Origin of the sequence: Hyalangium versicolor, assembly GCF_020103695.1 — a bacterium.
GTDB lineage: Bacteria > Myxococcota > Myxococcia > Myxococcales > Myxococcaceae > Hyalangium > Hyalangium versicolor.
On record NZ_JAHXBF010000018.1, the window covers coordinates 57,195 to 170,931 of the forward strand.

General features: G+C 67.5%; 103 protein-coding genes and 1 pseudogene (2 of these 104 only partly in view). 69 read left to right on the forward strand and 35 right to left on the reverse strand.

Going from position 1 to position 113,737, the window contains the following annotated elements; all coding sequences use genetic code 11:
* The 4 genes from KY501_RS33145 to KY501_RS33160 all read right to left on the reverse strand — a co-directional run.
* On the reverse strand, positions 1-732 hold the 5' portion of the coding sequence (locus tag KY501_RS33145) for a hypothetical protein (protein ID WP_224367686.1). It extends 381 nt beyond the left edge of the window; only the first 732 of its 1,113 coding nucleotides appear in the window; its start codon is at positions 730-732; its stop codon lies off the left edge, out of view.
* A 154-nt stretch (positions 733-886) separates the two neighbouring features.
* Positions 887-2,236, reverse strand: coding sequence for a monooxygenase (locus tag KY501_RS33150; RefSeq protein WP_224367687.1), 1,350 nt, complete (start codon positions 2,234-2,236; stop codon positions 887-889).
* Between the two features lie 7 nt (positions 2,237-2,243).
* Entirely contained in the window at positions 2,244-2,657 is a 414-nt protein-coding gene (locus tag KY501_RS33155) for a hypothetical protein (protein ID WP_224367688.1), read from the reverse strand.
* Positions 2,658-2,924: 267 nt separating this feature from the next.
* Positions 2,925-4,667 carry a BamA/TamA family outer membrane protein gene (locus KY501_RS33160; RefSeq protein WP_224367689.1) on the reverse strand — a complete coding sequence of 581 codons (1,743 nt, stop codon included), beginning with the start codon at positions 4,665-4,667 and terminating at the stop codon, positions 2,925-2,927.
* Between the two features lie 181 nt (positions 4,668-4,848).
* Between KY501_RS33160 and KY501_RS54040 the strand changes: the two genes are divergently transcribed.
* Both KY501_RS54040 and KY501_RS33170 read left to right on the forward strand, forming a co-directional pair.
* Positions 4,849-5,238 carry a response regulator gene (locus KY501_RS54040; protein ID WP_224367690.1) on the forward strand — a complete coding sequence of 130 codons (390 nt, stop codon included), beginning with the start codon at positions 4,849-4,851 and terminating at the stop codon, positions 5,236-5,238.
* Positions 5,239-5,302: 64 nt separating this feature from the next.
* Positions 5,303-5,488, forward strand: a complete 186-nt coding sequence (locus KY501_RS33170) for a hypothetical protein (RefSeq protein ID WP_224367691.1) — start codon at positions 5,303-5,305, stop codon at positions 5,486-5,488.
* Positions 5,489-5,503: 15 nt separating this feature from the next.
* On the opposite strand, the gene KY501_RS33175 is transcribed toward KY501_RS33170, so the two are convergent.
* Positions 5,504-7,306: a serine/threonine protein kinase gene (locus tag KY501_RS33175; protein ID WP_224367692.1), complete on the reverse strand. Its 1,803-nt coding sequence runs from the start codon at positions 7,304-7,306 to the stop codon at positions 5,504-5,506.
* Positions 7,307-7,328: 22 nt separating this feature from the next.
* Positions 7,329-9,128: an OmpA family protein gene (locus KY501_RS33180; protein WP_224367693.1), complete on the reverse strand. Its 1,800-nt coding sequence runs from the start codon at positions 9,126-9,128 to the stop codon at positions 7,329-7,331.
* 236 nt (positions 9,129-9,364) lie between these two features.
* Between KY501_RS33180 and tssJ the strand changes: the two genes are divergently transcribed.
* From tssJ to KY501_RS33265, 17 genes and pseudogenes are all read left to right on the forward strand, one after another.
* Complete coding sequence (gene tssJ, locus KY501_RS33185; RefSeq protein WP_224367694.1) at positions 9,365-9,922, forward strand: type VI secretion system lipoprotein TssJ; 558 nt, start codon at positions 9,365-9,367, stop codon at positions 9,920-9,922.
* Entirely contained in the window at positions 9,919-11,286 is a 1,368-nt protein-coding gene (gene tssK / locus KY501_RS33190) for a type VI secretion system baseplate subunit TssK (protein WP_224367695.1), read from the forward strand. Before tssJ ends, tssK begins: the two co-directional genes overlap by 4 nt.
* 33 nt (positions 11,287-11,319) lie before the next feature.
* The gene (locus KY501_RS33195) at positions 11,320-12,012 is read left to right on the forward strand and encodes a DotU family type IV/VI secretion system protein (RefSeq protein ID WP_224367696.1); all 693 of its coding nucleotides are present in this window, start codon (positions 11,320-11,322) and stop codon (positions 12,010-12,012) included.
* Positions 12,012-15,671: a type VI secretion system membrane subunit TssM gene (gene tssM, locus KY501_RS33200; RefSeq protein WP_224367697.1), complete on the forward strand. Its 3,660-nt coding sequence runs from the start codon at positions 12,012-12,014 to the stop codon at positions 15,669-15,671. The genes KY501_RS33195 and tssM overlap by 1 nt, the downstream gene beginning before the upstream one ends.
* 138 nt (positions 15,672-15,809) lie before the next feature.
* On the forward strand, positions 15,810-16,319 hold the full coding sequence (tssB, locus tag KY501_RS33205; RefSeq protein WP_224367698.1) for a type VI secretion system contractile sheath small subunit: 510 nt from the start codon (positions 15,810-15,812) through the stop codon (positions 16,317-16,319).
* Between the two features lie 21 nt (positions 16,320-16,340).
* On the forward strand, positions 16,341-17,828 hold the full coding sequence (gene tssC / locus KY501_RS33210) for a type VI secretion system contractile sheath large subunit (RefSeq protein ID WP_224367699.1): 1,488 nt from the start codon (positions 16,341-16,343) through the stop codon (positions 17,826-17,828).
* A 130-nt stretch (positions 17,829-17,958) separates the two neighbouring features.
* Positions 17,959-18,450, forward strand: coding sequence for a type VI secretion system tube protein TssD (tssD, locus tag KY501_RS33215; RefSeq protein ID WP_224367700.1), 492 nt, complete (start codon positions 17,959-17,961; stop codon positions 18,448-18,450).
* Between the two features lie 63 nt (positions 18,451-18,513).
* A complete protein-coding gene (tssE, locus tag KY501_RS33220; protein WP_224367701.1) occupies positions 18,514-18,909 on the forward strand; it encodes a type VI secretion system baseplate subunit TssE in 396 nt (131 codons plus the stop codon).
* Between the two features lie 21 nt (positions 18,910-18,930).
* Positions 18,931-20,673: a type VI secretion system baseplate subunit TssF gene (gene tssF / locus KY501_RS33225; protein ID WP_224367702.1), complete on the forward strand. Its 1,743-nt coding sequence runs from the start codon at positions 18,931-18,933 to the stop codon at positions 20,671-20,673.
* Positions 20,637-21,680 carry a type VI secretion system baseplate subunit TssG gene (tssG, locus tag KY501_RS33230; protein ID WP_224367703.1) on the forward strand — a complete coding sequence of 348 codons (1,044 nt, stop codon included), beginning with the start codon at positions 20,637-20,639 and terminating at the stop codon, positions 21,678-21,680. The genes tssF and tssG overlap by 37 nt, the downstream gene beginning before the upstream one ends.
* Positions 21,681-21,730: 50 nt before the next feature.
* Entirely contained in the window at positions 21,731-22,732 is a 1,002-nt protein-coding gene (locus KY501_RS33235) for a hypothetical protein (RefSeq protein WP_224367704.1), read from the forward strand.
* Between the two features lie 26 nt (positions 22,733-22,758).
* Positions 22,759-23,478, forward strand: a complete 720-nt coding sequence (locus tag KY501_RS33240) for an NAD(P)-dependent oxidoreductase (RefSeq protein WP_224367705.1) — start codon at positions 22,759-22,761, stop codon at positions 23,476-23,478.
* A 118-nt stretch (positions 23,479-23,596) separates the two neighbouring features.
* Positions 23,597-25,714: a type VI secretion system tip protein TssI/VgrG gene (locus KY501_RS33245; protein WP_224367706.1), complete on the forward strand. Its 2,118-nt coding sequence runs from the start codon at positions 23,597-23,599 to the stop codon at positions 25,712-25,714.
* Between the two features lie 8 nt (positions 25,715-25,722).
* Positions 25,723-26,001, forward strand: a pseudogene (locus tag KY501_RS54045) (PAAR domain-containing contractile injection system baseplate protein); the annotation flags it as partial.
* Positions 26,002-26,580 (forward strand): hypothetical protein, encoded by a 579-nt coding sequence (locus KY501_RS33255; RefSeq protein WP_224367881.1) that lies wholly within the window; start codon positions 26,002-26,004, stop codon positions 26,578-26,580.
* The gene (locus tag KY501_RS33260; RefSeq protein WP_224367707.1) at positions 26,577-27,023 is read left to right on the forward strand and encodes a hypothetical protein; all 447 of its coding nucleotides are present in this window, start codon (positions 26,577-26,579) and stop codon (positions 27,021-27,023) included. The genes KY501_RS33255 and KY501_RS33260 overlap by 4 nt, the downstream gene beginning before the upstream one ends.
* A gap of 46 nt (positions 27,024-27,069) precedes the next feature.
* Complete coding sequence (locus KY501_RS33265) at positions 27,070-27,924, forward strand: DUF4123 domain-containing protein (protein WP_224367708.1); 855 nt, start codon at positions 27,070-27,072, stop codon at positions 27,922-27,924.
* A gap of 26 nt (positions 27,925-27,950) precedes the next feature.
* Here KY501_RS33265 and KY501_RS33270 read toward each other — a convergent pair whose 3' ends face one another.
* Positions 27,951-28,814, reverse strand: coding sequence for a cobalamin-binding protein (locus KY501_RS33270; RefSeq protein WP_224367709.1), 864 nt, complete (start codon positions 28,812-28,814; stop codon positions 27,951-27,953).
* A gap of 58 nt (positions 28,815-28,872) precedes the next feature.
* Between KY501_RS33270 and KY501_RS33275 the strand changes: the two genes are divergently transcribed.
* The 6 genes from KY501_RS33275 (at position 28,873) to KY501_RS33300 (ending at position 37,924) form a co-directional block, all read left to right on the forward strand.
* Positions 28,873-30,543, forward strand: a complete 1,671-nt coding sequence (locus KY501_RS33275; RefSeq protein WP_224367710.1) for a DUF1800 domain-containing protein — start codon at positions 28,873-28,875, stop codon at positions 30,541-30,543.
* A gap of 8 nt (positions 30,544-30,551) precedes the next feature.
* Entirely contained in the window at positions 30,552-31,796 is a 1,245-nt protein-coding gene (locus KY501_RS33280; protein WP_224367711.1) for a DUF1501 domain-containing protein, read from the forward strand.
* 63 nt (positions 31,797-31,859) lie between these two features.
* The gene (locus tag KY501_RS33285) at positions 31,860-33,503 is read left to right on the forward strand and encodes a serine/threonine protein kinase (protein WP_224367712.1); all 1,644 of its coding nucleotides are present in this window, start codon (positions 31,860-31,862) and stop codon (positions 33,501-33,503) included.
* The gene (locus KY501_RS33290; RefSeq protein ID WP_224367713.1) at positions 33,500-36,031 is read left to right on the forward strand and encodes a TonB-dependent receptor domain-containing protein; all 2,532 of its coding nucleotides are present in this window, start codon (positions 33,500-33,502) and stop codon (positions 36,029-36,031) included. Before KY501_RS33285 ends, KY501_RS33290 begins: the two co-directional genes overlap by 4 nt.
* Complete coding sequence (locus KY501_RS33295) at positions 36,028-37,269, forward strand: hypothetical protein (RefSeq protein ID WP_224367714.1); 1,242 nt, start codon at positions 36,028-36,030, stop codon at positions 37,267-37,269. The genes KY501_RS33290 and KY501_RS33295 overlap by 4 nt, the downstream gene beginning before the upstream one ends.
* A gap of 178 nt (positions 37,270-37,447) precedes the next feature.
* The gene (locus KY501_RS33300; RefSeq protein WP_309243020.1) at positions 37,448-37,924 is read left to right on the forward strand and encodes a response regulator; all 477 of its coding nucleotides are present in this window, start codon (positions 37,448-37,450) and stop codon (positions 37,922-37,924) included.
* A 106-nt stretch (positions 37,925-38,030) separates the two neighbouring features.
* On the opposite strand, the gene KY501_RS33305 is transcribed toward KY501_RS33300, so the two are convergent.
* The 5 genes from KY501_RS33305 to KY501_RS33325 all read right to left on the reverse strand — a co-directional run bounded on the left by KY501_RS33305 (position 38,031) and on the right by KY501_RS33325 (position 42,794).
* Positions 38,031-38,441 (reverse strand): hypothetical protein, encoded by a 411-nt coding sequence (locus KY501_RS33305; RefSeq protein WP_224367716.1) that lies wholly within the window; start codon positions 38,439-38,441, stop codon positions 38,031-38,033.
* A 113-nt stretch (positions 38,442-38,554) separates the two neighbouring features.
* On the reverse strand, positions 38,555-39,175 hold the full coding sequence (gene msrQ, locus KY501_RS33310) for a protein-methionine-sulfoxide reductase heme-binding subunit MsrQ (protein WP_224367717.1): 621 nt from the start codon (positions 39,173-39,175) through the stop codon (positions 38,555-38,557).
* A gap of 7 nt (positions 39,176-39,182) precedes the next feature.
* The gene (gene msrP / locus KY501_RS33315) at positions 39,183-40,181 is read right to left on the reverse strand and encodes a protein-methionine-sulfoxide reductase catalytic subunit MsrP (RefSeq protein ID WP_224367718.1); all 999 of its coding nucleotides are present in this window, start codon (positions 40,179-40,181) and stop codon (positions 39,183-39,185) included.
* A 67-nt stretch (positions 40,182-40,248) separates the two neighbouring features.
* Positions 40,249-41,001, reverse strand: coding sequence for a fatty acid desaturase (locus KY501_RS33320; RefSeq protein WP_224367719.1), 753 nt, complete (start codon positions 40,999-41,001; stop codon positions 40,249-40,251).
* Positions 41,002-41,087: 86 nt separating this feature from the next.
* Complete coding sequence (locus KY501_RS33325) at positions 41,088-42,794, reverse strand: DUF8614 domain-containing protein (protein ID WP_224367720.1); 1,707 nt, start codon at positions 42,792-42,794, stop codon at positions 41,088-41,090.
* 167 nt (positions 42,795-42,961) lie between these two features.
* On the opposite strand from KY501_RS33325, the gene KY501_RS33330 reads away from it, so the two are divergent.
* The 3 genes from KY501_RS33330 to htpG all read left to right on the forward strand — a co-directional run bounded on the left by KY501_RS33330 (position 42,962) and on the right by htpG (position 46,163).
* The gene (locus tag KY501_RS33330; RefSeq protein ID WP_224367721.1) at positions 42,962-43,477 is read left to right on the forward strand and encodes a restriction endonuclease; all 516 of its coding nucleotides are present in this window, start codon (positions 42,962-42,964) and stop codon (positions 43,475-43,477) included.
* Complete coding sequence (locus tag KY501_RS33335; protein ID WP_224367722.1) at positions 43,474-44,031, forward strand: hypothetical protein; 558 nt, start codon at positions 43,474-43,476, stop codon at positions 44,029-44,031. The genes KY501_RS33330 and KY501_RS33335 overlap by 4 nt, the downstream gene beginning before the upstream one ends.
* A 125-nt stretch (positions 44,032-44,156) precedes the next feature.
* On the forward strand, positions 44,157-46,163 hold the full coding sequence (htpG, locus tag KY501_RS33340; RefSeq protein WP_224367723.1) for a molecular chaperone HtpG: 2,007 nt from the start codon (positions 44,157-44,159) through the stop codon (positions 46,161-46,163).
* A gap of 46 nt (positions 46,164-46,209) precedes the next feature.
* Here the strand turns inward: htpG and KY501_RS33345 are convergent, their stop codons facing one another.
* Positions 46,210-47,763: a serine/threonine protein kinase gene (locus tag KY501_RS33345; protein WP_224367724.1), complete on the reverse strand. Its 1,554-nt coding sequence runs from the start codon at positions 47,761-47,763 to the stop codon at positions 46,210-46,212.
* 16 nt (positions 47,764-47,779) lie between these two features.
* The gene (locus tag KY501_RS33350; RefSeq protein WP_224367725.1) at positions 47,780-49,642 is read right to left on the reverse strand and encodes a serine/threonine protein kinase; all 1,863 of its coding nucleotides are present in this window, start codon (positions 49,640-49,642) and stop codon (positions 47,780-47,782) included.
* A 305-nt stretch (positions 49,643-49,947) separates the two neighbouring features.
* Here KY501_RS33350 and aroF point away from each other — a divergent pair, with 305 nt between their 5' ends.
* The 7 genes from aroF (at position 49,948) to KY501_RS33385 (ending at position 56,122) form a co-directional block, all read left to right on the forward strand.
* On the forward strand, positions 49,948-50,973 hold the full coding sequence (gene aroF / locus KY501_RS33355) for a 3-deoxy-7-phosphoheptulonate synthase (protein ID WP_224367726.1): 1,026 nt from the start codon (positions 49,948-49,950) through the stop codon (positions 50,971-50,973).
* Positions 50,974-50,979: 6 nt separating this feature from the next.
* Positions 50,980-51,996, forward strand: a complete 1,017-nt coding sequence (gene trpD / locus KY501_RS33360) for an anthranilate phosphoribosyltransferase (RefSeq protein ID WP_224367727.1) — start codon at positions 50,980-50,982, stop codon at positions 51,994-51,996.
* 122 nt (positions 51,997-52,118) lie between these two features.
* Positions 52,119-52,892, forward strand: a complete 774-nt coding sequence (locus KY501_RS33365) for an indole-3-glycerol phosphate synthase TrpC (RefSeq protein ID WP_224367728.1) — start codon at positions 52,119-52,121, stop codon at positions 52,890-52,892.
* On the forward strand, positions 52,889-53,536 hold the full coding sequence (locus tag KY501_RS33370; RefSeq protein ID WP_224367729.1) for a phosphoribosylanthranilate isomerase: 648 nt from the start codon (positions 52,889-52,891) through the stop codon (positions 53,534-53,536). The genes KY501_RS33365 and KY501_RS33370 overlap by 4 nt, the downstream gene beginning before the upstream one ends.
* The gene (trpB, locus tag KY501_RS33375) at positions 53,533-54,741 is read left to right on the forward strand and encodes a tryptophan synthase subunit beta (RefSeq protein WP_224367730.1); all 1,209 of its coding nucleotides are present in this window, start codon (positions 53,533-53,535) and stop codon (positions 54,739-54,741) included. Before KY501_RS33370 ends, trpB begins: the two co-directional genes overlap by 4 nt.
* Entirely contained in the window at positions 54,738-55,529 is a 792-nt protein-coding gene (gene trpA / locus KY501_RS33380; protein WP_224367731.1) for a tryptophan synthase subunit alpha, read from the forward strand. Before trpB ends, trpA begins: the two co-directional genes overlap by 4 nt.
* Before the next feature lie 8 nt (positions 55,530-55,537).
* Positions 55,538-56,122, forward strand: a complete 585-nt coding sequence (locus KY501_RS33385; RefSeq protein WP_224367732.1) for a histidine phosphatase family protein — start codon at positions 55,538-55,540, stop codon at positions 56,120-56,122.
* A 13-nt stretch (positions 56,123-56,135) separates the two neighbouring features.
* On the opposite strand, the gene KY501_RS33390 is transcribed toward KY501_RS33385, so the two are convergent.
* The 11 genes from KY501_RS33390 to KY501_RS33440 form a co-directional block, all read right to left on the reverse strand.
* The gene (locus KY501_RS33390) at positions 56,136-56,660 is read right to left on the reverse strand and encodes a GNAT family N-acetyltransferase (protein WP_224367733.1); all 525 of its coding nucleotides are present in this window, start codon (positions 56,658-56,660) and stop codon (positions 56,136-56,138) included.
* Positions 56,661-56,716: 56 nt separating this feature from the next.
* The gene (locus KY501_RS33395) at positions 56,717-57,805 is read right to left on the reverse strand and encodes a methyltransferase (RefSeq protein WP_224367734.1); all 1,089 of its coding nucleotides are present in this window, start codon (positions 57,803-57,805) and stop codon (positions 56,717-56,719) included.
* Positions 57,806-57,834: 29 nt separating this feature from the next.
* On the reverse strand, positions 57,835-59,643 hold the full coding sequence (locus tag KY501_RS33400) for an AMP-binding protein (RefSeq protein ID WP_224367735.1): 1,809 nt from the start codon (positions 59,641-59,643) through the stop codon (positions 57,835-57,837).
* Positions 59,644-59,657: 14 nt separating this feature from the next.
* On the reverse strand, positions 59,658-60,719 hold the full coding sequence (locus KY501_RS33405; protein WP_224367736.1) for a type III polyketide synthase: 1,062 nt from the start codon (positions 60,717-60,719) through the stop codon (positions 59,658-59,660).
* The gene (locus KY501_RS33410; RefSeq protein WP_224367737.1) at positions 60,716-61,045 is read right to left on the reverse strand and encodes an acyl carrier protein; all 330 of its coding nucleotides are present in this window, start codon (positions 61,043-61,045) and stop codon (positions 60,716-60,718) included. Before KY501_RS33410 ends, KY501_RS33405 begins: the two co-directional genes overlap by 4 nt.
* Positions 61,046-61,192: 147 nt before the next feature.
* Positions 61,193-61,606, reverse strand: a complete 414-nt coding sequence (locus KY501_RS33415) for a hypothetical protein (protein WP_224367738.1) — start codon at positions 61,604-61,606, stop codon at positions 61,193-61,195.
* Positions 61,607-61,891: 285 nt separating this feature from the next.
* Positions 61,892-62,365, reverse strand: a complete 474-nt coding sequence (locus KY501_RS33420; RefSeq protein ID WP_224367739.1) for an SRPBCC family protein — start codon at positions 62,363-62,365, stop codon at positions 61,892-61,894.
* A 13-nt stretch (positions 62,366-62,378) separates the two neighbouring features.
* The gene (gene bla / locus KY501_RS33425; protein ID WP_224367740.1) at positions 62,379-63,191 is read right to left on the reverse strand and encodes a subclass B1 metallo-beta-lactamase; all 813 of its coding nucleotides are present in this window, start codon (positions 63,189-63,191) and stop codon (positions 62,379-62,381) included.
* A gap of 43 nt (positions 63,192-63,234) precedes the next feature.
* Positions 63,235-63,798, reverse strand: coding sequence for an anthranilate synthase component II (locus KY501_RS33430; RefSeq protein WP_224367741.1), 564 nt, complete (start codon positions 63,796-63,798; stop codon positions 63,235-63,237).
* Positions 63,795-65,288: an anthranilate synthase component I family protein gene (locus KY501_RS33435; RefSeq protein ID WP_224367877.1), complete on the reverse strand. Its 1,494-nt coding sequence runs from the start codon at positions 65,286-65,288 to the stop codon at positions 63,795-63,797. The genes KY501_RS33430 and KY501_RS33435 overlap by 4 nt, the downstream gene beginning before the upstream one ends.
* Before the next feature lie 113 nt (positions 65,289-65,401).
* Entirely contained in the window at positions 65,402-66,253 is an 852-nt protein-coding gene (locus tag KY501_RS33440) for an SH3 domain-containing protein (RefSeq protein ID WP_224367742.1), read from the reverse strand.
* A 186-nt stretch (positions 66,254-66,439) separates the two neighbouring features.
* On the opposite strand from KY501_RS33440, the gene KY501_RS33445 reads away from it, so the two are divergent.
* The 17 genes from KY501_RS33445 (at position 66,440) to KY501_RS33525 (ending at position 86,038) form a co-directional block, all read left to right on the forward strand.
* Positions 66,440-67,462, forward strand: coding sequence for a ligase-associated DNA damage response exonuclease (locus KY501_RS33445; RefSeq protein ID WP_224367743.1), 1,023 nt, complete (start codon positions 66,440-66,442; stop codon positions 67,460-67,462).
* 1 nt (position 67,463) lies between these two features.
* Positions 67,464-69,059, forward strand: a complete 1,596-nt coding sequence (locus tag KY501_RS33450) for an ATP-dependent DNA ligase (protein WP_224367744.1) — start codon at positions 67,464-67,466, stop codon at positions 69,057-69,059.
* Positions 69,046-71,565, forward strand: coding sequence for a ligase-associated DNA damage response DEXH box helicase (locus tag KY501_RS33455; protein WP_224367745.1), 2,520 nt, complete (start codon positions 69,046-69,048; stop codon positions 71,563-71,565). The genes KY501_RS33450 and KY501_RS33455 overlap by 14 nt, the downstream gene beginning before the upstream one ends.
* Entirely contained in the window at positions 71,535-72,188 is a 654-nt protein-coding gene (gene pdeM, locus KY501_RS33460) for a ligase-associated DNA damage response endonuclease PdeM (RefSeq protein ID WP_224367746.1), read from the forward strand. The genes KY501_RS33455 and pdeM overlap by 31 nt, the downstream gene beginning before the upstream one ends.
* Positions 72,189-72,193: 5 nt before the next feature.
* The gene (locus tag KY501_RS33465) at positions 72,194-72,559 is read left to right on the forward strand and encodes an HNH endonuclease (RefSeq protein ID WP_224367747.1); all 366 of its coding nucleotides are present in this window, start codon (positions 72,194-72,196) and stop codon (positions 72,557-72,559) included.
* A gap of 474 nt (positions 72,560-73,033) precedes the next feature.
* Positions 73,034-73,696 (forward strand): cytochrome c3 family protein, encoded by a 663-nt coding sequence (locus tag KY501_RS33470; protein ID WP_224367748.1) that lies wholly within the window; start codon positions 73,034-73,036, stop codon positions 73,694-73,696.
* Positions 73,693-77,001 carry a TAT-variant-translocated molybdopterin oxidoreductase gene (locus KY501_RS33475; RefSeq protein WP_224367878.1) on the forward strand — a complete coding sequence of 1,103 codons (3,309 nt, stop codon included), beginning with the start codon at positions 73,693-73,695 and terminating at the stop codon, positions 76,999-77,001. The genes KY501_RS33470 and KY501_RS33475 overlap by 4 nt, the downstream gene beginning before the upstream one ends.
* 2 nt (positions 77,002-77,003) lie before the next feature.
* The gene (nrfD, locus tag KY501_RS33480) at positions 77,004-78,455 is read left to right on the forward strand and encodes an NrfD/PsrC family molybdoenzyme membrane anchor subunit (protein ID WP_224367749.1); all 1,452 of its coding nucleotides are present in this window, start codon (positions 77,004-77,006) and stop codon (positions 78,453-78,455) included.
* Positions 78,456-78,459: 4 nt separating this feature from the next.
* A complete protein-coding gene (locus KY501_RS33485) occupies positions 78,460-79,005 on the forward strand; it encodes a DUF3341 domain-containing protein (protein ID WP_224367750.1) in 546 nt (181 codons plus the stop codon).
* Positions 79,002-79,565 (forward strand): c-type cytochrome, encoded by a 564-nt coding sequence (locus tag KY501_RS33490; RefSeq protein WP_224367751.1) that lies wholly within the window; start codon positions 79,002-79,004, stop codon positions 79,563-79,565. Before KY501_RS33485 ends, KY501_RS33490 begins: the two co-directional genes overlap by 4 nt.
* Positions 79,562-80,758 (forward strand): hypothetical protein, encoded by a 1,197-nt coding sequence (locus KY501_RS33495; protein ID WP_224367752.1) that lies wholly within the window; start codon positions 79,562-79,564, stop codon positions 80,756-80,758. Before KY501_RS33490 ends, KY501_RS33495 begins: the two co-directional genes overlap by 4 nt.
* On the forward strand, positions 80,755-81,300 hold the full coding sequence (locus KY501_RS33500) for a hypothetical protein (RefSeq protein WP_224367753.1): 546 nt from the start codon (positions 80,755-80,757) through the stop codon (positions 81,298-81,300). The genes KY501_RS33495 and KY501_RS33500 overlap by 4 nt, the downstream gene beginning before the upstream one ends.
* Before the next feature lie 24 nt (positions 81,301-81,324).
* Positions 81,325-82,200 carry an SCO family protein gene (locus tag KY501_RS33505; protein WP_309243021.1) on the forward strand — a complete coding sequence of 292 codons (876 nt, stop codon included), beginning with the start codon at positions 81,325-81,327 and terminating at the stop codon, positions 82,198-82,200.
* Positions 82,197-83,243, forward strand: a complete 1,047-nt coding sequence (gene coxB, locus KY501_RS33510; protein WP_224367755.1) for a cytochrome c oxidase subunit II — start codon at positions 82,197-82,199, stop codon at positions 83,241-83,243. Before KY501_RS33505 ends, coxB begins: the two co-directional genes overlap by 4 nt.
* The gene (locus KY501_RS33515; RefSeq protein ID WP_224367756.1) at positions 83,227-84,912 is read left to right on the forward strand and encodes a cbb3-type cytochrome c oxidase subunit I; all 1,686 of its coding nucleotides are present in this window, start codon (positions 83,227-83,229) and stop codon (positions 84,910-84,912) included. Before coxB ends, KY501_RS33515 begins: the two co-directional genes overlap by 17 nt.
* Positions 84,902-85,567: a cytochrome c oxidase subunit 3 family protein gene (locus tag KY501_RS33520; protein WP_224367757.1), complete on the forward strand. Its 666-nt coding sequence runs from the start codon at positions 84,902-84,904 to the stop codon at positions 85,565-85,567. The genes KY501_RS33515 and KY501_RS33520 overlap by 11 nt, the downstream gene beginning before the upstream one ends.
* An 18-nt stretch (positions 85,568-85,585) precedes the next feature.
* Positions 85,586-86,038 (forward strand): cytochrome C oxidase subunit IV family protein, encoded by a 453-nt coding sequence (locus tag KY501_RS33525; RefSeq protein WP_224367758.1) that lies wholly within the window; start codon positions 85,586-85,588, stop codon positions 86,036-86,038.
* Between the two features lie 86 nt (positions 86,039-86,124).
* Here KY501_RS33525 and KY501_RS33530 read toward each other — a convergent pair whose 3' ends face one another.
* Entirely contained in the window at positions 86,125-87,102 is a 978-nt protein-coding gene (locus KY501_RS33530; protein WP_224367759.1) for a DUF481 domain-containing protein, read from the reverse strand.
* A 166-nt stretch (positions 87,103-87,268) separates the two neighbouring features.
* On the opposite strand from KY501_RS33530, the gene KY501_RS33535 reads away from it, so the two are divergent.
* From KY501_RS33535 to KY501_RS33555, 5 genes are all read left to right on the forward strand, one after another.
* Entirely contained in the window at positions 87,269-87,943 is a 675-nt protein-coding gene (locus KY501_RS33535; protein ID WP_224367760.1) for a hypothetical protein, read from the forward strand.
* 7 nt (positions 87,944-87,950) lie between these two features.
* Positions 87,951-88,907: a GNAT family N-acetyltransferase gene (locus KY501_RS33540; RefSeq protein WP_224367761.1), complete on the forward strand. Its 957-nt coding sequence runs from the start codon at positions 87,951-87,953 to the stop codon at positions 88,905-88,907.
* 29 nt (positions 88,908-88,936) lie between these two features.
* Complete coding sequence (locus KY501_RS33545) at positions 88,937-90,088, forward strand: hypothetical protein (RefSeq protein ID WP_224367762.1); 1,152 nt, start codon at positions 88,937-88,939, stop codon at positions 90,086-90,088.
* A 34-nt stretch (positions 90,089-90,122) separates the two neighbouring features.
* Positions 90,123-90,416: a YkgJ family cysteine cluster protein gene (locus tag KY501_RS33550; protein WP_224367763.1), complete on the forward strand. Its 294-nt coding sequence runs from the start codon at positions 90,123-90,125 to the stop codon at positions 90,414-90,416.
* 75 nt (positions 90,417-90,491) lie between these two features.
* A complete protein-coding gene (locus KY501_RS33555) occupies positions 90,492-91,475 on the forward strand; it encodes a hydrolase (RefSeq protein ID WP_224367764.1) in 984 nt (327 codons plus the stop codon).
* Here KY501_RS33555 and KY501_RS33560 read toward each other — a convergent pair.
* On the reverse strand, positions 91,463-92,071 hold the full coding sequence (locus KY501_RS33560; protein ID WP_224367765.1) for a hypothetical protein: 609 nt from the start codon (positions 92,069-92,071) through the stop codon (positions 91,463-91,465). The two genes, KY501_RS33555 and KY501_RS33560, sit on opposite strands and share 13 nt — an antisense overlap.
* A gap of 1,427 nt (positions 92,072-93,498) precedes the next feature.
* Here KY501_RS33560 and KY501_RS33575 point away from each other — a divergent pair.
* From KY501_RS33575 to KY501_RS33585, 3 genes are all read left to right on the forward strand, one after another.
* Complete coding sequence (locus KY501_RS33575; protein WP_224367766.1) at positions 93,499-93,969, forward strand: hypothetical protein; 471 nt, start codon at positions 93,499-93,501, stop codon at positions 93,967-93,969.
* 76 nt (positions 93,970-94,045) lie between these two features.
* Entirely contained in the window at positions 94,046-97,057 is a 3,012-nt protein-coding gene (locus KY501_RS33580) for a hypothetical protein (RefSeq protein WP_224367767.1), read from the forward strand.
* Between the two features lie 20 nt (positions 97,058-97,077).
* Positions 97,078-97,689: a hypothetical protein gene (locus tag KY501_RS33585; protein ID WP_224367768.1), complete on the forward strand. Its 612-nt coding sequence runs from the start codon at positions 97,078-97,080 to the stop codon at positions 97,687-97,689.
* Between the two features lie 15 nt (positions 97,690-97,704).
* On the opposite strand, the gene KY501_RS33590 is transcribed toward KY501_RS33585, so the two are convergent.
* Both KY501_RS33590 and KY501_RS33595 read right to left on the reverse strand, forming a co-directional pair.
* Entirely contained in the window at positions 97,705-98,448 is a 744-nt protein-coding gene (locus tag KY501_RS33590; protein ID WP_224367769.1) for an anti-sigma factor family protein, read from the reverse strand.
* Positions 98,445-99,101: an RNA polymerase sigma factor gene (locus KY501_RS33595; protein WP_224367770.1), complete on the reverse strand. Its 657-nt coding sequence runs from the start codon at positions 99,099-99,101 to the stop codon at positions 98,445-98,447. The genes KY501_RS33590 and KY501_RS33595 overlap by 4 nt, the downstream gene beginning before the upstream one ends.
* A 127-nt stretch (positions 99,102-99,228) precedes the next feature.
* On the opposite strand from KY501_RS33595, the gene KY501_RS33600 reads away from it, so the two are divergent.
* Genes KY501_RS33600 through KY501_RS33610 form a run of 3 tightly spaced genes read left to right on the forward strand, consistent with a single transcriptional unit; the run spans position 99,229 to position 102,385 of the window.
* Positions 99,229-100,512, forward strand: a complete 1,284-nt coding sequence (locus KY501_RS33600; protein ID WP_224367771.1) for a caspase family protein — start codon at positions 99,229-99,231, stop codon at positions 100,510-100,512.
* Entirely contained in the window at positions 100,512-101,258 is a 747-nt protein-coding gene (locus tag KY501_RS33605) for a hypothetical protein (protein WP_224367879.1), read from the forward strand. Before KY501_RS33600 ends, KY501_RS33605 begins: the two co-directional genes overlap by 1 nt.
* Entirely contained in the window at positions 101,255-102,385 is a 1,131-nt protein-coding gene (locus KY501_RS33610; RefSeq protein ID WP_224367772.1) for an Ig domain-containing protein, read from the forward strand. Before KY501_RS33605 ends, KY501_RS33610 begins: the two co-directional genes overlap by 4 nt.
* A gap of 21 nt (positions 102,386-102,406) precedes the next feature.
* Here the strand turns inward: KY501_RS33610 and KY501_RS33615 are convergent, their stop codons facing one another.
* Both KY501_RS33615 and KY501_RS33620 read right to left on the reverse strand, forming a co-directional pair.
* Positions 102,407-102,820 carry a DNA-binding response regulator gene (locus KY501_RS33615; protein WP_224367773.1) on the reverse strand — a complete coding sequence of 138 codons (414 nt, stop codon included), beginning with the start codon at positions 102,818-102,820 and terminating at the stop codon, positions 102,407-102,409.
* Between the two features lie 47 nt (positions 102,821-102,867).
* Positions 102,868-104,313, reverse strand: coding sequence for a DNA recombination protein RmuC (locus tag KY501_RS33620; RefSeq protein WP_224367774.1), 1,446 nt, complete (start codon positions 104,311-104,313; stop codon positions 102,868-102,870).
* A gap of 102 nt (positions 104,314-104,415) precedes the next feature.
* Here KY501_RS33620 and KY501_RS33625 point away from each other — a divergent pair, with 102 nt between their 5' ends.
* Together KY501_RS33625 and KY501_RS33630 are read left to right on the forward strand one after the other, a co-directional pair.
* A complete protein-coding gene (locus KY501_RS33625) occupies positions 104,416-105,795 on the forward strand; it encodes a DEAD/DEAH box helicase family protein (protein WP_224367775.1) in 1,380 nt (459 codons plus the stop codon).
* On the forward strand, positions 105,789-107,003 hold the full coding sequence (locus KY501_RS33630; RefSeq protein WP_224367776.1) for a DUF790 family protein: 1,215 nt from the start codon (positions 105,789-105,791) through the stop codon (positions 107,001-107,003). The genes KY501_RS33625 and KY501_RS33630 overlap by 7 nt, the downstream gene beginning before the upstream one ends.
* 15 nt (positions 107,004-107,018) lie before the next feature.
* Here the strand turns inward: KY501_RS33630 and KY501_RS33635 are convergent, their stop codons facing one another.
* Complete coding sequence (locus KY501_RS33635; protein ID WP_224367777.1) at positions 107,019-107,399, reverse strand: helix-turn-helix transcriptional regulator; 381 nt, start codon at positions 107,397-107,399, stop codon at positions 107,019-107,021.
* A gap of 125 nt (positions 107,400-107,524) precedes the next feature.
* Between KY501_RS33635 and KY501_RS33640 the strand changes: the two genes are divergently transcribed.
* On the forward strand, positions 107,525-107,929 hold the full coding sequence (locus tag KY501_RS33640) for a response regulator (RefSeq protein WP_224367778.1): 405 nt from the start codon (positions 107,525-107,527) through the stop codon (positions 107,927-107,929).
* A 12-nt stretch (positions 107,930-107,941) separates the two neighbouring features.
* Here KY501_RS33640 and KY501_RS33645 read toward each other — a convergent pair whose 3' ends face one another.
* The 3 genes from KY501_RS33645 to KY501_RS33655 are packed head-to-tail and all read right to left on the reverse strand — an operon-like array spanning position 107,942 to position 110,101.
* Positions 107,942-108,730, reverse strand: a complete 789-nt coding sequence (locus KY501_RS33645) for a thioesterase II family protein (protein WP_224367779.1) — start codon at positions 108,728-108,730, stop codon at positions 107,942-107,944.
* The gene (locus KY501_RS33650; protein WP_224367780.1) at positions 108,727-109,116 is read right to left on the reverse strand and encodes a hypothetical protein; all 390 of its coding nucleotides are present in this window, start codon (positions 109,114-109,116) and stop codon (positions 108,727-108,729) included. The genes KY501_RS33645 and KY501_RS33650 overlap by 4 nt, the downstream gene beginning before the upstream one ends.
* Positions 109,109-110,101, reverse strand: a complete 993-nt coding sequence (locus tag KY501_RS33655; protein ID WP_224367781.1) for a hypothetical protein — start codon at positions 110,099-110,101, stop codon at positions 109,109-109,111. The genes KY501_RS33650 and KY501_RS33655 overlap by 8 nt, the downstream gene beginning before the upstream one ends.
* Before the next feature lie 341 nt (positions 110,102-110,442).
* Between KY501_RS33655 and KY501_RS54050 the strand changes: the two genes are divergently transcribed.
* The 3 genes from KY501_RS54050 to KY501_RS33670 form a co-directional block, all read left to right on the forward strand.
* Positions 110,443-112,797: a serine/threonine-protein kinase gene (locus KY501_RS54050; RefSeq protein WP_309243018.1), complete on the forward strand. Its 2,355-nt coding sequence runs from the start codon at positions 110,443-110,445 to the stop codon at positions 112,795-112,797.
* A 93-nt stretch (positions 112,798-112,890) separates the two neighbouring features.
* Positions 112,891-113,268 (forward strand): hypothetical protein, encoded by a 378-nt coding sequence (locus KY501_RS33665; RefSeq protein ID WP_224367782.1) that lies wholly within the window; start codon positions 112,891-112,893, stop codon positions 113,266-113,268.
* A 1-nt stretch (position 113,269) separates the two neighbouring features.
* Positions 113,270-113,737, forward strand: partial view of a dihydrofolate reductase family protein gene (locus KY501_RS33670; RefSeq protein WP_224367783.1) — the 5' portion only. 78 nt of this gene lie beyond the right edge of the window; 468 of the gene's 546 nt are visible here — the first part of the coding sequence; its start codon is at positions 113,270-113,272; its stop codon lies off the right edge, out of view.

A 113,737-nucleotide genomic window follows, 5' to 3' on the forward strand; every position in this document is an offset into this window, starting at 1 on the left:
GGAGGTAGGCTCGCTCGACCACACGCTGAAAAAGCGTTGGAACTCATTCAGATCGTGGAGCATCTGCTTGCAACCGGATGTCCTCGTCGCGCATGCCTCGGCGGCTGCTATCGCGCCGGGTAGATTCCCGTCGAGAAAGACGCGGGCAACACCCTCCGTGGAGAGCCATGAAGGAGCGCTCAGGAGCTTGTCCTTCCCGCGCATGATCTCCTCGAGGAGTTCCCGGGCTTCCTTCTGATCTGGGTCAGCGGCCGCGACATCCTCGATCAGTGCCTGGGCCTGGTCGAACTGCCGACGCTCCAGTTTCACCCGTGCCTCCAGGATCCGGCGATTGATCAAGCCCTGAAGTTCGCGCCGATGAATCACGACCCATTTGGCCGTCTGTGCGTTCGCGCTGATCTTCTTCAGCTCCGAGAGTGCCTCCCCAAACCTATTCTCCAGCATGGCATCTGTGCTCGCACTGACGTGCCGCCCGTCGGCGAACCTCCTCTCCACCCCAGCCAGCGAGTCCTTCAGGCCGGGGTAGTCGGGCGCCTCGGCCTGGAGTTCGAGCAGCTTGTCCCTGGCCTGCGTAAACCTTTCCCGACGGATGAGGGTGTTGGCCTCCTCGAAGATCGCCGCCAACCGCTTCGCCTCCCACGGCATCAGAGGGAACGCCGGAGAGACGCCTTCGGGCCCGCCAGGGACGGGCCGGTGAAGCACCCGATAGCCGACGAGGACCAGTGCCATCATCAGCAGGCCCCCAGAGAAAAGCCACGCGACGAGCTGCTTCCCGCCACGGGCCCGACGGCCTGTTCGCTGCTTCTGCGGCTGCTCCATGGGACACGCTGCCTGAGAGGGAGGAGACAAGCCAAGCCGACAGGCCGGGTCCCGCGCAAGGGGCCCCCTATGGAAGGACTACGTACATGCCTCCCACGCACATCTCGTTCTGCGTGCCCCAACCCGGGAGCGTGGGCTCGGTGCGGCCGCGCGTGTCATAGTCGCAGGTGACGCGGACGCGCGTGCCTTGCCTGAGCTGGTACGGCCTCTCGTAGAAGTAGAAGAGCTGCCAGTCGAAGTCCCAATGCTTGACCTCGGCGCCGCACTGCACACCGTCGGCCGTGTCCAAGAACTCCAGGCGGTAGCGCTGACCCAGCTCGTGCATATGCGGGAACACGCCGTAGACATCCACGTGGTCGACACCGAGCGCCGCCATCTCCCTGTCGAAGTCCGTCTCCCAGGTGTATTTCACCGACTCCTTGCCAGGAGCGAGCGAATCGCTGCTGCCAAGGAACTCATCGGGCAGCATGAAGAATCCTTCGCGCTGCACGCTGTCCGCGACCCGCAGGCGCACCCGCGTGGAATCGGGCTGGCCACGCACTCTCTCGTCGACGAGGTTGTAGTGCATCTGCGCCACCAGCACCCGGCCCGCGGGCACGCGCAAGCCCGTCGTGTCGGGATAGGGCACCGGCCCCATGCCGGGCGCCCAGGTCGCCGGAAGGCTCTCGATGGTCACGCCATCACCAGCCTGGCTGAAGCACGGCCAGCCCAGGCGATCCGGAGACGCCTCGTCCATGGCGCGCATGAGGTCCATGTTGGTCTTGCCCGGGATGTCGCTCGCGCCGTTGGGGTCCACGACCATGAGCAGCATGTGATGGACCATCGCCGCATTGCCCGGAATCACCTCATAGCCAGTGATGAAGCGATTGCCGCCCTTGCTGTCGACCGAGCCGTCGAGCAGGAAGCAGCGGTAGTCGTCGAACTTGGCATAGGCGCTGCCATCGGGCTCGGGCACATAGTTGGGTGTGGCAAAGGCCATGATCTGGCTCTTGCCATCTTCGAGCCCCTTGCCTGGCTCGCTGGCCATGGGGACCTGGAGGTCGTCACGCGGAGTGCCCTCGGGAGTGCCCGCCTCGACCCAGGCGGCGATGGTGGCGATCTCTTCATTCTCGAGCCACCGGGGGTTGTGGAACTCGCCACAAGAGCCGTCGGACGTCACCAGCCAGGGTGGCATGGTGCGCCCCTCCACGGCCTGCTTGATCGCCACCGACCAGGACCGAGCCTCCGCGTAGGAGTCCAGGCGGAACGGCGCGATGCCGCCAGACTGGTGGCAGGTGACACAGTTGTCGAAGAGAAGGGGCGCCACGTCCTGCCAGTAGGTGGCCTCTTTTGGCTTCTCGGGTTCGGCGCTATCACTGCAGGCCACGCCTCCGATGCTCAAAAGAGACACGGCAGCGATCCAGATGTTTCTGTGCATGGAAGCTTCACTCCTCGGTTTGGGTGTTCGCCGCGGGCGTCTGCGGGAGGGAACTCTCAGCGGGGACCTGCAACGCGAATCCGTTCAGGTTCCAGGTGTTGGAGCCATGGTTGTGCAAGTGGAAGGTGACAAGGGTTCCTGCCTTGGCGGCCAACGGGCTGGACAGTTCCACCTCGCGCGTGTCGGCTGGCCCCGGGATCTTGATGTGCTCTTCCCAGACTTGATGCTCGCCCACGAGCAGGGCCATATGGCCCTGGACGGGCGCAGGGCTGACCAGGGCCTGCCACCACACCCGGACGCGCAGCCGTGCTCCCTTCTTTAGATCCAGGAGGAGCGGCTGCCGCACCGTGGCGTAGTTGCAGCGCGTCGTCTGCACCTCCAGACCGTCGAGTTCCGCGTGCCAGTCCTGTTCGCCACACACGATTGCGTCATTGCCAACATCACCGGCCAGCGGATCCGTGCCGGCAGGCGCGGGCTGCCAGCCTTCAGCCTGCACAAGGGGAGCCCAGGCAAGCTCCGTGTCGGAGCCCGTGGATGAGCCGCAGCCAAGCAGAAGCGCGCTACAAGCAAGCCCCCATGTGGGCACCCGCACACCCCACCAGGGGAGAGAACGTCTCATTTGCATGGGCCCAGAAACACCGCGCGGCCGCGCGAGTGTCACCACGCTCGGACTGTGCCGTACTCGAGTTCAGCGGAGTGGTGAGTCCAGGACGGACGGACGGTACTCGGTGATCTGTCCCCCGCTGAACGTGAAGCGTTGGCCCACGGGCGGCAGCGTGTCATTGAGCACGTACCCGAAGTCCAACCGGAACGGGTACACGTTGAACTGGGGGAAGAGGAAGCGGATCCCCACTCCCACCGAGTGCACCATGTTTGGCCGCCGATCGAAGGCCGAGCCCGCGTCGTAGAAGATCACCCCGCCCAGGTGCAGCGTGTGGAACACGAAGGGCGCGGTGCGGTACTCCACATTGAACAGCAGCATCCGCTTCCCCGAGTACGCATCCTGCGCGGCCCCACGCAGACCGTTGGCTCCGCCCAGCAAAGTCACTCGATCGAACAGATCATCGATGTTCACATCGAGCAACCCGCGCGCCACGAAGCGCCCACCGAAAATCTTCGGCGACACCTGGTGCACCTCCGTGGCCCAGTGCCTATTCGTCCACGCAGCGCCCTCCCCGAGCGCCCGCCGGATGGCGCCTCCCGCCGACACCGTCGTCAGCGCATCTCCCCACAACCAGCGGTAGCGCCCCGCCACCCCCAGCTCCGCGTAGTGCGCCGCCGAGGAGAACACCGGAGGCGCGTACCGTGCCGTCACCAGCACCGAGTGACCGATCTGGTAGTCCTCCGAGAGCGCGTAAGAATCCACGTCGCGCATCACTTCGTAGCGGGCCTGGTAGGCCGACAGCGACAGCGACGTATAGACGGCTTCCTCGCTGAGGGGCAGGTGGTTGGCCCTCAGCCACTCCCGCTGCGCCGAATTCAGCGGAGCCGCCGCGGGAGCGTCATACCCTCGGTGGTACGCCGCCACCGAACCCGTCACGTTCTTCTTGGAGAACTCGCCATAGGAGCGGGTGTAGCTCGCGCCGCCCGACACCACGCGCGTCTCATAGATGAAAGGTACCGGAGCACCGTCCGGGTACGGGAGCTGCCACACCTCGGTGCCGCGGTACACCCGCGTCGTGGACGTGTCCCATGACACCGAGGTGTTGACGCTCCACGGCGTGGACAACGAGTACAGCGGGCGCTGGAACACCACGCTGCCCCGAGTCCCCTCTGGCTTGCCACTCTCGCGTCCGATGATGAGGGAGGTCGTCTCGCCCAGGTACCAGCGGCTGCCGCCCACGCGCCGGTTGATGTACGTCTGCCCGAAGCTCATCGTGTCCGGGCGCAGCAGGAAGTCCAACGCGAGCCGCTGGTTGAGCCCCAGGAAGTTCGTCTCGGTGCCTTGGAGCTGCAACCGGCGCAGGTACGAGCCCACCAGCTCCCAGTCCTGGTTGAGCCGCAGCGACCACAGGTCCTTCGTGATGATCAGCAGAGCCACGCTCCCGGGAGCAGAGCCCTTCACCGCCACCACGCGCACGGCCGAGAAGATGCCCAGGTTGCGCAGGTTGCGCGCCGTCTCCTGGGCGAGCGCGGCCGAGTAGGGAGCCCCGGGCTCCAGCAGCACCTCGCGGCGGATGATGGCCTCGCGGGTCCGCACGTGGAAGATGTTGAGGAAGTTGGGGTACGGGTCGCTCTCGGCCACCACGTCCTCGGCGGAGACGAGCACCGCCTCCACGCGCTGGCCCTCGGGCGAGAGCTCCACCTCGCGGCCGTGCTGGGCGAGCCCCCACGCGACGAGCGTCTCTTCGTACCCGCTGGCAGGAACATCCTCTTCCGGCGCTGTCGCCATCAGCGGCGCGATCATCAACGTGAGCAACGCGAGCGGCACGCCCACATCTTGTCACGCACCAGCCTCCGGACGGGGGCCTTTTGCACACAGGAAGAACTTCAGCTCCACAGGGTCGACTTACTGCTGGTCAACAGTCGCGTCGTACCCAGGGCTCTCCGAGGGTTCCGGGATCGCCGGCCAAACACAACAGTATGCCCACGCATCACCTGGGAGATTCATCGTGGGCCACACCTTCAGAGCCAGCATCCTTCTCGTGGAGGACAACGAGGACATCCGAGAAGGGCTGAGCACCCTGCTCGAGGCCGAGCAGTACGACGTCTCCGCATTCAGCTCGGCGGAGGAAGCCCTGATCCGGCTCGAGAAGCAGCGCTTCGACCTGATCATCACGGACTACATGCTGCCCGGCGAGAGCGGGGGATGGATGGTAGAGCAGGCGGCGGCGCGGGGCTGTCTCAGCGGAGCCCGGGTGCTGATGATCACCGCGCACCCGCGTGTCGTGCCTCCGCCGGGCGTGCGCATCCTTCACAAGCCGCTCGACATCCACGTGTTCCTGCGCGTGGTGGGAGAGGAACTCGCGGCAGGCCATGGGCAGGCGGCGAGGGTAGGCTGACGCGGCATACGACTCCAGGGGTAGTGTCTATCCCCAGTCGACCCAACGTGTTAGGTTATCCTCCATGAGCAACTCGATGGAGTTCGGCCAGCCGGCCGAGGAGCCTGAGAAGAACCGCTGGGTGTTCGGCCTCCGGGTGCGCATCGAGCCATACCTCAAGGAGTCTCCCGACAATCGGACGCTCACGAAGAAGGCCGCGAAGCCGGATCGTTTTGCTGTCGTCATCAGCACTCCGAAGTTCGATCCGTGAGTCCCTGCTTCAGCGTTACTTCTCCAGGAGAAGGTTGACCTCGATCCGGGTGGCCTGTCCCTCGACCACCGTGATGCGCCGTGTCACCTCCTTGCGAAGCGCGGCGTTGACGAGCCTCACGATGTGGGGCCCCGCATCCACCGCGAACGGCTTCTCGGGCACGCGTCCCAGCTGCCATCCATCCAGGAACAACATCGCCCCGGGATGGACCCGAAGCTCCAGGGTGCCCTGCCCCGCCTGCAAGGGCTCGTCGAGGACATCCTTCGGTGGCGGTTGACGCACCTGGGGGGGCTTGATCACTGCCGGCAGTTCGACCCCAGCGTCTCTCGAGGAGTTCTCACCTGTCGTATGGGAATCGTCCGCAGGTGGGGGGTTCTGGGAAACCGTCACGGGAGGCACGGGAGGCCCAGGCGGAGTCACCTCAGTCCCATCGGGTGGTGACGTGACGCCCTTCCTCGGGTCGGTCTCCAGCCGGGTGGAAGGTGGAACCGTCGCTTCTCCGCCAGCCTTGAAGGAGTGGCGCTGCATGAGGACGGCCCCTCCAGCGAGAAACAGCAGGATGCCCACGCGAGCAACCCAGGCCAGGTCCTTCTCGGCGGGAGCCGGAAGCGTGGGCGGAGGCGGTGCGGGCGGCGTGGGCTCCACTGCTCCGCCACCGACATGGAGCACTTGCCCGCCATTGCGAAGGATGAGCTGTGATGGACGCGCGGCGGCGGTGAGCTCCAACCCCGAAGCCTCTTCGCCCGAGGGCTGTGACAGCCCCCTCACCATGGCGTTGCCGCCGACGCTCTTTTCTGGGCTCGGCGCAGTGGGCTCGAGCGGACGCTGCGCGGATGACGCCAGGGCGAGCCGGGGATTGCTGGGTGCGGAGCTATTCGTCTGCAAGGGGGGCACCGGGTTCTCGACGCCCGCGGTCATCATGGAGACGATCTGCGCGATCTGCGCGGCCCCCATGGGCTTGCCGGTGGAGACGATGAACTCCTCCAGGTCCGCCTGGAACGACACACAGTCGGGATAGCGGCGATCCCGCTCCTTGGCGAGAGCCTTCGCCAGGACGCGTTGGATGGCGTCAGGCACATCCGGGCGGCGCTGCAGGACGGGCACCTGCATCTCGAAGAGGACGGCCTGGACCATGCCGGCCTCCGAGCTCGCGATGAAGGGCTTGAGCCCGGTGAGCAGCTCGTAGAGGACGACGCCCAGCGCATACACATCCGCCCGAGGATCCAGTGCCTCGTTGCGCAGCTGCTCGGGAGACATGTACGCCAGCTTTCCCTTGAGCACGCCGGTCTGGGTGTGAGGGCTCACGCCCGCCGCCTTGGCGATGCCGAAGTCCACCACCTTCACGGCGCCCTGCCGGGACAGCAGGATGTTATCGGGGCTGATGTCCCGGTGGATGATGTTCATGGGCTGCCGGGAGACAGGATCCGAGAAGGTGTGAGCAAAGGACAATCCCTCGCACGCGGAGGCGACGACACGCGCGCAGAACGCGAGCGGCAGCGCCAGCCCCACCGCGCTCGCGCGGCGGACGATCTCCCTCAGGTTGGGGCCATCGACATACTCCATGGCCAGGAAGTAGGTGCCCTCAGCCTCACCGAAGTCGAAGATCTGCGCGACGTTGGGGTGGTTGAGGTGCGCGGCGAGCCGGGCCTCCGTGAGGAACATCTCCACGAAGGTGGCCTCGGTGGCGAGGTGCGGGAGGATGCGCTTGAGCACCAGCAGCTTCTCGAAGCCCATGGGGCCCGCGGCCTTGGCAAGGAACACCTCCGCCATGCCGCCGGTGGCGAGCTTGTGGATCAAGCGGTACTTGCCGATTTGCATGGCAGCCTTGGGGTTGAGGCGCTCACTGCCGGGCGACGATGACGAACTCGATGCGGCGGTTGTTCTCGCGCCCGATGGAGGTGGCGTTGCTGTCGATGGGGCGGCTCTGGCCGTAGCCCTTCGCCTCCAGCTTGTCGGGAGCGACGCCGTGTTGGATGAGATATTGCCGGACAGCCTCCGCCCGGGCCTGGGACTGTCGCAGGTTGTCGACCGCACTCCCGCGATCATCGGTATGTGCTCCGACGACGATGAGCGGCAGATCCGGGTGCTCGGTGATGACCTTGGCCGCCCACTCCAGCGTCGGGAAGGAGCGGCTGTCGATCCGCGGTTGGCCGGGGACGAAGAAGATCTTCTCCATCAGCTCGATTTTCTGGCGCGTGAGCCACACGAGCGGCACCTCGTGCGAGGGACAGCCATGGTTTTCCGCGGGGCCCGCTGCCTTGGCACACGTGTCGAGCACGTTGGGGATGTTGTCGCGATCCAGGTCCGACTCCGGGCAGCCCTGACGATCCTTGGGACCGGCCAGGTCCGGGCACTGGTCGACGTCATCCTCGACTTCATCATGGTCTCGATCCTTCAAGGGGCACCCGCGAGAGAGCTCCGGGCCAGGCTCCGAGGGGCAGACGTCCCGTCCATCCTCGATGCCATCCTTGTCGGCATCGGGCATCGGGCAGCCCTTCCAGGCCGCGACACCGACTTCCGCGGGGCAGGCGTCCAGCTTGTCCTCGATGCCATCCTTGTCGATGTCCGTCCACGGGCAGCCCTGCCGCTCGGGCGTCCCCGCGTCGTCATCACACATGTCCTGGCCATTGGGCACCCCGTCGCCGTCTTCGTCCATGTCGGGGCACTCCTCCGCCGTATGATCGAGCTCAGGTGAGCAAGTCACCGACGACTCATCGGGCAGACGCGGAGGCACCACGCGCCCGAATGACGCTCCGAACAGCACACGGAACAGGGGCGTTCCCGGCGCCGTGCCACTTCCCAATCCGGCCAGGGCAAAGAACTCCACGGAGGGGTTGAGCAGGTAGCGAGGCCCGAGGAACAACTCCACCGAACTAGGCTGCTTCTCGAGCGGAATGCTGGCGCGCAGATCCAACTCCCACCGGGTTCGTTGCCCGATCATGGCAAGCGCAAGCCCCATCTGGGCCTCACTTCCGATGGTATCCCGAGCCAGCGCGCTGTCCTGATCATCGTAGGAATCGACCTTAGGCCGCACCACGAACCGGGACTCCAGTGCCACGCGAAACCAACCGAAGTGCCGTCCGAACATCAATCGCGGCGCATAACGCAAGCCCGCATCCCGGGCAAAGCCCGGGGCGCTCCCCACTGGGGGGCCCACTCCCATCTCCAACGCGAAATCCCCCCAAGAGCCCGCTTGCTGAGAGAGCAAGCCGACACGGGCACTCACCGTCGGAGTGGAGAGCCCGCGAGAGGCCGGCTGCGCGATGTTGTCCTCGGTCAGATTGGCTCCCGTCTGCAGCATGACGACCGGGAGCTGAGCCCCCAACTCCAGCCAGGAGAAGGGAGCGTACGCCGCAACCAGGTGCATCGTCGCCCGGCTGCCCACGATGGGAGTGGCCTTCCCGCTTCGGGAGACCACGAACGGGTTGTGCTGATAATGAGCCACCGAGGAGAAGCGGAAGTCTCCCGCGGGCAACAGCTCGCCCGTTCCAATGAGCAGCGAGCCCGCGGCACCAGGGTTCAAATCCAGCCGCTCCAGTTCGAATTTCTCGAACAGTGGACGATCCTCCGCGAGGGCAACGGATGATGCGAGCAGGAGCGCGACACCGCATACTCCCATTCCAGGCTTGCACTGACTCATACGACCTCGCGGCGCGCGCTCTCGGGTGGATGATCAAGAACGTTCACCCCATCCCTGATCCTGGGCAGTAGTACAGGACAGTCCTGTCAACCGGTGTACCACTCGAGTGGTACTCACGATTGCTCACGGCTCATCTATACCCCCTGGCCGCGAGTTGATCGCAAAACACATCCAACCGCCAAACCTGTCTGGCGTTGGATCCACCCATTCCATCCATCGGGATCATGAGCGGGGGCATGTCGAATCTGCAATGGAAACACGCGCGAGCCTCGGTTGCATGCGCGCTGCTGGCTCTTCCTGGCTGTGCCGCGCGCAAGGCAACCGCCTGCGACACACCACCTCCGATCTACACACGGGTCGATGCGGCGACGGATGGCGTCAACCCAGACGCGCTCGGCCGCTCGCTACCCACGGTGGTGCAGTTCCTCCAGCTCAAGGACACCGTCAAGCTGGAGCGGGCGAGTTTCCAGAAGCTCTGGTCGGAGCCCAAGGAGTTCCTGGGCGAGGATCTGCTGCTCACCTCGGAGTTCACGGTGGCTCCCGGCCGTGAGACGGGGCGCTGGATGAAGCGCGATCCCAAGGCTCAATTCGTGGCGGCGATCGGGTTGTTCCGCCAGCCGCTCGGCTACTCGTGGCTCGCCGTCGCGAAGCTCCCGCCCGTTCCCGCCAACCAGTGCGAGGAACAAACCGCGGGGGACCGAGACATCCTTCCCACGTCGCAAGACACACAGCTTCGTTTCAAGCTCCAGGGCTACCAGATCGACTTCCTGCGCCCTTCGAGGAGAAAGCCATGAGGGCCCCGCAGCGCATCATCTGGTCGGAGGGGATGTTCATGAGTCCCCACCATCTTCAACAACTGGATCTGTATCACGAGACACTGGTGGAGAGCCGATTGGGCTCGGTGTGTCTCTACCCGTGGGGAGTGTCGTCCATGCAGTTCGACATGGAGGCGCTCCGCGCTGGACAGGTCAACCTCCTGGAGTTCCTGGGCGTCCTGCCGGACGGCCTGCCCGTGGCCTTCGAGGCCGGGCACGAGGAGTCGCCCGCGGCGAGGCCCGTGGAAGGCCACTTCCGTCCCACGCAACAGATGATGGAGGTGTACCTGGGCATCCCCAAGGAGCGCAGCGACGTCGAGAGCTATGGCGCCGCCGGGAAGCTGGGCGCCAACCCTCGCTTCACGCCTCGCAGCCGCCCGGTGGGAGATCTGCACGCCGCCACCTCCGTGGTGCAGATCGCCTTCGCCCAGCGCAACGTGAAGATCCTGTTCGGCGATGAGCCTCGAGACGACTTCGACTCGATGAAGATCGCCGAACTCACGCGGGACAAGTCGGGGAGCCTGGTGCTCGTCGACAACTACATCCCGCCCGTCCTTCGCATCAGCGCCTCTCCGTTCATCATGAACGAGCTGCGCTCGCTGCTGCGGCTGCTGGTGTCCAAGCAGCGGCAGCTTGCCTCGCGGCGCCGGCACCGGGACGCCTCGGCGCTCGAGTTCACCGCCTCTGACGTGACGTTGTTCCTGGAGCTGCATGCCCTCAACGGCATCATCCCCTACCTCTCGCACGTCATCGAGGCGGGCAACATGCGCCCGCATGACCTGTACCTGATGTTGAGCCGGTTCGGGGGCCAGCTCTGCACCTTCTCGGCGGACGCGGATCCGGCCTCGATGCCGCCCTTCCAGTTCACCAACCTCCGCGTCACCTTCGAGGAGATGTTCCGGAAGCTGCTGCAGCTCATGCGCGCGGTGGCCCTGGAGCAGTGCCTCACCGTGCCGATGGAGCTGGGCTCGGATGGGCTCTACCGCGCGAAGCTCGAGGACGAGCGGATCGAGCGCTGTGGACAGTTCCTGCTCATGGTGCGCAGCGAGCTGCCGGAGCAGGTCGTCGCGGATCAGCTCCCCAAGCTTTCGAAGCTGGGGAGCTGGTCGGAGATCCAGGGGCTGGTCCAGGCCACCACGCCGGGAGTGCCGCTCCAGGTCACCTACCGGCCGCCTCCGGAAGTGCCGGTCCGCCCGGGTGCCTCGTACTTCTCGCTCTCGATGCAGGACGGAGGCTGGCGGACGGTGCTGCGAGAGCACGCCGTCGCCCTCTACCTGCCGCACCCCTTCAGCTCCGCCAACACCTCCATCGAGCTGCTCGCCGTGCCCACCGTGGGCCGGTGAGCCACCAGCCCTCCCCCGCCTCCCGGAATCGACATGGACCGAGTCAACGAAGTCACCAAGGACTGCTTCGACACCATCATCCGCCTTCGCCAGGCGGAGGCGTCTCAGGTGCCTCCTCCCGAGGTGCTGAACCATCGCCTCCGCGGCGTCACGGATGAGGTGCTCCGGCGTGCGGCCGTCATGGGCTTCAGCCACCAGGACGCCCAGGACATGGGCTACGCGCTGGTGGCGCTCATGGACGAGATCGTCCTCAACAAGCCGGAACCTTACCGGCAGTTCTGGATGAGCAACCTGCTGCAGCTCCACTACTTCAACGAGACCGTCGCGGGAGAGAGCTTCTTCAACCGCATCAACTCCATCCGCAAGGATCCACACCGCGCGGAGGTGCTGCGGGTCTACTACCTCTGTCTCCTGTTCGGCTTCCAGGGCCGCTACCGCATCCGCGGGGGTGAGCTCGAGCTGATGAGCCTCATCGACGCCGTCCAGAAGGACCTGGAGCGTGCGCAGCCCTTCGACTTCGACGTGCTCGCGCCGCACGGAGAGCGCCCGGTGGAGAACCTGGCGATGGCCCGCCGCCGGCTCTCTCTCACCTCGGCGGCCCTGGTGGCGATGGCGGCCGCTCTCCTCTTCTACGGAGGGCTCTACTTCGCCCTGGATCGCACGTCCTCCAGCATGCTGCACGACATCGAGCTCCACATGGCCACGGTCGCGAAGGAGGCACGGTAATGCTCTACGCCATCGTCGTCCTCCTCCTGGGTGCCATCTGGGGAGGCACCTATTACTTCCACCAGCCCATCATCCCGAGCCTGATCGTCACGGGCGTGGTGATGTTCTTCACCCTGATGATCGTGCTCGTCCGCCGCCTGCGCGCTCGCGCGAAGAAGAAGAAGGAACAAGCGGCGGAGAAACCTCCCGCGCCTCCTGCTCCCGAGACAGCCAAGCTGGCTCGCATCGAGCCAGCTCCCGAGATCCAGGCCATGCAGACCGAGTTCGCGCGAGCGGCCTCGGCGCTGAAGACCTCCAAGCTGTCGCGCGGCGGCCGGGATGCCCTCGCCGCGCTGCCCTGGTACCTGGTCATCGGACCGCCGGACTCCGGCAAGAGCACGGCCTTGCGGAACTCGGGGCTGAAGTTCCCCTACCTCTCCAACAGGGGCGGCGGCGCCGGCCGGGTCGTGGGGTCGACGCGCCACTGTGACTGGTGGCTCACCAACGAGGCCGTGTTCCTGGACGCCGCGGGCCGCTACGTCACGGGCGACGAGGACCGCGAGGAGTGGGTCTCCTTCCTCGACACGCTAGGCAAGTACCGCCCTCAGCGTCCGCTCAACGGGCTCATCGTCACGGTGAGCGTGAACGAGCTGATGGGGGCGGATCCCCAGGCGGCGGGAGAGCTGGGGCAGCGCATCCGCGAGCGGATCGACGAGCTCACCTCCCGGCTGCGCATCGTGGTGCCCATCTACGTGATGATCACCAAGTGCGACCTGCTCACGGGGTTCGTGGAGATGTTCTCCGACCTGCCTCGCTCCGAGCGAGGACAGATCTGGGGCTTCACCGTCCCGATGGCCACCCAGCCCGAGGCGCCCACGGAGCTGCTGCTCAAGCGCTTCGACGAGATGACGGGCATCCTCGAGCAGCGCTCGGTCCGCCGGCTCGGCCAGGAGCGCCGGCTGGAGACGCGCGAGCGCATCTACCAGTTCCCCCAGCGGTTCGACACGCTCCGCAAGAACCTCTCGGAGTTCATCCAGCCGCTCTTCCTGGAGAACGTCTTCCAGGACACGCCGGTGATGCGCGGCGTCTACTTCACCAGCGGCACGCAGGAGCTCCGGACGTTCGATCAGCGTCCGCAACCCACCGCGAGCGACGCCCTGGTCCCCGCCTCGAAGCCCACGGCCGAGACCGCGCTCGAGGGCCGCAGCTTCTTCATCTGGGACGTCTTCACCAAGGTCATGTTCCAGGACCAGAAGCTCGCGGTCCGCAGCTCCATGGAGGAGATCCGCCAGCGCAAGCGCCGCTACACCGTGGCCGGGGCCTGCCTGGCCATCACCGTGGCGCTGCTGGTGCTGCCCACCATCTCCTTCTTCAACAACCGGGACATGCTCCAGGAGGTCCGCGACAGCATCGTCTCCGTGAAGCTGGAGACCAACGATGACATCACCCGCATCCAGGAACTGAGTCCGCTACAGCAACACCTGGCGAAGCTGAACCGGTACCGGGTGGAGGGAGCGCCCGTGTGGATGCGCGTGGGCCTGTACAAGGGGGATCCGCTCTTCGCGCTCGCGCAGAAGTTCTACAACGGCCAACTGAAGTGGCTGCTGCTCGGCCGCCAGCATGAGCGCATCAAGCAGAACCTGGAGCTGTTCGCCGAGAACCAGGATCGCCCGGACTGGAAGCCCAGCAACGAGTCCTACGGCAAGCACTTCGACGACCTGAAGATGTACCTGCTCATCACCTACCCACGCACCCCACGCGAGCCGCTGCTCGACGAGTCTCAACAGTCCTGGCTCGTCAAACAGATGATCAAGCACTGGGAGGACATCCGCGGCCAGGGCGGCGAGGTGAACCTGGAGCAGGCCATCACCCGGCATGCGCAGACCTATATCGCCATGCTGGCGGCGGATCCCGAGCAACTGGCCTTCCCTCGAGACGAGCGGGTGATGATCTCCTCGCGGCGAGCGCTCAACCGGGTGCCGCTGGCCACCCTGGAGCTGGAGCGCATCGTCGAGCAGGCCTCTCGAGAGTACATCGGCGTGTCGCTGGGTGACGCCGTCGGAGCCGTGCCCTTCATGCGCGCCACCAAGCGGGTGCGCGGCGCCTTCACCCGGGTGGCGTGGGAGGACTGGGTCCGCGCGCGAATGGACTCCTCCTTCCAGGGCTCCGAGGCCTGGGTGCTCAACCGCGACTCCAAGGAGAACGAAGAGGCCAACCGCGCGGAGCTCCGCACGCGCTACTACCAGCAATACATCCAGGAATGGACGGACTTCCTCTACTCGGTCAGCGTCGATGCGCCCCAGAACTGGGACCAGACCGAGCTGCTCCTGGAGAGCCTCACGCGCGGCAAGCCGCCTCCGATCGGCAAGCTCTTCCGCACGCTCGCCTTCAACGTCCACCTGGAGAGCCCCAAGAGCGCGGGCGGCACGCTGACCAGCGTGACCAACGCCATCTCCCAGGTCTTCAACAAGAAGCCGCCGGCGCCCCAGGGCAACCCGCTCGTCGATCGCGCGACGTCCATCGGCGAGACGGAGCTGGGCCCGGCCGACGTGGAGCGGCACTTCGGAACCCTCTTGTCCTTCATCACCAAGCTCTCGGAGACCACGGACAAGGAAGAGAAGCTGACGCAGCTCGACTTCTACCAGGACCAGCTCGAGCTGGTGATGGGCACATTGCGCGAGGTGCGTGACAAGCCCAACGAAGCCGGCGTGCTCCTCGAGAAGCTCGCGTCGACGCGCAACAACGTCGAGCTGCTCATCAAGAGCCAGGAAGGAGGCCACGCCGTTTTCGAGCAGATCCTCCTGCCACCTCTCAAGCAGGTCCGGACCATCGTCTCGCGGGATGTCTCCGCCCAGAAGAGCCAGAAGTGGTGTGACGAGATCTTCACGCAGTTCACGACGCTGATGTCGCCCCGCTACCCCTTCAACAAGGACTCGCTGCTGGACGCGCCGCTGCCTGAACTCACGCAGTTCCTCCACCCCACCACCGGCTCCGTGAAGAAGTTCGTCCAGGCCCAGCTCTCGGCGGAGGTGATCCCTGACGGCCGGAAGTGGGAGTTCACGGTGAAGCCCACCAGTGGCGCGGGCATGTACAAGGACGAGCTGCTCACCTACCTGGAGCGCGTCAACGCCCTCGCCACGACGCTGTTCCCCGGAGACACCGTGGACCCACTCGTGCGCTTCACGGTGCGCCTGCGCCCCGGCAGCTCCGCGGACTCCTCTCCTTCGGACATCGCGTCCATCACCTTGACCGTGGATGGAGCCGAGGAGCTCTATCGCAACGGCCCGGACGACCGCTGGCGGTCGATGACCTGGCCTGGGCCCGCGGGCAAGCTCGGCGCGCACCTGCGCGTGGTGAACACCGCGGGCAACATCGCGGACCTCGACGCGCCGGGCGAGTGGGGCCTGTTCCGGCTCCTCGAGCGGGTGAAGAAGATCGAGCCCAGCCCGGACGGACGTTTCTTCACCGCCATCTGGGAGATTCCCGACCTGAACAACGCCCAGGTCTCCATCGACATCCGCCCGGAGCGCCTCGCCAACCCCTTCTTCGGCAACTCGGGCAGTCCCTCCTCGAAGCTGTTCCAGATCTTCAGAGACCCACGGCTGCGCCCACCGGCAGGCATTGCCCAGGCGGCGCAAGGCTGTGCCCCCCCCATCGCCAAGGCCACGTCCTCTCCCTGAGGGCTCGCCGCTCCAGGCGCTGAGAGCTTGCTGTGTCCCACGCCGAGCATCGGTGACGCCACCCGTCTGTCTTTGTCCCTCCTGTTGTCCCGCAGTCAGTAGCCAACCCGCAGTGTCAAACCAAAGGACCGGTCGCAGATGAGCAAGGAAACCTCCGTCGCCCCCACTGAGCGCGTCAACATCGTCTATCAACCCGCCACTGGGAACGCCCAGGAGCAGGTCGAACTGCCGCTCAAGATCCTCATGCTGGGGGACTTCACCGGGAAGCCGGATGACCGCCCCATCGAGGACCGCGCTCCCATCAACGTCGACAAGGACAACTTCAACGACGTGATGTCTCAGCAGAACCTCCAGGTGACCCTGGCGGTACCGGACCGGCTCTCCAACGAGGAGGGCGCAACGCTGCCGGTGACGCTGGAGTTCCGCAACCTCTCGGACTTCGCCCCCGAGAGCATTGTCCATCAGGTGCCGGAGCTGGAAAAGCTGCTCAAGCTCCGCGCCGCGCTCCACGCCCTCAAGGGCCCCCTGGGCAACATCCCCGCCTTCCGCCGCCGTCTCCAGGATCTGCTCAACGACGCGGACAGCCGCCAGACGCTGATGAAGGAGCTGGGCCTGAAGTCCGACGAGAAGAACGCGCCGAAGCAGTAACCCACTCGAGGTCACACTCCGATGAACACCGACAAGAATCTGCTGAAGAATGACTCCGCGGCTGCGGCCGAGACCCATGACTCGCTGCTCGACACCATCCTCGCCGAGGCCAAGCTCAAGCCTCGCGACGAGGGCTATGATGTCGCCAAGCACGGCGTGCAGGCCTTCATCGCCGAGATGCTGGCGCCCAACCGCTCGCAAGAGCGCATCGACCAGGCGCTCGTGGACGCGATGATCTCCGAGGTGGACCGGCGGCTGAGCGCCCAGGTCAACGAGATCCTCCACCACCCCACCTTCCAGTCCATGGAGTCGCGGTGGCGCGGGCTGAAGTTCCTCATCGACAAGGTGGACTTCCGCGAGAACATCAAGGTGGAGATGCTCAACGTCTCCAAGGAGGACCTGCTCAAGGACTTCGAGGATGCGCCCGAGGTCGTCAAGTCCGGCCTGTACAAGCTCGTCTACTCCAACGAGTACGGCGTCTTCGGCGGCAAGCCCTACGGGCTGATGTGCGGGGACTTCGACGTGGGCCCGGGCCCGCAGGACATGGCGCTGATGCAGAAGTGCGCTTCGGTGGCGGCCATGGCGCACGCGCCGTTCCTCACCAACGTGGGGCCGGAGTTCTTCGGCGAGAAGAGCTTCCTGAACCTGCCCAACCTCAAGGACCTGAAGTCCATGTTCGAGGGGCCGCAGTACGCGCGCTGGCAGTCGTTCCGCGACAGCGAGGACTCGCGCTACGTGGGCCTGTGCCTGCCGCGCTTCCTGCTGCGCCTGCCCTACGGCGAGGGCACCGTGCCGGTGAAGGCCTTCAACTTCACCGAGGACAGTGTCGGCTACCATAACCGCTACCTGTGGGGGAACGCCTCCACGGCGCTGGCCACCCGCGTGGCGGCCTCCTTCGCCAAGTTCCGCTGGGCGCCCAACATCATCGGCCCGCAGTCGGGCGGCGCGGTGGAGAACCTGCCGCTGCACAACTACGAGGCCATGGGGGAGATCCAAACGAAGATCCCCACCGAGGTGCTCCTCACCGAGCGGCGCGAGTACGAGCTGTCCGAGGAGGGCTTCATCGGCCTGGTGTTCCGCAAGTCCGCGGACAACGCGGCCTTCTTCTCGGCCAACTCGGCGCAGCGCCCGAAGATCTTCGGCGGCACCCCCGAGGGCAAGGCCGCGGAGACGAACTACCGGCTCAGCACCCAGCTGCCGTACATGTTCATCATGACCCGCCTGGCGCACTACATCAAAGTGCTCCAGCGCGAGCAGATCGGCAGCTGGAAGGAGCGCTCGGACCTCGAGCGCGAGCTGAACAACTGGCTCAGCCAGTACGTCGCGGACATGGATGATCCGGCGCCCGCGGTCCGCTCCCGCCGGCCGCTGCGCAACGCGCGCGTGACGGTCGAGGACGTGGAGGGCCAGCCCGGCTGGTACCGGTGCAGCATCCAGGTCCGCCCCCACTTCAAGTACATGGGTGCCTCCTTCACCCTGTCGCTCGTCGGCAAGCTCGACAAGCAGTGACCCTCGCTCCACCCGGAGCGGGAGAGGACTGGGCGTCGCGGCTTGAAGCGCCCAGTGCAGTCCTCCTCAGCACCGGGCCTGACAACAGGCCCGGTACACCCCAACACCCCGCAGTCCATACGAGGCAGAAATGGCCGAGACAGTACACCTCTACCTGAAAGCAAACGGGACGGAGATCAAGGGCGAGAGCACCCAGGTCAGCCTGGGCCGCGAAGGCTCCATCGAGTGCGTCTACTACGAGCAGGGCGTCATCACCGCGCGCGAGGCGGGCTCCGGCCTCGCGACGGGCCGGCGCCAGTACCAGCCGCTGCTCATCCGCAAGCGCATCGACAAGTCCACCCCGCTGCTCATGAAGGCTCTGTGCGAGAACCAGGTCATCGAGGCGACCTTCAAGTTCTTCCGCCCGAACCCCACCGGTGACGGCACCACGGAGCAGTTCTACTCGGTGAACTTCAAGCAGGGCCGCATCAACACGATCAAGCAGGTGGTTCCGGACACCATTGTCCCGGCCACCTCCAAGGATCCGGCCCTCGAGGAGCTCACCTTCGTGTTCCACACCATCGGGTGGACGTACACCAACGGTGGCGTGACGCACGAGGATTCCTGGAGCGCGCAGCGCTAGTTGCGCCACTTCAGGGAGGCGTCCGTCCCCCGACGGCGGGCGCCTCCCTGGAGGTCTCTGCTCATGACACACCGAGGACTCTTCTCGCGGCTCAAGAGTGGCGACGTGCACACCTCGCGGCGGGGCGATCCCGTCGAGGAGGTGACCGAGCACCTTCGCATGCTGTTCAACACCCGCAAGGGGGAGTCCGTATCGGCTCCTGGGTTTGGGATCATGGACTTCAACGACATCATCCACACCTTCCCGTCCGCCATCGAGCGGATGCAGATGTCCCTGAGGCAGGCCATCCAGGAGTACGAGCCTCGCCTGAAGAATGTCGCCGTCGTGTACGTGCCCGACGAGCTGGATCCCACCAGCCTCAAGTTCGAGGTCTCCGCGCAACTGGTGCAGCGGGGCTCGCGTCGGCCCATCCGCTTCTTCACGCGGCTGGGGAGAAGCAGCCAGATCGAGCTGTGGTGAGTCCGAGGTCGAGGGCAATTCATGTTCAGCAAGTATTTCTTGAGTGAGCTGGCCTACCTCCGGGAGATGGGACGGGCCTTCGGCCTGGCCAACCCGGGCGTGGCCGGCATGCTGGTGGAGCGTGGCGCGGATCCGGACGTGGAGCGACTGCTGGAAGGGTTCGCCTTCCTGACGGCGCGCGTCCGCGAGCGCGTGGATGATGACATCCCGGAGATGGTGCACGTCCTGACGGACCTGCTGCTGCCGCACTACCTGCGGCCCGTCCCGGCCTCCACCATCATCGAGTTCACTCCCCAGGTGCGGGCCCTGCGCGGCCGCTCCACCATCCCCGCGGGGGTGGAGATCGGAGCGCGGCCACTCGATGGCACCTCGTGCGTCTTTCGCACCACGTCGGAGGTGGACCTGCTGCCCCTCACGCTCGAGGACGCGCTGCTCGACAAGTCGTCGGTCACCTCGCCGGTGCTGCGGCTCTTCTTCCAGGCCCACGAGCAGATCTACTCGGAGATCTTCCGGCCCCAGGGCCTGCGAATCTTCCTCCACGCCGAGCTGGCCACCAGCGCGCTCATGCTGCTGTGGCTGCTGCGCTACTGCCGCGGCGTGCAGTTCAACAACGACTACGGCAAGTCCGTGCAGTTGGGGGCCCGCGCCGTTCACGCGCTGGGATTCGACCGCGACTTCCGGCTGCTGCCCTGGCCTCGAGCATCCGAGGGGTACCGGCAACTGCAGGAGTACTTCACCCTCCCGGAGAAGTTCCTCTTCTTCGAGATCCGCGGTCTGGACGCCGTGCGGCACATCGCGAGCGACCGCTTCGAGCTGGCCCTCCAGTTCGAGCGCCCTCCCCCGCTGGAGGCCCGCGTGGGGCAGGAGATGTTCCGCCTCTACTGCGCGCCCGCCATCAACCTCTTCTCGTCCTCCGCGCACCCGCTGCGCCACAGCGTGCTGTCCCACGATCAGCTCGTGCGAGCCGAGGGTGTCGACCCCCGCCACATGGAGGTCTTCTCCGTGGACTCGGTGACGGGCCTGCAGGCAGGACTCAACGAGCGCCGCAACTACCGCCCCTTCTTCGAGTTCGCCCACGCCGCGGGAGATGGCATCGAGTCGGCCTTCTACCGGCTGCGCAGGGCAGCCTCCCCCATCGACGACGGCATCGACACCTATCTCTCGCTGGAGACGCCGCGCGACGTGATGCCCTCCATCGCGGAAGAGACGCTGTCCATCGAGCTCACGTGCACCCACCGCTCGCTCCCGACACGCCTCCAGGTGGGGGACGTCCACCTGCCGACCATCTCCTCTCCGACCAACGCGCGCTTCAAGAACATCTCACCGGTGAGCAGACCCGCGCGTGCGCCGCTCGGCACGGAGCTGCACTGGCGGCTCCTGTCTCACCTGGCCGTCAACCAGCAGACCCTGGGCGAGGTGGACGTGCTGCGCCGCCTGCTGGAGCTCTACAACTTCAAGGCGCTCACGGATGACCTGGCCGCGCGCGCCACGCGGTTGCGCATCAACGCCATCCGCTCCGTGGACGTGAAGGCCGGGACGCGGTTCCTCGAGGGCAGTCCACTGCGCGGCAACCGCATCACCGTGGCGCTGGATGAGACGAACTTCCTGGGCGCCGGCGACGCATTCCTCTTCGGCTGCATCCTCGACGAGCTGTTCGCCTCGAACGTGACCCTCAATTCCTTCAACGAGCTGGGCATCCGCCTCCAGCCCTCCCAGATGGAGTACTCGTGGTCCCCGCGCAACGGCTCCCAGTTGACCTTGTAGAAGCCTCGGAGGTCGTCAGCTCCGCGCCGTTCCGGCCCGGGTTCTTCCCGCTCGTGGCATTCCTCGAGCGATTGACCTCGGACGCGGCCCGCGTGGGCGAAATGGGGCCCGTGCTGGAGGAGCGCATCCGCTTCCGGCACGACCCCTCGCTGGGCTTCTCCACGAGCGACGTCAGCGCGGTGGTGCTGCGCGAGGTGCCCGCCCGTGCCGATGATCCCAACTCCCGGCGGCCCCTCTTCGAGGTGTCGACGACGTTCCTGGGGCTCACGGGTTCCTCGTCACCGCTACCGCTGTACATGGCTGAGGAGGTGGCCCAGGAGGATCCGGACGAGTCGGTCCAGCGGGAGTTCCTGGACCTGTTCCATCACCGGCTCCTGTCGCTGCTGTACCGCATCGAATCCCGGTATCGCGTCACCCGGGAGCTGACCGCGAGCTGCACCGATCAGTGGTCCCGCCGCATCCTGGCGCTGTCCGGGTTCGACACGTACGAGCGGGCCTGGCCGGGCATCCTTCCTCCGTGGCGGCTGCTGCGGATCGCCTGTCTGCTGGTCAGCCGGGTCCGCACCGCCGAGAAGCTGGAGATGGCGCTGCAGGACGTGCTCGCCGCAGAGCTGGAGGGAGCCAAGGTCACCGTCCGGCAGTTCGTGGGGCGGTGGGTGGACATCGACGCGCGCATGCAGCTGGGCGTCGTGAACAACCTGCTCGGCCGCAACACGCTGCTGGGCGGCAGGGCGTACGACCGGATGGGACGGTTCCAGGTGGAGATCGGTCCCCTCTCTCCTCGCGCCTGGCGCCGACTCATGGCGGACGGAGATCTGTATCCGCTGGCGCGGGAGATCGTCTCTCTCTTCGTGAAGGATCCGCTCGAGTACACCTTCGAGCTCTTCCTCTCGGAGAGCGTCACTCACACCTTCACCCTCTCCAGCGGCTGGCCGTCGAAGCTCGGGCGAGACACCTGGCTCGGCACGAACCGGCAGAACCGCCTGACCGTTCCGGGGGCCTCATGAGCACGCGACCCCCTCTGATTCGATTTCCCCTGTCCCGAGCCGAGACCTTCATGCGTTCCCTTCCCCTCCTCATCAGTGCGGGCCTGAGTGCCCTCCTCCTGGCCTGCGCCTCCCAGCCTCAGCCGAAGCTGTGCATCGCGGAGGCCGCCATGTCCGACCGCATCGTGCCCACGCCCGATGACTGGTTCGCGCTCCTGCTGCACGGCTTCGATCGCGAGCAGGGTGTGGCGCCCTCGCCCAGCGTGGACTGCTCGGGAGTGCCCGTGGTGTGGCAGGAGCCCCAAGCGGAGGAGTGCCGTGAGCCGGGCCCCGAGGCGAAGCCTCTGCCACCTCCTGAGCGCCTCACCAACGAGGACCTCGTCCTGGAGACGATCGAGGCCAATCAGCGGCTCGTCTGGATTGTCGCGCGGCGCTTCACGAACGGAGAGGGACTGGGGCCCGTCGGACTGGTGGAGCGAACCACTCAAGGCTTCGTGGTCCGGGCCCTGGGGAGCCTGCGTGCCTATCCTCGACAGGCCCGGCTGCGCCTGGAGACGGCGGGAGAGGTCAAGGTCCTGGTCGCCGAGGGCGAGGTCTGCACGGATGAGGCACCACCCACCTGCCGCCGCATGGCGCGTGTCCTGCCCCTTCGTCAGGGACGCTTCTTCGCGGAGGCGGTGGCGAGCAACCGCAACGGGGGCTGCCTGGGTCCCGCCTGGTTCCCCTTGAGCCGTGAGAAGGAGCTCTCGCTGCCCAATGGGCTGCACAGCAAGGTCGAGTTCACGTCCACGCTGTCGGTGAAGCCGGAGGGCATCGTGCTCGACGAGCAGGTGGTGATGTCCATCCTGGATCCTCAGCAGCCCGCGATGCCTCCCATTCCCTACCGCCGCGCCCAGGCCCAGCGGGTCCTGGCGGTGAAGGACTCCCGACTGGTGGGAGACGAACCCTCCGTCTGGGTGAAGCTCCTGGAGCCGGAGCTGGTCGCGGGAGCGAAGTTCCTGGAGCCCGCCCCCGTGCACATCCCGGGAGCAACGGTGCCTCCCGAATCCAAGACGGCGGAGGTCCAGCCGTAGTCCTGTGAACGAAAGAGGGCCTCTCCATGGACAAGCCTGACGACATGCTCAGCATCTCGGTGACGGGCCGTGGAAACACCGTCGCCTATGGACCCACGCGCGAGCAGAAGCCCGAGGAGTTCGCGGTTCCCGTGCTCATCTTCGGAGCTTCGGGACGCACGGGGCAGTGTCTGGTCGAGCAGGCCCTCGCGGCAGGTCACACCGTCACGGCCTTCGTGCGCAGCCGCAGCACGCTGTCGGCCAGACACCCCAAGCTGCATATCGTGGAGGGGGATGTCCTGAACCCCGACGCGGTGGACGCGGCCATGCTGGGACAGCGGGCCGTGCTGTCCGCGCTGGGGTTCTCGGGCCGGCGGGCGAGCGATTCGCTGGTCAAGGCCATGGAACACATCGTGACGTCCATGCAGCGCTACCGGGTCCACCGGTTCGTCAGCCTGGCTCCGCCCCCCGCGAAGGATGGCTGGGTGCGGCGAGGGCTGATCGGCAGGCTGCTCTCCCCCTTCCTCCAGAAGCCGCCCGCGCAGAGCTGGGAGCGGCAGTTGGATTCCATCCGCGGCAGCCCTCTGGAATGGGTGCTCGTCCGCCCTACCCGGCTCACCAACGAGCCCGCACGCAAGAGCTACCAGGTTTCCGTCGGATGGACCGAGGTCCCCGACGGCATCTCTCGGGCCGACGTAGCGATGTTCATGCTCGAGCAACTCCAGAACCGGCGCTACGTCCGGCTCTCTCCCGTACTCGGGGGCTGATCCCTCTCATCACCCAGGAACCCGCCCCATCCCTATTTCCCAATCCCTTCCCTGACTCCTGTTGCACCCGAGGGCATGTCTTATGGATGCACGATCCACAGTACTCGGCAGTCCCTTGTTGTTCCGGTTCGCGATCTCCGGGTGTCCCGAGAACCTGCTCGTGGTGCGGTTCTCCGGCCACGAAGCCATCTCCAGCCAGTACGAGTTCCAGTTCGAAGTGGCCTGTGAGGATCCGGCGATGGACTTCGCGAGCGTCATCGGCCAGCCCGCGGTGCTGAGCATGATGAGCGAGTTCCAGCCGCGCTTCGTCCACGGCATCGTCAGCCGCTTCGAGCACGTCAACAACCTGCCGCGCAACGCCATCTACCAGGTCACCGTGGTGCCGCAGGTGTGGCGGCTCAAGCACCGGCACGACAACCGCATCTTCCAGCAGATGACGACCCAGGACATCATCAAGAAGGTGCTCGAGACAGCGGGCATTCCGAGTGACCGCTTCCGGTTCTCGTTGAATGGCTCGTACGAGCCGCGCGACTACTGCGTGCAGTACCGAGAATCGGACTGGGCCTTCATCAGCCGGCTCCTGGAGGAGGACGGCCTCTTCTATTACTTCGAGCACTCACTGGACAAACACGTGCTCGTCATGGGGGACAGCGCGGCGGCGTGCAATCCCATTCCCGCGGGGCTCAAGGGCGAGACGTTGCCGTTCCGCCGGGTGACGGGAGGTGTCATCACGGAGGACCACGTCCAGCGGTTCCGGTTCGCCGAGGAGATCCAACCCGGACAGCTCGCCCTGAGGGACTTCAACTTCAAGAAGCCCACCATGCCGATGGACGGGAAGTTCCAGGCCGAGAAGGACTCGGACCTCGAGGTGTACGACTACCCGGGCGAGTACCAGATGCCCGGGCGCGGCACGGCGGCCAAGAGCGACACGATTGCCCAGATCCGGCTCGAGGAATGGCAGTCCGTGAGAAAGGTGGGCTACGGCGAGAGCGACTGCGAGCGCTTCACGCCGGGCTTCATGTTCACCCTGGCCGAGCACATCCGGGGGGACTTCAACACACGCTACCTGCTGACCAGCGTGGGGCATCAGGGCTACCAGCCCCAGGTGCTGGATGAAGAGTCCGGCGGCGGTGACTTCAGCTACTCCAACCACTTCTCGTGCATCTCCGCGGAGGTGCCGTACCGGCCTCTGCGCGTCACGCCGAAGCCAGTGGTGAGAGGCGTGCAGACAGCAACCGTGGTGGGGCCCTCGGGCGAGGAGATCTACACGGACGAGTTCGGACGGGTGAAGGTCCAGTTCCACTGGGACCGGGAGGGCAAGAGGGACGAGAAGAGCTCGTGCTGGATCCGCGTGAGCCAGCTCTGGGCAGGCGAGTCCTGGGGTGGCATGTACATTCCGCGCATCGGCCAGGAGGTGATCGTCGACTTCATCGAGGGAGATCCGGACCGGCCCATCATCACCGGGCGCGTGTACAACGGTGACAATCCTGTGCCGTACGCGCTGCCGGACGAGAAGACCAAGAGCACGATCAAGTCGAACAGCTCTAAGGGTGGCAACGGCTACAACGAGATCCGGTTCGAGGACCGCAAGAAGTCCGAGCAGATCTTCATCCATGCCGAGCGGAACATGGATAAGCACGTCAAGAACGACTCGTTCGAGAACATCCTCCACGATCGGCATCAGACGATTGGCGCCGAGGGCAAGGACGGGAAGGTGGGCGACCAGAACGAGATGGTCTTCCGCGACAAGAACCTGAAGGTGCACCGCCACAGCCAGGACCACATCGGCGGAGACATGAAGATGCTGGTGGGTGGCATTGACGGGCCTGGCGACGTGGACATCGTCATCAAGTCCAACAAGAAGGAGCTCATCCACAAGGACAGCCACCTGCACGTGAAGGGCGTGCTGAACGAGCAGGTGGACAAGACGCAGTCGCTCACGGTGGGAGTGGATCTCCAGGTGAAGGTGGGAGCCATCCACGCGATGGAGGCCGGCAAGGAGATCCACCTGAAGACGAAGAAGGTGGTCATCGAGGCCGAGACCGGCATCACCCTCAAGGGGCCGGGTGGATTCATCACCATCGACAGTGGAGGCATCGCCATCAAGGGGACGCTGGTGAACATCAACAGCGCAGGGTCCGCGCTCTCCGGCAGCGGGGCCAAGCCGACCGCGCCCACGGATGCGGTGGAGGCCCAGCCCACGAAGCCTACGCTCGCCGATGACGGCAAGAAGTGAGGTGATTCATGCCGCCCGCCGCACGAATCACGGACATGCACGTTTGCCCCAAGGTGGAGCCGGGACCCGTCCCTCACGTGGGCGGCCCGACGACCTCGGGTGAGTCCACCGTCATCATCGGCTTCATGCCGGCAGCTCGCGTGGGAGATTCCCTGCTCTGCGTGGGGCCGGGAGTATCGGACTCGATCTCTCAGGGTGAGCCCACCGTCATCATCGGGAACAAGCCCGCAGCCCGCCTGGGAGACCCCACGTCGCACGGGGGCGTGCTGGTCGCGGGATGCCCCACGGTGATCATCGGGTCTTCCGCTCAAGGGCAGACCATCATTGTCGCAGCGCAGAGCGGAACTCCGTTCTGCGAAGAGTGCGAGAAGCGAAAGAAAGCCCTGGCTGCTCAAGCGGCTCAAGCTCAGGCGGCGAAAGACGCCCCCGAAGAGACACAAGATGCTCCCGCCTCAGCCACTGACGTGCCCGCGCCACCCTCCGCCCCAGCCGCGGCAGCAGCATCCAACAGCGCTGCTTCCAAGCCCAAAGGAGGGGCACACCCCGAAACAAAGAAAGCCGCTAGCTTTGGCAGCACCTTGCATTCCGATAAGCCAGGGAAGCTTCCTGATCAGCTTCGTCAGAAGTTCCCTGAAACCCAATTGGAATTCACCAAACCTGGCCAGGCTGGCCAAGATGTGAAAGTCGTCGGAGGCAAACACCCTTCAGAATACGAAGGGTCGACCTGGAAGCCCGGAGTCGATTTCGGGGACTTCAAGCCAGATACTCCTTCAGGCCGTGCCACATTCAAGTCTGATCAAAAAAACAAATGGCAGGAGGAGACGCAACTGCTACCCTACGATCCGAAAACAGGGAAGCTCAAATGACTTCGCGACAAATCAGGCTTGGCAGCGTTCAAGTCACGGTCCCAGAGGACTGGACTGACATCACCGACGAAGTAGAGTCCCCCGACAAGCCCTACACGCTCGCGGATTCCGAAGATGGCGTCGGGGCATTGCAGTTCTCCGTGGGGCTCTACAAGAGCGGGCCTATACCCAATCCGACCCGAGCCGATCTGCGCGACATGGTGCTGAAATTCGGTGAGGCTCGCGAACTTGGGGATGCACTGGACGACGCAACGTTCGAGACGGATTCGCTCGTTGGCGCGGGAATGAGCTATCATGCCGGAGAGAACTTCGTCCGTGTCTGGAATGTCTCGGACAAGAAGAACTTCGCACTCGTCACCTACGTCTGCCAGTGGGGCAAACAAGAACAAGAACTGTCCCTCTGCGAGGACATTGTTCAATCGCTTCGATTCGCCAATCCATAGCCAACCCGTTCCATGCCCTCGCTGATCGTCATACAGGCAGGCCGCCATGACTCATCGAATCGCCGACCGACGCGCCATCGTGCAGGTGCGCTGGGGCCCCATGGCCTATCGAAAGGCCGTGCTCGAACCAGGACAGGTTCTCCGCGTGGGAAGGAGCGAGGCCACGGGTCTGGCTTTGCCACATGACTCCCGGTTGGAGGAAGAGCACTTCGAATTGGCCTGGGATGGCTCCAGGTGCCGGATTCGCGATCTGAGGACCTCGGCAGGAACACTCCTGGATGGCAAGCCCATCAAGGAGGGCGTCGTCCCCCATGGCGGCTGGATACGTGCGGGGGGAACGGATTTCGTCACGTATGTCGAGCGTTACACTCCTGCCGATACAGCTGGGGATGAATCCGGGTCTGTCGCGGACAGTGAAGGCAGAAGCAAGGCATTGAGCCTGTTGGGCAGCCAGGATGGCTTGTATGCCGTGCTGGATGCCGCTCGGGACGCGCGGATACTCACGCTGCTGCGCGAGTCCGTGGAAGAACATCACTCTCTCTACGAAGGGCCCAAGGGCGTGGCTCTCGCGGAGGTGGCTCCCTACCTGGTGCGGTTACCCCGAGAATCGATGCTCTTGAACTCTCTGGTGGAGGAAGGTTGGGGCAAGGCCTGGGGGGTCTTCCTCACGAGCAACGCCTCGTTCACCGATACCCGCAGGCACTTCCGGAAGTTCCTGATGATTGAGCTCGAAGGCGCGGAGGGGCGTTTCTACTTCCGCTTCTACGATCCACGCGTCCTGAGTCAGTTCCTCCCGACCTGCGCCTCCCAGCAGAAAGCGGACTTCTTCGGTCCGGTCTCCTCCTTCATGTGCGAGACGCTCGTGGAGGATACGCATTCCCTCACCGTGCACCCGGCGTAACACATCGAGAACGAAGCTTCGCTGAATCAAGCCGCTCGCAAATCTCCTGGCCGGGGTGAGCGCAGCTTCTCTCCCCGCGCCACGGCCGCCACGATGCGCGCGAGTTGCTCCACTCCGTCTGAGAGCGCCGCGGGGCCCGGCTGGAGGATGAACGTGCTCTTCACCTCGTAGAGCTGATCGTCCACCACCGCCCTCACCTGAGCCCAGCCTGGCCGTTCAACGATCTTCTCCCGCTTCGCCTTCCGGCCACACCAGCTCGCGATGACCGCCTCCGGGTCCCGCTGGGCCACGGCCTCGGGCGTGTAGATGCGCCCCTTGGCGCCCTGCTGCTCTCGCGACTCGCGGCAGACGTCCTCTCCGCCGACCACCTCCACCAACTCCGAGCACCAGCGGATGCCCGAGATGAGTGGCTCGTGCCACTCCTCGAAGAAGATGCGTGGCCGGCGTGGCAGCTTCTCCGCTGCCTCCGCGTGCCTCTCCAGGTTCGCCGTCAACTCGTCCGCCAGCTTCTCCGCGGCCTCCGCTCGCCCCACCAGTGCGCCCACCACCCGGACGGTCTGGAGGATCTCCGCGATCGAGCGCTGGTTGAAGAGGTACACGGGCACACCGCGCTTGCACAGCTCCCGCCCCAGATCCGCCTGAAGGTCCGAGAACCCCAGCACCAGGTCCGGCTTCAGGTCCAGGATGCGCTCGAAGTTGGCATCCAGGAACGAACTCACCCTCGGCTTCTTGCGCGCCTCGGGCGGGCGCACCGTGAAGCCGGACACGCCCACCACCAGGTCTCCCGCTCCGATGCGGTACAGCGTCTCCGTCGTCTCCTCCGTCATGCAAACGATGCGTTGGGGATGGCGCGGCGAGGCGGAGAGCAGGCTGGCAAGCCGGGTGTTCATTGCCTGGACTCTACAAAGCATGAAACCTTTTGGCCCTCTCGGGGTTGGGGACACCGTGATGGTCGTGACGTCTCGTCGGACAGCCCTCTGGTGCGTAACCGCCCTCCTTGCCGTAGGGTGTGCCTCGTCCTCCAAGCCAACCGCGGCCCCCTCCGAACCCGCCATTCCCGCCCTGGCCCTGCCGAACACCAGCTGGAGCGAGGACCAGCGCGCCCTCCATGCACTGCGGCGCCTGGCCTATGGCCCCTCACCTCGGGACTGGCAGGAGGTGCATCAGGTCGGCGTTGCCCGGTGGATCGCCCTTCAGCTCCATCCGGAGTCGGTCCGGGACGACACTCTGGCAGCGCGGCTCGAACCACTCTCCACCCTCCGCCTCAGCACCGAGGAGCTGATCGACCGCTATCCACCTCTTCGGCAGCAGGCCCGCGAACTGGGCATGGTGCTGGAGACTCCGGAGGACCGCCGCGAACTCGCCGCCATGCTCGGCCCTGACGCCTTGCCCCGCCGTGTCTCGCAGGAACTCGTGGCCCAGAAGCTGATCCGGGCTGTCGAAAGCCGACACCAGCTCGAGGAAGTGCTCGTCGACTTCTGGTTCAACCACTTCAACGTCTCGGGAGACAAAGGGCCCGTGCGGTGGATGGTCACCTCCTATGAGCGGGATGCCATCCGCCCCCATGTCTTCGGGCGCTTCCGGGAGCTCCTCGGGGCCACCGCGCACCACCCGGCCATGCTCTTCTACCTGGACAACTGGACGAGCGTCCGCGACGGCTTCGAACCTGGCCGCCGCAAAGCCATTCCTCCCGCCCTCCGCAAGAACGCGCGCGGCATCAACGAGAACTACGCACGCGAACTACTGGAGCTGCACACGCTCGGCGTGGACGGCGGCTACACCCAGGAGGATGTGCGCGAGGTGGCTCGCGTCTTCACCGGCTGGTCCCTCGATCGGCCCCGTGTTGCACCCTCCTACGTCTTCCGCCCCAACGCGCACGACTTGGGCGAGAAGTTCGTGCTGGGGCGTAAGTTCCCCCCAGGTGGCGGTGAGCAGGAGGGCGAGCAGGTGCTCGACCTGCTGGCCCGTCATCCGTCCACCGCGCGCTTCGTCGCCACCAAGCTGGCTCGCAAGTTCGTCTCGGACGCACCTCCTGCCTCCCTGGTGGACCGCCTCGCCCAGGTGTTCCTCGACACGGATGGGAACCTGCGCGCCGTGTACACCGCGCTCTTCACCTCCCCGGAGTTCTGGTCCGACGACTCCTGGGGCGCCAAGACGAAGACGCCTTTGGAACTCGTGGCCTCCAGCATCCGCGCGCTCGGAGGCACCACCGACGGTGGCCCTCCACTGGCCCGGGCCGTCGAGCGCATGGGCGAGCCGCTCTACCGCGCCCCCGCCCCCACGGGATTCCCCGAGCACGCCACGCCTTGGGTCAACGCGGGCTCGCTGGTGACGCGCCTGAACTTCGCCCTCGCGCTCGCTGCCGACCGCGTGCGCGGTACCGATGTGGATGTGGTCGCGCTCGCCCCCAAACCCGCCGCACCGGATGCAGGCGCGCTGGTGGATACGCTCTCGCTCCATCTCCTCTATGAGCGACTCTCTCCCCAGACACGCACCACGCTCCTGGCCGCGCTGGAGCCCGGCGATGACGGCACCATGCCCGATGGAGAGGTGCGCCCCGTGGATGTGCGCCGCGCCGTCGGCCTCCTCCTTGGCTCCCCCGAGTTCCAAAAGCAGTGAAGACCGCGATGACGCTCTCCCGACGCTCCCTGCTGAAATCCGCTGGCCTCTCCCTGCTGGGGCTCACCACCCTGCCCCCCTTCCTCGCCCGCGCCGCCGAGGCGCTCCCCTCAGGCCGCCGCAAGGTCCTCATCACCCTCTTCCTGCGCGGCGGAGCGGATGGCCTGTCGCTCGTGCCACCCGTGGGTGATCCGGACTACTACCGGCTGCGCCCCAACCTCGCGCTCGGCGCTCCCGGCTCGGGTGAGCACGCCGCCCTCCGGCTGGACGACACCTTCGGCCTCCATCCGGGACTTGCTCCCCTCCTACCGTGGTGGCGCGATGGAGCCCTGGCCGCACTCCACGCCGTGGGGCTGCCGCAGCCCGTGCGCAGCCACTTCGATGCCCAGGACTTCGTCGAGTCCGGCACCCCTGGCGTGAAGTCCACCCGCGACGGCTATCTCAACCGCGCCGCAGCCGCTCTCCCCGGGGACGCCTCCACCAACGCCTTCCGCGCCGTGGCCCTGCAACCCACCCTCCCCCGCGCCCTCGCGGGAGACGCACCCGCCCTCGCGCTGGAGTCCCTCGAAGGCTTCCGCCTCCGCGCCCCGGGCCGCACCGGCACCGTGAGCTTCGACTCGCTCTACGCCGCCGCCGTGGACGAGGCCCTGCGCACCACCGGCGTGGAGACCACCTCCGCCCTCTCTCTCGTGGCCGACAAGCGGCTCGCCGAGCTGCCTCCGAACAACGGAGCCACCTATCCCCGCTCTCCCCTCGGCCGCCGCCTCCAGGACCTGGCCCGCCTCGTCCACGCGGATGTCGGCCTCCAGCTCGCCGCCACCGAGGCCGGCGGCTGGGACACCCATATCCTCCAGGGCCGCGAGAAAGGCCCCTTCGCCCAGCGCGCGAAGGATCTCGGCGAGAGCCTCGCCGCCTTCGCTACGGACCTGGGCCCCCGGCTCGCGGATGTGCTCGTCGTCGTGCTCACCGAGTTCGGCCGCACCGCCCGCGAGAACGGCAACGGCGGCACGGATCACGGCACCGGCGGTGTGGTGCTCCTGCTGGGCGGGACGGTACGCGGTGGGCGCATGCTGGGGACCTGGAAGGGTCTCCAACAACCCAACCTGTTGGATGGGAGGGACGTGCCCTCGCTCACGGACATCCGCCTCGTCCTCGCTGAGGCGCTCGTGACGCACTGCGGCCTTGCCACATCCGAGCCCATCTTTCCAGGGCTTGGCGCTCGTCCCACCCTCCTCGGTCTCTTGGGTGGCTGAAAGTCCAGTGCTACCATACCCCCAGGATTGGCCATCATGCCGCCTGGGGCGGCGGGGAAGCACATGATCGAAAGCGACGCCTCGACGGGGGGCGCGCCACCCACCGGCGTGGACCCCCTGCTGGGCAGGGTCCTCAACGAGCGCTTCAAGATCCTCGAGGCGCTCGGCTCGGGCGGCATGGGCCGTGTCTACAAGGCCATGCAGTCGCCGCTGGATCGCCTCGTCGCCCTCAAGGTCCTCAACCCGCAGTACGGCCAGGACAAGGACCCGGGTTTCCAGCGGCGCTTCTTTCTCGAGGCCAGCGTCACCGCCAAGCTGCGCCACCCCAACACCGTCACCGTCATCGACTACGGCAAGACGGACGACGGCATCTACTACATCGCCATGGAGTACCTGGAGGGCCAGACGCTCTCCCAGCTCCTCACGCAGACCGGCCCGCTGCCCTGGCCGCGCGTGCTCAACATCGCCCAGCAGATCGCCCGCTCCCTGCGCGAGGCGCACAAGATTGGCCTCATCCACCGGGACCTCAAGCCCGCCAACGTGATGATCCTCAACCAGGAGACGGATCATGACGTGGTGAAGGTGCTGGACTTCGGGCTCGTGAAGTCCTTCATGCCCGACAGCGGCCAGTTCCCCGCGGACGTGTCGCTGACCCAGGCTGGCGTCATCCTCGGCTCGCCGCAGTACATGGCCCCCGAGCAGGCCCGCAACATCTCCGACCCGCGCAGCGACGTGTACTCGCTGGGCGTGGTGCTCTATCAGATGCTGCTGGGCCGACCGCCCTTCCATGCCGAGCAGGGCATCGACATCATCGTCAAGCACATGAACGAGCCACCGCCGGCCTTCTCCGCGGTGTGGCCCAACCACAACATCCCTCCCGAGGTGGAGGCGTTGGTGATGAAGTGCCTGGCCAAGCGGCCACCGGATCGCTTCGACACCATGGGCGCGGTCATCGAGAGCATGCGCCGGGCCATGACGTCCGCCGGCATCAGCGGCGTGCACTCGGGCCCGCACCCCTACTTCGGCACCACCCCCGGCGGCAGCGGGCCCCTCACCGGCCCCATCTCGACTCAGAATCCGATGCCCTCTCCCTCGGGCGCCTCCACCATGGCGCTCGACATCTCCGTGGAGGAACCGGAGCAGCGCAAGCGCCGCAACTCGCTGCCCATGGCCCTCTTCGGAGGAGCGGTGCTGGTGGGCGTCGCGGTGGCCCTGGTCCTGGCCCTGCGCTCGCCTCCGCCCAAGCCGGTGCCGGTGCTGCCCCCGCCTTCACAGCCCGTGGCCACGGCGCCCACGCCCCCCGCGCACGAGACGGCTCCCCAGGACGCTCCTGAGGATTCGGCGCTCACCCCCGAGGATCTGCCGCCCCTCGCTGTTCCCTCCGAAGAGGAGAAGCCCGCCCCGGAGGCCCAGGCTCAGCCCCAGCTCGTGCGCTTCTTGATCTCCAGCGAGCCGAACGGCGCGCGGGTGACGTATGCGGGCGAGGACCGGGGCAAGACGCCCGTGGAGCTGAAGGTCCCCGCGGATGCCTCCGGACGCGCGAGCGCCCGAATCACCCTCGAGCTCAGCGGCTACTCCAGCGTCACCGTCACCCCCGAGGGTGACGGTCCGGAGATCCGCTTCACGCAGAAGCTCAAGAAGAAGTCGAGTTCACGGCCGTCCCGGCCGTCGAAGTCGAACGGTTACAAGGACGATCCCTACCAGTGAAAACACCCGGAGTCTTCAAGCGAGCGGGTGTCCTCGCGCTTTGTTTGTTCGCGGGGACTGCCCTGGCCGACGAGCGCCTCGAAGCACGGCGCCACTTCCGCAACGGCATGAGCCTCATCTCCCAGGGTCAGTTCGACCAGGGCATCTCTGAGCTGCAGGAGGCGTACGCCATCAAGCCGCACCCCAACGTCCTCTACAACATCGCGCGCGCGTATCTGGACGCGGGCCGATCCGTGGAGGCGTTGGAGTGGTACCGGCGCTATCTCGCCTCCAATCCGCCGGACTCGGAGTCGCTGCGCGCCACCATCGCGCGCCTGGAGGCCACGGTGAAGGCGGCCGAGCCTGCCACGCCCCCCAACGCCCCTGTCGCCAGTGGCCCCTCCCAGCCCGCCAAGGTTCCCACGCAGGATCCGCAGGCGCTGGCGGCGCTCGTCGATCGGCTGGAGAAGGCCATCGCCCGCGCGGAGGCCCTGCCCACCTCCTCCGGGACTCCCGGTCCCGTCGCCCCAGGCACTCCCGCCGCTGGAGCCACACCGGGCGCGCAGCCCACCGGCGCCGCCGCGCAGGTGGATGAGGGCGCGGTGCCCTACGAGGAGCGCGTGGTGACAGCCAGCCGCCGCGCCCAGTCCTCTCTGGAGGCTCCCAACGCCACCACCGTCATCACCGCCGAGGACATCCGCCTGTCGGGCGCCACCAGCCTGGTGGAGCTGATGCGCCGGGTGCCGGGCGCCGACGTGATGGAGCTGGGCGTGGGCAGCGCCAACCTCTCGCTGCGTGGCTTCAACCAGCGCATCGCCAACAAGGTGCTGGTGCTCGTGGACGGCCGCAGCGAGTACCAGGACTTCCTCGGCATGACGCTCTGGTCCAGCCTCCCCATCTCCCTGGAGGAGATCGACCGCATCGAGGTGATTCGCGGTCCGGGCAGCGCCCTGTACGGCGCCAACGCCATGCTGGGCGTGGTCAACATCATCACCCGCGCACCGGGCACCGGGCAGCGACAGATCCACGCGCTGCTCGGCGGCGGGAAGACCGTCTCCGGCTCCTTCGTGAGCTACGGGGCCGCGAGCGCCATGCGCTACCGCCTGTCCGTGGGCTACGGGCAGATGGACAAGTGGAGCCAGGACTTCGCCCAGAACCGGCCGGACATGGTGATGCGCGCGCCCTCCGCGGACATGGGCTACCAGGGCGCTCGTGGCAACCTGGCCACCGAGTACACCTTCTCTCCAGGCATGGAGCTGGGCCTGTCCACCGGCGTGCACCGCTTCTCCACGGAGCTCTACCCCCTGGGGACGCTGCGCAACTTCTTCATGGACGGCGTCACCGCCTACGCCAAGTCGGACGCCAGCCTGGGGCCGGTGAAGCTCAAGGTCTTCTGGAACCACGTGGACGTGGATGCGGGGCCGCAGTACGAGCCCATCGGCCAGCGCTCGCTGGGCACCCACGTCAGCTCGCACGTCTTCAACGGCGAGGCCCTCTTCAGCAAGGTGTTCGAGCTGGGCGGTGAGCACCTGCTCAACATCGGCACCGAGGGGCGCCTCAAGCGCGTGGGGTGGAGCTACCTGGGCGAGGTGAAGGAGGAGTTCCACGCCGCCGCCTTCGTGCAGGACGAGTGGCGCCCCGTGGAGCCCCTGCGCCTCTTGGCCTCGTACCGCGCGGACCGCCACCCGCTGCTCGACGCGGGCAAGCCGGGCCTGGCGCACTCGCCACGCGTGTCCGCGATCGTCATCCCCTTCGAGGGCCACGCCTTCCGCGCCAGCGCCGCTTCGGCCTTCCGCGAGCCCACCTTCCTGGAGAGCTACACGCACCTGCTCGTGCCCGCGCCGGGGGTGCCGGGCGCCAGCGCGCTTACCGTGGGCAGCCAGACGCTGAAGCCCGAGAGCATGGTGGCCTACGAGCTGGGCTACCGCGGCGAGGCGCCCCGGCTGGGCATCGACTGGGATCTGGCCGTCTACCAGAACACGGTGAAGAACCTGATCGGCCTGTCCGCCGTGGAACGATTGCCGGCCGGCGACTCGTTCGATCCGGAGTCCAGCACCTATGTGGTGGGCCGCTCCGTCTTCCAGAACGAGTCCTCCGTCTATACCTCGCGCGGCGTGGAGCTGGGCCTGTCGCTCTCCCCGGTGGACGGCCTCGGCATCAAGATCAGCAGCGCCTTCCAGAAGGTGTCCTCGGACGACGAGGCGGATGATCAATGCGCTCCGTGCAGCCAGGCGCCACAGGTGAAGCTCTTCGGCGGCCTCACCTACCGAACGCGCGCGGACCTGGAGTTCGGCGTGGACGCGGCCTACACCTCGAGCACCACCTGGATCGAACGTGAGCCCGGCGAGGCGGATCCCACCAGCATCCAGTTCATCTCCAACGCCCTGCCCGCCTACACCGTCCTCAACGCCCGCGTGGGCTACGAGGTGGTGAAGGACAAGCTCACGGTGGCGGTGGTCGGCTCCAACCTGGGCGGCGGCCATGCCCAGCACCCCTTCGGCAACCGAATCGAGCGCCGCGTCTACGCGTCCCTGACGGTGACTCCATGACTCTCTTCCACGCCCGGGGCCTGGCCTTCGCGGGCCTGACCCTCTCCACCTTCCTGACGCTGGGCTGCGAGGCGCCGCCCGTGGTGGCCACCAGCGATCGCCAGCAGCAGACCCGCAGCGCCCGCATCGAGGGCGGCGTCGTCGTCCAGGGCCCCGCCCGAGGCAACGCCGTCGTGTTCCTCTATGACGCCGCGCGCCCGCCTCCGCCACAGGGGACCGGCCGCCCCGAGGCTTTTGCCCTCATTCCCCAAGAGGAGCTGTTCGGCTCGGAGCTCGACACGAACACGACGGGGCCCTTCACCGCCCCCTTCACCTTCCCCCTGGTGCGCCCCGGCAAGTACCTGCTGCGAGGCTTCATCGACGCGGACACCTGCCGCACCGGCGCCCAGCCGTGCCACGGCCCGGACTTCATCCCCTGGTACAACGTCACCGCTGAGCCCAACGTGGGTGATGTGGGCGGGGCCGCGGTGGATCTCGCCACCGGCACGCCGCGCGTGATCGAGGTGCGCGAGGCAGAGGACGGCACGCCCATTCCCGTGCTGGGCGCCACGGTGAGCTTCTCCACCACGGCCAACGTGCTGGTGGACCGGCCCGCCTTCGCGATGGAGGGTGCCCCCGCGACGATCGAGCCCAATGGAAACACCAGGTTCTTCAAGCTCCGCGCCCGTCCCATCCGCGAGGGCGCGGTGAACCTGAGCGCGCCCGTCTTCCTCGTGCGCTTCATGGACGAGAACCACGACGGAGCGCCGGACGACGCCAACGCGGACGGCGTGCCGGATCTCTGGCCCCGCATCATCGTCCGCAAGCTGGCCGACAGCGGCACCGGCATCACCGACGAGAACGATCTGGACAACGACGGCCAGCTCGACGCGGAGGGCATGGACTACGCCCACGCCAACGCACCCGCGGATGGCCAGCCGGATCTCGTGGTGCTCGCCGCCGGCGTCGCCCCGGAGGACACACTCCTACAGTCCCTCTACGCCGACGGACAGCCGCTCATGGACAAGGTGATCCCGGTGCCCGAACTGACCGTGGCCGTGCGCCCGCTCGCGCTCGACGCTCGCAACCCCAGCGCCCCCGCACCGCTCCAGAAAATGCCCTCGGGGCGCTACTCGGTGACTGCCCTCCAGTACACAGGACAGGTGTGGCGCGTGCCCAATGAGCTCTCTCCCACCCTGGCCGGAGCGCTCGGCCTACCCGCCGTGGAGGGTCAGGGACAGACCCTCCAGGTCCCTTAACCCCTTGTTCTCCCACGGGCTCTCTTGGAGAATCCGTGGGAGTCATCCTCCAGCTCACACCCGTTCAAGACTTTCCGGTTTCTCTGTCTTCACTTCGTTTTGACATCACACAGGCTTTCCTGCATTATTCCAGTTGTGCAGTTCAGGGGGATTTTCCTGAACGAGGGAAGGATCCATGATGAAGGCCGGAACGCTCTCCTCTGTCGCAACCATTTCCATTCCTCGTCCTGCCGTGGAGACTGCCCGTCCCGTGCTGAAGGCCGCTACCGGGACGCCCCAGCGCGTCCTTCTCGTCGATGACAGCCGCTCCATCCGGACGCTGCTGAAGATCTATCTCATGGCTCGGAACTTCGAGTACGTCGAGGCCGAGTCCGGTGAGGAAGCCCTGAAGGTGCTCGAGCAGGGCGCGGTGGATCTGGTCCTCACGGACTTCCGGATGGAAGGAATGAGTGGCGCGGAGTTCGCCATGGAAGTTCGCGCCAACAAGAACCCGCGCGTTGCGCGCACGCCCATCCTGATGATGACGGGTGATCCGAACGTCGCCGAGGTTCGCACCCAAGGTCAGAAGGCGGGCATCAACGCCTTCGTGCGCAAGCCGGTGAGCTGCGCCCAGTTGATGACGCTGGTGGACACGATCCTCCCGCGCAACAGCTGAGCCCCCCGCAGTCCCGCTTCCCCGGGCCGAGCGACACCGCGCCCCTCCCGCTCAGAGCAGGAGGGAGGCGTGGGCGCCCGGCCCTTCGCGTTTCAGCTCCCTCCGATCAGAGCGCGCTCTCGAGGACGCTGGTGATGCGCTTGGTGTAGTCGCCGATGGCCGAGTCGTCACGCTGGTAGCTGGGGTCCGCATCCAGGTGCAAACGGTCTCCCTCGATCTTCACCTCGAGCGAGCACCAGCTCCGGCTGCTGGTGATCTTGATGCCCTTGATCTTCGCCTTCAAGGCATCGCGGCCGAGATCATCCGCGCAGATGGACTTGAGCGCGTTCTCGAGCGGCATGAAGAAGTTGTAGTCGATGGTGTTGGGGTAGGAGTCGAGGAAGCCCTCCTTCACCAGCTCGTCGATGTTCGCTTCGAACGCGAGCTCATACCCTGCCACGGCGTTGATCTTCTCCTTCCAGCCGGGGAACTTGTCCTTCTGATAGGCAGCCGCGACCCTTCTCTCAGCCAGACCCATGCACCGCTCCTTGTGGTGATCGCCGGACGCTTCACCGTCCCGGCGATTCGTTGGCGGTGCAAGTAGAGCATCAGCGCATCTCCAAATGAAAGAGAAGGCCGGCTCCGGGCCGCTCACGCCGTGCGAGGTGTCGGGCGGGCCCGGCGGCGCTTGCGCACAGCCTCCACCACCCGGATGGCCAGCAGCAGGGAGAGCACCGCGCCATAGATGAAGGGCTCGGTGACGTCCTTCTTCACTCGCCAGACGAAGTGGATCACTCCCAGCGAAGCCGCCACATAGACGAGACGGTGCAGCCGCTGCCACGCGGGGAAGCCCATGCGCCGCACCGCGGCATTGGTGGAGGTGGCGGCCAGCGGCACCAGCAGCACCAGGGCGATGAAGCCCACGGCGATGAACTTCCGCTTCGTGATGTCCTCGACGATGGGGCCGAGCTTGAGCCCCTGATCCGCCACGGCGTACGTGAGGAAGTGCAGCATCGCGTACGCAAAGGCCATCAGCCCCACCAGCTTGCGGATGCGCATGGGCCACGTCCACCCGAAGAGCAGCTTGAGCGGAGTGCACCCCAGCGAGGCCAACAGGAAGATGAGCGCCATCAACCCGGTCTGGTTGAGGACGGCCTCGATGACGTTGGGGCCCAGCGTGCCCTGCACGCCCTGGATGATCAGGAGCGCCAGCGGGGCGAGTCCTCCCACGAGGACAGCGGGCTTGAGCCAGGGGAGCGGCGGAGAGGCCATGGGAAGTTCAGAAGTTCTCGCGGAGATCCATGCCGGCATAGAGGGAAGCCACCTGTTCGGCGTAGCCGTTGAAGGGCAGCGTGGGACGGCGGCGGTACTCGCCCACCCGGCGCTCGGAGGCCTGGCTCCAGCGGGGGTGATCCACCTCGGGGTTCACGTTGGCATAGAAGCCGTACTCGTTGGACTTCGCCAGATTCCACGTGGTGGGAGGCTGCTGCTCGGTGAGGGTGATCTTCACGATCGACTTGATGCCCTTGAAGCCGTACTTCCACGGCACCACGAGCCGCAGGGGCGCACCGTTCTGGTTGGGCAGCGTCTTGCCGTAGAGCCCCACCGCCATGAGCGTCAGCGGGTGCAGGGCCTCGTCCAGGCGCAGGCCCTCCACGTAGGGCCAGTCCAGCACGGGGCGCTTCTGGCCTGGCATCTGCTCCGGATCCATCAGCGTCGTGAAGGCCACGTACTTCGCCTTGCCGGTGGGCTCCACGCGCTTGATGAGCTCGCCCAGCGGGAAGCCCAGCCAGGGGATGACCATGGACCAGGCCTCCACGCAGCGCATCCGGTAGACGCGCTCCTCCAGGGGGAACCAGGAGGTGATCTGATCGATGTCTACCGTCTGCGGCTTGTGCACCTCGCCGTCGATGATGACGGTCCACGGCCGGGGCTTGAGGGTGTGCGAATGACGCGCCGGGTCATTCTTGTCGAGCCCGAACTCGTAGAAGTTGTTGTAGGTGGTGACGTCCTCGTAGGGGGTGCGCGCCTCGTCCGTGTCGTATGGGCCGTGGCCCTTGTTGCCCGAGACAGCCAGGGAGACGAGCTCGCCCGCGTCCGGGACGAACTTGTCCATGGGCCGGGTGCGCTTCATGCCGAGCAGGTACAGGCCCCCACCGACGACCGCAGCCGTGCCCGCGAAGAGGCCTGCGTTCTTGATGATCTCCCGCCGGCGCAGGTACAGCTTCTCGGGGGTGATCTCGGAGCTGGGGGGCTCGGGGGCCTTCTTTTCGGACATGACTCCTCTAATACGCTTCAACCGGGTGGGCGTTACACCGTCCGGGAGAGAGGGGCTGCCCCCTTCCCTACCGAGCGGAGGCCTCTCCCTGGGCAGCCAGAGCGGAGGCACGGCCCCGAGCATCCTTCATTCGCCACAGTGCCCACCATGGGGTACCGGGCGATTCATGGTGCTCCCAGTGGTAGCCGAAGAAGTAGCAGGAGAGCATGGCCCACATGTGGCCACGCGGCAGGGTGCGCGCGTGGTGGGGAGCCATCTCGGGAGTCTCCGGGCGCCGGTGCGGCCGGTAGGTTCCGAAGTAGAAGAGCTGGAGCGTGCCGAGCGCCGCGGGGACCACCCAGCAGACCCACAGGCGCCACTCGGCCACCCCGAGCCATTTCAGCACGTTGAACTGCACCGCCATGGCCACGATCTGAGCCAGCGTGGTGTAGCGGACCATGAAGGTGGCCAACCAGGGCCAGAAGGCCTGGGAGCGCGTGGAGAAGTCCGGATCGTGCTCGCCCGTGGGGTCGGCGTGGTGGGCGCGGTGGTTCACCACCAGCCGGCGGTAGGACAGCCCCGCGAAGAGGAAGCAGGCCAGGGTCCCCACCGCAGCATTCAGCCACCGGCGGCGGCTCACCGTGCCGTGCATGGCGTCATGGCCGGTGATGAAGAGGCCGGTGCACAGGTAACCCTGCAGGGCGACGTGGAGCCAGCAGAGGGGGGAGCGCCAGGACAGGCCATCCGCCGTGAGCATCCAGGCGAGGTGCCCCGACCACGCGCCGATGATGATCAGCGCGAGCGGGACTCCCCAGGGACCGTGGTAGGCGCGGGTGCTCATCCGGATGGGTTCTGGCTCCGAGCCCCCCTCCGCGCACGGAAAAGCAACGGGTGGCAGGCCGAGGAGCGTGCGACCAGGGAGAGGGATTACTTCTTCGCCTGCTCGGGACCGCCAAAGTCACGGATGAGCTGATCCGCGGTGACGAAGCGGAGCTCGATATCCACGGGGACGGAGCGGAGCCTGTCGAGCACCTTCTGGGCCTCCGGGCGCACCACGCCCATCTTCGTCAGGAGGGACTCGGCCTGGGCGCGATCCCCTCGAGCCTGCAGCTCCATGAGCTGCTTCGTGAGCGCTACCACCGAGTCCTGGATCTTCTCGGGGACGACGGCGAAGGTGCCATCCGGGTTCACCTTCACCGCGCCGGTGTCGAGGAAGTGGTTGAGCTGGAGCGCCACGCCCTTGCCGTGGGCCTCGTCGATGCCGAAGCGAATGGAGCGGAACATGGAGGCCAGATAGGTGGTGTACATGGTGCGCTCCATCGCCTTGTCGAGCACGCCCTTGTTCACCAGTTGCTGGAGCGCCCAGAGACCGGAGATGTCCGCCTTGGCCTCCTCGATGGCGCTGGAGGAGACCTGGAGCGCCTGACGCACGGTGGTCTGCTTGCCGTTGACGGTGATGTTGTGAGGCCCCAGCCCGTGCATCAGCTCGTGCATGAGGATGTGGGTGAAGAAGGAGTCGAAGGAGACGTTGGTGCGGTCCTTCGCAGCGAGCGCCACCCGGGCGATGGGCAGCAACACGCGCTGGAACTTGGCCTCCTGGATGTTCTTGAGCATCACGCGCTTGCTGCCCTTCTCGGCGGTGACGCGCTCGTCATTGGGCAGGTTGTAGGCGGCCGTCTGCACGCCCCGGTTGGCGTCTCCCGAGGAGAACACGCTGTTGACGACCCGGATGGGCGCCAGCGCGCCGAGCTTCGGGTTGCGCAGCTTCGGATCGATGGGGAGGGTGTTCTCCAGCCCCTGGAGCTCGCTGCTGAAGCGGGCCAGCTTCTGCGTCTCCGCGTCATCCTTCACGGTGATGAAGGCTTCGAAGGCGGCCTTGTAGTTGAACCAGTTGTCTTCGTAGACCTCGTAAGGCCCGATGGTGGGCTCGACGCTGGCGTCCAGCTCCATCCACGCCACCTCGCTGGCGTAGTAGTCGTTGGAGAGGAAGGCGTCCGCGCGCGCGGAGAGGAAGGCCTGGAGCGTGGGCTGCTTCGTGAGCTGGGCGGCCTCGCGCAGGAGCTGGGCGGCCTGGCCGAGCTCTCCCTGGTACTCCACGCTGTAGGGCACGGCGATGAACTTGCCGTCCGGGGCCCGGCGGATGGTGGTGTAGAAGCCGGTGGCCTCGCGCTGCTGGGGCTCGGGCAGGGTCTTCACCCACTGCTCGATGGCCTCCTTCGTGGAGCCCGGCGGGTAGAAGTTGCCGGAGGCGGACGGCGCGGCGGGGACGCCTGGGAGGAAGGGACGGCCCTCGTCGAGCCGGGACCAGGGGCCCTTGTGGAGGAGGAAGGAGTGCAGCCGCTCACGGCCAAGCGGAGAGGTGTCCTCCACGAGTTCCAGCAGGAGCGTCTCGTTGCCGGCCCAGGACTGGCGCATGAAGAGCGTGTCCATGAGCTGGGCGGCTTGAACCATCTTCGCCAGCGCGCGCTTCTCGTTGTCCGGGAGCTTGGACACATCGACCTTGAGGTCCACGGGGGCGAAGCGCGCCGTCATCCGCTGGAGCTCGGCGGCGGTGGGCACGGATGCGGGCTCCGCGGCCCGAGCGGCGCTCGCCAGGAGCACCGGGGTAAGCAGGGACAGGAGGTAGCGGGTCATGGGGCGGCAGTCATAGCGCCTTCCCTAGCAGGTGGGGAGCACGGTGGGAGACGGACAGTCCAGTAGGGCATGTCAGCCCTATGCGTTAGGTCTCCTGTCAGGCTACTCTTCCATCAGGTTGGGTAGGGCGTGCGGCGGGGAAGGTCATGGGTAGGGAGCGCAGGTACGTGGAACAGATACGCGTGTTGGACCGGCTGGGGTTGCTCAGGCTGTGGGAGTGGCTCCAGGCTGGAAAACCCGTCAGCGGGTGGGCAGAGGGCAAACCCTTCGAGTACCTCATCCTCCGCGCCTTCGAGTTAGAGGGAGCCCAGGTCGTCTGGCCCTATTTCGTGAGCAAGTTCGAGCAGATCGACGGCGCCGTCTTCGTCGATGGGCTGTCCTGTCTCGTGGAGTCCAAGCACCACTCCAACGCCTTGGGATTTGGCCCCATTGCTCGCTTCAAGGCGCGACTGGATCGACGGCCATCCGCTGCCATCGGCCTCTTGTTCAGCGTGAGTGGCTTTACCAAACCAGCCCTCCAGGAAGCACTGCAGCACCCCACACGAAATGTCCTGCTCTGGAAGAGGCCCGACATCACCTACGCCCTGATGAACGGCATGCGCGCGGCGATCCAGCTCAAGTGGCGGAAAGCGGTGGAAAAGGCGGCTCCTGAGTACGACCTCGGCAAGGAGGAAGACACTTGAGAATCCTGCGCGTCATCACGGAGGGGCAGTTGGAAGGGCTCGTTCTGGAGAGGCTCCTCAAGCCACATCTCGGAGAGGCGGTCCGGGTCCGGGTCAGCGAGGGAGGAGGCGCTGCACCCGTCTCAGCAGCCCGTTCCAGGTTGGCGGACGGCTTGCGGGTGGCCCTGGTCCTCAATACAGGAACTCTCAACTTCAAGAAGATCCGCAAGGAGATGGCCCTGCTAGAAGACTTGCTCGGCATGGCCGCCTGGCGCGACCGGTGGAAGATCGTGCTCCTGCGGCCCTCGGTGGAGATTGTCTTCTTTCATGATCTGGAAGTGCTCAGGCAGCTCGTAGGCCGCGCGGCAACTCCGGAGGAACTGACTCGCGCCCAGGCACACCCCAAGGAAGTCCTCGCGGAGATGCTCGGAGTCCCGCCCACGGAACTGCTGCCGGTGCTTCGCCAGCGCCTGGACTCCGTGGACCTTCGACCTCTGGCTTCCCAGCCCCAGATCCAGGCGCTCCTGGATTTCCACGCTCCTCCCCGGCCTGAGAGCTGGCTCGTCTCTCCTTGAGGGAGTCATTCCCACCCCGCCCCGAATCGGCCGGGGCCCAGGCGGGCAGGTTCCCAGACTCGACAACGCTTCTGGAATGGTTATGGGGAACGGGTCACGCCCTACATGGGGCGTCCGGAGGAGCCATGTCCGTCGAACCCCAGAGGGAGACCCACTCCTTCCAGGCTGAAATCAATCAGTTGCTCAACCTGGTCATCAACTCCCTCTACAGCCACAAAGAGATCTTCCTGCGCGAGCTGGTCTCCAATGCGTCCGACGCGCTGGACAAGCTGCGCTTCCGCACCATCACCGAGCCCGAGCTGCTCGGAGACCAACCCACCCTGGAGATTCGCATCATCCCCGATGCCGTGCTGGGCACCCTCACCATCGAGGACACCGGCATCGGCATGACGCATGACGAGCTGGTCAAGAACCTGGGCACCATCGCCCACTCGGGCTCTCGCGAATTCCTCGAGGCGCTCGCCCAGCGCGGCCAGAAGGACGTCAACCTCATCGGCCAGTTCGGCGTCGGCTTCTACAGCTCCTATCTCGTCGCGGACCGCGTGGAGGTGGTGAGCCGCCCCGCCGGCAAGGACTCGCAGGCGTTCCGGTGGATCTCCGAGGCCAAGGGCACCTTCAGCGTCGAGCCCGCTGAGCGCTCCACCCGAGGCACCTCCGTCACCCTCCATCTCAAGGCCGACCAGAAGGAGTTCCTGGATGAGTGGCGCCTGCGCTCGCTCATCACCCAGTACTCGGACTACGTGGGCCACCCCATCCAGCTCCAGGTCAAGAAGACCACCGACGTCATCGACGCCCAGACGGGCCAGAAGGGCACCACCACCGCCTTCGAGACCGTCAACAAGGCCAGTGCCCTCTGGCAGCGCCCCAAGTCGGAGATCACCGAAGAGCAGTACCAGGAGTTCTACAAGCACCTCACCCACGACTTCGAGCCGCCCCTGACTTGGACGCACTTCAAGACGGACGGCAACCAGCAGTTCACCGGCCTCATCTTCCTGCCCAAGCGCCGCCCCTTCGATCTCGACGGCACCCAGCGGCGGCGCGGCGTGCGCCTCTTCGTCAAGCGCGTCTTCATCATGGACGACTGCGAGGAGCTGCTCCCTCCGTGGCTGCGCTTCGTGCGCGGCGTGGTGGACTCGGATGACCTGCCCCTCAACGTGTCGCGTGAGCTGCTGCAGGACTCGGCGGTCGTGCGCTCCATCCGCAAGCACGTGGTGAAGAAGACCCTGGACCTCGTGGAGAAGCTCGCCAAGGACAAGCCCGAGGACTACACCGCCTTCTGGAAGAACTTCGGCTCCATCCTCAAGGAGGGGCTGACTGGGGACAGCGAGTACCGCGAGAAACTCGGCGCACTGGTGCGCTACGAGAGCAGCCACCAGGAGGGACTCACCTCGCTCGCGGACTACGTGTCGCGCATGAAGGAAGGCCAGCAGGCCATCTATTACATGTTCGGCGAGTCGCGGAAGGCGCTGGAGGGCTCGCCCCACCTGGAGGCGCTGCGCAAGCGCGGCTACGAGGTGCTCTTCCTCACGGACCCCGTGGATGAGTGGGCGGCCCAGGGCCTCAATGAGTTCAACGGCAAGCCCCTGGTGTCCGCGCTCCAGGCGGACCTGAAGCTCCAGGAGTCGCCCGAGGAGAAGAAGGAGAAGGAAGAGCGCGCCTCGGGGCTCAAGTCCCTCACGGATCGGATGAAGGAGGTCCTCAAGGACGCGATTCGCGAGGTGCGCGTGTCGGATCGCCTCACGGACTCGCCCGTGTGCCTGGTGCTGCCCGAGGGAGGCTCGCCCGCCTTCCTGGAGCGCCTGCTGCGCGAGCACGGCCGTGGCATGCCTCGCACCCAGCGCATCCTCGAGGTGAACCCCTCGCACCCCGTCATCGAGCACCTGCGTAAGCTCCACGAGAAGGATGCGAAGGCGGAACAGGTCACCGAGTGGATCGAGCTGCTGCATGACCAGGCGCTGCTCACCGAGGGCAGCCCGCTGGAGGATCCCAACCGCTTCGCCAAGCGGTTGACGGCGCTGCTGACACAGCTGTCTGGACAGGCGGCAGAGCCTCCTACCAATGGCGCACCACCCGCGAGCAACCAGACTCCAGAGGCCACGGGCACGCCGAGCGGCTCCTCCGCCCAGGTTTGAGGGGTGAGCAGCACAGGGGAGCTCCCATCACCAGGGGGCCCCCCTGCTACCGCTCCTCATCCACGTCGTCTGCCGAGTCCTCGGGAGAATGCGACTCGTCGTGATAGTCCTGGTGGTAGGCCGAATCGTGCACGTGCTGCTGGTTCTGATTCATGCTGGCCAGCCACGCCAGGAAGCCAATCCCGGTGAGGCCCAGACAGCCCATGAAGCCCACAACCAGCACGGCGATGAGGCAGCCCTTCCCCGAGCCCGGAGACTTTCCGCGCGGATTCGCGGCACGGTGGGCATTCGGCACAGGAGCCGGGTGAGGCCCTGGTACCGGAACCTGTGGCACGGGAGACGGAATTTGCTCGGCTGAGAGGGGAGTCGGAACGGGCTGCCGGTCCGTCACAGGCCTCGCCGGGCCCGACGGACCGCCACTCGCGAGCGGTACCGGCATCTGCTCCCGGTCCGTTATCGGCCGAGCGGGAGTTCCACCCGAGGGAAGAGGCTGGCCGGCGCTGACGGCTGCCCCCGGACGCTGCATCGTCGCAGAGAAGCCTCCCACTGCCTGAGCCGCTGCCTGCGCGGCTCCGCTGGACTCGGGCCGCTGCATCGTCGCGGACAAGGACTCAGGTGCTCCGGCCACTCCCCGCGCAACGCCTCCCTGCAATGGCATGGGCGCCACGCCGCTGCTCGTGGGCAGTGAGCGCACCGCATCCTCGCAGGCCATCAAGGCCCGGTCCGCCTGGGCCGCATCCTGGAAGCGATCCTCGGGACGCTTCTCGTAGAACTTCTGGAGCGTCTGCCGCACCACCTCGGGCAGAGCCAGCGCCAACGGAGGAGGCGGTTCGTTGAGCTGCGCATGGAGGATGCGCGCGATCGTCTCGCCCTTGAACGCCCGAACGCCACTGAGCATCTCGTGGCAGATGAGGCCCGCGGCGTAGAGATCCGTCCTCCCGTCGATCGGCTTGCCCGAGATCTGCTCCGGCGCCATGTACGCCGGCGTGCCCACCATCATCCCCTCGCTGGTGAGCTGGCCGGCCATGTCGCCGATGACCTTGGCGATGCCGAAGTCCAGCACCTTCACGAAGAGCTGCCCGTCGTCCGGGCCCGCCTGGACGATCTTGATGTTGGAGGGCTTGAGGTCGCGGTGGACGATGCCCAGCGAGTGCGCGGCGTGCAGCAACGAGACGATCTGCCGCATCACCGCCACGGCCTGGCGGAGCGGCATCGCGCCATGGCGTTCGATGTACTCGGCCAGCTCGATGCCGTCCACGTACTCCATGACGATGTAGGGAGTGCCCTGCTCCACGCCGAAGTCGATGACGTGCGTCATCGCCGGATGGTTCACCTTGCCCGCCACCCTCGCCTCGCGGCTGAAGCGCGCCAGCAGGTCGGGCGAGGAGATGGCCCTCGGAGACAGCACCTTCACCGCCATCGTCTTGTCGAGCCCGATGTGCGTGGCACGGAAGACCGTGCCCATGCCGCCGTGGCCCAGCTCCGCCTCGATGCGGTAGGTGTCCTTGAGCACCGCGCCGGGGCCGATCTGGAGCGCGGAGGCTGGCGGATGCTGCGGCACATTCCGAGCCGGCGGATACGTCTTGTCGTCCTCACTCATGGGTTGCGCACCTCGCTCACGGGGCTGTTCCGGAGACTCGCGTGTGCACCTTCACGACCACCCGCTGCGTGTTCGGGTCACCCTTCTTGCGCGGCTCGAAGGAGAGCGTCTGGGTCTGCAGCACCTTCTCCGAGCTGGACTCCGGCCACTTCTTGAAGAGGTCCTGGTACTGGCGCTTCAACTTCTCCGGCTTCACCGACGCACAGTCGATCTGCTCCCGCGAGTCGACAGACTTCATCAGCCACGGCCCGAACTGTCCTGAGCGCTGACGGCTCGACTCGAGCGCCACCACGGAGACGAAGCAACTGTCGCCCTGCGGCTCTGACGCAGGGGGCGGCGTCTCCTCGGCCGTCTCGGTCGCATCCCCCTCGTCCGCCTCCGGTTCGTCTTCGATCTCTTCGTTCCCCTCTGGGGGCGCCGTGGGTGCCTGGGCCTCCGTCTCCGCGGTGGGACCAGGCTCGGTGGGAGGCGGCTCGGTCTGGGGTGGCGGTCGCGTCGCCACGGTCCCTGGACCCGTTGCTGGAGGTGTCTGTCCTCCTGGAGACGGCGCGAACGGAAGCCCCGCAAGCCGGCCACTCTTCCAGGCCCACACGGCCCCCGCGAGCCCCGCCAGGAGGAACACGAACCCAATCCCCAGCACCACCAGGATCGCGGTGGAGTTCGAGGACTTCCTGGGCTCGACTGCCTTGGGCGGAGGAACCACCAGCGCGGGAGGCGGTGACGAGACAGGCTTCGACTCCACTGGAGCCGGCTCAGGCACGAGCGCAGGCTGATCCCGAATAGCCGTCCGTCCCTCCCTCACGAGCGAGTCCGAGACCGCAACGCCCGAGGACGGCCTGGACTCGACGGCAGCGGGCTCGGCCTTCTGTGGCCGGTACGCCAGCGTCTTCATCCCTGCATCGGGAGTACTCGGCTGCTCCGTGCTGCCCGACAGCACCGCGGCCGCAGCCACGTTCACCGAAGGCGGCCGCAGCACGTCCTCGCAAGCCATGAGCGCCCGGTCCGCCTCGGCCGCGTCCTGGAAGCGATCCTCCGGACGCTTCTCGACGAACTTCTGGATCGTCTGGCGAACGATGTCCGGCACCTGCACCGTCAGCGGCGGCGGCGGATCGTTCATCTGCGCATGGAGGATGCGGGCGATCGTCTCTCCCTTGAACGCCCGCACGCCACTGAGCATCTCGTGGAAGATGAGCCCCGCCGCGTAGAGGTCCGTCCTTCCATCAATCGGATGGCCGGTGATCTGCTCCGGAGCCATGTACGCGGGCGTGCCCACCAGCATCCCCTCGCTGGTCAACTGCCCCGACACATCCCCGACGATCTTCGCCACGCCGAAGTCCAGCACCTTCACGAAGATCTGACTCTCCTCCGGAGTCTCCTGGATGATCTTGATGTTGGCCGGCTTCAAGTCCCTGTGGACGATGCCCAGCCCATGCGCCGCTCGCAGCAGCGAGACGATCTGCCGCATCACCGCCACCGCGCGCCGTGGCGACATGGGCCCGCTGCGCTCGATGAGCTCCGCCAGCTCGGCGCCGCTCACGTACTCCATGACGATATAAGGAGTGCCCTGCTCCACGCCGAAGTCGATGACGGCCGTCATCGCCGGATGGCTCACCTTGCCGGCCACCTTCGCCTCGCGCTCGAAGCGCGCCAGGCTGTCCGGGGTGGAGATGGCCCGGTGTGAGAGCACCTTCACGGCCATCGTCTTCTCCAGCCCGATGTGCGTGGCCCGGAAGACCGTCCCCATACCCCCGCTGCCCAGCTCGGCGTCGATGCGGTAGGTGCCCTTGAGCACCGTGCCCGGGACGATCTGCAGAGGTGCACCCGGCTTGCTCTCCGCCTGGCGATCCCCCGACAAATAGGTCTTGTCGTCTTCACTCATGGATGCGCCGGGATGCTACCTCGCTCTCATTCCTCCCGAGCGCCACAGATGCTCAAAATGACGCCAATGTACTCTTTAGACCTACCTACTCTATAGGTCACTCACATTCAGCGTCTGAGAGTCCGTCCTGCATACACCAGGGGAATAACCCTTCAGCGTGGCTTGATTTGGCTTGGGGGCACAAGGGACACTTATTGTCACCGTGAGCGAGCGGACAACCGGCTCGGCCGTGTCATCTTCTCGCCCGCGGGAGTTGTGCCCATCCCGCCGGTTCCCGCCGGCAATGCCTTGGAGATAGGTGCCCCATGCTGATCGTAATGAAGCCGGACGCGACGCCTCAGGACATCGAGCGAGTCAACGAGGAGATCCGGCGCAGGGGCTGGCAGCCGAACGCCATTCCCGGAGGCACTCGCACCGCCATCGGCATCACCGGCAACAAGGGAGCAGTTGAGGCCGAGCCTTTCCGCGTGCTCCCGGGCGTAGCGGACGCGGTGGCCATCTCCCAACCGTTCAAGCTGGTCAGCCGCGAGGTAAAACCGGAGGACAGTACCGTCCAGGTAGGCCAACTCACGCTAGGCGGGAAGACTGTCCACGTCATGGCGGGCCCCTGTTCGGTGGAGACGCGCGAGCAGATTGTCGGCACGGCGCAGGCAGTGAAGAAGGCGGGCGCCACCATGCTGCGCGGCGGCGCGTTCAAACCCCGCACCAGCCCGTACGAGTTCCAGGGCCTCAAGAGCGACGGCCTGTCGCTGCTGGCCGAGGCGCGCAAGGAGACGGGGCTGCTGGTCGTCACCGAGGTGAAGGATACGGCGACGCTGCCGCAGGTGGCCGAGACGGCGGACATCCTCCAGGTCGGCGCGCGCAACATGCAGAACTTCTCGCTGCTGGAGGCGGTGGGCGAGGTGCGCAAGCCCGTGCTGCTCAAGCGCGGCCTGAGCGCCACCATTAAGGAGCTGCTCATGGCGGCCGAGTACATCGTCGCCAAGGGCAACAACCGCGTCATCCTCTGCGAGCGCGGCATCCGCACCTTCGAGACGATGACGCGCAACACGTTGGACCTGAACGCGGTGCCGATGCTCAAGTCGCTCAGCCACCTGCCGGTGTGGGTGGACCCCTCGCACGGCATCGGCGTGCGCAAGGCGGTGCCGGCGATGATGCGCGCGGCCATCGCGGTGGGCGCGGACGGACTCATCGTCGAGGTGCATCCGGATCCGCCGCGGGCGCTGTCGGATGGCCACCAGTCGCTGGAGTTCTCCGAGTTCGAGAAGGCCATGGACGACGTTCGTGCCATTGCCGCGGCACTGGGCCGTGACGTGGCGAGGCTGGGGTAGCCATCCATGACGCTCAAGGAGGCGCTGGGCAAGGTGCTGGGCCGACGAGATCTCACCCGCGAGGAGATGGCCACCATCATGGGCCTGATGCTCGCGGGCGAGGCGACGTCCGCGCAGGTGGGTGCGCTCGCGGCCGCTCTGCGGATGAAGGGCGAGACGGAGGACGAGCTCCTCGGGGCAGCCGAGGCCATGCGGGCCCGAGCGGCCAAGTTGTCTCCTCGAGCGGAGGTGGTGTTGGACACGTGCGGCACCGGAGGAGATGGGGCGCACACGTTCAACATCTCCACGGCAGTGGCCTTCGTGGCCGCGGGGGCTGGAGCGACGGTGGCCAAGCACGGCAACCGGGCCGTCTCCAGCCGCTGCGGGAGTTCGGACGTGCTGGCGGCGCTGGGGCTGCCGATGGAACGGGCGCATGACGACGTGTCCCGGGACATCGACGAGCACGGCGTGGGCTTCCTCTTCGCGCCGTCGCACCACAGCGCGCTGAAGCACGTGGCGCAGGCTCGGCGGGAGATGGGCTTCTACAGCTTCTTCAACCTGCTGGGGCCGCTGACCAACCCCGCGGGCGCTCGCTACCAGTTGCTGGGCACCTTCGCCGGAGAGCGGCTGGAGCAGACGGCCCGGGTGCTGGGACGGCTGGGCAGCCGGCGCGCATGGGTGGTGCACGGCCAGGATGGGCTGGATGAGGTAACCCCCTGCGCCGCGACGAACGTGGCGGAGCTGCGCGAGGACGGAACAGTGCGCCTGTTCACCGTCAGCCCGGAGGACGCGGGGTTGGAGCGGGTGCCTCGGGAGGCCATCGCCGGGGGCGACGCGGAGCACAACGCCCAGTTGCTGAAGGGCCTGCTCCAAGGTGAGCGCTCGGGCATCCGCACAGCGGTGCTGCTCAACGCGGCAGCGGCGCTGGTGGTGGTCGGCAAGGCGGCGGATCTGCGCGAGGGCGTGAAGCGGGCCGAGGAGTCCATCGACTCGGGCTCGGCGGCGCGCAAGCTGGCGGCGTTGATCCAGGGTGCCATCTCTTGAATCGTGGCCCACGGAAAGTCCCGCCGCCCGGCCCAGGAGCGGATTAGGCTGAGGGTTGTCGTCCCCCCGCAGTCGCTGCCAGGGCGGGCCCACCGCGGCGCCCGCCCTCCGGAGAATCTTGAATGAACCTCCTCGCGGACATCTTCGCGCGCAAGCGCCGGGAACTCGCGGCTCGCGCTCCTCTGGCGGCGCGGGTCCGGCCTCCGGCTCGGGACTTCACAGCGGCACTGATCCGGCCGGGTGCGGTGGTGAACGTCATCGCCGAGGTGAAGCGCAAGAGCCCGTCCGGCGGCAACTTCCCCCACTCGGATCTGGTCCAGGTGGCACGGGGCTATGAGGCCGGCGGAGCGTGCGCCATCAGCGTGCTCACGGACGATGTGGACTTCGGAGGCACCCTCGCGGACCTCGAGCAGGTGCGCGCGGCGATCTCGATCCCCGTGCTCCGCAAGGACTTCCTGGTCGCCCCGCAGGAGATAGAGGAGAGCGCGGCCATCGGCGCGGACGCGATCCTGCTCATCGCTGACGCTCTGGAGGATGGGCTGCTGCGAGAGATGGTGGCGGCCGCGAAGGCCTGTAGCGTGGCGGCGCTGGTGGAGGCCCACACGGAAGCCCACGCCGAGCGCGCGCTTGCGGCGGGCGCGGAGCTGGTGGGCATCAACAACCGGGATCTGTCCATCCTGCGCACGGACACGGCCACGGCGCTGCAAGTGATGCCGAAGCTGCGTCAGCGGGCTCGCGGGCTGGTGGCCGAGAGCGGGCTGAAGACGGCAGCGGACTTCGCGGCGGCAAAGGCCGCGGGGGCGAACGCGGTGCTCGTCGGCGAGTCCCTGCTGCGAGACGCGGAGCCTGGCAAGGCTCTGGCGCGGTTGCTGGCCGCGAAGGACGGAGCGGCGTGAGCGTCCGGGTGAAGATCTGCGGAGTCACGCGCCTGGAGGACGCTCGGGCGGCGTGGGACGCGGGGGCGGACGCGCTCGGGCTCAACTTCTACCCTCGCTCGCCTCGATACGTGGAGACCGCCAAGGCCGCGGAGCTGGCTCGCACCCGGCCCGGACTGGGCGCGGTGGTGGGTGTCTTCGTCAACGAGTCCCCGGACATCATCCGCGCGAAGGTGCGCGAGTGCGGTCTCACGGCGGTGCAACTCCACGGAGACGAGCCCCCCGAGGCCTGCATGGGCTTCGGCGTCCCGGTCATCAAGGCACTGCGCGTGCGCGGCCCCGAGGATGTGGCCAAGGCCCGCTCCTACGTAGGCTCGGGTGACGTGGCGACCCTGCTGCTGGACGGCGCGGCCCCGGGGTACGGGGGTGGAGGCGTCACCTTCGACTGGTCGCTGGTGGCACAGCTGGTGGACGTGGGAGTACCCGTGCTGGTGGCGGGTGGACTGACCCCTGGGAACGTGGCGGAAGCGGTGCGCGCCACGCGCCCCTACGGGGTGGACGTGGCGAGCGGGGTGGAGGCGAGCCCCGGTATCAAGGATGTCGAGGCGGTGCGGAGCTTCATCCGGGCCGCCAAGGCAGTGAACCTGTGGGAGCGACAGACATGAGCATGGAGACCTCCACCGGGCGCTTCGGGCGCTACGGCGGCCGCTATGTGCCGGAGACGCTGGTCCCGGCGCTGCTGGAGCTGGAGGCGGCATACGCGGCAGCGCGCGCGGACCGCTCGTTCGGCGAAGAGGTGGCGCGGGTGCTGAAGGAGTTCGTCGGGCGCGAGACGCCGCTGACTCCCGCGCACCGGCTGACCGAGTCCTGGGGCGGCGCGCACGTGTGGCTCAAGCGCGAGGACCTGGCGCACACGGGCGCGCACAAGATCAACAACACCATCGGCCAGGTGCTGCTGGCGAAGCGGATGGGCAAGAAGCGCATCATCGCGGAGACGGGTGCGGGGCAGCACGGCGTGGCCACGGCCACCGCGTGCGCCCTCTTCGGCTTCCCCTGTGAGGTGTACATGGGCTCGCTGGACGTGGAGCGCCAGTCGCTCAACGTCTTCCGCATGCGCGCCCTGGGCGCCACGGTGCGGCCGGTGGAGTCGGGCTCGAAGACGCTGAAGGACGCGATGAACGAGGCCATCCGCACGTGGGTGGCGCAGGTGGAGGACACCCACTACGTCATCGGCAGCGCGGCGGGGCCGCACCCCTACCCCACCATCGTCCGGGACTTCCAGTCCATCATCGGCAACGAGGTGCGGACCCAGAGCAAGGCGGCCTTCGGGCGGCTGCCGGACGCCATCACCGCGTGCATCGGCGGTGGCTCGAACGCGATCGGCATCTTCCACCCCTTCATCGGGGACAAGGAGGTGCGGCTGGTGGGCGTGGAGGCCGGTGGCCACGGACTCGACAGCGGGCAGCACGGCGCCTCGCTGACGTTGGGCACGGAGGGCGTGCTCCACGGAACGCGCTCGCTGGTGCTGCAGGACGCGTACGGACAGATCCAGGAGGCGCACTCCATCTCGGCCGGCCTGGACTACCCGGGCGTGGGCCCGGAGCTGGCGTACCTGGCCAAGGAGGGCCGGCTGGAGGTACGCACAGCCACGGACGACGAGGCCCTGCGCGCCTTCTACGAGGTGGCTCGCACGGAGGGCATCCTCCCGGCGCTGGAGACGTCCCACGCGTTCGCGCGCGCGGCGGAGCTGGCGCGCGAGCTGGGCAAGGGCAAGCACCTGGTCATCAACTGCTCGGGTCGCGGCGACAAGGACGTGGCGACCATCGCGGCGAAGGGCATTCCGGCCACGGGCCACGAGAGGAAGGCATGAGCGGCGAGATTGCAGCGGCCTTCGCGAAGGCGAAAGCTCGAGGAGAGGGCGCCCTGGTGGCGTACGCCATGGCGGGAGATCCGGACCTGCCGCGCTCGGTGGACGTGTTCGCCGCGCTCGTGGAGGGCGGTGCGGACATCCTGGAGATCGGCGTGGCGTTCAGCGATCCCATCGCGGACGGCCCCGTCATCCAGGGAGCCTCGGAGCGCGCCCTCAAGGCGGGCGCCACGCTCCAAAAGGTGCTGGACGAGGTGGTGCCCGCGGTGCGCAAGCGCTGCCCGGACACGCCGCTGGTGGTGATGACGTACATCAACATCGTGATGGCCTTGGGTGAGGAGCGCTACGCGAAGCTGGCTCGCGAGCGCGGCATCTCCGGCACCATCCTCCCGGACCTGCCTCCCGAGGAGAGCGAGAGTCTGCGGCGCGCCTTCGACGCGGCGGGGATCGATCTCATCCCGCTGTGCGCCCCCACCACGCCTCCCGCACGCGCGGAGGCCATCGCCAAGGAGGCGCGGGGCTTCGTGTACTGCGTCTCCGTGGCGGGAGTGACGGGCATGCGCGCGGAGCTGCCGAAGGATCTCTCCTCTCGCCTGGAGCTGGTGCGGCGCGCCTCGCCAGTGCCGGTGGTGGCGGGCTTCGGCATCTCCACCGCGGAGCAGGCTCGGGTGATTGGAGCCCACGCGGACGGTGTCGTGGTGGGCAGCGCCCTGGTCCGCGCGGCCCACACGGATGGCCCGGCGGCTGTGCGGCAGCTCTGCACCGAAATCAAGCGCGGCCTGAAGCGCTGAGGAGAACCATGAAACCCCTCTCGCCCCAGATCGTCCTCGTGCGCCATGGAGAGACGGCCTGGAGCCGGAGTGGCCAGCACACCGGACGCACCGACATTCCGCTGCTCGAGGATGGGCAGCGGATGGGCCGTGCACTGCACGCGCCCCTGTGCGCCTGGAGCTTCGCCGCGGTGTGGACGAGCCCCCTGCGCCGCGCGAGTGAGACGTGTGCCCTCTCGGGCCATGGCGTCATCGCTCGGCCGAATCCGGATCTGATGGAGTGGGACTACGGCGCCTATGAGGGGAAGACCTCCAAGGAGATCCACGCCGAAGTTCCCGACTGGAAGATCTGGAAGGACGGCGTCCCCGAGGGCGAGACAGTGGAGCAGGTGGGCGCCCGGGCGGACCGGGTCATCGAGGAGGCCCGGCGAATCCAGGGCAATGTGCTCCTCTTCTCCCACGGCCACCTGCTGCGAGTGCTCGGAGCCCGTTGGCTGGGCCTGCCCCCCACGGATGGGCGCCTCTTCACCTTGAGCACCGCGTCCATCAGCGTGCTCGGATGGGACGGCGAGCAACCTGTCCTCATGAAGTGGAACGACACCACCCACCTGTGAGCGGCATGAATGCTCAGAGGTGCTTGAAGAAGAACGTGGTCCCGCAGAACTCGCCCGTCGGCATCAAGGCGTACTTGGGGACGATGCCCACACGCTGCCATCCGGCGCGCTCGTAGAGCCGTTCCGCCTGGCTGCCGGTCACCGTATCCAGCACGAGGACCGTCTTGCCTTCCTTGCGCGCCTCGTCGTCGAGGGCCGCCATCAGCCGCTGCGCGATGCCACACCGGCGGGCCTTGCGGTGGACGAGCATCTTGGCAACGTCGGCGCGGTGCGGCTGATTGTCGGGCATCGCGGTGATCATCTGCACCGTGCCGACGAGCTGCCCATCCGCCTCGGCGACGAGCAGCACGCGCTCCCCGCGCGCGACGCCATCAGCGACCTTGCGCCAGAACGCCACGGCCTTCTCGCGCGGCAACGGAAGCATGAAGCTCACGGACGCGCCACCCTCGACACAATCGATCAGCACGTCGGCCAGCGCCTCCACACAGGCAGCGGCCTCGTTGGCGCTGACACGCCGTACGACGACTTCCTGAGTCATCCTGTCCTCCTCGACAGGATGTTGTATCTCCCCTCCCCCCCAGAGAAGAAACGCGCTCAGATCGAGACGCCCTCGATGAGGGTGTACGGCAGGGTCCGAATCACGCGCGTCATCTGGAAGCCCGCGGGCGAGAGGAGCAGCTTGAACTCTCTCGGTGTGCGCTCGCGTCCACCCAGCATGGCCAGCATGAGCAAGTCCAACAACTTGCCCGCGAGGGCGTTCTCCGGAATGGGATCGACGCACATCTCCATGATCAGGATCTTCTTGCCGGGACCACCCGCGGCCTCGCGCGTCACCTCGAGGATCTGCCTCACCTCGGGATCCTTCCAGTGGTGGAGGGCCTCCTTGAAGAGATACGCGTCGTGCGCGGGGGGCAAGGACTCCAAGAGGCTCCCGCCCACGAACTGGCAACGACCGGCTCGCTCATAATCCGCCAGAATCCCCGGTCTCCGGGCGCGCTCGATGACCTCGGGCCGATCGAAGAGCGTGCCCTGGATCTCTGGACGGATGCGGAGAATCTCCGCCAGCAGGCGCCCCTGGCCTCCCCCGACATCCACCACGGAGCGCAAGCCCGCGAAGTCATAGGCTGACAGCAACAGGGCATTGATGCCGTCGGAGATGCTGGTCATCGCTTCATCGAAGCGCTGCGCGTGCTCGAGAGACGTCGCGAAGAAGTCGAAGAGGCCAGCACCATAGGAATTCTCGGGAATCGTCTTCCCGGTCTTCACCGGCCCGAGCACCTGACTGAAGGCATGCCAGTGCCAGGCCCCCCCGAAGTAGCGCACCCACGCCCGCATGGAGCCCGGCACATCCGAGCGCAGCCCCAGGGCCAGGGGCGTGTTCTGGAACACGCGTTCACAGTCCTGCGTGACAAGTCCCAGGGCCTCCAGGGTTCGCAGGACCCGGAAGAGCGAGTCCGGGTCGGTCTCCGTGGCCTTCGCCAGCTCGTCCACGTCGCGGGGCCCTTGCGCGAGCAGATCGGCCAATCCCAGCTCCGCGGCGATGTAGATCACCCGGGAGATGAGCATCGTCCCGCCGGCCAGGTACATGGTCAGCAGCGGCGGTGGAAGGAGGGGGTCGAACAGTTCCTGCACCGAGCGGGCAGCAGCGGGCAGGAGGGCGGGGGCTGGACGGGGATTGCGCATGGTTCTCGGGGGGGATGACAGGAACAAGCTCAGGAACCGACGGCGAGCCTTCCAGCCCGCTCGGTCGCAAGGTGCTGCAGGACGATTTCACGGACGGCACCGCGCCGGATCTTCCCACTGCTCGTCTTCGGAATCGTGCGTGGAGGCACGGCAAGCAGATGGTCCGGCCGCAGTCCGCTGACGCGCCGCACCTGCTCCTCCACCTGCAAACGGAGCTGGCGGAGGATCTCCGGGTCCGACTCCGCCGTCTCGAAAACGATGGCGATGTCCTCGGTCCCAGTAGCGCCATTGGCCAACCCCACGGCGGCCACGCAGCCCTCCCGCACCTTGGCGACAGCGGAGGCGGCGCCCTCCATCACGTAGGGGTGGTAGTTCTCCCCGCCTCGGATGATGAGGTCCTTGCAACGGCCCGAGATGTAGAGCTGCCCATCAACGAGGTAGCCCATGTCCCCAGTGAGCAGCCAGCGGTCCTGGAGCACCTCATGCGAAGACTCCGGATCCCGGTAGTAGCCCTGGAAGAGCGAGGGCCCACGAAGGGCAATCTGCCCCTGCTCCCGGTCCCCCAGCACTCGGCCGTCATCGCCTCGAATCTGCACCTCGTGCCCGGGAACCACCCGCCCGACGGAGACGACTTCGAGCCCATCGGGAGCATTCGCGGGCACCGGCACCGCCCGCCCGTCGCGAGCCAGTTGGCTCCGAGAGACGGTGTCGACGGTGAGCGGAACCCCTGCCTCGTGGAAGCTCACGGCGACCACCATCTCCGCCATGCCATAGGACGGCACGGTCGCCTGCGCCGGGAAGCCATGGGCCGCGAAGCGCGCGGCGAAGCGGCGCACCGTGTCGGCGTGGACGAACTCCGCACCATTGTAGGCAATCCGCCACGAGCTCAGATCCAGCCCCTGAACCTCCGCCTCCTGAACACGCTTGAGACAGAGCTGGTAGGCGAAGTTGGGAGCGAACGAGAGCGAGCCCCTCAGCACATGCATCGCCCAGAGCCACCGCGTGGGCCGGGTGATGAAGGCCGCCGGAGGCATCAGCGCGACGGGAACGCCATGGGTGATCCCCGACAGCGTGGTCGCAACCAGCCCCATGTCGTGGAACAGCGGGAGCCACCCGACCACCAGATCGCTCTGGAGCCACTGCTGTCCGCCGGAGCCCGCCACGCACCGGGCGTTGGTCAGCAGGGCCTGATGCGTGCAGGTCACCGCCCGCGCGGCAAGCGTCGTCCCCGAGGTGAACTGGAGAAAGGAAATGTCCTCCGGGCGGCTCCGGTGCGCCACCACATCGCCCTCAGACCAGAGTTCCTCCACCGCGTGCACCGAGGGCCGTGCCTGCCCCAGGAGCTCGGCCAGCCCATCCGCGACGGGCCGGGCCGCGCCTCCCTCCGTCACGATGGCGCGAGGCTCGAGCACCCGGAGCTTCGGAATCAGACGCTCCATCCATGACCTCAACCCACGCCCGAGGCCCGGCGCCTCACTGAGGCAGGGAATGGCCCCGAGGAGCTGACACGCGAAGAAGCCCTCCAGCAGCTCGGGCGAAGTCTGCAGCGACAAGAGCACGCGGTCCCCAGGCCCCACCCCCTGGCGGCGCAACCCCAGGGCCAGACTCCCAGCACGAAGCCGCAGCTCCTGCCAGGAGACCCGGGTCACCCGCTCCTCCACGTCGATGAAGTAGCCGAAGACCGACTCGGGCGTGGCACGGACCCGGTATTCGAGCAGCTCTCCCAGTGTGAACACCGGCGGCAGCGACGCGGGCGCTCCCGGTGGGAGAACCTCCTGCCGATCCGGATGCCGTACGGCCCCAGGCCCCAGCACCATCTGTATCGTCTGACGCTCCATCTGAATCTTCCTCCTTAGAAGCGCACCAGCGCACCTTCGACGGTGAGCCCGGGACCGAAGGCCATCAGCACGCCGTACTCTCCTCGCACTGGCTTGTCCTCGCGGAGGATCTCCTCCAGCACGAGCAGCGTGGCGGCCGCGGCGCAGTTGCCGTAGTTCTCGAGCACGTGCCACGAGGCCCGGGACTGCTCCGGCCGCAGCTCGAGCTTCCGGGTGAGGAACTCGATGATCTTCGGTCCCCCGGGGTGGATGCCCCAATGCCGGATGTCTCCGCGAGAGAGTTTCATCGGCGCGAGGAGCTTCTCCAGGAACGCCTCGATGTTCTCCGCCAGCACGAACGGCACGAAGGGCGACAGCGTCATCCGGAAGGCCTCGTCCGTCAGACGCAGGGTCATCATCTCCGCCGTCTCATAGAGCTGCTCGGTATGGGTGCGCAGGAACTGGAGCCCCTCTCCCTCCGGAGCGCTGCCCATCAACACGGAGGCGCTCGCGTCCCCGAACAGGAACTGGACGACCGCCTGCTCCTTGTTGGGAGTCGGCTGCATGCTGATGGAGCTCGCCTCCGTGCAGTTCAGCAGCACGAGTTCCTCGGGACGCACGGCCAGACTGTCGAGCGCGACCTTGAAGGTGTTGAAGGCCGCGAAGCACCCCATGCTCCCGATGACCGTCCGTCGCAGGGAGCTGCTCAGCCCCAACCGCCGGGCAATGACGCAATCGATGAACGGAGCGAAGTACCCCGTGTTCGTCGTCGTCACGAAGCTGCCCACCCGATCCCGCTCGACCCCCTCCAGCACGGCCTCCACGGACTGCTGGGCCACGCCGATGACGGACTTTTCGAACGCGCGCATGCGGTCCCCCGTGCCGCGCACCCGACCCGCCAGTTCCTGGCGCGGATCCCAGAACATCCAGCGCTGGCGCACGCGCGTCTGGGCCATCAGGTGCTCGATGTCACCGAGCCCCTGGTACCAATCCCGAGCCACCCCCGAGTGAAACTCCTCCTGGGTGAGTCGGAACGGGGGCGGTGCCGACCGGATCGCCATGACGGTAGGCAAGAGGCGCTCTCGGGAATGATTCATGTCTCGTCTCCTTCCCGGGGGGGATTCCGGGCATCCATCTGCAACAGGAAGTCGACAAGGGTCGCGAGCGAGTCCTGGCCGTGCTGCGCGGCGCGCATGTACCAGGGCGTCAGGTCCACGCTCGGAAAGCGGGCCTTGACCCGCGCCATGAGGCCCTCCAGCGCCAGGGAGTCGAAGCCCAGGTCATGGACCAGGGAGGCCTCCTCCTCCACCTGCTCACGCGAGAGATCCAGCCGAATCTCGCGGATGGCGTCCTGCATCCACGCCACCAGCTCATCCCGGTCCAGGGCCGGCCCGCGGCGCGGCGCGGGTTCAAGTCTGTGCATCCGCCGAGTTCCCATCCTACTCAGCAGGTAGACCACAATTTTCGGCCCGACACAACTCAATAGGTAGTGTCCAAGACGTAAAAAGTCCGCTGGAGCTCATGCCATGAGCCCGCAGCGGCGGTTGTGTGTGTGTGTGGAGGGTGCGCTCTAGCCGGTGGCGGCGAGCCGCTTGTTGCGCAGTTCGCCGATGGTGGCGCGCGCCTGATCCGTGGTGTCGGTGTAGAGGAACTCCATCTTCCACTTACCGGCGAGGTAGAGCGCCACCGTCATGGCCTTGGTGACGGCCTTCTCCACCATGCTGGCCCCCACGAAGACCATGCCCAGGAACCACTCCTGCCGGAGTTCCTGCGTGAAGACCTTGCGCGCGTCCGCGTTGGCGACGAAGCCCGAGACATCCATGATGGCGAAGAAGGGCTGCACCGCGGACAGCTCCTGATAGATGGCGATCAGGGCCCTGGCGTCGTCGGCGCCCACGGGTCCTCCCATCTTCACCAAGAGCACGTCCGTGCCCTCGAGATGTGCCTTGTGCTTCCCAAACACCCACTCGCGCTGGTTACCCACGGTGCTCTCCCCCCGAGCCGTCTCGGATGATTCTCAATCCGGAGCCGCCCCGGATGTTGTCTCAGCCTGGATGTTATAACGCGTAGCGCTTGCGCCGGCTCACCCCCACGTGCGGGAGCTGACACTGCGGATCTTCTCAGGTAGCTACCATCTTCACGGGAGCGCCGGGATTTCCGACAAGCATTGAGACGGGCTCGCACAAACAAGCACAGACACGCAGATGGAAATCCGCGACTTGTATGAACACCTCGCGGGAGATCCATGACTTTGTGAACAGAGGGAGGCTCAGCTCACGGACTGTGGGCCGGAGGGCCGGGTTCCCGAACGGGCCGCCGCCTCGACCTTGGGGATGAAGTACGTGGCGAAGACATGGCCCAGGCCGCGCTTGACGAACCTGCCGAGGACCTGGGCTAGCAGCGGGATCCGGCTGGACAGCTTCACGTCCCACTCGAGCTCGGTCCGCTCACCGCGCTCCACGAGCGTCACCGTCCCCTGGTGGCGGATCGGCGGCCCCTTGATGATGGAGTAGCCGAAGCGGTGAGGAGGCTCGTAGAGGTTCACCTCCTCCGTCACGGAGTGGAGCGGGTGCGAGACAACGCGGATGGCTCCCACTCCGTTGCGCGGTGTCCCCTCGCGGATCAGCCGGCAGTCGGTGACTCCGGGCCAGTTGCGCATGTCCTCGTGGTCCGTGAGCTGCGCGAACACGAGCTCGATCGGAGCGTGGAGGGTGGCTCGGAAACGGACGTGGCTGTGTCCCATGTCGTGGACTCCTTCACTGGGTGGAGGGACTGGCGCGGAGCAGCTCCTGGGTGTGCGTCAGCAGGCCGGGGCCTCCGGGCAAGCCGTGCCCCGGGACGATGATGCGCGCCTGGGGGAACCGCTCCTGGACACGGGCGACGCTCGCCGGCCAGGCCGCCGTGTCCGCATCCGACAGGTTGCCCAGATCCTTCGCATCACCGGCCTTCACGAAGCAGCCACCGAACAAGACGCCACTGCTCGGATGCCAGACCACGATGTTGTCGCGAGCGTGACCCGCTCCGGGGAAGAAGAATTCGGTCGACCCCAGCGTCTGCCCCCCCTCGAAGGTGCGCGTGGGGACCGGCTCCTTGCTGGCGGCCGCGAGCCGCGCCGTCTCCGCCAGCCCGTACACCGGAAGCCCCCGGGCCGTGAGGGCAGGCACACCGCCAGTCCGGTCACTGTGGAAGTGCGTCACCACGGCGGCACGCACCGGGCGGTGCAACTCCTCCTCGGCCCACACCAGCAGCCGCTCGGCCTGCTGCGCGTTCCACGTGGTGTCGACAAGGAGCGAGCCGTCACCGTCCTCGATGATCAACCCGTTGGCCGGAATGTGCTTGTAGTCACCACTCCCCAGCGTCGTATGGAGCCAGACGCCCGGAGCCAGGCGCCGCACGCTCACGTCCTCGGCCAGGGTGTACTCGCCCTGGCTGGGAGCAGCCCCTCCTGGGGCCTCCACTGACGCGTTCTGGGAACCAGCCGCGTCAGCCTGACCACGAGAAGACGCGCAGGACACACTCAGCGCGAGCAGGGCCCATGCGCAGAGCCGGCGAGAGGGGACAGCCTTCATCGATGTTCACCTCGGGAGAGAGACCGAGAGAACTTCTACCTGCTCAGTAGCGGCCCTCCAGGAAGTTCTTCACCAGCGTGGGGCCCTCGGGCGTGAGCACGCTCTCGGGGTGGAACTGCACGCCCACGATGGGCTTCTCGCGGTGCTTCAGGCCCATGATGAGCCCCTCCGGAGTCCACGCCGTGGCCTCCAGCTCCGCCGGCAGCGTCGAGGCCTCCACCACGAGCGAGTGGTAACGGCCCGCCTGGAAGCCCTGCGAGGCCCCGGTGAAGAGTCCCGTTCCGTTGTGCCGCACCGCCGTCGTCTTGCCGTGGACCGGCTCGGGCGCGCGAATCACCTTGCCGCCGAAGACGGCGCCGATGGACTGGTGCCCCAGGCACACGCCGAACACCGGCACCCGCGCGTCGCGGATGGCCGCCATGCTCACGCCCGCCTCGTACGGCGTGCAGGGACCCGGCGACACCACCACGTGAGACGCTCCAGAGGCGATCACCCCCGCGGCGTCGATCTCATCGTTGCGCTCGACCTTCACCTCGGCGCCCAGCGTGAAGAGCAGCTGCACGAGGTTGAAGGTGAACGAGTCGTAGTTGTCGATGACGAGGATCATCGTCCACCTCCCTCGCGAGCCAGCTTCAGCGCGGCGCCGAGCGCCCGGGCCTTGGCCTCCGTCTCGTCCGCTTCCAGCCGGGGCACCGAGTCCGCCACCAGCCCCGCGCCCGCCTGCCAGAGCGTCCGGTCTCCATCCACGAAGAACGTCCGCAGCGCGATGGCCACGTCCAGCGTGCCGCAGAAGGACAGGTAGCCCACCGCTCCCGAGTAGGGCCCGCGCCGGATGGGCTCCAGCTCGTCGATGATCTGCATCGCCCGGATCTTCGGCGCTCCCGAGACGGTGCCCGCCGGGAACGTGCTCGCCAGCGCATCCAGCGCGTCGTACTGCGTGCCCAGCTTGCCGCGCACCTGCGAGACGATGTGCATCACGTGGCTGTAGCGCTCGATGACCATCTTCTCCTCGACGCGCACCGAGCCCGGCGCCGCCACGCGGCCCACGTCGTTGCGCCCCAGGTCCAGCAGCATCATGTGCTCGGCGCGCTCCTTCTCGTCCGCGAGCAGCTCCTTCTCCAGGGCCTGGTCCTCGGCCTCGGTGGCACCTCGGCGGCGCGTACCGGCGATGGGCCGCACCACCACATCCCCGTCACGCACCTGCACGAGCAGCTCCGGAGAGGCTCCCACCAGCGCCCGGGCCTCACCCAGCTCCACCAGGAAGAGGTAGGGCGATGGGTTCACCCGCCGCAGCGCCCGATAGAGGCTCAGCGGAGGCGGAGCTCCACGCGACTCGAAGCGCCGCGCGAGCACCACCTGCATGCAGTCACCCGCGCGGATGTACTCCTTCACGCGCTCCACCGCGACCTCGTAGCCCGCGCGGTCCCAGTGGACGATGGGCTCGGGCTCGCCGCGCATCTTCGGGGCGGGGGCATAGGCCTCGGGAGGGAGCGGCCTCTGCAGGCGCTCGGCCATGGCCTCGGCGCGCTCCTCCGCATCCTTCAGCGCCTGCGCCACGCTCCCGTGCAGCGCGGGCCGGGCAATCACCGTGGGCCGCAGCGACTGGGTGCGCGTGTCGTGCGTGACGAACTCCTCGCTCAGCAGCCACTCGGAGTCCGGGAACGACAAGTCATTCGAGTGACGGTCCGGCACGTGACGCTCGAACCAGGAGACACAGTTGTACCCGAGGTAGCCCACCAGCCCGCCCAGGAAGGGCGCCTCTCCCGGCAGCGAGGCCACCGCATGCTCGCGCCAGAGCGCTCGGAGCACGTCCAGTGGCTTGCCCTCGCGACGCTCCTCGCGATCGCCCCGCCACACCGTGGCGCCGTTCCGGTCCAGCCGGACGCGGCCCGTGGGCGCGGTGCACACGTGGCTGTAGCGCCCGAAGCGCTCGCCTCCGTGGCAGGACTCGAGGATGAACCCCCGAGGCCCCGGCCCGAGCTTGTGGTACGCCGACAGCGGTGTGTCGAGATCGGCGGGAATCTCCACCGAGACAGGGACCGCCTCCCCCTTCTCCGCGCGCTGGCGATACGCCGCCTTCCGCTCTTGTGCGTTCATCGTCATGTCACCCCGGGGGTCTTCTGGAGAGTTTCCTCCACCTGATACTCCCCTGGAAAGGGGCCCGCCCTGTTTCTCCGGGGTGGGGGCAATGTGTGACGAACGACGGAGCCCTAACGCCGCTTCCGCTCCTCGATATAGAGGCCGTCTTTCCACTGATACACGTGCCGGACCTTCACGGTCTTTCCGCTCTTGAGCTCGCCCTTTCGGGTCTCCACGGAGAGCAGCCGCTTCCTCCTTCGGTCGAATGACACGACGTGCCGGACCACCATGGGTGGAGCGACCAGCTCCGCCAGTGTGAGCGACTCCATTACCGTGCCGAGCTCGCCGCGCTTGTGGTTCGGCACCACGTAGCTGAGGAAGGCCTTGAAGCTGTTGCTGTCAGCCTCGGGGAGGGACTCCACCATGAGCAGGGCTACGCCCGCCTTCCTCGCCTCCACCAGGGACACCTTGGCCGAGCCTCCCAGCCCCGAGCCGGCCGGCTGCAGGTCCACGTTCGCCACGCGCTGGTTCGGAGGCAGCTTGGGCTCCATCACCCGGACCCGGATCTTGAAGTCCGAAGTCATCGCCACCGTGGCGATCTCCTTCTCGCCATCGCCGTCCAGGTCTCCTTCGAGCCGCAGCGGCGTGAGGAGGTTGCCGAACAGGTGGCCCTTCACGGTGCGACCGTTGGCGCCCTTCGCTTCGACCAGGTACCAGTAGTCCACGCGGTCGATCACCCGCACCCGCTCCCCGGAGCGCTGCACCACGGTGACGGGCGAGCCCATCGGGAGCGAAGCCACCACGGCCGCCTCTTCGTTGGGCTCGTCTCGCAGGCTCGCCTGATCGACGGCGGTGAAGAGCTTGTGTCCAGGCTCCCAGGTGGAGACGTCGTAGGAGGCCAGCTCGTTCGAGTCCCCGTGCGCCGCGTAGAGGAGGATCTTCGGCTGCGACAGAAGGAGGGAGAGCAGGAGAGCGGGCGCCATGGAGGTCCGTCGGGGGGCTGACACAGGAGTTATCCCCTGCCCGCTGGCCCCATGAAAGTTCCCTCGGGTTCAGTGGAGCTGAAAGGATTTGCGACACGGCTGCCCCCTCGCTCCCGGAGGTGACAGGTGACCTGCCTGCTCCTGCCTGTGGCCTCCAACCCGTAGCGTCGTTAACTGAAAGAGACTTTGGGTGCCACTTCGCTCCAGGACAGACCGCCGCTGGTCTCGGTGACGCCCCAGGGACTCTTCTGCCCGCCCGGGGGTTTCTACATCGATCCCTGGCGCCCGGTGGAAAGGGCCCTCATCACCCACGCCCATGGGGACCACGCTCGCGGTGGAAGCCAGCGCTATCTGGCGGCTCGGGCTGGACAAGGACTGCTGCGCAAACGGCTCGGGGCCGACGCGGAGCTGGCCACGCTGGAGTATGGCGAGCGCCTCACCGTGAGCGATGTCACCGTGAGCTTCCACCCGGCGGGCCATGTGCTCGGCAGCGCGCAGATCCGCATCGAGCACCAGGGCGAGGTGTGGATCGTCTCGGGCGATTACAAGCGCACGCCGGACCCCACGTGCGTCCCTTTCGAGGTGGTGCGCTGCGACACCCTCATCACCGAGGCCACCTTCGGGTTGCCCATCTACCGCTGGGATGATCCGCGTCTGGTGGCCGAGGACATCCTTCGCTGGTGGGACGGCAACCGCAAGGCGGGACGGGCTTCGGTACTGTTCTGCTACGCGCTGGGCAAGGCGCAACGCATCCTGGGAGAGCTGGCGCGGCTCACGGACCGGCCCGTGCTGGTCCATGGCGCGGTGAACGGGCTGGTCGGGTGCTACCGCGAGGCCGGCGTGCGGATGTTGCCCACGCAGCTCGTCTCGGAGACGGAGAAGGGCGCATCCTTCGCGGGAGCACTGGTATTGGCACCTCCGAGCGCGGGTGGATCCACGTGGATGCGCCGCTTCGGGGACTCCGCCACGGCGTTTGCCTCCGGATGGATGCGGGTGCGCGGCAACCGGCGGCGGCGCGGATTCGATCGCGGATTCGTGCTCTCGGATCACGCTGACTGGCCGGAGCTGCTGCGCACGGTGGAGGAGACACAGGCGAGCCGGGTGCTCGTCACCCACGGCTACAGCGAGCCGCTCGCGCGCTATCTGCGCGAGAAGGGGCTGGATGCCGCGCCCCTCTCCACTCCTTTCGAGGGCGAGGAGGAGGACTGAGATGCGGCGCTTCGCGGACCTCTATGACGCGCTCGACTCCACCACCTCCACCAACGCCAAGGTGGAGGCGATGGCGCGCTACTTCCGGGACGCTCCACCCCAGGACGCGGCCTGGGCGCTGTACTTCCTCACCGGCCGACGCCTGAAGCGACTGCTGACCTCGAAGGTGCTGGTGCCCTGGACGCAGGAGCTGACCGGCATTCCTGATTGGCTCTTCGCCGAGGTGTATGCCTCCGTTGGCGATCTGGCCGAGGTCATCGCCCTGTTGCTCGATCAGTACGAGCGCCCTGCCATTCCCGAGGAGATGCCCTTGTCCTGGTGGCTGGAGGAGCGGCTGCTTCCGCTGAAGGAGCTGGACGTCGCTCAGCAGCGGGAGCAAGTACTCTCGTGGTGGAAGGTGCTGCCCCGGCGCGAGCTGTTCCTCCTCAACAAGATGCTCACCGGCGAGCTGCGCGTGGGCGTCTCGGACACGCTGGTGGTGCGCGCCGTGGCACAGGTGGCGAACCTGCCTCCGGCCACTGTGTCACACCGACTGATGGGAACGTGGGCTCCGTCGCGTGCCTTCTTCGAGCAACTGCTCTCGCCCGACGTATCGGACGGGGATGTGTCCCGACCGTATCCGTTCTATCTGGCTTCGCCGCTGGAGCAGCCGGTGGAGACTCTGGGCGAGCCCAAGGACTGGCTCATCGAGTGGAAGTGGGACGGCATCCGCGGGCAGCTCATCCGCCGCCAGGGCGACGTGTATCTGTGGAGCCGCGGCGAGGAGCTCATCACCGAGCGCTTCCCGGAGATCATCGAAGCCGCCGAGTCCCTTCCGGATGGGACGGTGATTGACGGTGAGGTGCTCGCCTACGAGAACGGCCGCCCCCTGCCCTTCAGCCGGCTGCAGCGGCGCATCGGCCGGCAGAAGCTGACGGCCAAGGTGCTTGCCGAGGCCCCTGCCTCCTTCATCGCCTACGACTTGCTGGAGGAGCGCGGCGAGGACCTTCGCAACCTCCCTCTGCGCGAGCGCCGCTGGCGGCTGGAGTCCCTGCTGAAGGACAAGCCGCGATTCACCGTGTCGCCCGCCGTGGAGGCGGACTCGTGGGAGGAGCTGGCGAAGCTGCGCCACGAGTCTCGCGAGCGCAACGTCGAGGGCTTCATGCTCAAGCGCCTCGAGTCCACCTATCAGCACGGCCGCAAGCGCGGAGACTGGTGGAAGTGGAAGATCGATCCGTTCACCGTGGACGCGGTGCTCCTCTACGCGCAGCCGGGGCACGGGCGCCGCTCCTCGCTCTACACGGACTACACCTTCGCTGTGTGGAACGGCCCGGAGCTGCTGCCCGTGGCCAAGGCGTACTCGGGGCTCACCGATCGGGAGATCGCCCAGCTCGACCGGTGGATCCGCGCCCATACCAAGGAGAAGTTCGGCCCCGTGCGCTCGGTGACGCCCGAGCACGTCTTCGAACTGCACTTCGAGGGCATCGCCGCCTCGCCCCGCCACAAGTCCGGCGTCGCGCTGCGCTTCCCTCGCATCGCCCGCTGGCGCCTGGACAAGAAGCCCCAGGATGCCGACTCCCTCACGAGCCTCCAGGAGCTGCTCCATGCCCAGCAGTAAGCGAGGGGCTCGACGGCCCGCCCGGCCGAAGAAGCCTGTCGTCCCTGCACCTCCTTATAAGGAGAGAGACACCCGCAGGCCGCTCGAGCGGCTTCGCGGATGGTTCCAGGAGCGCGGGTGGACGCCCTATCCCTTCCAGGAACAGGCCTGGGAGGTGTACTCGCGCGGCGAGAGCGGGCTCATCCACGTCCCCACCGGTGCAGGGAAGACCTACGCCGCCTATATGGGGCCGCTCGCCGATGTCGCCGAGGGTGGGCGCAAGGGCCTGCAGATCCTCTATGTGACGCCCTTGCGTGCCGTCTCCCGAGACGTGGAGCTGGCCCTGCTCGCCCCGCTGGAGGCACTGGACGCGGACATCTCCGTGGAGAGCCGCACCGGAGATACCTCCTCCTCGGTGCGCCAGCGCCAGCGCGACCGGCTCCCTGAGGTCCTCATCACCACTCCCGAGTCCCTGTCGTTGCTCCTCTCCAACGAGCGCGCCTCGGAGCTCTTTGCCGGCCTGCGCTCCGTCATCGTCGACGAGTGGCACGAGTTGCTCAGCAGCAAGCGCGGCACGCAGATGGAGCTGGCCCTCGCGCGTCTTCGCCGCTTCGCCCCGGGCGTGCGCACGTGGGCGCTGTCCGCCACGCTCGCCAACCTGGAGACCGCCGCCCAGGCCGTCGTCGGCACCCAGGCCCGGCCCACCCTGCTGAGCGCGGACATCGAGCGCCCCATCGAGGTGAGCACGCTGCTGCCGGACAGCGTGGACAGCTTCCCGTGGGCCGGACACCTGGGCTTCTCCATGTTGGAGAAGGTAGGCGCGTGGCTCGACCCGGACCGCACCACGCTGCTGTTCACCAACACCCGCTCCCAGGCCGAGCGCTGGTACGAAGGGCTGCGCTTCGCCCGCCCCGAATGGGAGAGCCTCATCGCCCTGCACCATGGCTCCATCGACCGCGAGGAGCGCGAGCGCGTCGAGCGGGGCCTCAAGGATGGCAGCGTCCGCATCGTGGTGTGCACCTCCTCGCTGGACCTGGGCGTGGACTTCGGCCCGGTCGAGCGCGTGGTGCAGATCGGCAGCCCCAAGGGCATCGCGCGTTCGCTCCAGCGCGCGGGACGTAGCGGTCACCGACCCGGAGAGACGTGCCACCTGCTCTTCGTCCCCACGCATGCGCTGGAACTCGTGGAGATGGCCGCCGCCCGCGAGGCCCTCCAGCGCGGAGAGGTGGAGCCCCGGCTCCCGCTGAGCAAGCCCCTGGACGTGCTCGCGCAGCACCTCGTCACGTGCGCCATGGGCGGAGGCTTCACCCGCGATGCCCTGCGCACCGAGGTCCGCGAGGCCACCAGCTATCAGCACCTCACGGATGAGGAGTTCGAGTGGACCCTCGCCCTGGTGCGCGAGGGCAGTTCCACCCTGCGCGCCTACCCCGAGTTCCGCCGCGTCGTGGAGCATGAGGGCCGCTTCATCGTCGCGGATGCGCGCATCGCCCGGCTGCACAAGCTCAACATCGGCACCATCTCCTCGGACTCCACCGTCCAGCTCCGCTACTGGAGCGGAGGGCGCATCGGCACCGTGGAGGAGTCCTTCGTGAGCCGCCTCCGCCCCGGAGACACCTTCCTCTTCGCGGGCAAGCGGCTGGAGTTCGGACGGCTCAAGGACATGACGGCCTACGTGAAGCCCGCGAAGGGCAAGGCCGGACAGACGCCTCGCTGGTATGGCGGCCGGCTGGCCATCTCTGGCTCCCTGGCCGCGGCGGTGCGCAGGACGCTGCATGCCGCCCGCCATGGAGACGTCACCGCCGAGGAGCTGGCCGCCGCCTGGCCGGTGCTCGATGCGCAGGCCCGCCTGTCGCGCATCCCCGCCGCGAGCAGTTGCCTCGCCGAGACGTGCGAGACGCGTGAAGGGCACCACCTCTTCCTCTACCCATTCGAGGGCAGGCTGGTGCACGAGGGATTGGCCGCCCTGCTGGCCCTGCGCCTCACCCGCCTGCGCAAGGCCACCTTCAGCCTCTCGGTGAACGACTACGGCATCGAGTTCCTCACGCCGCACGACTTCCCCTTCGAGGAAGCCCTTCGCCCCGAGCTCTTCACTCGCGAGCGGCTGGTGGAGGACATCCTCGAGAGCGTCAACCTGAGCGAGCTCGCCCGGCGCCAGTTCCGGGACATCGCGCGGGTGGCCGGGCTGGTGCTCCCAGGACTGCCCGGCGCTCGCAAGTCCACGCGCCAGGTCCAGGCCAGCTCCTCACTGCTCTACGACGTCTTCCTCAAATACGACCCGGACAACCTGCTGCTCGTCCAAGCCCGGCGCGAAGTCCTGGAGCAGCACTTCGAACAGAACCGCCTCGCCGGAACCCTGGAGCGCCTGGAGCACTCACCCCTGGAGCTCATCCCCGTCCGGCGGCCCACGCCGCTCGGCTTCCCGCTCGTCGTCGAGCGCATCAGCGCCAGCCTCTCCAATGAGTCACTCCTGGAGCGGGTCGAGCGACTCAAGGAGCGATGGCAACGCGAAGATGCCAGATCCGCGTGAGCGACACGGAGGTGGAGCTGCTCCCCGAACGTGCCCTCTATTGGCCCGCAGCCCACCTGCTCGCGGTGGCGGACCTCCACTGGGGCAAGCCCGAGAGCTTCCAGCAACACGGCATCCCCCTCCCCGCCGGCGTCCTGGAGGACGACCTGCGGCGCCTCTCCCGCGCCCTCACGAGCACCGGAGCCCGGCGGCTCCTCCTTGTAGGAGACCTCATCCACTCCAAGCGAGGCATCACCCCCACGGTCCGTGACCGGATCGCCACCTGGCGCTCCAGCCATCCCGACGTGGAGATGGTCCTGGTCCGCGGCAACCACGACCGGCACCTGAAGTCGCTCCCCCCCGAGTGGCGCCTGGACGTCCATGAGGAGCACCTGGACGAGGGCCCCTTCCGCTTCGCCCACCACCCCGAGCCCGCCACAGGTCGCTACAGCTGGGCCGGGCACCTGCACCCCGTGGTCCGCCTGTCCCATGGAGCCGACCGCCTGCGCCTGCCCTGCTTCCACCTGGGTGCATCGGTCGGCATACTTCCCGCATTCAGCGCCTTCACCGGCGGGCTGGACATGAACCGCCGTTCAGGCGAGCGCATCTTCGTCATCGCCGAGGAAGCCGTCGTCGAGGTGTAGGCCCCATGAGTGCAGCCAAGCGCCGCCGCGTCCTCGACATCATCGCCACCGACTCCACCTTCGAGCGCACCGACTTCCGTGGCCAGGAGGTCTGGCTCGGAAAGTGCTTGCACTGCAACGCCCACCTCCTGGTGGATCTGAAGGGCGAGCCCATCAGCCGCGCCACCATCGAGCACATCATCCCCCGCACCCACGGCGGCACCGATGCCCTGGAGAACCTCGGGCTGGCGTGCGCCCGGTGCAACCAGGGCAAGGGCTCGCGGCATGACCCGCGCTATCTCAAGGATGAGCGCGCCCAGCAGCTCGTCGCCCGGCTCCAAGAGCGCCGCCGCGAACGCTGGAGAGCTCTGAACGCCTCCGAGCCGGACTGAGCCCCAGTCCCTGATGGGCCGCATCACCCCGGCTGCTCCCACCTGTCCTCGAGACCATTTGGGAGGCCGCTGATCCACGCGCGCTTCAACGCCCCTATCGCTTGCCAGAAGAGAACGTCATCACCCGACACAGGCTCGCTGCACCTTTGCATGTCGCGCTGTGCTATTTGCGCAACCCGGCGGGTCTGACAGCCAACGAAAGAAGGTTGACAGTCGGGAGTCGATGGTCGATGGTCGCGCGCCGCGTTGGGACGGGAGCAGAAGAGAGGGACCCGCCCGCGGCATCTCTTCAGGATTCTGGTCACCGATTTTGATCGTGATTGCCATGCCTTGCGTGCGCTCCAAGCGTCGCCCTGACTCCTCCGACGAGATGAGGCCTCTATTGGCCCTGCCCCCCGCGGCTTTCCCTCCGCTCGGCTCGTTCCCCTCCTTGTCACGTTCCACCGTTGTCCCCTGCTTGCCCCTGGTCCTGGTATGAGCGGCCCTCTGTTTCCACGCTGGACGAACACGGTCTCGCGGTTCTCCGCCGCGGGCCTTCTCGCCGTGCCCGCAATCGCCATCGGAGGACTGATGGCGTACGTGCGCTCGCCGTACGGCACCAACATGCAGCGCCCGTACGATCAGCCGATCGAGTTCGACCACCGCCACCACGCCGGTGACGAGCATATCGACTGTCGGTACTGTCACTGGACGGTGGAGAAGTCGCCCTCCGCGGGCATCCCCTCCACCACGGTGTGCATGTCCTGCCACGCGCAGGTGTGGAACAAGAGCCCGTACCTGGCCAAGGTGCGCGAGGCCTTCTTCACCGACCGCGCCATCCCCTGGGTCCGCGTGCACAACCTGCCGGACTTCGTCTACTTCAACCACTCCATCCACGTGAACAAGGGCGTTGGCTGCTACAGCTGCCACGGCCGCGTGGACGAGATGGCCGCCATCGAGCAGAAGCAGCCGCTCACCATGGGCTGGTGCCTGGACTGCCACCGCAACCCGAAGCCCCACCTGCGGCCGCTCGAATACATCACCAGCATGACCTGGACCCCGCCTGCCAAGCCCGAGGAAGCCGCCGCCCTCGGTGACAAGCTGGCGAAGGACTACGACGTTCACTCGCGGACGAGCTGCTCCACATGCCACCGATGAACCCGAAGAACGACGGCGCTCCGTCGCAGGATACCCCCTCCTCCTTCGCGCTCCCGGTGGTGTCCAACCGGGCCGAGGCCGCCGAGGAGCATGATCACGCCCACCCGCACGAGCACGACGAGGTCGGCCACGCGCTGGACCAGGCCGCTGCCTCCGGCCCCGCCTCCGAGAACGGCTACGGCAGGACGTACTGGCGCAGTCTCGAGGAGCGGCTCGGCAAGCCCGAGTACCTGGAGGCCGTAGGCCCCGAGTTCCCCGAGGGCGCGGACCTGCCGCCCACCGGCGTGGCCCGCCGCGAGTTCATGCAGCTCATCGGCGCCTCACTGGCGCTGGCCGGCGCCACCGCCTGCTCCACCCGCCCGCCGGATGAGCGGATGGTGCCCTTCACCAAGACGCCGCCCGAGCTCGCTCCGGGCAACCCGCTGCACTACGCGTCGGGCATGACGTTCGCGGGCCAGACCTCCGGCCTGCTCATCACCGCCCGAGAGGGCCGCCCGGTGAAGGTGGAAGGCAACCCCCAGCACCCGGTGAACCAGGGCGCGGCCGGCGCCTTCGAGCAGGCCTTCCTGCTCTCCCTGTACGATCCGCAGCGCGCCCGCGTGCTGCGCCACGGCAAGAGCCCGCGCTCGCTGCGCACGCTCTCCGAGGAGATCGCCAACCAGGTGAGCAAGGCCGCCCCGGCCGACGGCGGCAGCCGGATCCGCTTCCTCACCGAGCCGCTGAACTCGCCGCTGCTGGGGCACCTGCGCACCCGCCTCCAGCAGAAGCTGCCCAACGCCCGCTTCCACAGCTACACCGGCATCGCCGAGACCGGGGCCCACGAGGCCACCCGCGCCATCTACGGCCAGCCGTACACCCCGCTGTACGACTTCAGCCAGGCGGACATCATCGTCTCGCTGGATGGCGACTTCCTCGAGTGCCACTCCTCGAAGCTGACCTACTCGCGCCAGTTCGCCAACCGGCGTGACCCGAAGCTGGGCAGCATCAACCGCCTCTACGTGGCGGAGCCGCGCTACACCATCACCGGCGGCATGGCGGACCACCGCCTGCGCGTGCGGTCCGCGGACATCCTGGGTGTGGCCGCCGGCCTGGCCCAGGCCCTGGGTGGCCCGGCCGCCGGGTTCGCCGCCGCGGCTGCCTCCAAGTCCGCCGCGCCCGCCCACGCCGAGAAGTGGATCGGCGCCGTCGCGGGCGACCTGCGCAACGCCGCGGGCCGCTGCGTGGTGGTGGCCGGTGATCGCCAGCCCGCCGCCGTGCATGCCCTGGCCCACGCCATCAACACGGCCCTGGGCGCCATCGGCAAGACGGTGCGCTACGTGCCCGCCATCGCGGAGAACACCGGCCTGGCCGGCATCCGCGAGCTGGTGGAGGATATCAAGGGCGGCAAGGTCGACACGCTCGTCATCACCGCGTGGAACCCGGTGTATGCGCTGCCCGTGGACGCAGGCCTGACCGAGCTGCTGGATCCGGACCAGAACAAGGAGCGCAGCAAGCTCAACGTCCTCTACACCTCGCTCTTCGAGGATGAGACGTCCGCCCTGGTGGACTGGTTCGTCCCGGCGGCGCACCAGCTCGAGGCGTGGTCGGACGGCCGCTCGTTCGACGGCACGGTGTCCATCGCCCAGCCGCTCATCCAGCCGCTCTTCAACGGCGTGCCGGAGTCCGAGCTGCTCGCGCTCTTCCTGGACGAGCCCTTCCGCCCGTCCCACCAGCTGCTGCGCGACTTCTGGCGCGGCCAGGCCACGGCCCTGCCGGACTTCGAGTCCCACTGGGAGCAGCTGGTCTCCGTGGGCATCGTCCCGGGCAGCACGGCCACGCCGCTGGAGACCACCGGCAACGTGGAGGCCGCCGCCGGCCTCATCTCCGCGTACACGGCTCCGGCCGCCGGAGAGTTCGAGATCAACTTCATCCCGGACTACAAGGTCTTCGACGGCCGCTTCGGCAACCTCTCCTGGCTGCAGGAGCTGCCGGACCCCATCACCAAGCTCGTCTGGGACAACCCGCTGCTCATCAGCCCGAAGGACGCCAAGGCTCTCGGCGTCGAGCGCGGCGATGTGGTCGAGGTCTCCTACGGCGGCCGCACCCTGCAGGCCCCGGTGTGGGTCATGCCGGGCCACGCGGACGGCGCGGTGACGCTGTCCCTGGGCTACGGCCGCACCGGCCTGCATGAGACGACGGCTCACGGCAAGGGCTACAACGCCAACAAGATCCGCAGCGTGAACGCGCCGTGGTTCGACGGCGGCGCGAAGCTCACCAAGACGCGCGAGACCTACAAGCTCATCTCCACCCAGCAGCACTGGAGCACCGCGGGCCGCCCCATCGCCCTGGACTTCACCCTGGACGAGTGGAGCAAGAAGGCCGAGAAGGCCAAGCCGGGCGAGCACATCAGCCGGGCCCGTGCGGCGATGGTCCGCACCCGCGGAGACCTGGACTCCCCCGAGAGCGAGGAGAACAACCTCCCGCCCTTCAAGTACGACGAAGTCGAGTACAAGTGGGGCATGGCCATCGACCTGGCCCGTTGCACCGGCTGCGCCGCGTGCGTGGTGGCCTGCCAGGCCGAGAACAACATCCCCGTGGTGGGCAAGGATCAGGTGTCCCGCAGCCGTGAGATGCAGTGGCTGCGCATCGACCGGTACTTCACCGGCAAGGGCATCTTCGAGGGCGGCTACGAGAACCACGCGGAGCCGGACGCCGAGCCGCAGCTCATCATGCAGCCGGTGATGTGCGTGCACTGCGAGAAGGCGCCCTGCGAGTACGTCTGCCCGGTGAACGCCACCGTCCACTCGGACGAGGGCCTCAACGACATGGTGTACAACCGCTGCGTCGGCACGCGGTACTGCTCCAACAACTGCCCCTACAAGGTCCGCCGCTTCAACTACCTGCACTACACCAAGGGCCTGGACCGGCAGGGCAAGCAGCCCACCGAGAAGATGCTGATGAACCCGGACGTCACGGTGCGCAACCGCGGCGTCATGGAGAAGTGCACCTACTGCGTCCAGCGCATCGAGCGCTCGCGCATCACCGCCCGCATCGAGCGCCGGAAGATCGCCTTCGAGGAGGGCGTGGAGCCGGGCAAGCAGGGCGAGATGCAGACGGCCTGCCAGCAGGCGTGCCCCACGCAGGCCATCAGCTTCGGCTCGCTGAATGACCCGAAGGCGCGCGTCACGCAGCTGCACAACGACGACCGCCACTACCGGCTGCTGCACGAGCTGGGCACCCAGCCTCGCACCGTCCACCTCGTGCGGCTGCGCAACCCGAATCCCGCCCTGGCTTCCGCGCCCCAGGCCCATGAAGGAGAGCACTGACCATGGCCGAGACCGCCGCCGCACACGACGTCGCGATCGACCCCCTCGAGCCTCGGCACCTCGTCGCGCCGCACCACGACGACAAGACGCTCAATGACACGCTGCTGGACTACGTCTGGCAGAAGCCCGGCAAGGGCTGGCTGATGCTGTTCGGCATCACCCTCACCGCGCTGGGCGGCCTGGTGCTCGGCGTGGGCTACACGCTGGCCAACGGCATCGGCGTGTGGGGCAACAACCAGCCGGTGGGTTGGGCCTTCGACATCATCAACTTCGTCTGGTGGGTCGGTATCGGCCACGCCGGAACGCTCATCTCCGCCATCCTCCTGCTCTTCCAGCAGAAGTGGCGCACCAGCATCAACCGCTTCGCCGAGGCGATGACGCTGTTCGCCGTTATGTGCGCGGGCCTCTTCCCGCTGCTGCACACCGGCCGCCCCTGGTTCGCGTTCTGGCTGTTCCCCTACCCCAGCACCCTGGGCGCCTGGCCGCAGTTCCGTTCGCCGCTCGTGTGGGACGTGTTCGCCATCTCCACGTACCTCACGGTGTCCATCCTCTTCTGGTACATCGGCCTCATCCCGGACCTGGCCGCCCTGCGTGACTCGTCCAAGACGAAGGCGCAGCGTCTGGCGTACGGCATCTTCAGCCTCGGCTGGCGCGGCTCCGGGCGGCACTGGCACAACTACAAGATCGGCTACCTGATCCTGGCGGGTATCTCCACCCCGCTGGTGCTCTCGGTGCACACGATCGTGTCCTTCGACTTCGCTGTGTCGCTGCTGCCCGGCTGGCACGCCACCATCTTCCCGCCCTACTTCGTCGCCGGCGCCGTGTTCTCCGGCTTCGCCATGGTGATCACCCTCATGGTCCCCGCCCGCAAGTACATGGGCCTGCGGGACGTGATTACCGACCGGCACCTGGAGAACATGAACAAGGTCATCCTCGCCACCGGCCTCATCGTGTCCTACGGGTACATGATGGAGCACTTCGTGGCGTGGTACTCCCAGAGCGAGTACGAGATCTGGACCTTCTACGTGAACCGCGCCCGGGGCCCCTACGCGGGCGTGTACTGGCTGATGATCGCCTGCAACGTCATCACCCCGAACATCTTCTGGTTCAAGAAGCTGCGCACCAGCATCCCGGTGATGTGGGTGGCGGCGATCATGGTGAACATCGGCATGTGGTGCGAGCGCTTCATCATCATCGTCACCTCACTGCACCAGGACTTCCTGCCCTCCTCGTGGGACATCTACACGCCCACCTGGGTGGACTGGACCATCTACGTCGGCACGCTGGGCCTGTTCGGCACCCTGTTCATGCTGTTCCTCAAGTTCGTGCCCGCGGTGGCCATCAGCGAGGTGAAGGAGCTCCAGTTCGAGCTCAAGCACAACGCCGCCCACCACCACGGCAGCCACGGTGCGGAGACGGCCCCCGCCGGCACCGTCACCCACGGAGCGCACTAGAGCCATGGATACTCCGGTCCTCGATAGCTGGGTCCTCGCCGAGTTCCCCAGCCCTGACGAGCTGGTGAAGGCGACCAACGAGATGCGCCTGAAGGGCTTCCAGGGGATGGACACCTACTCCCCGTACCCGCTGCATGGCGGGTCCGAGGCCCTGGGCCTGCCGCCCTCGAAGATTCCCCTCATCGCCCTGTGTGGCGCCATCACCGGTGTGTGCACCGCGTTGGCCATGCAGACGTGGATGAACACCATCGACTACCCGCTGAACGTCGGTGGCCGCCCGCTGCTCAGCCTGCCGGCATGGATCCCCATCACGTTCGAGCTGGCGGTGCTGTTCACGGCCTTCAGCATCTTCTTCGGCGTGCTGGGCCTGGCCAAGCTGCCGCAGCCCTACCACCCCGTCTTCGAGCACGACGGGTTCCGCAGCGCTTCCACGCACGGCTACTGGCTGAGCGTGCCGAAGCTCGCGGGTGTGGACGTGCAGGATGTGCAGAGCAAGCTCCAGTCCCTGGGCGCGACCCAGGTGACGGTTGTCACGGGAGAGAAGGAATGAGACGGCTCATCCCCGCCCTGGGGCTGCTGGCCCTGACTGGCTGTGACGTTCCTTCCGAGTTCTTCCAGCGGATGGAGTCCCAGGCCAAGTACGAGTACTACGAGAGCTCGGAGTTCTGGGCCGACGGGCGCGCCATGCGGACGCCGCCCGAGGGCACCATCGCCCGCGAGCAGCCGGTGGGCAACCCGGGCATCACCACGGGCAGCTCCAACGGCCAGTACGTCACCGCCATCCCCGTGAAGGTGGACAAGAACCTGCTGGTGCTGGGGCAGAAGAAGTACTCCATCGTCTGCGCGCAGTGCCACGGCGTGCTCGGTGACGGAAACAGCATCGTCGCGGAGAACATGGGCCTGCGCCTGCCGCCGTCGCTGCTGGAGCTCTCCAACAAGCCCGCGGGCCACTTCTTCAACGCCATCACCCAGGGCTACGGCGTGATGCCGTCCTTCAGCGGCGAGCTGAACACCCAGGAGCGCTGGGCCGTGGTCGCCTACGTGCGCGCGCTCCAGGCCGCTCGCGGCGTCCCGGCGGGTGCGCAGACCCTTCCTCAGGAGAACCGATGAATTCCGTGGAGCGTTACAACGGAACGCCCAAGCTGATGGTGCCGGCCTTCGGCATCGGCATCCTCGGGCTCGTGCTGACGGCGGTGGGCGCCTTCGTGGGCGACGCGCGCGCGGCGGCTCACAGCTACCTGTTCGGCTACGTGTACTGGGCGGGCATCGCCGTGGCCTCCATCATCATGGTGGCCGTCTTCCACACGGCCAAGGCCAAGTGGATGACGGTGCTGCGCCGGGCCATGGAGACGATGGCCATCTCCGTCCCCATCTTCGCGGTGCTCTTCCTGGGCCTCATCCCGGCCCTCAAGCTGCTGTACCCCTGGGTGCCGGAGTCCCCGCTCACCTCGGAGTTCACGGACGTCCAGCTGCACCACCTGCACAGCAAGCACGGCTACCTGAACGTGGGCTTCTTCTACGCCCGCCAGGTCATCTACTTCCTGGTGTGGACGTTCGTCAGCCACCGCCTCTACGGCTGGAGCACCCGCCAGGACGAGGGTGGGGACCTGATGCTCACGGTGAAGCAGCGGTTCTTTGCGCCCGGTTCTCTACCTTTTCTTGCCCTTACGATCACTTTTGCTGCGTTCGACTGGATGATGAGCCTCACGCCGCTCTGGCAGTCGACCATCTATGGCGTCTATTACTTCGCCGGCAGCTTCCTGGCGGCCTTCTGCGTGCTGACGCTCACGACGGTGAACGCCCAGGGCAAGGACCTCTACGGGAACCTGGTGACGACGGCGCACTACCATAACCTGGGCAAGCTGATGCTGGCCTTCGTGGCCTTCTGGGCCTACATCGCCTTCAGCCAGTTCCTGCTCGTGTGGATCGCCAACCTCCCGGAGGAGGCGCCCTGGTACCACGTGCGCATCTTCGGCGGCTGGCGCCCGGTGTCCATCGCCCTGTTCTTCATCCAGTTCCTCATCCCCTTCGGCATCCTGCTGTCGCGCAACCTGAAGCTGCAGCCGCGCAAGCTGGCCGTGGTGGCCGTGTACCTGCTCATCGTTCACGCGGTGGACCTGTACTGGCTCATCTTCCCCGCCTACAACTCGGAGCACCCTTCCTTCCCGTGGACGATCATCACCGCGTGGGTGGGCGTGGGCGGCATCGCCGTGGGCTTCGCGCTGTTCCGCGCCCGCGGCCGGTACACGGTGCCGGTGAAGGATCCGTACATCGCTGACTCGCTGAGGTACGTGCAGCCATGAGCAAGAAGACGCAAGTCGAAGAGGAGTCGCGCGTCATCGTCGGCGCCCATGGCGTGGCGGCCGAGGAGGACCACCTGGTCCTCGGCAAGGTCATCCGCGTGGGAGTGCTCTCCCTGCTCATCTTCGGCGTGAGCGCCGTGGTGGCGTGGCGCGGACAGGTGAACCTGGAGCGCGAGTTCCAGCCGGACGGCCCGCCGCCCAAGCCGATCGCCATCGGCCAGTACGAGATCGGCATCGTCAACCAGCGCATGTTCGAGCAGGACTCGCACGCCACGGAGAAGCTCGAGGGCCAGCACAAGGCGCTCGAGGCCGGCACGGGTGACCAGCCCGGCGTCGTGGCGCACCTGCCGCTGGAGAAGGCCATGGACCAGGTCATCGCGGACGCCGCGAAGCCTCCTCCCCCGCCGCCGGCTCCCCCGGCTCCCGAGCCCACCTCGCCCCAGGGCAAGGCCCCGGCTCCCGCTCCCGGCGGCAAGGCTCCGGCCCAGGCCCCGGCTCCCGCGCCCACCACTCCGGCGGCTCCCGCCCCCACCCCTCACTAGGTTCCAGGTCTCGCTCCGATGTCGATGTCCTCCTTCCAGTCCCTGCCTTCCTCCCGCGCCGGCTGGCGCGCGGGGCTCGCCGTGGCGGCGCTCGTGCTGAGCGTGGCGCTGCCAGCGGCCGCCCTGCCCGGTGGAGGAAAGACGCCTCGGGACATCGTCGACGCCCAGCAGCCCCCGCAGGTGCAGGGCGTGGACGTGGAAGAGCACCTGGGCGAGCCGCTGCCGCTGCAGGCCCGCTTCCTGGACGAGACGGGCAAAGAGGTGCGCCTGGGCGATGTGCTGCCCAAGGACAAGCCCACCCTGCTGACGCTGGTGTATTACGAGTGCCCCATGCTCTGTAACCTGGTCATCAACGGCCAGGTGAGCGCCATGCGCGAGGTAGGGCTGGAGCTGGGCAAGGACTACCACGCCATCACCGTGAGCATCGATCCCAAGGACACGCCCACCCAGAGCCTGGAGCGGCGCCGCCGCCACCTGCAGGCCATGGGCAAGTCCGAGTCGGCGCCCTGGCACTTCCTCACGGGCACCGAGGACAACATCCACCTGCTCACCGAGGCGGTGGGTTTCAAGTATCGCTACGACGAGGCCAGCAAGCAGTTCGCCCACCCCGCCGTGGTGCAGGTCATCACCCCCGAGGGCAGCGTTTCCCGCTACCTCTACGGAACCACCTTCCCCGCCAAGGACATGAAGCTGGCGCTGGTGGAAGCCGGTAACGGTCGAGTGGGCACCAGCTTCGACCGAGTCGTCCTGTCCTGTTTCAAGTATGACGCCGCGATGCGGCGGTACAGCTTCTACGTGTTCGGCTTCATTCGGACGGGAGCGCTGCTGGTGTTCACCGCGCTCTCGTCGATGCTGATCTTTTTCTGGAGGCGCGAGCTGAAGAAAGGCGCTGCGGCATGAGCAATCTCGCTGACAAAATCCTCTTCCTTCCGGAGCGCGCGTCGACGTTCGCGGAGAAGGTCGACCACCTCCACTACTTCGTCGTCGGCGTCACCATGGTGTCGTCGATCGCGGTGGGCCTGGCGGCGGTCTTCATGTTCTTCCGCTACCGGCGGCGCGTGCCCAATCAGGCCACCGAGTACGTGGTGCCCAACCTGCCCACCGAGTTCCTCTTCGTCTCGGTGCCGCTGGTGTTCTTCCTGGCCTGGTTCGCCATCGGCTTCCGGGACTTCGTCTTCTTCACCACGCCGCCCAAGGACACGTACGACGTGTACGTGATGGGCAAGCAGTGGATGTGGAAGTTCGCGTACCCGGAGGGCCCCAACGGGGTGAACGTGCTGCACGTGCCGGCCAACCGGAACGTGCGCCTGCTCATCACCTCGCGGGACGTGCTGCACTCCTTCTACGTGCCGGCCTTCCGCATCAAGATGGACGCGCTGCCGGGCCGCTACACCCAGGCCTGGTTCAACGCGACCAAGCCCGGCACCTACCAGGTGCTGTGCACGGAGTACTGCGGCCTGAGCCACTCGAAGATGCTGGCGGAGGTGGTGGTGCTCTCGCCGGAGGACTTCGAGGAGTGGCTCAAGCAACAGCAACGCGGCAAGCTGGCCGGCCGCCAGGACGCGCTGGCGGACACCTCGCTGGTGCCGCCGGTGGCGCGCATGGCCGAGCAGGGCCAGAAGCTGGCCGGCACGCAGGGCTGCTTCAAGTGCCACACGGTGGACGGGGCGCCGCACATCGGCCCCACCTTCCTGGGCCTGTATGATCGCGTGGAGAAGCTGGACGACGGGCAGACCATCCGCGTGGACGAGGCCTACATCACCCAGTCGATGATGGATCCCGGGGCGCACCTGGTGGCCGGCTACAAGAATGTGATGCCAACCTTCCAGGGCAAGCTGGCGGGCCCCGAGACGGCCGCCATCGTCGAGTTCATCAAGTCGCTGCGTACGCAGAACGTGCGCGAGGGCGCTTCTCAAGGACCGGCCTATGAACCCATCCAGTAGCACGACAGCAGAGGGTGTCCTGCCCGCGCACGACGCCCACGACGCGCACGATGCGCACCACGACCACCCCAGCTATCTGGTGGACGGCACCACGGTGAAGTCGTGGCTGCTGACGGTGGACCACAAGCGCATCGCGCTGATGTACCTGGTGTGGATCCTCCTGTTCTTCCTGGTGGGCGGCATCTTCGCGATGCTCATCCGCATCGAGCTGCTCACGCCCGGTCCGACCATCATGGACGCGATGACATACAACCGTATGTTCACGCTCCACGGCATGGTCATGATCTTCTTGTTCATGATCCCCGCCATCCCGGCGGTGTTCGGCAACTTCGTGCTGCCGCTCATGCTGGGGGCCAAGGACGTGGCCTTCCCGAAGCTGAACCTGGCCAGCCTCTACATCTACCTGGCGGGCGCGGGCCTGGCGCTGTGGGGCATGATCAACGGCGGCCTGGACACGGGCTGGACGTTCTACACGCCGTACAGCACGCACACGACGACGACGGTGGCGCCGGTGCTGTTCGGCGCGTTCATCATCGGCTTCAGCTCGATCGCCACGGGCCTCAACTTCATCGTCACCATCCACACCATGCGGGCGCCGGGCATCACCTGGTTCAAGCTGCCCCTGTTCGCGTGGGCGCTGTACGCCACCAGCTGCATCCAGGTGCTGGCCACGCCGGTCATCGGCCTGCTGCTGGTCATCGTCACGGGTGAGCAGCTGTTCCACTTCGGCCTGTTCGACCCGGCGCGCGGCGGAGACCCGGTGCTCTTCCAGCACCTGTTCTGGTTCTACAGCCACCCGGCCGTGTACATCATGGTGCTGCCGTCCTTCGGAGTGATGTCCGAGGTGGTGGCCACCTACAGCCGCAAGAACGTGTTCGGCTACCGCGCGGTGGCGTACTCGAGCCTCGGGATCGCCTTCGTGGGCTTCTTCGTGTGGGGCCACCACATGTTCGTGTCGGGTCAGTCGACGTTCGACGCGGGCATCTTCGGCGTGCTCACGATGCTGGTGGGCGTGTTCACCGCCATCAAGGTCTTCAACTGGGTGGGCACCGTCTACAAGGGTGCCGTGGACTTCAAGACGCCGTTCGCCTACTTCTGCGGCTTCCTGTTCTTCACCGTGTTCGGTGGCATGACGGGCATCGCGGTGGCGACGACGTCGCTGGACGTGCACTGGCACGACACCTACTTCGTGGTGGCGCACTTCCACTTCATCATGGTGGGCGCCACGGTGATGGCGTTCCTGGCGGCGCTGCACTACTGGTTCCCGAAGATGTTCGGGAAGACGTACCACGAGGGCTGGGGCCTGGTGGCGTCGGCGTTCATCATCCTGGGGTTCAACGCCACGTTCATCCCGCAGTTCCTGCTGGGCAACTACGGCATGCCGCGGCGCTACTTCGAGTACCCGGAGCGCTACCAGGCGCTGCACGTGGCCTCCACGGCGGGCGCCTCGCTGCTGGCGTTCGGGTTCATCATCATCGCCGTGTACCTGACGTACTCGCTGGCGTACGGAAGGGCCTCCGGGAAGAACCCGTGGCGCAGCAAGGGCTACGAGTGGATCTCCGACTCGCCGCCGCCGACCCACAACTTCGTGGGCCCGCAGCCCACCTACCCCGAGGAACCGCACCTGTACGTGGATCCGAAGAAGGCCGAGGTGCCCGATGCAGTCTAGTGCTCACCCCGCGGGCGCCACGCCCGGGGTCCCCCGCCTGGCGCAGCACTTCGCCTCGCTGGAGGTGCAGAACCACGCCGCCCGCCTGGGCATGTGGCTGTTCCTCTCCACCGAAATCCTGCTCTTCGCCGGCCTGTTCGTCTGCTACGGCTGCTACCGCTACCTGTTCCCGGACGCCTTCGCCCAGGCGAGCCGCCACCTGGACCTGTCGCTGGGCACCATCAACACCGTGGTGCTCATCACCTCGTCGCTGACGGCGGCGCTCGCGGTGCACTACGCGAAGGAGGGCAAGAACAAGACGGTGGCGCTCATGTTCGTGCTCACCATCGCCATGGCGTGCGCGTTCCTCGTCATCAAGGGCTTCGAGTACAGCCACAAGTTCGCCGAGGGCGCGCTGCCCGGTAAGTACTACCACTTCGAAGAGGTGCAGCTGCCGGGCGCGCCGCTGTACTTCACGATCTACTTCCTGGCCACGGGCCTGCACGCCTTCCACGTCATCGTCGGCATGAGCGTGCTGGCGTGGCTGACGGTGAAGGCGATCCGCGAGCAGAACTTCGGGCCCAACAACTACACCGCGGTCGAGCTGGGCAGCATGTACTGGCACCTCGTCGACCTGGTGTGGATCTTCCTCTTCCCGCTGCTGTACCTCATCTAGTTCCAGGAGCTCTTCAACATGTCCGCGGCCAATGAGTCCCAGCAGGAAGCTCGCAACATGGCGGAGCACCACAGCGCTGCTCCGTACTGGATCGTCTGGGTAGCGCTGCTGTTCTTCACCGGTCTGACGGTGTTCACCGGGCGCATGCACTTCTCGCTGGCGCTCCCGGTGGCACTCGCCATCGCCACCACGAAGGGTCTGCTGGTGCTGCTGATCTTCATGCACCTGAAGGACCACAAGGGCGCCAACCGGCTGGTGATGGGCGTGTCGTTCCTCTTCGTGCTGATGATGCTCATCATGCCGATGGCGGACTTCGCCACGCGCTTCCGCCCGGCGAACCCCGCCGGCTCGCACCTGAGCGATCTGCCGGACCTGAACTTCATCGAGGGCAAGACGCCGGCGCACGGCGGTGCCCACGGTGGAGCGCACTCCGGTGGTGGGCACGAGTCCCCGAGCGAGCACAAGGAGTAGCTCGCCTCCTCCACCTGGAGGTTTCCGCGGCGCCGAGGGTATCCCCGGCGCCGCGTTGCGTTTGCGGGCTCCCCGGCTGTGAGGAGCTAGAACGCGATCGAGACGTTGGCCGACAGCGCCGTGTCCGTGGACACCTTCCCCGGAGGCGGCGCGCTGTCGTACTGGAGGACGAAGCTGGTGCCGATGGTGAGCGTCTCCGACAACCCCACCGCGAGCGTGGAGGTGCTGTTCACGAGGAGGCGGGACTCTCCCAGTACGTTGGGGATGGCCTCGGCCTGCTCGGTGAAGACCGTGTCCTTGGTCAGCCCGTAGCTGAACGCCACGCCCACTCGAGGGCCGCCCAGGTCCACGTCCTCGAGATCCAACGGCGTCGGGTAGTACTGGAAGCGCGTCTCGCGGGAGAAGCGGAAGGCCAGGTCCGTGCGCAGCGAAGTGGTGCGCCCGTCCGGCGTCTTCTCGTCCCACCAGGAGATGCCCGCGCCCGCCTCGCCGATGCCGCGCACCTCCACGCTCTTCACGTGGTCCGTCTGCGCGCCGGCCAGCAGGTAACCGCTGACCACCGGCGTGAAGCGGCGATCCACCCGGACATCCACGCCCGCGCTGAGGGCCACCACCTGCGTGCGCTCGCCCTCCGTCTCCGTGGCGGCCAGGCGACTGCGGCCGTACAGGCCCTGCGCCTTGAGCGAGTAGATCCACCCCTGCGTCTTGCGCTCGGCCGAGGCCAGTCCGCTGAACGTCAGCGTCGAGGCGTTGCCCGAGAGCGCGATGAGCCCCAGTCCAATGTTCCCATTCCAGGGATCCTCCTTCGGAGCCTCGGCCGTCTTGGCGGGAGGCGCTTCAGGCGCTGCGGGAGCCGCGGGAGTGGCGGGCTTGCCCAGGGCCTCGCTCAGGCGCTCGACGGCGGCGGCCATGCGGGCACTGGCCTCGGCGGCCTTCTCGGCAGCGGCGGCGGCCTTCTCGGCGGCGGCAGCGGCACGCTCGGCGGCGACCTCGGTGGCCGGAGTGGCAGGAGGAGTAGGGGTCTGGGCTTGAAGGGAAGTGGCTACGAGGAAAGCAGTCAGCATGTGCAATGAACCCGTGATGGGGGTGTTCAGGACCCACCCGTTGAGGGCGGCCTGCCCGGTGGGATGCCCGATACTCTCTCCGGTTGCAGGGTTCGGCGACAGAAATGCCCCGATCCTTCTACGCTGAGCGCCTCCGCTTGAAACCGCCTCTGGAGGCACGCCTCGCATGAAGCTCGCCCAGTTGGCCCTGCTGTCCTGTCTGCTGCTGCCCGGCGTCTCCGCGGCCCAGCGGCGAGTCACCGCGCCCGTGGACATCGCTTTCGGTCCCGCCGCGTTCCTCTTCTTCGGCCCCGTGTTCGAGGACCAGCCCATCCACACCGGGCTGAAGATCTCCGTGGAGGCCGTGCTCGACAAGGAGTGGCTGCAGGCCCACAAGAACCTCTTCCCCCAGCGGCAGCGCGGCCGGGTGCTGGCCATGAACGAGGTCCGCTACGCCCCCGCGATCCTCAAGCTCATTCCGGACTCCATCATCATCTCGCCGAAGTACCGGAACACCTCCATGTATGGAGCCACCTGGAAGCCGCTGGGCTTCGGCCTGGGGCTCACTCCGAGCCCGGTGCGCCTCTCGCTCGATGCGGGGCTGATCGTCACCTACGCGTACCTGTCCTCGGACACGCTGGAGAACACCCACTTCTTCCGGCCCGGCGCCCAGCTCAACGCGGACCTGGAGTTCCAGTTGTCCAAGACGTTCCTCGTGAGCATCGGGTGGAACTCGTCCCTCTACATTCCGCAGCGCGTGGGGACCTTCACGGAGACGAAGCCGATCAACGAGTCCATCTTCCACGTGGGCCAGGCGTACCTGCTGCTGCACTTCCGCGTTCCCTTCACCGCTACCATGTGAGCCAGCCATGAAACTTGTACTCGCCAGCGAGAGCCAGAAGACCGAACGGGATCTCGTCACCCACTCCGCCTGGGGCGTGTCCCTCACCGTCGAGGGATATCTCCAGCGCGAGCGGAGGCTGCGAGCCCAGCGTTGGGCTCACGCCGAGATGAAGACGTGGCTGTTGTGCGCGGACGATGGGGCCGCGCTCGCCTCGTGTGAGACGTTCCGCATGGACAGCTTCCTGCGCGCTCCGGATGGAGCGTTCGCGCAGGGTGACAGCTTTGGCATCGCCAGCGTCTTCACCGAGGAGCGGCTGCGCGGACGCGGGTATGCCACCCGGCTGATGGATCTGCTGGCCGCGGAGCTGGAGCGCATTTCGCCTCGGGCCCAGAGCGCGCTGCTCTTCTCGGACGTGGGCGCCCCGCTCTACCAGCGCTCCGGCTACCGGGAGCTGGATGCCTGGGACTGGAGCTTCGCCCCGGAGCCGGGCGAGCCCTCCGAGCGGGTGGATCGGCTGCTCTCCGAGAAGGAGCTCGGCGCCGCACTGGCCCGCATGCGCCACCCCGAGGCCCCCTTCTTCCTCTGGCCCACCGCGGATCAGGTGGACTGGCACATCGAGCGCGAGCGCATCTACTCGGAGCTGATACCCCGCCCGCGCCCGGAGGCCAACGGCGCCATGGCCGGCGAGTCCACCGCCCTCTGGTACATGATGAGCCGCTACAGCGCCTTGATCGTGGCGATGTTCGACGCCCGCTCGGCCGAGGATGCCACCGCGTTGCTCTCAGCCGCCCGCCGCGTGGCCCACCGGGCAGGGCTCTCGAAGGTCGTGGTGTGGGAGGAGCCTGGCATGGGATCGCTCCTGTCGCAGGTGCCGGGCGCCGTGCGCGAGGCGCGGGACGGCTCGCTGCCCATGCTGCGGCCACTGCGGCCCGAGGTGCCTCTCTCCCCGGCCACGCCCATCCCGCGAGCGCTCTGGGTCTAATTGGCGCCCGCTGCGGTTAGGATGCGCCCATGGCCAAGCGCATCCGGATCATCGAGGGCACGTGGGACTGCACTTCGTGTGACACGAAGGGCATCCTCGCCCGGCACAAGAAGTGCCCCCAGTGTGGCAATCCGCGTGAGCTCACCGGCAAGGAGTCCGAGTTCGAGTTCGGCGGCACGGATGCGAAGACAGGCAAGTCGCTGCGCGAGGGTGTCACGGACGAGAAGGCGCTGGAGCTGGCCCACGCCGGCGTGGACTGGTTCTGCGCCTACTGCGGCGCCTCCAACCGGGGCGACCAGGAGATCTGCAAGAACTGCCGGGCCGAGCGGTCCACCGATGCCAAGGCACTGGAGGAAGAGGCGGATCCGCGCCGGCCTCCCGAGAATCGGCCCCCGCCGGCCCCGAAGAAGCGCGGCACCTTCGCCAAGGTGATGCTGGCATTGGGTGGCATCTTCTCCCTCTGCTGCTTCGGGACGATCGCTTATGGATTCTGGTCGTCCATCCCTCATGACACCACGGGCCAGGTGGTGAGCACCGAGTGGAAGCGCACCGTGTTCCAGGAGCGCTTCGTGCCCGTGACGCTGGAGGGCTGGGCGGACGAGCTGCACCCTCAGTCGCCGCGCATGCCCGTCAACGGTTCGGGCGAGGTGGCGGGAGTGCAGAACATCCGCGGGTGTGCCTCGCGTCAGCGCTCCACGCGCAAGGTGGCGGACGGTACCGAGCGCGTGTGCTCGACGAAGACGCGGAAGAAGGCCTGCGGCACCGAGGAGAAGTGCCACACGCGCAACAAGGGCAACGGCTTCAAGGAGGAGGTCTGCGAGGACGTCACGAAGTACTGCGACGAGTCCTACGAGGACTGCCGCAACGAGACGCGCTACCGCAACGAGCCCGTCTACGCCCAGAAGTGCAGCTACGACACGTACCAGTGGAAGGAAGTGACCCACCGGGAGGCCTCGGGCAAGAACGCGGAGCCTCCGCGCTGGCCGGACCTGTCCGTGAGCGCCGAGGACCGGCTGCGCCGCGAGGAGCAGTACGTCGTCAACCTCGAGTACGACGGCGGCAAGAAGAAGACCGAGCTCAAGCCGAAGACGGAGCAGGAGTACGTCGTCTGGAAGCCAGGCCAGCAGGTGGCCCTCACCGTGACGAACGGCGGGGATGTGAAGAAGATCGACCCGCGTTGAGACGGGAGGCCCTCGCCTCACAGGAGCCCAGGTCATGGAGTGCACTCGCTGTGGCGCCTGCTGCGTGGCGCCGGACATCGCCGCGCTGGACAAGCCACTGGGGATGCGCTGCCCGCACCTCACCGCGGACAACCTGTGCTCGGTGTATGACCGCCGGCCGCAGGTCTGCCGAAGCTACGAGCCGGACGAGGTCTGCCAGCTCATCGAGGCGCCCACGTTGGAGGAGCGCGTTCAGAAGTACCTGGCCCTGTTCGGGCTGACGGGTGAGGCCGAGGCCACGCGCCAGGCGGGTTGCGCCTCCATGCGCCGGGCCCGCGGCGGAGCGTGAGCCCGTGAGCAGGCCCTCGCACTCCCAACCCGCGAGGGACTTGTCTCGGCTTCGCTCGGGCGCTATCGCGGCCCCGTGAGCTTCCAACCGACCGTTCCCTTCACTCCGGCTGTGGGCCTGGGCTCGACCCACGCGCAGACCATCTTCGCCTCGCTCACGCGCCCGACCCGGGGCCCTTCGCTGCGGCGCGAGCGCTTCGAGTTGCCCGACGGGGACTTCGTCGATCTGGACACCTTCGATGGAGCCCCCGGCGCCCCGCATGTGGTGGTGCTCCACGGACTCGAGGGCTCGTCTCAATCAGGCTATGTCGTCGCCGTCCTCCGGGGTGCCTCCGAGCGCGGCTGGGGCGGCACCGCGCTCAACTTCCGCTCGTGCAGCGGCGAGCCCAACCGCCTGGCGCGCTCGTACCACTCGGGAGAGTTTGGCGATGCGCTCGCGGTGATGAAGCACGTGCGTGCCCGGATCACCGGGCCGCTGTACGCGGTGGGGTTCTCGCTGGGAGGCAATGTCCTCTGCCGGCTGCTGGAGGAGACCGGAGATAACTCGCCGGCGGAGGCCGCGGCGGTGATGAGCGCTCCGTACGATCTGGACGCCTGCTGCTACCGGCTGGATGGCCCCGGCCCTTTTCAGCTGCTCTACCGCGAGCGCTTCCTGCGCACCCTCAAGCAGAAGGCCCGCGCGAAGCTGCGGCGATTCCCCGGCGCCTTCGACGGAAAAGCCATGGAGGCCGCGCGCACCATCCGCGCCTTCGACGACGCCGTCACCGCGCCACTGCACGGCTTCCGCGGCGCGACGCACTACTACAACGAGGCCTCCTCCGGACCGAAGCTCCACGCCATCCGGCGCCCCACGCTGCTGCTGAGCGCCAATGATGATCCGATGCTGGTGGCCCCCGTCATTCCTCCCGAGGCCTCGAAGAATCCGCACCTGACCGTCCTGCTGACGGAGCAAGGAGGCCACGTGGGCTTCGTCTCGGGAAGGCTGCACTCGCCCCGCTTCTGGGGCGATGCGCAGGTGCTGGCGTTCTTCGACTCGGTGAAGGCCGCTCAGCCGAAGTAGACGATCAGCCCGAACTTGGCCGACGGCATCATGTAGAAGAACCGGCCACCCTTGGCGCCCGTCTCTCCGAGGCTGGCGATGAAGGGCTCGGCGAGATCCTCCACGTTGGGCACATCGAGCTCGACCCAGCTGACGCCCGCGCGGAGGAACACGGTGAAGTTACCCGGCGCGCCCACTTCGAAGCCCAGGTGCGTGCTCGCGTAGGAATACCCCACGCGCTCCATCGCGAAGAGCGGAGGCTGCGAGGTATCCGCCATCCTCCGAGCCACCTTGTCCGAGTTGCCCGAGAGGGTGTGCCCCACCTCGAACGTGAAGGAGGGGGTGTACCAGCCCCGCATCGGCAGGAGCGTGATGCCCGCTCGGCCTCCCAGGCGAATTCCGTTGTGCGTGGCTCCCAGGTGCAACCGCACGGCCCGAGAGGGCCTGAACGCGGCGGACAGTCCCGCTCCTTCTGGAATCCCCGCGTCGAGCAGCAATCCGAAGGGAGCCAACCGCTCCGGATCGCGCGTCTTCTCCTTCAACTCAGGGGCCTCGGCCCGCGCCTCCATCGCGCCGAGCAGGAGCCCCGCAGCCACCAGTGCACCCACAGCGCCCATTCCAACTCCCCCCACCATCACACGTCAGGGCAGCCGGCCCCGGCGAGCGCTCGACTCACCGGAGACCGGCTCTTCTCCCCCTCCACTCTCGACCGTTCCCGAGCCGTCCCAACCCAGCGTGTGCCAACGAGGTGCTCCGCCGTGCCGTCCCGCCCGTCCTCGACCTGCCCCTACCCCACCTCGGTACTGCGCCCTGCCCGCCCGACCCCTACCGCGTACCGCCCGCCCTACCCGCCCGTCCCACCCCTCACGCCCAGCCACACCCCGTCCTGCCCCGTCCTGCCCGATCCCGCCACCCTGCACCGCCCGTGCTGCCCCGTGCTGCCCCGTACTGATTACTGCCCCGTCCTGCCCGACCCGCCGCCCTGCCCGTACCACCCCGTACTGCCCGACCCCGCCGCCCTGCACCGTGCTGCCCGACCCCACCGCCCGACCCCGACTGTCCCGTACCGCCCGACCCCACCGCCCTACCCCGACTGCCCCGTACCGCCCGACCCCACCGCCCTACCCCGACTGCCCCGTACCGCCCGACCCCACCGCCCGACCCCGACTGCCCCGTACCGCCCGACCCCACCGCCCTACCCCGACTGCCCCGTACCGCCCGACCCCGCCGCCCTACCCGACTGCCCCGTACAGCACGACCCACCGCCCTGCCCCGCCCGTGCTGCCCGACCTCGCCCCCCGTACTGCCCCGACCCGTCGCCCTGCCTCGCACGCGCTGCCCGACCTCGTGCTGCCGTACTGCCCGACCCCACCCTGCTCCCCCCGTACTGCCCGACCCCACCGCCCTGCCCCAACCACCCAACCGCCCTTCCCCGCCCCGCCCTGCCTCACCGCCCCGCCCTACCTCACCGCCCGCCCTGCCTCACCGCCCCGCCCTGCTCACCGCCCCGCCCTGCCTCACCGCCCCGCCCTGCCTCACCGCCCCGCCCTGCCTCACCGCCCCGCCCTGCCTCACCGCCCTGCCCCAGCCACCCAACCGCCCTTCCCCGCCCCGCCCTGCTCACCGCCCCGCCCCGCCTCACCGCCCTGCCTCACCGCCCCGCCCTGCCCACCCCACCGCCCGCCCTGCCTCACCGCCCCGCCCTGCCTCACCGCCCCGCCCTGCCCACCCCACCGACCGCCCCGCCCTACCTCACCGCCCCGCCCGTCCTGCCCGACCGCCTACCGCCCCGTGCTGCCCACGCCTTTTCCTTTAGCATCCTGCGTGCCGACGCCTTTCTCCGGCACATTCCCTCGTGATTCCAAAGATTTGACGCGCATAGCACTTCAGGGCAGGGCCCCCTCGGCCCCCGGTCCCTGAAAAAAGTTCCCCCTCATTCCTGATGCATCGGAACTGATCCGGAAATCCTCGCCAGGCGTGCGAGCTGGCGGCGAATCCTCATCGCCGCGCCTCAAGACAGCCGAGCGAGCTAGAACACGCCCCCATGTCCAGCCTCCCCCCATGTGGGCTGTATCGCACCCGGCGGGCTCTCGGCACCGCGATCCCCGAGGGACGCCTCGTCTACTTCCACAACCACGGCGACCCGGGCCCCGGCCTCTACCTGCCGAGCAGTTGGAGCGTGAACCGCGCGCACTGGCACACCCACGGCACTCCGCTCCCTGATCCACAGTGGGCCGAGCACCTCGAACCGCTGGTGGCCGAGGGCCTCTACCGCGTCCAGGCGCCCTTCACGTGCTGCGAGAAGCGCTGCCAGACCTTCGAGGAGGAGCAGTTGGTCCAGCTGGGCTACAACGGCATGGCCGAGCCCATCCTGTTCCTTCCCGAGTGGACATCGACGGGCCTGTCCTTCCCCACGCAGGGAACGATCGTGGACCGGGAGCGGCTGACGCAGCTCGTCCCACTCAAGGTGGCCGAGGCTGACGAGCCGTCCGCGGATCGCTCCTTCATCCACTGAGCTCCCAGCTTCCTTCCGTCGGTATTGTGCGAGCCCCGGCAGCCGCCCGGCCTGCTGGGACACAAGAGGATCCCCCGTGCGCCTGCACCTCATCGCAGCCTTGCTTGCAGTTGCCGCCTGCTCTCGAACCACCGAGGGTCCGACTCCCGCCCTGACAGGCATCATCAACCCTCGCCAGCGCAGCGTCGCTCCGGCGCGCGTGTGCAACGCGCAGGGAGGAGAGCGGGGCTGGCGGCTCGAGCTGCTCGGCGAGCGCTTCACGCCCGTGCCCGCGGACGTACTCACCGACACGCCGACGGTGGGAATGCCCGAAGTGACGGTGAAGGGTTCCACGACGTTGACGCTCGAACGGGGCCGGGTCTCGTACCGGGACTCCACGCTGCTCTTCCTGGACATTCCCACGCGGGACACCACGCCCGCGGCAGAGCTCCCCGCGGGCAGCTACGCGGTGTCGGTGAAGAACCCCGGAGGCGGCACTGCGGAGGTGGCGGACCTGCTCATCGTCGTCGAGCCGCCGGCGGTGACACGGGTGACGGCGCCGCAGGGCTTCACCTTCAACGCCCCCAGCCCGCTCGTTGTCGAGGGCACGGGGTTCCGGACAGAGACATTCCCCGCGATGAAGCTGACCCGCACCGGCTTCCCGGATGTGGAGCTCTTCACGACCGCGGTGGAGTCGCCCACGCGTCTGCTGACGGAAGTCCCTTCCGGCACGCCCGAGGGGACGTACGACTTCGAGATCACGAACCCCGAGGGCTGCGCGTTCACGTTACCCATGGCCCTGTCCATCACCTATGAGCCCCTGGGGCTGCTGACGGTGGAGCCTCGCTTCGGGTGGCAGCAACGCGATCAGCCTGTCACGATCTACAACGCGCCCACGGGTGATCAGCGCGCCTTCGCCGCGGGCTCGCCCGAAGTCTTCATGGCGGCCCCGCTGAAGACGGCGCCCTCGGAGACGGTGGACATTCCACTCCGCCGTGTGGCCTTCGTCTCGCCCACCATCATCACCGCGGTGGTGCCCACGTGCTCGGGCAACGAACTCCTGCCCATCACCTCACCCGACTGTCCGAACGGCGTCGTCCCCGGTGGCCCCTATGCCCTCAAGGTGGCGGACACGAGCGGCGCCGTGGGGGAGGTGCCAGCCTCCAATGGCTTCACCGTCCTACAGGACGAGCCACCTGTCATCGATTCCATTGCTCCGTCGGCCATCGACACACGCGGACTGGATGTCACCCGTCCCCTGGTGGTGACCGGGAGGAACTTCGGAGCGGGCGCGAAGGTACAGCTCCTGAAGAAGCTGGCCAGCGGGAACATCCTGGTATGCGATCTGCCCGCCACCGGCATCCCCAGCGCCACGAGCCTGAGCGCGCGAGTCCCCACGAGCATCGCGGCCGCGCAGTGCATCGAGTCCACGCCCACGGGCACCCAGGTGGCTGCGACCACGGACCTTCAGCTGGCCGCGGGGCTCTTCGTGGTGCGCGTGCAGAACACGGCGGATCCCGCCTACGCAAACTACTCGGGCCTCACCGTCACCAACCCCTCGGCCAACCCGGGCACGGGGCCTGCGATTACCACCCAACTCGTCACGCCGCGCGCGGACTTCCCCCTGGTCGTCGCCACGAACGACCTCGGCCAGCCCTTCCTCTACGCGCTGGGCGGCACCAGCGACGAAACCAATGCCCTGGACTCCGTCGAGATGGCTCCCATCACGCTCTATGGAGAGGTGGGGGGCCGCTGCAGCAGCGCCGGGTGCACATTCCATCCGCTGGAGCGCTCGCGATTGGGTGCGGCAGCGCCGGAGCCGCGGCGCGGGCACATGGCCATCGTGCGCACCGTGCCGAATGACACCTCGTACCTCTTCGTGCTCGGAGGGCGGGTGCCCGATGCGACGGGCACGCTGAAGCCCGTGAACACGGTGCTGCGTGCGCAGGTACTCAAGGCAGCGGATGCACCGATTCTGGCGCCGCCCGAGCGCCTGACCCAGGAAGACGCCACCCTGCCCACCGGGACCCTGTACTACCGGGTGTCTGCCGTCCTGGGAGCGGGAGATGCAAAGAACCCGAACGGAGAGACACTGGCCTCGGACGAGCATCCGGTGAAGGCCAACGAGGCCCTCAATGCCGCTCGCCTCATGTGGACCTGCGTTCCAGGTGCCACGAAGTACCGCATCTACCGCACGGTCTCCGCCAACCAGCCCTCCGGCGCGGAGCGGCTTCTGGAGGAACTCGATGCCCCCGCCACGCCGAGCTGCTCGGGCGCACCGCTTCCTCAGCTCTCTTATATGGATACGGGCGCGAAGACTCCCGACATGAGCGGTGCGCAACCACTGCCCACAGGAGCCCTCGGCCGCTGGGTGCTCCTGAACGAGCACCTCACCGTGGAGCGCGCGCACGCGGCCGCCCAGCTCCTGGGAGACACGGTGTACGTCGCGGGAGGCGCCAACGCGGCCGGTACGACGCTGGCCAGCGTTGAGCGCGCTTCCTTCCTCGCCAACAGCTACACCTTCAATACGGCCACGACTCCGGCCGCCTTCTCGAGCACCAACCTGGGAGCACTCAACGTGGCCCGCCAGCGCTTCTCGCTCGCCGTGGCCAGCGCCGAGACCGCTCCCGGCTCGTTCGCATCCACCGCTCCCGACAACCGGAAGGACGCCTGGCTCCTCGCGGTGGGCGGAGACAACGGCACCTCCATCCTGTCCTCCAACGTCCTCGAAGTGGCCAAGGTGCAGGATGCCTCCGGAGACCTCAGCTCCACGAGCTTCACCACCATCGATTTGAAGAACGGGACCCACGGTGGCTGGGCGCGAGTCCTCGCCAATTCGCTCTTCCAGGCGGGCAGCGCGGGCAACACCGCCCTCCGGTTCCGCTCGGGCCTCATCTGTCCATCGGGCAACAGTCCCGGGCCGTGCACGGATTCGAGCAACTTCACCACGGGCCTCAATGACGTCGGGGCATTCCGGTACGCGGAGGGAGGCCCCCGCTACCTCGCCGGAAGCACCCAATTCCGCGCCTACGTCTACGTCACCGGCGGCCTGCCCGATGACACGGGGACCGGAACCCCTTTCACCAGCACCGAGTGCCTCAGCTACTAACCCCCACCTCGCCCGACCCGATGACCGTCCTTCCCGTCCTCGCGCTCCTCGTCCTCGCCCAGGCTCCGGCCACACCGCCCGCCACCGCTGAGTCCTCCGAGGGAAACAGCATCCTGCTGGCCCCCAAGCTCGGCTTCTTCAAGAGCACCACGCCGCTCGGGGGCGCGCCCTTCTTCGGGCTCGAGATGGGCTACATCACCCCGCTGTTCGAGCGGAGGCTGGCCATCGTCCTAGAGGGGAACGTGCACCTGCCCAAGGTGTCCGGAACGCTCAGCGATCCGCTGCTCACCCGGGGAGACGCGCCCTACCAGCTCACCGAGCGCGAGATCGCCTTCCTTCTCTCGGCGGTGTACAGCTTCGAAGGAGCGCTCGGCTCCATCACCCCGTATGCCGGCCTGGGCCCGGGCATCTACCTGCACCAGGCCACGACCCAGGGCTTCGGCGCCACCACGGTGGAAAAGGAGGGCACGCTCGGATTCCAGTTCCTCGGTGGCGCCGAGCTGCGCCTGGGGCCTGGGGGCCTCTTCCTCGAAGCCCACTACCACTTCACCCAGGTCGACTTCGTCACCACGGGCGACGTGAACCTCGGCGGCTTCCTCGCCGCGAGCCTGGGCTACCGGCTGCGGCTGTGAGCCGGTGGGCTGCGCTCACTTCGCCGGGGTGAGCGTCAACTGCGTCTCGCCCAGCGTCTGGCCCTTCTCATTGGTGAAGCGGGCGCGCACCTCCAACGGAGCGGCGAGCCACCCCCCTTGCACGGGCGTGCTGTACGACAGCGGCACATCCACGCCCGCGTTCACCGGAGCGGCCTCGCCCTCACGCGGGAAGAACTGGAGCAGCTCACCGGAGGAAGACTTCGCCGCCACGGACAGCCGCGCGCCCTCGGGAGCCGTATAGCTGAACTGCACCGACGCCCCTTCGGGGCACGCGAGCTTCCCGCCCGGCAGAGCCTCCGCCTGCACATTGCCCTCCGAAGACACGCAGAAGGCGCGCACACCGAACGCCGTCTCCGTCGAGCCCTTCCGCGCCTGCCACTCATCCTCGGGGGCAGCTGGCCCCCGCACTCGTGGCAGCACCACGAACATCGCCAGCGCGGCGACCGCGGCCGCGGGCAGGGCCACCCTCAACCAGTCCCAGACGGAGCGGCGCGGCACGGCGGCACGCTCCGCGGCCTGCACCCGAGCCATCAACCGCGCCTCGAGCAGCGCCTCGCGCCCCTGGGGCAGCGCCCGCTTCTCCAGCGCGGACTCCACCCGCGAGAGCCGATTGTACGCCTCACGACACTCGCCGCAGGTCCGCGCATGCTCGCTCAGCCGGGCATGACGCTCTGCATCGAGCTCTCCGAGGAACAGCGCCTGGAGCGCCGCCTTCGCCTCCTGATTCGTGCACGTCATGCGTCGCCCCTCCCCTTCAAGAACCCCCATCCCTTTGCCTGGACACCCTGCAGGTACCCATGCGTTTGCAGATAGCCGAGCAACCGCTGCTTGAGCCCCTTCTCGCGCCGCCGCACCTGGATGCGGGTGAGCCCCACGCGCTCGGCCGCACTCTCCTGAGCCAGGCCCTCGGTGAAGCGCAGCTCGAACAATTGGCGCTCCTCGGGCGTCAGCCCCTCCTTGAAATCCCTCAGGAGCGCCTCCACCTCCTGATCCTCCATCTGCTGCTCCATGCTGTCCCCGCCTCCCGTCACCCCCAGCTCCCAGTTCAGCGTGGAACCCTCGTCCTGTGGCCCCAGCCCCGCCACCACCTCGCGCGTGCGCGACTGCTCAAGCACCACGTTGCGCGCGATGCCCATGAGGAACTGCGCGTAGGGGCGGATGCCGTCGTAGGCCAACCGCGTCCTGGGCTCGAAGGCTCGCGCGAACGTCTCAAGCACGGTGTTCTCCACCTCGAGCGCGCCTTGAAGGTGGGCAAAGCCACGCCCACGGAAGGCGACCGCCCGCAGCGCGCGAGCCAGCGGCTCGGCGTGCGCGCGATACACCTCTCCCAACACTTCCGGTGCGCCTTCCCGGAAGCGCCGCAATCGCTCCTGGTCCCACTCCCACGCCATCCTCGCCACATAGCAGCGGCGTTCAGCCGCCGTCACTCTCCCTTGTCACGAGGCCCCCCGGGTGGATCGCCCGCCTGCAAAATGGCACGCTAACCGTTACTTTTTGCGCCCTGAGCACACGATCTCCATGTCCTCGAAACGCGCCCACTGTTGTCTCTCCCTCTGGCTGCTCCTGCTCACCCTGGGACTGGGGGTGGCTCGGCCCGCCTCGGCTGCGGCTCCGCCCGAGCGCGTCTCGTACGCGCTGATCATCGCCAACAACGCCAGCCTGGATCCAAAGCAGGCCTCGCTCCGCTACGCGGATGATGACGGGGCGCGCTACTACGAGCTGTTCGCGCCCCAGGCCCGGGACACGGTGCTGCTGAGCGTGCTCGACGAGGAGACGCAGGCGCGCCACCCAGGGCTCGCCGCGCGCACCCAGCCTCCCACCAAGGCGGCGCTGAAGGAGTCCCTGGCACGCCTCTCCAAGCAGATGAAGGCGGACCGGGAGGCGGGCAAGCAACCGGTGTTCTACTTCATCTTCACAGGCCACGGGCAGCGCGGGGCGGCAGGCGAGGGCACGGTGAGCTTGCTGGACGGCCCCTTCACCCGGACGGATCTCTACTCGCAGGTCATCTCCCCCAGCCCGGCCAGCTTCATCCACCTCATCGTGGACGCGTGCGATTCGTACTTCTTCGTCAACGCGCGGGGAGCGCTGCCCATCGGCCCGGCGCAGACGGCGGCCGTGACTCAGCACCTGGCCTCGCGCGAGTTGGACAAGTTCCCCCAGGTGGGCGTGGTGCTGTCCACCTCGAGCGCCCAGGAGAGCCACGAGTGGAGCGCCATCTCCGCGGGCGTCTTCAGCCACCAGGTGCGCTCGGCGCTGGCGGGCGCGGCGGACGTGAACGGGGACGGCCGCGTGGAGTACTCGGAACTCACCGCCTTCATCGCCGCCGCGAGCCAGGGCGTGGAGGACGTGCGCGGCCGGCTCGACATCTTCGCCCGGCCGCCCGCGCTGGACCGGAGCACCCCGCTGAGCGACCTGGGCCGCAACAGCGGGCTGGGCTACCTGCTGGTGCCCGAGGGCGTGGGCGGGCGCATGTGGATAGAGGATACGCGCGGCGTGCGCGTGGCGGACTTCAACAAGGAGCGCGAGCGCCCCATGGTGCTGGCCCTGCCTCCGGACCGGAGCTACTACCTGCGCTCGGCGGGCCGGGAGACGCGGTTGTCGGTGGCTCGCGCGGGAGTGGTGGTGGATGCCGGCAGCCTCTCCTGGAGCCCCTCGGCGGTGGCCAGCCGCGGCCCGGTGGAGGAGGCCTTCCGGGACAAGCTTTTCAGCGTGGCCTTCGGCCCGCGATTCTACAGTGGTTACGTGGCGAGCCTCGGGCAGACGCCCGTCGCCATGGATGACGGGCCCGATCTCTCTCCGTGATGCTCCTGCCCCTGGCGCTGGTGTTGAGCCTGGGCGCGGTGCCGCCGGTGGCTCCGTGTGTAGGCGAGCGGATGGTGATGCTGCCCTTCGACGCGGTGGCCCTGCCGCGACCCGAGGCCCGCCGCACCGAGGAGGCCGTCCGACGCGCCGTGACGAGGACCGCGGGCGTGTGCCTCGAACCTCGCCAGGAGACCGTGGCTCGGCTGCGCGTGCACGAGGACCGGAAGGAGACGTGCACGGAGGATGTCTGCCGCGCGGCGGAGGTGAAGTCGCTGGGCGCGAAGTGGCTCATCCGCGGGCGGGTGTTGGGGCTCGGCGGAGAGCGCACCGTGACTCTGTCTCTGGTGGGCGCCGACGGCATGGAGACTCGGAGCACCTTCCAGGTGACCACGCTGGATGCGACCGCGGAGGAGACGGCGCAGAAGGCCTTCATCCCACTCTGGAAGGAGCGGCAACCACGGACCGTGGAGGCGAAGGCGCGGCGGACCTGGCCCCTGGTGCTGGTGGGCACGGGGGCCGCGGTGCTCGCGACGGGTGTGGGCTTTGGACTGGTGGCGCGCTCCACCGCGCAGCGCTTCTCTCGAGGAACGGGGGGCTGCGACGGTGAGGGCGAGCAGTTCCGCCAATGCTTCTCGGACGGGCTGCGACGGGGACGGCGCCAGAGCCACATCGCCAACGGGCTGCTGGGCGCGGGAGCAGTACTGGGCGCGGGGGGAGCCATCCTCTTCGTGTGGGAGCTGCCATGAACTCGCGTGGAGTCTTGCTGGGGTTGGGCCTGCTGGGCGCGATGGGGCTCACCTTCGCCTGCCAGTTCGCGCCGGATCTCTCTCGCTTCGAGTCCTGCGCTGACAACGGCTCCTGCAATCCGGGCTTCACGTGCCTCCATGAGGCGCGGCGCTGTCTACCGGACTGTGGCGCGCTGGGTCCGTGCCCCATCGAGGAGCCTCCCGATGCGTCCTCGGATGCCGGTCCGGACGAGGACGGGGGCTCGGATGCAGGACCGGATGGGGGCAGCGATGGGGGCAGCGATGGGGGCACCGACGCGGGCACCGACGGCGGCATGGACGCCGGCGTTCCCTTCTCCCTGCTGACGGAACGGCTCCCACTGGCGATCGAGCAGACACCCTACACAGCGGACGTGCAGGCGCAGGGCGGCATCCCGCCGTACCAGTTCCGCGCTACGGAGGCGTTACCCGAGTGGCTCACGCTCGACGGTGGAACCCTCTCGGGCACGCCGCCCAGGCCGGGCACCTTCCGCGTGGCCGTGGAGGCCTCGGACACGAACACGCCTCCGTCCCAACAAAGCGCTACCTACACCTCGCGGGTGCGAGCAATGCTACGGCTCGCTGGACCCGCGATCCTGGTGGATGGCTACTCGGGCACCTTCTACACGGAGAAGATTTCCGCCACCGGAGGCGTTCCGCCCTACTCCTTCAAGGTCGTGAGTTCCAACGGTCCCGCGGGCGTGACGTTGCTGCTCGACGGCAGCGTGACGGGCACTCCCAGCAGCACCGGCACCTACACCTCTCTGCTCCAGGTGACGGACTCGGATCCCGACGAGCCCCAGGTGGCGACGCGGACGGTGACGCTCTCCGTCACCGGATCGCCGCTGCTGCTGGCATTCTCCACCGAGTCCCTGCCCGACGCTCGCATGGGCACCCCTTACCAATACGTGTTGAGGGTGGCGCCCAGCTCCAACGTCACCTGGAAACTCAAGGCCGGAGCGCTGCCGGGCGGCATCGGGTTCAACCCGGACACAGCGACGCTCTCGGGAACTCCCAACGTCGCCCCGGGCAACTACACCGTCACGTTCAATGCAACGGATGGCCTGCTGGGCAACGTCGACCGCACGTTCACCATCACGGTCCATTGAGACCGCAGCCCGGCGCTCCGCTCAGGCCCGCCCCACGGGAGGCCGGAAGACGCGGAGCAGGTGCTGGGCGAGCACCTCGTCCAGCGACTCCTTGAGCGCATAGAGGAGTTGGTGCAGCCCCTCGGCGGAATCGGGGACGCTGCGCATGTCACGGACGCGCTCGTGCGAGCCATCGAAGACGCGCAGGCTCCCAGGCACGAGCGCGATCACGGCCTGGCCGGGGTGGCGCTTGCGCAGCAGCGCGAGGAAGAGGGGGTGGTCCTCGTCGGGCCGGCGCAGGTCAACGACGACGACGGCGGGGGGCGTGGAGGCGATGGAGGTGAGCGCGGCGTCCGCATCCTCGGCCGCACGGATCTTCACCTCGGGCTCCGCGAGGAAACGCAGGAGCAGCTCACGCGAGGCGCGGTGCGGGCTGACGACGAGGACATGGCGCATGTCCCCTGGACGTAACCGCACCCCCTGCTCCCGGGCAAGCCCTCCTCTCAGCTTTCCGGCAGCCCTGCCTGCTCGGTGAGGAGAGGGTCCAGCTCAGGGGTCTTGATGGAGCGAGTAGCGGAATGCAGCGTGGGCAGGCCCGGCAGGTCCTCGCCCGCCGCAGCGCCCAGTTCCTTGAAGCGCCGGGCGCCAGGAAGCACACGAACTTCCAAAGAGCCCACGGTGGTGTTGTAGGCATCCACGGCGCGATCCAGGTTCTTGCCGAGATCAGCGAAGTGCCGGGAGAGAGTCCGGATCCGATCATACAGCGTGCGTCCCAGCTCGCGGATCTCCTGGGCATTGCGAGCCACGTTCTCCTGGCGCCAGCCGTAGGCCACCGCGCGCAGCAGGGCAATGAGGGTGGTGGGTGTGGCGAGGATGACCTGGCGCTCCACGCCGGCCTCGATGAGGGCCGGGTCCTGCTCGAGCGCGGCGCTGAAGAACGTCTCGCCGGGCAGGAACATGACGACGAACTCGGGGGCGGAGGGGAACTGCTCCCAGTAGGCCTTGTCGCCCAGGGCCTTGAGGTGGGCCCGGGTCTGGGCCGCGTGCTCCCGCAGCTTCGCGAGCCGCGTCGCATCATCGCGGGCCTCCAGGGCTTCGAGGTACGCCTGGAGCGGCGCCTTGGAATCCACGACGACGCTCTTCTGCCCAGGCAGGCGCACGACGAGGTCCGGCCGCAACCGTCCACGCTCGCTGGTGACGGTCTCCTGCTGGACGAAGTCACAGCACTCCACCATGCCGGCCATCTCCACGACGCGGCGGAGCTGGATCTCTCCCCAGCGGCCGCGCACGGTGGGAGCGCGCAGGGCGCCCACGAGGCTGGCTGTCTCGGCGCGCAGGGACTCCTGGGTGGAAGCGAGCGACTGGAGCTGCTGCGCGAGGCTCCCATAGGCCTGGGCGCGGGCCTGCTCGAGCTGACCGACCTGGGCATCCACCTTCTCCAGCGACTCGCGAAGGGGCTTCACCAGCTCCTCGATGGAGCGCTCGCGCTGGGCCAGATCCGTGCGGGCCCCGTCCTGGAAGCGGGAGAGCTGGAGCTGGGCGAGTTCGAGGAAGGCCTGGCTGTTCATCCGCAGCGCATCCGCGGAGAGCGCCTTGAAGGACTGGGCCAGCTCGTCCCGGGCGTCGGTGAGCAGCTCCAGCTTCTCCTCCATGGCCCGGCGCTCTTCGTTCGTGGCAGCCATGTGCGCGGAGAGCCGGGCCTCCAAGGCACTGCATGACTCCTGGAGCTGGCGGGACCGCAGCCGCTCGGCCTCCAGTGACCGGCGAAGCTCCTGGAACTCGGCCTCGCGTCCCCGGAGACGCTCAGCGAGGGTGGCGCGCTCGGCCTCCCCTTCCATTCGGACCAGGCGGGTTGCGTGGCTGAGGCGTCCCTGAAGGAGCAACCAGGTGAAACCAACCCCGAGCAGGCAGCCGACCACCAGCAGAGCGAGGGAGAGGACAAGGGCCATAGAGGGCCTGGGCCGTTAGCACACCGGTCTGACATGCCCCGTTTCCACCCTCTGAGGGAGTGGCGCCGGGGCGAGGAAAAGGCTACTCACCAGGTTCTACGGATGGCGACGGAGCTCCACTTCGACTGCGGCACCCTGGTCGCGCCCACACTCCCGGATGATGCCCGGTTGCGGGGGCTCTTCCAGAAAGACGCCCGAACGGGTGTGTACCGCGCCGCGGCGTGGCGCTACCGGGAGGCGGTGCTGCGGCTGCGCGAGCTGGGAGAATCCTACGAGGACAAGGCCCGCCGCTTCGAGCCGCTGCCGGTGGAACTGACGGTGCCCATCGAGCCCTTCCCGCACCAGCGCGAGGCGCTCGAGGCCTGGCGGCAGGCGGGGAGCCGAGGGGTGGTGGAGCTGCCGACGGGAGCGGGGAAGACGCTACTGGCGGTGCTGGCCATCGCGCAGGTGAAGCGGCCGACGCTGGTGGTGGTGCCGACGTTGGACCTGATGGCGCAGTGGCAACGGGTGCTGGAGCAGCACCTGGGGATGAAGGTGGGGCTGCTGGGCGGAGGGGTGATGGATCGGCAGCCGCTGACGGTGACGACGTACGACTCGGCGACGATGCAGACGGAGTTCCACGGCAACTGCTTCGGGCTGCTCATCTGTGACGAGTGCCACCACCTGCCGGCGCCGAGCTACCGGTTCATCGCGGAGGGCTCGTTGGCGCCGTACCGGCTGGGGCTGTCGGCGACGCTGGAGCGCACGGACGGAGGCGAGCGCGTCTGCGAGGAACTGCTGGGGCCACGGGTCTACCACGCGGACATCCGCGAGTTGCAGGGGCGCTACCTGGCGCCCTACGAGGTGCAGCGCATCGAAGTGCCGCTGCGCCCCGAGGAGAAGGCGAGGTACGACGAGGCGAGAGCGCTCTACATCGGCTTCCTGAGGAAGAACGGCATCTCCCTGGCGGCCCCGGAGGGCTTCGCGAGGTTCCTGGCGCAGAGCCAGCGCAGCGACGAGGGACGCGCGGCCTACCGAGGCTACCGCGAGCAGAAGCGCATCGCGCTGACGTCCACGGCGAAGCTGGACGTGCTGTGGAACATCCTCATGAAGCACCGGGAGGACCGGGTGCTGGTCTTCACGGAGGACAACGAGACGGTGTTCACGCTGGCGAGGCGCCTGCTGCTGCCGGCCATCACGCACCACACGACGGTCCCCGAGCGGAAGGCCCTGCTCACGGCCTTCGCGAGCGGAGAACTCCCGGTGCTGCTCACGTCAAAGGTCCTCAACGAGGGCGTGGACGTGCCGGACGCGAGGGTAGGCGTGGTGCTCAGCGGCAGCGGCAGCGTGCGGGAGCACGTGCAGCGGCTGGGGCGGATCCTCCGGCAGCGCCCGGGCAAGCGCGCGTTGCTGTACGAGGTGTGCTCGGCGCAGACGGCGGAGAGCGGCATCAGCGAGCGGCGGAGACAGCACCGGGCCTACCAGGAGGGAGAGGCGTGCTGACGCGCGACCTGCTCCTCTTCCGAGTCCGGGAAGGAAAGCTGCGTCCCTCCTTCATCAAGCGGGAGGATCCGGAGCTGCTGGCGCTGGCCACGGAGCTGATCACCGAGCTGGATGGAGCCAAGGGCCAGACGCGGGATGACATCGAGGAGACCCTCTCGCTGAGAGCCGGGGCCTTCTCGCGGCCGAAGGTGGCACGAGGGCTGGTGAAGCTGCTGCTCGATCGAGCCACGTTCGACGAGGCCATCGAAGGGGTAGCGGAGACCCGCTGGGAGCGCTTCACACTGGCCGCGAAGGTGCTGCGAGATCTACCCCCGGACGCGTCGGTGGAGGCGTACGAATCCCGGCTCGCGGAAGCCCTGCCTGCACCCCTGCCCGAGGTTCGCGAGGCGCTCTACCTCGACCTGCCAGGTCATCGCCGGCTACTGGGCTGGGAGGTCCTCACCGCATCCGACCTGCTGGATCGCTACAACCTGGCGCTCGCGCAGGGTCCGCTGATGGGAGCAAGACGGCTCACCTTGCGCGCGCGGGCCCCCGAATTGCTGCGCGTGCGCAAGCTCCTGCGCTGGCTGAAGTTCTGCCGGCTGGTGGCGGAGGTGCGGAGAAATGGCGACGATTGGGCCCTGGAAGTCGAAGGTCCAGGCGCGCTCCTGTCACTGCAGAAGAAGTATGGTTTGCAGCTGGCCAGCTTCCTCTCGGTGGTGCCGGTGCTGGAGCGCTGGGAACTGACCGCGGAGGTGGAAGCGAACGCCCGGCGGCGAGCGGTGCTGGTGCTGGACCACCGGGATCCGCTCGTGTCTCCCCTGCCCTCGGCACTCGGCCACATCCCACCGGAGGTGGCCACGCTGGCCGAGGGCTTCGAGGACGCGGACTGGGAGCTGGACCTCACGCCCCTGCCCCGCCACATGGGAGCCTCCGGACTGTGCGTGCCGGACCTCACCTTCCGCCACCGGGAGAAGCGACTCGAGGTCGCGCTGGAGCTCTTCCACCCCTGGCACGCGGGGCCGCTGGCGCGCAGGCTCGGCGAACTGCGCTCGAGACCCGACCCCGGGCTGTTGTTGGGAGTGGACAGGGCGCTCGCCCGCGGCGAGGAGCGGGAAGCCTTGGAGGCCCACCCTCAGGTGGTGCTCTTCAATGGCTTCCCCTCCGCACGCAGACTGCGCGAGCGTCTGACCCGGCTCACGGAGGAGCCGGAGTCCGCGGGCACGTGAGCCGCCCCAGAAACGTCAGGTGCCGTTGCCGCCCCGGTTGGAGCGGAAGTTGGCGGCCAGGACGCTGAGCAGCCGGATGGAGCTGCGGTCCAGCTGACGGGCGCGGCGCATGAGCCGGCGCAGCTCCGAGGGCTCACCGTGGTCCGAGGGCGGTTCGGCCACCCACTTCACATCCTGCGACGGCTTGAGGCCGAGCGCCTCGTCCGCGGAGATGGAGAGGACGACGCAAAGCCGGCGAAAGGTCTGGATGCTGGGCAGCATGTGGCCGCGCTCCAGACGGCCGTAGACTTCGCTCGCAATGCCAATGCGCTCGGCGACGTCGGCCTGCGTGAGATTGAGGCGCTGGCGGGCGAGGCGTGCTGCCCCTCCGAGCCTGGATGCGAGGGTCTTTTCCATGTTCGTTAACCCAACGGGTTCGCCTATGTCGATATGACTTGCAGGGTTGGCTTCCAAGAACTCGGCGGGTAGGCTTCATTCGGTGTGACCCGGTGAGTCACATGCCTCAGGGAGGTGTGGTCGGTATGGTTCGGATGAAAACGCCCTCGTTTCTGTTCGTGGATCAGGACCCCATGTGGCTGGCGGCCTTGCGGCGGGCCAGTAGAGACCTGCCAGGTCCCATGCACTTCGCGCACAGCGCGGAGGAAGCACTGGTGCTGCTGCGGGCCTTTGAGCCTTCGGTGGTGGTCAGCGGCTACAGCCTGCCGGGGGAGGACGGGCTGACCCTGCTAGAGCGGGTGAAGGAGGAGAGTCCGCACGTTGCCTGCGTGTTACATACGTCTCGTCCGCCGAAGCAGCTGCGGAGCGCGCGAGGCATCGCTCTGGTGGAGAAGGGTGGGACGCCGAGAGCGCTGCAGGCCGCCCTGAACGCGCTCTGGGAGGCGCTCACGGGCAAGCCTCCGGCGCCGTCCCGGAACTATCTCATCTGACGACCCGACGTATCAGGTTGGCGCGGGAAACCAGCGGAGCAGGGTCTTCTCCACGGCGTCTCGCAGCTGCTCTCCGGCGGTTTGGATGAAGAAGTGGCCGCCGGGGATCAGCTGAAGCGAGAAGTCCTGGGTGGTGTAGTCCCGCCAGTGCTCCAGGCTCTCGGGGGTGGGCTTCCGGTCCTCGGTGCCGCCCCAGACGGAGATGGGCAGGGAGAGCGGGGGCTCGTCGGGGTGGACGAAGGTGTCCAGCATCTCGAAGTCCGCTCGCACCATGGGCAGCAGCAGCTGCATCAGCTCCCGGTGGGCGAGCACCTGCGGCGGGGCGGATCCATAGCGGCGAAGCTCTCCAATGAGCTCCTCCTCTGACAGGAGATGGGTGCCCCGGGGTATCCACAACCTCGGAGGAGAACCCGCGGCCATCATCATCCCCCTGGGAGCGGGAGCGCCCGAACGCCGCAGCCAGTACGCCAGCATGAGGGAGATGAAGGTGCCCATGCTGTAGCCGAAGAAGGCGAAGGGCCGGTCCAGCAGGGGGAGCATCACCGGACCGAGCGCATCAACGAGCACGGAGAGCCGGTTGAAGGGAGGCTCCTGGAAGCGGGTCTCGCGTCCCGGGTACTGGACGGCGACCACCTCCACGTGGGGCCCCAGGCTCGCCCAGCGATGGAGCGTCGACGCGGAGCCCCCCGCGAAGGGGAAGCAGAACAGGCGCACCCGGGCTCCTGTTCGAGGCTTCCAGTACGGGAACCACACCTTGGCGGTCGTATCGAGGGGGCCTGTTCCGCTGGGTGCGGACGTCATGAGGGTTTGACTCCATCTCCGGTCATGCCCGAGGCGAGCCGGAGCAACTGCGTCCACCACGGCTCCTCGGTGAGGCAAGTCTCGTGGCCCTCGCGGTCACGGACAAGCATTCCGTCGGGAGCGACCACGGAAAAGCGTGGCCGGGTGCCGAGCGCCAGGACGAGCGCCTCCATGGTGGTCTCGTCCTCTCGAGAGAAGGCCAGGGGGCCCACTGGGTGACTGTGGGAGATCTCCGCCAGCTGCGCGCGGCGGCTCCAGATGGCTTCCCACCGAGCCCGCGAGTCGGGGAGGAACACGGGGCTCGTGGACGCATCGCTCCAGAGGATCCGTCCCTCGCCATCAATGAGGAAGCACACCTCGCGCCGCATCTCAGAGCCCTCACGCATGGCGGAGGATGACGAGGCGGCCGGTGTCGATCGCCTCCTTGATGACGGAGGGCAGGCTCTCGAGCGTCACGAGGTTGTCGCTGGGCGGATGGCCCAGGCAGATACCGGAGTCCACCACCTGGAGTGTGTCCCTGTTGACGATGGAGATGAAGCGCTCGTCCATGAAGGTGAAGATGACCTCCAGGTTCTCACGGTTCAGCGCGCGGACGCTGCGCATCCGAGCCCCCGCTGCCTCCAACGCCAGCTCGGCCCGCGCCATTGCATCGGCCTCGGCGGTCCGCCAATTCCGTCCCCTTCCCTCCTCGCGCCGGGGCTGTGCCTCGACGTGCTGGCGCGCTCGATCGGCAATCTCCCGGCGCCTGCGCAGCTCCACCATCTCCCGCTCGGCCAGGGCCCGCTCGGCGGCGAGGGCACGCAGGGCTCGCTCCGCCTCGGGCCGACCCAGTTCGGCGACGCTGACCAGGTGGGGGCGCAGCTCCGCGGGCGCCGCGGGGATCGCGAGCCGGCGCGACTGCGCCTCCAGCACGGCGTAGGAAAAGGCCGAGCGCAGCGTGGCGGGCACACCCTTGAGCTGGGCCAGGGACGCATCGTCCTCGAGCGCGCGCCGCACGGCTTCCTCGGCCTCGCTCTCGAAGTCGAGCGAGTCGAACAGCAGCTCTCCCGAGTGCCAACGCCGGGCCCTGCAGGGAGAGAGCCGTGCAGGCTCCTCCTCGGGAAGAAAGTGGACGTGCTCGGCGATGGCGCCCTCACGCACCAGACGCTCACCCACGAGGTGCCCGCGCACGGAGGGCAGCGACTCGAGCCCCTCGGGCTCAACGGGAGCTACAGGCGTGGCCTCACGGCCCTTGATGCGGAAGCGGTACCAGCCCGGCGTGGCAGGCTCGGTGGCCAGCCGCAGGCGGCGATCCGCGGCATGGAGGAAGGCGCCACCGAGGTATGGCAGCACCCGCTCCTCCTCCTTGCCCAGGAACTTCCGGTAGTCCACGCCAGCCTCCTCCGCAGGGAGCCCCTCCGAGAGGGCAGTCTCCCCGAACAGGAGCTGTCGCGCGACCCTTTCCGCTGCGGATATGGAAGGAAGGAGGCGCCCGAGTGAAGAAGCCCTGTTTTTAAACTCGCGCTCTAACCTCTGAGCTATCTCCCGAAATGGTCGGGAGAGCCGGATTCGAACCGACGGCCTCGAGTTCCCTTGGGCTTGTGTGGCCTCTTCGGCCGGGCGCCTCTTCTCATCGAACGAGACGATTGGAGCGCGCCTGACACGGCATTTTCGGGCCGATTTTCCCTCCGGCCGTGCCGTCATGACGCGCTGGGTAGTAGGATGCGCGCGGCATGTCCTTGGAGATGGGTGAACAGTTCGGCCGCTATGCGCTCGTGTCCCAGCTGAACCGGGGCGGCATGGCCGAAACCTGGCGCGCCCAGCTGATGGCCGAAGCGGGCGTCACCAAGCCCGTGCTCATCAAGAAGGTCCTACCCGAGTTCGCCACCGACGAGGCCTTTATCGCCATGTTCATCAGCGAGGCACGCATCTCCGCCACGCTGTCGCACGGCAATATCGCCCAGGTCTATGACTTCGGCCGCGTGGGCGGGGACTACTTCCTGGCCATGGAATACGTGGATGGCCAGCCGCTGCATCGCATCACCAAGCGCGCGCGCCGCTCCGGGTATTCCACCCTCCCCATCCCCATCGCCACCTTCATTGCCCTGGAGATGTGCCGGGGCCTGCACTACGCCCACACCCGGCAGGACGCGTCCGGGCAGCCCCTGGGCATCGTCCACCGCGACATCTCTCCGGACAACGTGCTCGTCAGCTACGAGGGGCAGGTCAAGATCGTCGACTTCGGCATCGCCAAGGCGCGCCAGCTGCGCGGGTTCGACACCGAGCCGGGGATCGTCAAGGGCAAGTACCTCTACTTCTCGCCCGAGCAGGCCCGGGGCGAGCAGGTGGATGCCCGCACGGATGTGTGGGCCACCGGCATTGTCCTCTACGACATGCTGTGCGGCCGGATGCCCGTGACGGACGCCCCCTACGTCGCTGTCCCCAAGCTGACCCAGGGCGAGTTCCCCCGCCCTGCCGTGCTGAACCCCGCGCTGCCTCCAGAGCTGGATGCCATCGTGATGCGCGCGCTCGCCGTCAACCGGGACGAGCGCTACGAGTCCAGCAATGCCTTCGGAGACGCGCTGGCGGAGTTCCTCTACAGCACCACACCTCGCTTCTCGGCGATGTCGCTCTCGCACTTCATCCAGGAGCTCTTCCGCGAGGACCTGATCAGCACCGGCCATCAGGTGCAGGTGCCCCCGTCGTTCCAGGAGCAGATGGCTCAGTGGCGCGGAGAGATCCCCTCGAACCCATCCTCGCCTCCGCTGACTCCCACGCCGTCCTCGGGCATCTCCACGGCGCCCTCCGTGCCTTCCCTGGAGGCTCCCGCGCGCAAGGGGCTGAGCGGGGGCGTGGTGATCGGTTCCATGATCCTGGGTGCCCTGCTCGCGGTCGTCTTCCTCAAGGTGACACAGCCCACGGAGGTGACAGACCCCACCCAGCCTCAGCCCATCGCGGTCCGCGCCGAGCCGCCCCCTCCTCCCGTGAGACCCTCCTCGCCTCCGGTGGCGGAGCCTGCGCCTCCCGCCGACACGCCCGAGCCCGCCGCCCCCCAGGAGCCAGACTCGCCCCATGTGCGCGCCTCCGCCTCATACCCCGTAAATGCCATCCGGCTCGATGCGCGCAAGGACATCATCAACATCCGGGACGTTGCCGAGAAGCTCCTGATCGAGCCAGGAGCCACCTATCGCATCTCCGAGCCCAAACCTCCCCAGGACAGTCCTCCTCTGTTCTTCTGGCTCTCGGGCGCGCAGCTGCGAGCGAAGGATGGCGTGGGCACGCTCTCTCCGCGTCCCCTCCAGATCAAGGGTGCGACGGAGCTCAAGGTCTTCCTCCTGGGTCCGCCACCCGCCGGGGCTCGCCCCCGAGGAGTGCTCGTCGAGAACATCCAGACGAAGGCCCGGCAGCAACTCGCCGTCAGACCCGGCTCCACGGCGGACCTGGAACGAGCCTTCGAGCTCAAGAACCTCGATCCGGCCTCCACCTATGAACTGACGCTGGCCCTCGTCGAGAACGGTCCTCTCACCCGAGGCGCGGCGGGTGGCGAGCTGGAGCGACTCGGCTGTGTACGCTTCCCAATCCCGGAAGGTGATTCGGGAGCGGGGAACCCCCGTCCGTCCCAACGAGATCAGCAGTTCCTGCTGACGACCCAGGCCAGCGTGAACCTCTCCAACGCCAGCAGCCTGCTCTGCGGATTCATCGATGACGATCCCACCGACAACCAGGGCGAGGCCCAGATCCGCATCGAGCGGGCAGGCCGCGGCGCGGAATGGACCCACCCGTCGCCCTATGCCCTGGCCATGCCCGAGAAGATCGCCGAGGTAAAGAGCGCCTTCGACCAGGCCCTGCGACTCTTCCTGGAGCAGCAGTATGACAGGGCCGCCATCTTCGCCGAGCGGTGCATCTCCCTCGAGCCGCAGGATGCCGACTGCCACCTGCTGGCGGGGGCGACCTACGCGTCGATCCCAGGCCACAGGGAAAAGGCCGCCAGCCACTACCGGAGCTTCCTGAGCCTGGCATCCAACCACTCGCTCGCCGCCTCGGTCAGGCGCGACCTGATGAAACTCCAGCAGTCGGGCGGCCCCTGAGCAGAAAGCGTTGCCGCCGCCTGCGGCCCGTGAATGTGTTACGACGGGTTGCTTGGAACGGAAGCTGAGCAATCGCACCTTCGGAGGTGCCGCATGAGTGATGAACGTGGTGAGAAGGTTCGGTTCGGGCGTGCTCAGAAGTTCCAACTGTCGCCGGCGGGTGTCGAGGCCATGGAGGCCTATTCCCTCATGATCAAGGAGGCCCAGTCCGGCTTGGGGCGTGCCCAGTTCGATGCGGCCCGGACCGAATGGGGCGCCCCCCGCAAGCTCGCTCCCGAGGACGGCCTCTTCCTCGTGGAGTTCGGCGAGGGGGATCGGACAATCCCGGAGGCGGTGCGCAACCTCGATGGCTGCGGCACCACCGCCAAGGAGGTCAAGGCAGCCGTCGAGCGGCTGCTCGCCCTCGGCATGCTCAGGCCTGTGCCCGCAGAGCCCCCTCCTCCTGTCGCGCCCCCCCGCCGATACTGGTAGTATGAGAAAGCTCAAGTACCACGTTGCGTCCACCGTCGACGGCTTCATCGCTCGCGAAGACGGCTCCTTCGACTGCTTCATGCAAGACCGGCTCACGAAGGAGAGCGAGCACGTCAACGACTACCTCGCTTCATGGTCGACCTACGGCACCGCATTGATGGGCCGCCGGACCTATGAGGTCGGGCTCAAGGTGGGAGTCACCGACCCCTACCCCATGATGGAGACGTATGTCTTCTCGCGCTCGCTCAAGGAGAGTCCCAACCCTCGGGTGAAGCTCGTGGCCGACGACGCTCTGACCGTGGTCCGCCAACTCAAGGAGCAGGACGGCAAGGACATCTACCTGGCCGGCGGCGGAGAGTTCGCATCCCTGCTCTTCGACGCGGGGCTCGTGGACGAGGTGCTCATCAAGCTCAACCCCTTCCTGCTGGGCTCGGGCATCCCGCTCTCGCCCAAGCTCCGCGGGCTGGTG

Bases quoted from the DNA above. Each gene is read 5' to 3' on its own strand.
- KY501_RS33455 (WP_224367745.1), top strand. From the start codon at position 69,046: ATGCCCAGCAGTAAGCGAGGGGCTCGACGGCCCGCCCGGCCGAAGAAG.
- KY501_RS33505 (WP_309243021.1), top strand. From the start codon at position 81,325: ATGTCCTCCTTCCAGTCCCTGCCTTCCTCCCGCGCCGGCTGGCGCGCG.
- KY501_RS33545 (WP_224367762.1), top strand. From the start codon at position 88,937: ATGGCCAAGCGCATCCGGATCATCGAGGGCACGTGGGACTGCACTTCG.
- tssF (WP_224367702.1), top strand. From the start codon at position 18,931: ATGTTCAGCAAGTATTTCTTGAGTGAGCTGGCCTACCTCCGGGAGATG.
- KY501_RS33260 (WP_224367707.1), top strand. From the start codon at position 26,577: ATGACTTCGCGACAAATCAGGCTTGGCAGCGTTCAAGTCACGGTCCCA.
- KY501_RS33300 (WP_309243020.1), top strand. From the start codon at position 37,448: ATGAAGGCCGGAACGCTCTCCTCTGTCGCAACCATTTCCATTCCTCGT.
- KY501_RS33235 (WP_224367704.1), top strand. From the start codon at position 21,731: ATGCGTTCCCTTCCCCTCCTCATCAGTGCGGGCCTGAGTGCCCTCCTC.
- KY501_RS33275 (WP_224367710.1), top strand. From the start codon at position 28,873: ATGGTCGTGACGTCTCGTCGGACAGCCCTCTGGTGCGTAACCGCCCTC.
- KY501_RS33405 (WP_224367736.1), bottom strand. From the start codon at position 60,719: ATGAATCATTCCCGAGAGCGCCTCTTGCCTACCGTCATGGCGATCCGG.
- KY501_RS33240 (WP_224367705.1), top strand. From the start codon at position 22,759: ATGGACAAGCCTGACGACATGCTCAGCATCTCGGTGACGGGCCGTGGA.
- KY501_RS33530 (WP_224367759.1), bottom strand. From the start codon at position 87,102: ATGCTGACTGCTTTCCTCGTAGCCACTTCCCTTCAAGCCCAGACCCCT.
- KY501_RS33150 (WP_224367687.1), bottom strand. From the start codon at position 2,236: ATGCACAGAAACATCTGGATCGCTGCCGTGTCTCTTTTGAGCATCGGA.
- KY501_RS33345 (WP_224367724.1), bottom strand. From the start codon at position 47,763: ATGAGTGAGGACGACAAGACGTATCCGCCGGCTCGGAATGTGCCGCAG.
- htpG (WP_224367723.1), top strand. From the start codon at position 44,157: ATGTCCGTCGAACCCCAGAGGGAGACCCACTCCTTCCAGGCTGAAATC.
- bla (WP_224367740.1), bottom strand. From the start codon at position 63,191: ATGAAGGCTGTCCCCTCTCGCCGGCTCTGCGCATGGGCCCTGCTCGCG.
- tssE (WP_224367701.1), top strand. From the start codon at position 18,514: ATGACACACCGAGGACTCTTCTCGCGGCTCAAGAGTGGCGACGTGCAC.
- KY501_RS33520 (WP_224367757.1), top strand. From the start codon at position 84,902: ATGCAGTCTAGTGCTCACCCCGCGGGCGCCACGCCCGGGGTCCCCCGC.
- KY501_RS33550 (WP_224367763.1), top strand. From the start codon at position 90,123: ATGGAGTGCACTCGCTGTGGCGCCTGCTGCGTGGCGCCGGACATCGCC.
- KY501_RS33585 (WP_224367768.1), top strand. From the start codon at position 97,078: ATGACCGTCCTTCCCGTCCTCGCGCTCCTCGTCCTCGCCCAGGCTCCG.
- KY501_RS33410 (WP_224367737.1), bottom strand. From the start codon at position 61,045: ATGCACAGACTTGAACCCGCGCCGCGCCGCGGGCCGGCCCTGGACCGG.
- tssB (WP_224367698.1), top strand. From the start codon at position 15,810: ATGAGCAAGGAAACCTCCGTCGCCCCCACTGAGCGCGTCAACATCGTC.
- tssK (WP_224367695.1), top strand. From the start codon at position 9,919: ATGAGGGCCCCGCAGCGCATCATCTGGTCGGAGGGGATGTTCATGAGT.
- KY501_RS33485 (WP_224367750.1), top strand. From the start codon at position 78,460: ATGGATACTCCGGTCCTCGATAGCTGGGTCCTCGCCGAGTTCCCCAGC.
- KY501_RS33465 (WP_224367747.1), top strand. From the start codon at position 72,194: ATGAGTGCAGCCAAGCGCCGCCGCGTCCTCGACATCATCGCCACCGAC.
- KY501_RS33645 (WP_224367779.1), bottom strand. From the start codon at position 108,730: ATGACGTCCGCACCCAGCGGAACAGGCCCCCTCGATACGACCGCCAAG.
- KY501_RS33615 (WP_224367773.1), bottom strand. From the start codon at position 102,820: ATGCGCCATGTCCTCGTCGTCAGCCCGCACCGCGCCTCGCGTGAGCTG.
- tssM (WP_224367697.1), top strand. From the start codon at position 12,012: ATGCTCTACGCCATCGTCGTCCTCCTCCTGGGTGCCATCTGGGGAGGC.
- KY501_RS33350 (WP_224367725.1), bottom strand. From the start codon at position 49,642: ATGAGTGAAGACGACAAGACCTATTTGTCGGGGGATCGCCAGGCGGAG.
- trpD (WP_224367727.1), top strand. From the start codon at position 50,980: ATGACGCTCAAGGAGGCGCTGGGCAAGGTGCTGGGCCGACGAGATCTC.
- KY501_RS33595 (WP_224367770.1), bottom strand. From the start codon at position 99,101: ATGGCGTGGGAGTGGGACCAGGAGCGATTGCGGCGCTTCCGGGAAGGC.
- trpB (WP_224367730.1), top strand. From the start codon at position 53,533: ATGAGCATGGAGACCTCCACCGGGCGCTTCGGGCGCTACGGCGGCCGC.
- pdeM (WP_224367746.1), top strand. From the start codon at position 71,535: ATGGCAACGCGAAGATGCCAGATCCGCGTGAGCGACACGGAGGTGGAG.
- aroF (WP_224367726.1), top strand. From the start codon at position 49,948: ATGCTGATCGTAATGAAGCCGGACGCGACGCCTCAGGACATCGAGCGA.
- KY501_RS33400 (WP_224367735.1), bottom strand. From the start codon at position 59,643: ATGGAGCGTCAGACGATACAGATGGTGCTGGGGCCTGGGGCCGTACGG.
- KY501_RS33280 (WP_224367711.1), top strand. From the start codon at position 30,552: ATGACGCTCTCCCGACGCTCCCTGCTGAAATCCGCTGGCCTCTCCCTG.
- KY501_RS33625 (WP_224367775.1), top strand. From the start codon at position 104,416: ATGGCGACGGAGCTCCACTTCGACTGCGGCACCCTGGTCGCGCCCACA.
- tssC (WP_224367699.1), top strand. From the start codon at position 16,341: ATGAACACCGACAAGAATCTGCTGAAGAATGACTCCGCGGCTGCGGCC.
- nrfD (WP_224367749.1), top strand. From the start codon at position 77,004: ATGGCCGAGACCGCCGCCGCACACGACGTCGCGATCGACCCCCTCGAG.
- tssD (WP_224367700.1), top strand. From the start codon at position 17,959: ATGGCCGAGACAGTACACCTCTACCTGAAAGCAAACGGGACGGAGATC.
- KY501_RS33365 (WP_224367728.1), top strand. From the start codon at position 52,119: ATGAACCTCCTCGCGGACATCTTCGCGCGCAAGCGCCGGGAACTCGCG.
- KY501_RS33320 (WP_224367719.1), bottom strand. From the start codon at position 41,001: ATGAGCACCCGCGCCTACCACGGTCCCTGGGGAGTCCCGCTCGCGCTG.
- KY501_RS33435 (WP_224367877.1), bottom strand. From the start codon at position 65,288: ATGAACGCACAAGAGCGGAAGGCGGCGTATCGCCAGCGCGCGGAGAAG.
- KY501_RS33600 (WP_224367771.1), top strand. From the start codon at position 99,229: ATGTCCTCGAAACGCGCCCACTGTTGTCTCTCCCTCTGGCTGCTCCTG.
- KY501_RS33385 (WP_224367732.1), top strand. From the start codon at position 55,538: ATGAAACCCCTCTCGCCCCAGATCGTCCTCGTGCGCCATGGAGAGACG.
- msrQ (WP_224367717.1), bottom strand. From the start codon at position 39,175: ATGGCCTCTCCGCCGCTCCCCTGGCTCAAGCCCGCTGTCCTCGTGGGA.
- KY501_RS33525 (WP_224367758.1), top strand. From the start codon at position 85,586: ATGTCCGCGGCCAATGAGTCCCAGCAGGAAGCTCGCAACATGGCGGAG.
- msrP (WP_224367718.1), bottom strand. From the start codon at position 40,181: ATGTCCGAAAAGAAGGCCCCCGAGCCCCCCAGCTCCGAGATCACCCCC.
- KY501_RS33490 (WP_224367751.1), top strand. From the start codon at position 79,002: ATGAGACGGCTCATCCCCGCCCTGGGGCTGCTGGCCCTGACTGGCTGT.
- KY501_RS33285 (WP_224367712.1), top strand. From the start codon at position 31,860: ATGATCGAAAGCGACGCCTCGACGGGGGGCGCGCCACCCACCGGCGTG.
- KY501_RS33270 (WP_224367709.1), bottom strand. From the start codon at position 28,814: ATGAACACCCGGCTTGCCAGCCTGCTCTCCGCCTCGCCGCGCCATCCC.
- KY501_RS33180 (WP_224367693.1), bottom strand. From the start codon at position 9,128: ATGAGTCAGTGCAAGCCTGGAATGGGAGTATGCGGTGTCGCGCTCCTG.
- KY501_RS33590 (WP_224367769.1), bottom strand. From the start codon at position 98,448: ATGACGTGCACGAATCAGGAGGCGAAGGCGGCGCTCCAGGCGCTGTTC.
- KY501_RS33175 (WP_224367692.1), bottom strand. From the start codon at position 7,306: ATGCAAATCGGCAAGTACCGCTTGATCCACAAGCTCGCCACCGGCGGC.
- KY501_RS33605 (WP_224367879.1), top strand. From the start codon at position 100,512: ATGCTCCTGCCCCTGGCGCTGGTGTTGAGCCTGGGCGCGGTGCCGCCG.
- KY501_RS33575 (WP_224367766.1), top strand. From the start codon at position 93,499: ATGTCCAGCCTCCCCCCATGTGGGCTGTATCGCACCCGGCGGGCTCTC.
- KY501_RS33440 (WP_224367742.1), bottom strand. From the start codon at position 66,253: ATGGCGCCCGCTCTCCTGCTCTCCCTCCTTCTGTCGCAGCCGAAGATC.
- KY501_RS33450 (WP_224367744.1), top strand. From the start codon at position 67,464: ATGCGGCGCTTCGCGGACCTCTATGACGCGCTCGACTCCACCACCTCC.
- KY501_RS33395 (WP_224367734.1), bottom strand. From the start codon at position 57,805: ATGCGCAATCCCCGTCCAGCCCCCGCCCTCCTGCCCGCTGCTGCCCGC.
- KY501_RS54050 (WP_309243018.1), top strand. From the start codon at position 110,443: ATGTCCTTGGAGATGGGTGAACAGTTCGGCCGCTATGCGCTCGTGTCC.
- KY501_RS33265 (WP_224367708.1), top strand. From the start codon at position 27,070: ATGACTCATCGAATCGCCGACCGACGCGCCATCGTGCAGGTGCGCTGG.
- KY501_RS33540 (WP_224367761.1), top strand. From the start codon at position 87,951: ATGAAACTTGTACTCGCCAGCGAGAGCCAGAAGACCGAACGGGATCTC.
- KY501_RS33390 (WP_224367733.1), bottom strand. From the start codon at position 56,660: ATGACTCAGGAAGTCGTCGTACGGCGTGTCAGCGCCAACGAGGCCGCT.
- KY501_RS33640 (WP_224367778.1), top strand. From the start codon at position 107,525: ATGGTTCGGATGAAAACGCCCTCGTTTCTGTTCGTGGATCAGGACCCC.
- coxB (WP_224367755.1), top strand. From the start codon at position 82,197: ATGAGCAATCTCGCTGACAAAATCCTCTTCCTTCCGGAGCGCGCGTCG.
- trpA (WP_224367731.1), top strand. From the start codon at position 54,738: ATGAGCGGCGAGATTGCAGCGGCCTTCGCGAAGGCGAAAGCTCGAGGA.
- KY501_RS33325 (WP_224367720.1), bottom strand. From the start codon at position 42,794: ATGACCCGCTACCTCCTGTCCCTGCTTACCCCGGTGCTCCTGGCGAGC.
- KY501_RS33635 (WP_224367777.1), bottom strand. From the start codon at position 107,399: ATGGAAAAGACCCTCGCATCCAGGCTCGGAGGGGCAGCACGCCTCGCC.
- KY501_RS33430 (WP_224367741.1), bottom strand. From the start codon at position 63,798: ATGATCCTCGTCATCGACAACTACGACTCGTTCACCTTCAACCTCGTG.
- KY501_RS33475 (WP_224367878.1), top strand. From the start codon at position 73,693: ATGAACCCGAAGAACGACGGCGCTCCGTCGCAGGATACCCCCTCCTCC.
- KY501_RS33305 (WP_224367716.1), bottom strand. From the start codon at position 38,441: ATGGGTCTGGCTGAGAGAAGGGTCGCGGCTGCCTATCAGAAGGACAAG.
- KY501_RS33420 (WP_224367739.1), bottom strand. From the start codon at position 62,365: ATGGGACACAGCCACGTCCGTTTCCGAGCCACCCTCCACGCTCCGATC.
- KY501_RS33495 (WP_224367752.1), top strand. From the start codon at position 79,562: ATGAATTCCGTGGAGCGTTACAACGGAACGCCCAAGCTGATGGTGCCG.
- KY501_RS33620 (WP_224367774.1), bottom strand. From the start codon at position 104,313: ATGGCCCTTGTCCTCTCCCTCGCTCTGCTGGTGGTCGGCTGCCTGCTC.
- KY501_RS33500 (WP_224367753.1), top strand. From the start codon at position 80,755: ATGAGCAAGAAGACGCAAGTCGAAGAGGAGTCGCGCGTCATCGTCGGC.
- KY501_RS33470 (WP_224367748.1), top strand. From the start codon at position 73,034: ATGAGCGGCCCTCTGTTTCCACGCTGGACGAACACGGTCTCGCGGTTC.
- tssJ (WP_224367694.1), top strand. From the start codon at position 9,365: ATGTCGAATCTGCAATGGAAACACGCGCGAGCCTCGGTTGCATGCGCG.
- KY501_RS33535 (WP_224367760.1), top strand. From the start codon at position 87,269: ATGAAGCTCGCCCAGTTGGCCCTGCTGTCCTGTCTGCTGCTGCCCGGC.
- KY501_RS33650 (WP_224367780.1), bottom strand. From the start codon at position 109,116: ATGCGTGAGGGCTCTGAGATGCGGCGCGAGGTGTGCTTCCTCATTGAT.
- KY501_RS33560 (WP_224367765.1), bottom strand. From the start codon at position 92,071: ATGGGCGCTGTGGGTGCACTGGTGGCTGCGGGGCTCCTGCTCGGCGCG.
- KY501_RS33295 (WP_224367714.1), top strand. From the start codon at position 36,028: ATGACTCTCTTCCACGCCCGGGGCCTGGCCTTCGCGGGCCTGACCCTC.
- KY501_RS33195 (WP_224367696.1), top strand. From the start codon at position 11,320: ATGGACCGAGTCAACGAAGTCACCAAGGACTGCTTCGACACCATCATC.
- KY501_RS33610 (WP_224367772.1), top strand. From the start codon at position 101,255: ATGAACTCGCGTGGAGTCTTGCTGGGGTTGGGCCTGCTGGGCGCGATG.
- KY501_RS33170 (WP_224367691.1), top strand. From the start codon at position 5,303: ATGAGCAACTCGATGGAGTTCGGCCAGCCGGCCGAGGAGCCTGAGAAG.
- KY501_RS33665 (WP_224367782.1), top strand. From the start codon at position 112,891: ATGAGTGATGAACGTGGTGAGAAGGTTCGGTTCGGGCGTGCTCAGAAG.
- KY501_RS33515 (WP_224367756.1), top strand. From the start codon at position 83,227: ATGAACCCATCCAGTAGCACGACAGCAGAGGGTGTCCTGCCCGCGCAC.